Genomic DNA, 81,266 nt, shown 5'->3' on the forward strand with positions numbered 1-81,266 from the left:
ATCCGTGAAGGCGGTCGTACCGTCGGCGCCGGCGTGGTCTCCAAGATCCTCGAGTAATCTGCTAGAATCTGCGCCCCGATGTTGCCTGGGTAGGGCATCGGGGCGTAATTAAATGGGAAAAGAGGCGCAGGATGCACCTCGTGTTCCCCAGACCAGGAAGGGTCGCGCCATTCAGGCTTTGTCAACAGTGACCCTGTTGACTGCCAACTTGTATGCGCGCTATACTTTTTGTCTGGGCAGATCGGGAAACCGGTCTGCCTCGATTTTTGAGGTCTACGGAAAGATCTTGTCGCCGCGCAGGAATGTGCGGCGTCTGCATTCAGGATATTCATGGGACAAGGCAACCCAGAGGCCTTGTCCGTCGCTCTTTTAACGAAGGAACCCACCGTCATGGCGGACCAAAAGATCCGGATTCGGCTGAAGGCGTTCGATCATCGTTTGATCGACCGTTCGGCCAGCGAGATCGTAGAAACGGCAAAGCGGACCGGCGCGCAAGTGCGTGGCCCGATCCCCCTGCCGACCAAGATCGAGCGTTACACCATTCTCGTCTCCCCGCACGTCGACAAAGACGCGCGTGACCAGTACGAGACCCGCACGCACAAGCGCGTGCTCGATATCGTTGACCCGAACGACAAGACCGTGGACGCGCTGATGAAGCTCGAACTGGCTGCCGGCGTCGACGTTCAGATCAAGCTGACCTGAGGACTACGACCATGACGAAGAAATATTCGTTGGGCTTCGTGGGCCGCAAGGCTGGCATGAGCCGCGTGTTCACCGAAGATGGCCAGGCCATCCCGGTAACCCTGATTGAAGCCACCCCGAACCGCATCGCGCAGATCAAGACCGTCGAAGCTGACGGCTACAGCGCCGTGCAGGTGACCGTCGGCGCGCGTCGCGCTGCCCTGGTCAACAAGCCGGAAGCCGGTCACTTCGCCAAGGCGAAGGTCGACGCGGGCCGTGGCCTGTGGGAATTCCGCGTTGAAGACGCGCAGCTCGGCGATTTCGCCGTCGGCGGCGAAGTCAAGGCGGACATCTTTGAAGTTGGCCAGAAGGTCGACGTCCAGGGTGTCACCAAGGGTAAGGGCTTCCAGGGCACCATCAAGCGCTACAACTTCCGTATGGGCGATGCAACCCACGGTAACTCGCTGTCGCATCGCGCGCCGGGTTCCTTGGGCCAGCGCCAGACCCCGGGTCGCGTTTTCCCGGGTAAGAAGATGTCCGGCCACATGGGTTCGGTGCAGCAGAGCACCCAGAACCTGGAAGTGGTGAAGGTCGATGTCGAGCGTGGTCTGATCGCGATCCGTGGTGCCGTTCCGGGCGCAGCGGGTGGTGACGTGATCGTTCGTCCGGCTAGCAAGGCATAAGGAGAGATGACGATGGAACTCGTTATCACGGGTAGCAACAACAAGGTCTCGGTCTCCGATGCCGTGTTCGGTCGCGATTTCAGCGAAGATCTGGTTCACCAGGTCGTCGTTGCTTACCGCAACGCCGGTCGCGCCGGCACCAAGGCACAGAAGACTCGCTCTGAAGTGGCTGGTACCACCAAGAAGTCGAAGAAGCAGAAGGGCGGCGGCGCGCGTCATGGCGCACTGACGGCTCCGATCTTCATCGGCGGCGGTGTCACCTTCGCGGCCAAGCCGCGCAGCTTCGAGCAGAAGGTCAACCGTAAGCAGTACCGTGCAGCCATGTGCGCGATCCTGTCCGAGCTGAACCGCCAGGGCCGTCTGACGATCGTGGAGTCCTTCGATGTCGAAGCGACCAACACCAAGTCGTTGATCGCCAAGCTGGCCGGCCTGGAAGTGGGCAAGCGTCCGCTGATCGTCACCGAAGATGCTTCCGAGCACCTGTACCTGTCGGCCCGCAACATTCCCTACGTGGAAGTGCGTGACGTGCAGGGCCTGGACCCGGTGTCGCTGGTCGGTGCCGACACGGTCGTCATCACCGCTGATGCGGTCAAGAAGGTCGAGGAGTGGCTGGCATGAGCAGCAACGAAAAAGTCTTCAGCGTGCTGCGCGCTCCGCGAGTCTCCGAAAAGACCGCGCGCCTGCAGGAACATTCCAACCAGTATGTCTTCGAAGTTTCGAACGAAGCCACCAAGGCCGATGTAAAGGCCGCGGTCGAGCAGCTGTTCGACGTCAAGGTCGAGTCGGTCAACGTGCTGAACGTGAAGGGCAAGAACAAGTCCTTCCGTAACCGCACCGGCCGCCGCGGCGATTGGCGCAAGGCGTACGTGCGTCTCGCCGATGGCCAGTCCATCGATGTAACGGCCAAGGCCTGAGGTCCATCCCATGCCATTGATGAAATTCAAACCCACTTCTCCCGGCCGCCGTTCGGCCGTGCGCGTGGTCACGCCCGATCTGCACAAGGGCGCGCCGCATGCCGCGCTGCTGGAACCGCAGAGCAAGTCCGGTGGTCGTAACCACCACGGCCGCATCACCACCCGTCACGTGGGTGGTGGTCACAAGCAGCACTACCGTGTCATCGACTTCAAGCGCAACAAGGAAGGCATTCCGGCGCGCGTGGAACGCATCGAATACGATCCGAACCGCACCGCCCATATCGCCCTGCTGTGCTACGTCGACGGCGAACGCCGCTACATCATCGCACCGAAGGGCCTGAAGGCCGGTGACCAGGTGATCGCGGGTTCGGATGCGCCGATCAAGACCGGCAACACCCTGCCGCTGCGCAACATCCCGGTCGGTACCACTGTCCACGGCATCGAACTGAAGCCGGGCAAGGGTGCACAGATCGCGCGTGCCGCCGGCGCTGCCGTGCAGCTCGTCGCTCGTGAAGGCATCTACGCCACCCTGCGCCTGCGCTCGGGTGAAATGCGCAAGGTGCCGGTCGAGTGCCGCGCCACCATCGGTGAAGTCGGTAACGACGAACACAACCTGGAAAAGCTGGGCAAGGCTGGCGCCAAGCGCTGGCGTGGTGTCCGCCCGACCGTTCGTGGTGCTGCCATGAACCCGGTTGACCATCCGCACGGTGGTGGTGAGGCGAAGGCCGGCCAGGGCAACCCGCATCCGGTCACCCCGTGGGGTGTCCCGACCAAGGGTTACAAGACGCGCCATAACAAGCGCACCCAGCAATTCATCGTCCGCGATCGTAGGGGCTAATCGACCATGGCACGTTCACTCAAGAAGGGCCCGTTTGTCGATCACCACCTCATCAAGAAGGTGGAAGCCGCTGCGGGTAGCAAGAAGCCGATCAAGACCTGGTCGCGCCGTTCGATGATCCTGCCGGAAATGGTAGGCGTCACCATCGCCGTTCATAACGGTAAGAACCACGTTCCGGTGCTCGTCAACGAGAACATGGTCGGCCACAAGCTCGGCGAATTTGCCATCACCCGGACCTTCAAGGGTCACGGTGGTGACAAGAAGTCGGGCAAGTAAGGAGAGATGACAATGGAAGCGAAAGCAATCCTGCGCTCCGCGCGCATCTCTGCGCAGAAAGCCCGCCTGGTCGCTGACCAGGTGCGTGGCCTGCCGGCCGAGCGTGCGGTCAACCTGCTGAAGTTCTCGGACAAGAAGGCTGCCCACCTGATCAAGAAGGTGGTGGAGTCGGCTATTGCAAACGCCGAGAACAACCAGGGCGCCGACGTCGACGAGCTGAAGGTACAGACCATCATGGTAGATGAAGGTCCGACCCTGAAGCGTTTCATGGCGCGGGCGAAAGGCCGCGGCACCCGCATCCTCAAGCGCACCAGCCACATCACTGTGGTTGTGGGCGCCGGCAAGTAAGCGGAAAGGAAAACACCATGGGTCATAAAGTTCATCCGATTGGTATCCGCCTCGGCATTTCCAAGGACTGGAACTCCAAGTGGTACGCCAACAAGGCCGAGTTCGCTGGTTATCTGGCAGCCGACCTGAAGGTGCGGGACATGCTGCGCAAGAAGCTTGCGCAGGCCGGCATCAGCAAGATCCTGATCGAGCGTCCGGCAAAGACCGCTCGCGTGACGATCCACACCGCCCGTCCGGGCGTGGTGATCGGCAAGCGCGGTGAGGACATCGAGAAGCTGCGCAAGGAAGTGAGCGAAATGATGGGCGTCCCGGCGCACATCAACGTCACCGAAGTGCGTAAACCCGAGCTGGACGCACAGCTGGTTGCCGAGTCGATCGCGCAGCAGCTGGAGCGTCGCATCATGTTCCGCCGCGCGATGAAGCGCTCGGTCGGCAACGCGATGCGCCTCGGTGCCCTGGGCATCAAGGTCAACGTCGGTGGCCGCTTGAACGGCGCGGAAATCGCCCGTTCGGAGTGGTACCGCGAAGGCCGCGTGCCGCTGCATACGCTGCGTGCCGACATCGACTATGGCTTCGCTGAAGCCAAGACGACCTACGGCATCATCGGCATCAAGGTCTGGATCTACAAGGGCGAAGTCTTCGATTTCTCCCAGGTTGGCCAGGAAAAGCAGGACGACTCCCCGCGCAACGATCGTAACGATCGCGGCGACCGCGGTGACCGTCCGTCGCGCCCGGCTCGTGAAGCGAGGTAACGACAATGTTGCAACCCAAGCGAACCAAATACCGCAAGGTACACAAGGGCCGTAACGATGGTCTGAGCTGGAGCGGCAACGCCGTCAGCTTCGGCGAGTACGGCCTGAAGGCAACCGCTCATGGTCAGCTGACCGCGCGTCAGATCGAAGCGGCCCGCCGCTCGATCAGCCGCTACGTCAAGCGCGGCGGCAAGATGTGGATCCGAGTGTTCCCCGACAAGCCGATCACCAAGAAGCCCATCGAAGTCCGAATGGGTTCTGGTAAGGGCAACGTGGAGTACTGGGTAGCCCAGATCCAGCCCGGCCGCATGATCTATGAAATCGAAGGCGTCGCAGAAGACGTGGCACGTGAGGCGTTCCGCCTGGCTGCCGCCAAGCTCTCCGTGACCACCACTTTCGTGACCCGGACGGTGCTCTGATGGATATCAAACAACTTCGCGAAAAGTCGGCTGACGACCTGAAGAGCCACCTGATCGACCTGCGTAAGGAGCAGTTCTCGCTCCGTATGCAGCAGGTCACTGGCCAGCTGCCGAAGACCCACGAAACCCGCCGGGTTCGTCGCGAGATCGCTCGCGTCAAGACCCTGCTCGGCAGCACCAAGTAAGGATGGCCGCGATGAGCGATAACAACGACAGCAAGACGCTGCGCACGGTCGAAGGCCGTGTCGTCAGCAACAAGATGGACAAGACGGTCACCGTGTTGGTGGAGCGCCTGGTCAAGCACGCCCTGTACGGCAAGTACATCAAGCGTTCGACCAAGCTGCACGCACACGACGCCGACAACACCTGCAACGAAGGTGATGTCGTGCGCGTGGCCGAGATTGCTCCGATGTCCAAGACCAAGAACTGGCGCGTGGTGGAAGTCATCACGCGTGCGGCTGAATAAGGAGATCTGAATCATGATCCAGATGCAGAGCTACCTCGACGCCGCGGACAACTCCGGTGCCAAGGAACTGATGTGCATCAAGGTGCTGGGTGGTTCCAAGCGCCGTTATGCCCACATCGGCGACATCATCAAGGTCACCGTGAAGGACGCAATCCCGCGCGGCAAAGTCAAGAAGGGTGAAGTGTATGACGCCGTCGTGGTGCGTACCCGCAAGGGTGTGCGTCGCGCCGACGGCTCGCTGATCCGTTTCGACGGCAACGCCGCGGTCCTGCTCAACAACAAGCAAGAGCCGATCGGCACCCGCATCTTCGGACCGGTGACCCGTGAACTTCGTTCCGAGAAGTTCATGAAGATCGTCTCGCTCGCTCCCGAAGTTCTGTGAGCGCCAGGAGATAATCATGGCTAACCGTATCAAGAAGGGCGACCAGGTCGTCGTCAACACCGGCAAGGACAAGGGCAAGCAGGGCGAAGTCGTCCGCGTCGACGGCGATCGTGTGATCGTCGCCAACGTGAACATCGTCAAGCGCCACACCAAGCCGAACCCGCAGGCAGGCGTTGCCGGCGGCGTGGTCGAGCGTGAAGCGTCGATCCATATCTCCAACGTGAATGTGCTGAACCCGGCTTCGGGCAAGGGCGAGCGCGTTGGCTTCAAGGTGCTGGAGGATGGACGCAAACTGCGTGTGTTCCGCTCCAGCGGTGAGGCGCTCGACGCCTGAGGAATGAGCTGATGAATTCCCGTCTCGAAAAGTTTTACAAGGAAGAAGTGGTGCCGGCGCTGATGAAGCAGTTCGGCTACACCAATCCGATGCAGGTTCCGAAGCTGGTCAAGGTCACCCTGAACATGGGTGTCGGCGAAGCAGCCACGAACAAGAAGATCCTGGAAAATGCCGTCGCCGATATGGCCAAGGTCTCCGGTCAGAAGCCGATCGTGACCAAGTCCCGCGTCTCGGTGGCATCGTTCAAGATCCGCGATGGTTGGCCGATCGGCTGCAAGACCACGCTGCGTCGTGAAAAGATGTACGAGTTCATGGACCGTCTGATCAACATCTCGTTGCCGCGCGTGCGCGACTTCCGTGGTGTCTCGGGTCGTTCCTTCGACGGTCGCGGCAACTTCAACATGGGTGTGAAGGAACAGATCATCTTCCCGGAAATCGACTTCGACGCTGTCGACGCGATCCGCGGCATGGATATCGCCATCACCACCACCGCCAAGACCGATGCGGAAGCGAAGGCGCTGCTCGCAGCGTTCAAGTTCCCGTTCCGTAACTGATACGTCGAGGAATCCGAAATGGCAAAGACCTCCATGGTCAACCGCGACCTCAAGCGTGCGAAGCTGGCCGTCAAGTACGCCGGCAAGCGTGAAGAGCTGAAGAAGATCATCTCCAGCACGACCGCGTCGTACGACGAAAAGGCCGAGGCCGTCATCAAGCTGCAGAAGCTGCCGCGCGACTCGTCGCCGAGCCGTCACCGCAACCGTTGCGAGCTCTCGGGCCGCCCGCGTGGCGTGTACAGCAAGTTCGGCCTGGGCCGTAACAAGCTGCGTGAAGCCACCATGCGTGGCGACGTGCCGGGCCTGCGCAAGGCCAGCTGGTAAGGGATTCGTCCCTTCCACTGCCGCGCGCCTTCACGGCACGGGGCAGGGGAGAGGGGTCGGTTTTCCGGCCCTGATCCCGGATTAAGGGAGCCCGACGCAAGTCGGGCTCTTTTTGCCGTATACTCCCGCGTCTTGCTCCGTCACGGGGGCTGGCGTAGAGCGGGCCGTTGGTCCGCTGAACAGGCAACAAGGGCCCTGGCCCATCCCAGGTAGACACAAGATTTTCGCGAAAGCGGATATCGGTGCACTCAAAGGTATCGACTATGAGCATGACTGATCCCATCGCCGATCTGCTGGTACGCATCAAGAATGCGGCCGCGGTTGGCAAGCAGACGGTGAAAGCACCGTCGTCCAAGATCAAGGTGGCAATCGCAGAGGTGTTGAAGGCCGAAGGCTACATCACCGATCTGCGCGTGACCAAGATCGAGAACAACAAGGCCGAGCTTGAAATCGTCCTGAAGTATTTCGAAGGCAAGCCGGTCATCGAGACCCTGAAGCGCTTCTCGCGTTCGGGTCTGCGCCAGTACCGTGGCAAGTCCGAGCTGCCGAAGGTCCTCAACGGCCTGGGTATCTCCATCATCTCCACCTCCAAGGGCATCATGACTGATGCGCAGGCGCGCCAGTTGGGCGTCGGCGGCGAAGTCCTGTGCTTCGTGGCCTAAGGCGAGAAGGAAACAACTATGTCCCGCGTAGCCAAGAAGCCAGTCAACCTGCCCAAGGGCGTTGAACTGAACATCCAGCCGGAATCCGTCAGCGTGAAGGGCCCGAAGGGCACCCTGTCGCTTACCAAGGTTGCTGGCGTTGAAATCACTGTCGACAACGGCGTTGCCACCCTGGCCGCCAACGATGCCTCGCTGGTCGCCCTCACCGGCACCGTGCGCGCCATCCTGGCCAACATGGTCCACGGCGTGACCGAAGGCTTCGAGCGCAAGCTCGAGCTGGTCGGCGTCGGTTACCGTGCCGCCATGCAGGGCAAGGACCTGAACCTGTCGCTCGGGTTCTCGCATCCGGTCCTGTTCGTGGCGCCGGAAGGCATCACCATTTCGACCCCGACCCAGACCGAAGTGCTGGTCCAGGGCACCGACAAGCAGCGCGTTGGCGAAGTTGCCGCCAAGATCCGTGGCTTCCGTCCGCCGGAGCCCTACAAGGGCAAGGGTGTGAAGTACGCCGGCGAAGTCATCATTCGTAAGGAAGCCAAGAAGGCGTAACTCACGCCCTCAGCTTTCAAGGAAAAAGATCATGAACAAGAACATCGCTCGTCTGCGTCGTGCCAAGTCGACCCGTGCCCACATCCGTGTGCTCGGCGTGCCGCGTCTGTCGGTGCTGCGCACCGGTCAGCACCTGTACGCCCAGGTCTTCACCGCCGACGGCTCCAAGGTGCTGGCAGCTGCCAACACCACCCAGGCCGACGTCAAGGAAGGCCTGAAGAACGGCAAGAACAGCGACGCCGCCGCCAAGGTTGGCAAGCTGGTCGCCGAGCGCGCCAAGGCTGCGGGCATCGAGAAGGTCGCTTTCGACCGCTCGGGCTACCGCTACCACGGCCGCATCAAGGCACTGGCTGATGCAGCCCGCGAAGGCGGCCTGCAGTTCTAAGGGATAAGGAAGCGGGGCTGGTCCCCGCTTCCGCCTGCCTGCCGGCGCGGGTTGCGCCGGGCGACGTCCTTCTTCTGCAGGGGCGCTCGAATCACCGCTCCATCTCACAGCTATAAGCGGCCCTGAGCCGTACATACTCAATCAATCAAGGAATCAACATGGCAGAAGAACGTCAGCAGCGGGGTCGCGATCGCGATCGCCGCGAAGAGAAAGTCGACGACGGCATGATCGAAAAGCTGGTCGCGGTCAACCGCGTCAGCAAGACCGTCAAGGGCGGCCGCCAGTTCACCTTCACCGCACTGACCGTGGTCGGTGACGGCGCAGGCAAGGTCGGCTTCGGTTACGGCAAGGCGCGTGAAGTGCCGGTCGCGATCCAGAAGTCGATGGAACAGGCTCGCAAGAACCTGGCCACCGTCGATCTGAACAACGGCACCCTGTGGCACCCGGTGAAGTCCGGCCACGGCGCAGCCCGCGTGTTCATGATGCCGGCCTCCGAAGGTACCGGTGTGATTGCCGGTGGTGCCATGCGCGCCGTCCTGGAAGCCGTTGGCGTCAAGAACGTGCTGGCCAAGGCCGTCGGTTCGCGTAACCCGATCAACCTGGTTCGCGCCACGCTGAAGGGTCTGACCGAAATGCAGTCGCCGGTCCGCATCGCGGCCAAGCGCGGCAAGAAGGTGGAGGATCTCAACCATGGCTAATGAAACCGTCAAGACCGTCAAGGTCCGCCTGGTGGCTGGCCTGCGTGGCACCCAGTCGCGTCACCGCCTGTCGGTGCGTGCCCTGGGCCTGAACAAGCTCAACGATGTGCGTGAACTGAAGGACAGCCCGCAGGTTCGCGGCCTGATCAACAAGGTCCACTACCTCGTCAAGGTTGAGGAATAATCCAATGACCATGCATCTGAATGAATTGAGCCCGGCACCGGGCGCTCGCAAAGAGCGCACCCGCGTCGGTCGTGGTATCGGCTCCGGCCTGGGCAAGACCTGCGGCCGCGGCCACAAGGGTTCGTTCGCCCGTAAGGGTGGCGGCAAGATCAAGGCAGGCTTCGAAGGCGGCCAGACCCCCATGCAGCGTCGTCTGCCGAAGGTCGGCTTCCGTTCCAAGATCGCCAAGGACACCGCTGAAGTGCTGTCCTACCAGCTGGAACGCCTGGAAGCCGGCGAGATCGACTTTGCCGCGCTGCGCGCTGCCAAGCTGGTCCCGAGCACCGCCAAGCGTGCCAAGATCGTCATGAAGGGTGACCTGACCAAGGCCTTCACCCTGAAGGGCGTCGCTGCAACGGCCAGTGCCAAGGCCGCGATCGAAGCTGCCGGCGGCAGCGTACAGGAGTAAGACATGGCGCAAGCTGGCATTGGTAACCTCGGCGGCGGGCTCGGCAAGTTCACGGAACTCCGCCAGCGCCTGCTGTTCGTCATCGGGGCATTGATCGTCTACCGCATCGGCTGTTATGTGCCGGTGCCTGGCGTCAATCCCGATGCCATGCTTGCGCTCATGCAGGCGCAGGGCGGCGGCATCGTGGACATGTTCAACATGTTCTCGGGCGGCGCCCTGCACCGTTTCAGCATTTTCGCGCTGAACGTGATGCCGTACATCTCGGCATCCATCGTGATGCAGCTGGCGGTCCACATCTTCCCGGCATTGAAATCGATGCAGAAGGAAGGTGAATCGGGTCGTCGCAAGATCACCCAATATTCCCGCATCGGCGCCGTGTTGCTGGCGGTGGTGCAGGGCGGCAGCATCGCGCTGGCGCTGCAGAACCAGGTCTCCCCGGGCGGTGCCCCGGTCGTCTACGCACCGGGCATGGGCTTCGTGCTCACCGCCATCGTCGCGCTGACCGCCGGTACCATCTTCCTGATGTGGGTCGGTGAGCAGGTCACCGAGCGCGGCATCGGCAACGGTGTGTCGCTGATCATCTTCGCCGGCATCGTGGCCGGCCTGCCGGGCGCGGTCATCCACACCGTGGAAGCCTACCGCGACGGCAACATGAGCTTCATCGCCCTGCTGCTGATCGTGCTGGTGGTGCTGGCCTTCACCTACTTCGTGGTGTTCGTCGAGCGCGGCCAACGCCGCATCACGGTGAACTACGCACGTCGCCAGGGCGGCCGCAACGCGTACATGAACCAGACCTCGTTCCTGCCGCTGAAGCTGAACATGGCGGGCGTGATCCCGGCCATCTTCGCCTCGAGCATCCTGGCGTTCCCGACGACGCTGGCGATGTGGTCCGGCCAGGCCAGCTCGGCCACGTGGCTGCAGAAGGTCGCCAACGCCCTCGGGCCGGGCGAGCCGCTGCACATGATCGTGTTCGCTGCGCTGATCAGTGGCTTTGCGTTCTTCTACACCGCGCTGGTGTTCAACTCGCAGGAAACCGCCGACAACCTGAAGAAGTCGGGCGCGCTGATTCCGGGCATCCGTCCGGGCAAGGCCACCGCCGACTACGTGGATGCCGTGCTGACCCGCCTGACGGCTGCCGGTTCGCTGTACCTGGTGATTGTCTGCCTGCTGCCGGAAATCCTGCGCACCCAGCTGGGCGCCTCGTTCTACTTCGGCGGCACCTCGCTGCTGATCGTGGTGGTGGTGGTGATGGACTTCATCGCCCAGATCCAGGCGCACCTGATGTCGCACCAGTATGAGAGCCTGTTGAAGAAGGCCAACCTGAAGGGCGGCAACCGCGGCGGTTTTGCCCGCGGCTGATTGACCTGTTACACTAGTCTTCTTGTTGTGAAGGCCCTCCGGTTCCCGGACTGGCCTTCCAAATCGAAGGGCGGCCCCTGCAGCGGTTTCGGGTGGGGGTGTGATGTGGTGGTCCCGCGCGGGAGTAGCGCGGGCGGCGGCGAGGGCAACCTCTGCAGTCAACGACATCCGGCGCCGGAGCATGGGCACACTCCCCACGCCGGGTCCATGGAACCTCAAGGTTCCACGGGCTTCCCAGTAAACCGAGACCTTGATAGAATCGCTAGTTCACTTTTTTGATCCATCCTGCCGGATTGGCGCGCCCATGGTGCGCTGTCGGCCATCACTCAGCTGGAGAACCGCGTCATGGCGCGTATTGCAGGCGTCAACCTGCCAGCCCAGAAGCACGTCTGGGTCGGGTTGCAAAGCATTTACGGCATCGGCCGTACCCGTTCGAAGAAGGTCTGCGACGCCGCAGGCGTGACCTCGACCACCAAGATCCGCGATCTGTCGGAGCCGGAAATCGAGCGTCTGCGTCTCGAAGTCGGCAAGTACATCGTGGAAGGCGATCTGCGCCGTGAAATCGGTATCGCGATCAAGCGCCTGATGGACCTGGGCTGCTACCGCGGTCTGCGTCACCGTCGCGGTCTGCCGCTTCGTGGCCAGCGCACCCGTACCAACGCCCGCACCCGCAAGGGCCCGCGCAAGGCGATCAGGAAGTAAGGGACCTAAGAAATGGCTAAGCCCGTCGCTAAGACCAAGAAGAAGATCAAGCGCGTCGTCACTGACGGCGTCGCCCACGTCCATGCTTCTTTCAACAACACCATCGTGACCATCACCGACCGTCAGGGCAACGCTCTGTCGTGGGCGACCTCCGGTGGCGCTGGCTTCCGCGGTTCGCGTAAGTCCACCCCGTTCGCTGCCCAGGTGGCTGCCGAGAAGGCCGGCCGTGCCGCGCTCGACTACGGCGTCAAGTCCCTGGAAGTCCGCATCAAGGGCCCGGGTCCGGGTCGTGAGTCGGCCGTGCGCTCGCTGAACAACGTGGGCTACAAGATCACCAACATCATCGACGTGACGCCAATCCCGCACAACGGGTGCCGTCCGCCGAAGAAGCGTCGCGTCTAAAGGAGCGATAAGAAATGGCTCGTTATATCGGTCCTACCTGTAAGCTCGCCCGCCGCGAAGGCGCCGACCTTTCCCTCAAGAGCCCGGCCCGTGCGCTGGACTCCAAGTGCAAGCTGGAGCAGAAGCCCGGCCAGCACGGCGCCACTGCCCGTAAGGGCAAGCTGTCCGACTACGCTACCCAGCTGCGCGAAAAGCAGAAGGTCAAGCGTATCTACGGTCTGCTGGAGCGTCAGTTCCGCAACTACTACAAGAAGGCCTCGACCAAGAAGGGCAACACCGGCGAGAACCTGCTGCAGTTGCTGGAAACCCGTCTGGACAACGTCGTCTATCGCATGGGCTTCGCTGTGACCCGTCCGGCTGCCCGTCAGCTGGTTTCGCACCGCGGCGTCACCGTGAACGGCAAGTCGGTCAACCTGGCTTCGTACCAGGTCAAGGCTGGCGACGCCGTCGCTCTGTCCGAGAAGGCTGCCAAGCAGCTGCGCGTTCAGGAAGCCCTGACCGTGTCTGCCACGCATGACCTGCGTCCGTCGTGGGTTGAAGTTGATTCCGGCAAGTTCGCCGGCATCTTCAAGGCCGTGCCGGATCGTTCGGACCTGCCTGCGGATATCAACGAAGCGCTGATCGTCGAGTTGTATTCGAAGTAATTCACATTGGAGAACCTCCGGGTCACACCGGAGGTTCGCAGGAGAACCCGCAACATGACGGTTACCGCCAACCAGGTTCTGCGTCCTCGCGGTCCGCAGATCGAACGCCTTACCGATACCCGCGCCAAGGTCGTCATCGAACCCTTGGAGCGTGGTTACGGGCATACGCTGGGCAACGCCCTGCGTCGCGTGCTGCTGTCGTCCATCCCGGGCTTCGCCATCACGGAAGTCGAAATCGATGGCGTACTGCACGAGTACACCACGCTCGAAGGCTTGCAGGAGGACGTGCTGGAAGTCCTGCTCAACCTGAAGGACGTGGCCATCCGCATGCATACCGGTGACAACGCTACGTTGTCGCTGTCCAAGCAGGGTCCGGGTGTCGTGACCGCTGCTGATATCAAGCTGGACCACAACGTCGAAGTCCTCAACAACGACCATATCATTTGCCACCTGACCAAGGACACGGCAATCAATATGCGTCTGAAGATCGAGCGTGGTTTCGGCTACCAGCCGGCGGCCGCGCGTCGTCGTCCGGATGAAGAAACCCGTGCCATCGGCCGTCTGGTCCTGGACGCTTCGTTCTCGCCGGTCCGTCGCGTCGCCTATTCGGTGGAAGCGGCCCGCGTTGAACAGCGTACCGATCTGGACAAGCTGGTGCTGGACATCGAAACCAACGGCACGATCGATGCCGAGGAAGCCGTGCGCACTGCCGCCGACATCCTCAGCGATCAGCTGTCGGTCTTCGGTGACTTCACCCACCGCGACCGCGGTGCGGCCAAGCCGGCCAACAATGGCGTGGATCCGGTGCTGCTGCGCCCGATCGACGACCTGGAACTGACCGTGCGTTCGGCCAACTGCCTCAAGGCAGAGAGCATCTATTACATCGGCGATCTGATCCAGAAGACCGAAGTGGAGCTGCTCAAGACCCCGAACCTCGGCAAGAAGTCGCTGACCGAGATCAAGGAAGTCCTCGCACAGCGCGGCCTTTCGCTCGGCATGAAGCTGGAGAACTGGCCGCCGGCCGGTGTCGCCCAGCACGGCATGCTCGGCTGATCCAGCGCTACGCAAGATGCTTTACCCCGCACCTTCGGGTGCGGGGGCTTCACCGGCAACACCCCGCACCGACAGGTCGATAGCCTGCGGTGACGGCCAGCCAGGACGGCTGGCACCGGACCATCCGCAGTCCAAGCAGCAACGCCAGGATGGCGACAGCGATACCCAACCGATCCAACATTCACTTCAGGAATCACCGTCATGCGTCATATGAAGTCCGGTCGCAAGTTCAACCGCACCAGCGCCCATCGCGAAGCAATGTTCAAGAACATGGCCGCGTCGCTGTTCAAGCACGAGCTGATCAAGACCACCCTGCCCAAGGCCAAGGAACTGCGCCGCGTTGCCGAGCCGCTGATCACCCTGGCCAAGGTCGACTCCGTCGCCAACCGTCGTCTGGCGTTCGCTCGCCTGCGCGACAACGAAGCCGTCGGCAATCTGTTCACCACCCTGGGCCCGCGTTACGCGAACCGTCCGGGCGGTTACCTGCGTCTGCTGAAGTGCGGTTTCCGCGCTGGCGACAATGCGCCGATGGCCTACGTGGAGCTGGTCGATCGTCCGGCCGCTGTGGCTGAAGCCGTCGAAGAGTAATCTTCGAGCTGTACCTGTTATTCGGTGAAGAACCCGGCCTTGTGCCGGGTTTTTCCGTTTCTGGGGGTTGGATCATCGCGACGGCGACGGCGACGGCGACGGCGACGGCGACGGCGACGGCGACCGCAACGGCAACGGCAACCGCAACGGCAACGGCAACCGCAACCGGAACCGCATGGTGCCGCGAGCGATGCGGGGGGCGTCGGCGCGGGTGGGTTGGAGGGACACGCCGTGAATCCGTCCATGGAGGCTCATGTCGCGCCATCCATGGCGCTCATGGTCCCGCCAACCCACCCGCGCCAACGCCTGCACATATGGTCGGTGCGCATGGGGGTGAAGCGGAGCATGCGCCTGTCTCGGTGCTTGGGTAGTGCCGGCCGCTGGCCGGCTCCTCGCACCGTCGCTACGTTCGGGTGGTTCGGCGTGCTGCACGGAACACGCTGTCCGGTCGGCTGCGCCGATGGTCGGCAGCTGCGCATGGACGTGGGCGGTCACGGCCCTGCTAATCTTGGCGCCTGGACTTTCACGAGTGTTGGCAATGAATCCATTGCGTTGGAGTTTCCGCGCCCAGTTCCTGCTGGGGTTCCTGGTCTGCGCGGCGCTGTTGGGGTATGCGATCTTCCTGCAGTTGAAGATGGGGCTGGAGCCGTGCCCGTTGTGCATCTTCCAGCGGATCGCGTTCGCGGCGCTGGGGCTGCTGTTCCTGATCGGGGCGCTGCACGGTCCGCGTGATCCGGCCGGGCGCAAGACGTATGGCGTGCTGGCCTTCATCGCGGCGGCTGTCGGTATCGGCATTGCCGGGCGCCACGTCTACGTGCAGTTGCTGCCGCAGGACATGGGCTCGAGCTGCGGGCCGCCGTTGAGCTTCCTCAGCGAGACGATGGGGCCGTTCGAGGTGTTCCGCACGGTGCTGACCGGTACCGGCAACTGCGGCAACATCGATTGGCAGTTCCTGGGACTGACGATGCCGATGTGGAGCCTGGTGTGGTTCGCGGCCTTGGCGCTGTGGGCGCTGGTGACGGCGTTCCGTGCGCGTCGGCGCCACTGAGGTCGCATCCGATCGTCTCCGGCCTGGCACGCGTTGCGCCGCCAGGTCGGAGGCTGCGGTCAGGTCGGGATGTTCCCGGCCTGATCCGGTCGCAAGGTGTCAGGGCACCGCTCAGAAGTCCTGCTGCAGGCTGAGGTAGGCGCCACGGCGCGGACCCCACTGCGGGGCGAAGACGCCGATCCCGCCGCCGTCGCGCAGCTGGTAGCTGCGGTCCAGTGCGTTGACCAGGGCCAGCTGTGCATGCAGCGGGTGGCCGCTGTCGGCGTTGAAGTCGTGGCCGGCACTGAGGTTGAGCTGGAAGTAGGCGGGGAGTTCGCCGCCGTTGGGCACGCCATCGGCGTCCGAGCGCAGGCCGCTGCCGAAGACGTAGTCGGCGCCAAGACGATTGTGGCCGGCGAAGGCGTAGCTGATGCCGCCGGAGGAGGTCAGTTTCTGGTCGTGGTCCAGATGGATCCAGTTGTCCTGGACATAGGCCAGCGCCTCCGGATCCAGGTTGTACTGGCCAGTGATGACCTGCTTGCCCATGGCCTTGTTGTAGGCCGCGTTGACGTAGGCGCTGAGCGGGCCATTGCTGTAGTCGGCGCTGAATTCCACCCCGTGGATATGCCCGTAGCGATAGTTGAAGGTCGAGTAGATGTAGGCGGCGCCGAACTGGCCTTCGTCCTGCAGCCGGTCGACCTTGCGGTCATAGGCGTCCAGGCCGAGGGTGAGGTGATCGCCGATCTGCTGGGAGACGCCGATGTCGAAGTAATCGCTGCGCTCGGACAGCGGGATCGTGCTGCCGCCGGCCGGTTGCTGGTTGGTGGTGCCCTCATAGAGGGCGATGTCGCTGCTGGCCACCAGTTCGCTGGCCGGCGGGGTGAAGTAGCGCGAGTAGCCGGCGTGCACGGTGGTGCTGTCGCTGGCGTTCCAGACCACGCCCAGGCGCGGGCTGAGCTGGCCCTCGGTGCCACCGAAGGCCTTGTAGCGGTCGCCGCGCAGGCCGTAGTTGATCGTCCAGTCCTCGCCCAGGCGCCATTCGTCCTGCAGGTAGACAGCCGTGGTGGTGGCGTTGAAGGCATTGGCGTCGAGGATGCGCAGCGGCGTCGTGCTGGCCTGCTGGCCGTCGGCATCGACCGGGAAGACCCAGGTGTCGCTGCCGGCGCGGGCGCGCTCGGCGTTGACGTACAGGCCATAGCGCAGCGTGTGGTTCTCACCCAGCGGCGTAGAGAAATCGGCCTGCACGCTGTTGGCGCGATTGCTGCGCTCCACCTGCGAGGCCGCGCCGTTGAAGATGAGGTCGCCGGCGAGGTCCGGGTCGAAGGACAGGTCGCTGTAGCGCTGGCCGGCCGAGACCTGGTAGGCGGTGTCGCCCACTGTTCCCTGCAGCACCAGCATGCCGAAGCGGGTGGTCTCGCGCTGGTTTTCGTCCAGCGCGGCCGAGTCGGCGTTCACCGTATCCAGGTAGCCGAACTGCGGGCTCTGGCCGGGGTTGACCGGAATCTGGAAGCGGTTGTTGGAGAAGCCGGCGAACAGGCTCAGGCGGGTGGCGTCATTGACCAGGTAGGTCAGGTCGGCGAACGCCTTGCCCTGGTGGGTGTCATCGTGGTCCGGCCGGCGCGAGGCGGTGGGATTCTCCATGCCGACCTGGTCCTGGTCGTAGTTGCCGGTCAGGTACCAGCTCCAGCGGCCCTGGCTGCCCCACCACGAGGCGTTGGGGTTGACCTTGCCGTAGGAGCCGGCGGTGAGGCCGGCGCTGCCGCCATTGCCCAGCTCGGCACCGCTGCGGGTGGTGATGTCGACCACGGCGGCGGTGCGCTCGCCAAACTGTGCCGGCAGGGCGCCATCCATCAGGCGGAGGCTCTTGATCGCGCGGGCGTCCAGGGTCTGGCCGAAGCCGGAGATCGATTCGGGCAGCAGCACGCCGTTGAGCCGGTACTGGAGGTTGGCGTGGTCGCCGCGCACGTGCACGCCGCCGTACGAGTCCTGGACCACGCCCGGTGCCTGCAGCAGCACCTGGTTCAACGGGGTGGAGGCGCCCAGTGGCAGGTTCTGGATGTCTTCGGCGGTGATCTGGTACTGGCTGCTGCCGATATCCGGCGACAGGGCGTTACGCGCCTGGTCGAGCTGGGCGCTGACGGTGACGGCATCCAGATCGGTGACGGCGGGGGTGGCGTTGGCAGGGGCGGCGGCGAGGGCGGGCAGGCCGGTCAAGGCCAGGGAAACAGCAATACCGGTAGCAAGCAGGGAGGGCTTCATGAGGATGGCTTGGCTGGGCAAAGGGGGAGGGGCCGGCCTGGCAAGTGTTACTCCATAACAAATCATGCGCCTGTCCGCGGCCGCTGGACCATGCGCGATCTGGCCGATCGCCGCGTCTGTTGACCGGTGTTCAGCCACGCAGGCCGGCCCAGCCCTTTGCGGCGGCGGCGCGCTCTGCGACCATGACCGGCCCCACACCCCGGAAGTCCGTGATGAGCCTGTCCGCCCCCCCCGTAGCCGATCCCGCCGCGACCGCCGTCGACGCTGCCTGGTCGCCGGAGAGCTGGCGTGGCAAGCCGGCGCTGCAGATGCCGACCTACCCGGACCCGCTGGCGCTGGATGCCTCGCTGCACGAGCTCAAGCGGCTGCCGCCGCTGGTGACCTCCTGGGAGATCCTGGCGCTCAAGCAGCAGCTGGCCGATGCCCAGGAAGGCAAGCGCTTCCTGCTGCAGGGCGGTGACTGCGCGGAGAACTTCAGCGACTGCGAATCCACCACCATCTCCAACCGGCTCAAGGTGCTGCTGCAGATGAGCCTGGTGCTGGTACACGGCATGCGCAAGCCGGTGATCCGGGTCGGGCGTTTCGCCGGGCAGTACGCCAAGCCGCGCTCGGCCGATACCGAAACCCGCGACGGCGTGACCCTGCCCAGCTACCGCGGCGACGTGATCAATGCGCCGGAATTCACCGAAGCTGCCCGTCTGCCGGACCCGCGCCGGATGCTGCAGGCGCATGCGCATTCGGCGATGACGATGAACTTCGTGCGGGCGCTGATCGATGGCGGCTTCGCCGATCTGCACCACCCCGAGTACTGGAACCTGGAGTGGGTGCGGCATTCGCCGCTGGCCATCGATTACCAGAAGATGGTGTCCTCGATCGGCGACGCGGTGCGCTTCATGGAAACGCTGTCCGGCACGCAGGTGTACAACCTCAACCGGATCGACTTCTACACCTCGCACGAAGCGCTGCTGCTGCCCTACGAGCAGGCGCTGACCCGCCAGGTGCCGCGCCAGCAGGGTTGGTTGAACCTGAGCACGCACTACCCGTGGATCGGCATGCGCACCGCGGCGCTGGATGGCGCGCACGTGGAATACCTGCGTGGCGTGCGCAATCCGATCGCGATCAAGGTCGGCCCGTCGGTGCAGCCGGACCAGCTGCTGCGCCTGATCGATGTGCTCAACCCCGATGACGAACCGGGCCGCCTGAGCTTCATCCACCGGATGGGCGCGGCTCAGATCGCCGAGAAGCTGCCGCCGCTGTTGAATGCGGTCAAGCGCGATGGCCGGCGCGTGCTGTGGGTGTGCGATGCGATGCATGGCAATACCGAGAGCACCAGCAATGGCTACAAGACGCGCCGTTTCGACAATGTGCGTGGCGAGGTCGAGATGTCTTTCGATCTGCATGCCGCGGCCGGCACGCGGTTGGGCGGCGTGCACCTGGAGCTGACCGGGGAGGACGTGACCGAATGCACCGGCGGCGCCCGCGAGCTGACCGAACGCGACCTGGAGCGTGCCTACCGCTCCTCCGTCGATCCGCGCCTGAACTACGAGCAGTCGCTGGAGATCGCGATGGCGATCGTGCGTAAGCAGGCGCATTACGCCGACTGACCCGGGGGCGTGTCCTCGACACGCACCTTACATTTGTCTGATACCCCGGTCATGGTGGTACCGGTATCCTTTGGACTTCCTTGCGAAGAACACAGGAGCTTGCAGTGACCGTGGACTGGCAGCAGGCAGCGCTGTATCTATGGCCGATCTCGATCGCACTGGTGATCGGGATCACGGGCTGGTGGTTGCTGATGGCGTTGACGCGGCGCTTGAAAAACCGCGATTACCGCCGCGCCCGCATCGCGCGCGTGATCAGCCGGCCGCTGGCGTTCGCGCTGCCGCTGCTGCTGCTGATTCCCGCGCTGGAAGCCACGCCGCTGCACGGGCGTTGGCTGGACCAGTCACTGCGCCTGCTGCATATCGGCCTGACCGGCTGCTTCATCTGGCTGCTGGTGCGCGCGGTCGCTGCCGGCGAGCAGGCGATCCTGCGCGACCACCCGATGGAGGTGGCCGACAATCTCGAAGCGCGTCGCATCCAGACCCAGACCCGGGTGCTGAGCCGCGTGCTGATGGGCGCGATCATCCTGGTCGGCGTCTCGCTGATCCTGCTGACCTTCCCGATGGTGCGCCAGATCGGCACCGCGCTGCTGGCCTCGGCCGGCATCATCGGCCTGGTCGCCGGTATCGCGGCCAAGCCGGTGTTCGGCAACCTGATCGCCGGCCTGCAGATCGCCTTGACCCAGCCGATCCGGCTGGACGATGTGGTGATCGTGGAAGGTGAGTGGGGCCGGGTGGAGGAAATCAACAGCAGCTACGTGGTGGTGCGGATCTGGGATGCGCGGCGGATGGTGGTGCCCCTGACGTGGTTCATCGAGCACCCGTTCCAGAACTGGACACGGCGCAGTGCGGACCTGCTCGGCACTGCCTTCCTGTGGCTGGATTACACCGCGCCGATCCCGGCGATCCGCGTTGAACTGGAGCGGATCTGCAAAGGCGAGGCACTGTGGGACGGCCAGGTCTGCGTAACCCAGGTGACCGAAACCAGCGAGCGCACCCTGCAGGTGCGCCTGCTGGTGAGCGCGCGCAACTCCGGCGATGCATTCGATCTGCGCTGCATCGTGCGCGAGCGGATGCTCGATTTCCTGGCGCGCGAGCATCCGCAGGCGCTGCCGCGCACCCGTGCCGAGCTCAACCAGGAAGTGACGCCCACGCGCCGGCCGCGCTCGCAGCCGGCCGAGGATGTGCGTTCGCCCGGGGCCGAGGATGGTGAGCCGGCGATCCTGCCGGACCCCGGCGATGCATCCCGGTAGTGCCGGCCGCCGGCCGGCAAACGCATGGACCCTGTGCCGGGCGTACGTTATCGGGTAGGTACCGACCGTTGCTCGGTACACGCCCGTCAGGGCGCGACGCCGTTCGTCAGCAGACTGTCGGTCTGGAAGCGTGGTGGGCGGCGCGCCCGCGTGCGCTGCTCGTAGGCGTAGCCCAGTTCGATCAGGCGCGGTTCGCTCCACGCGGTGCCCATGAACAGCAGGCCCAGCGGCAGGCCATTCACGTGCGCCATCGGAACGGTCAGGCTCGGGTAGCCGGCCACGGCGGCAGCGCTGTAGCTCTCGCCCGGGAAGTCATCGCCACTGCCCGGCCGGATCGGCCAGGCCACGCCGGTGGTCGGGGCCACCAGCGCATCCAGTTTCTGCTCGCGCAGCACCGCATCGATGCCCTCGGGGCCGGCCAGGCGGCGTGCGTCACTGCGTGCGCGGATGTACGCCGGGGTGCCCGGCCCGCCCATGGTGGCGGCGGTTTCCATCAGGTCCTGGTCGAACAGCGCCAGCTCCTTGCCCGCGTGCTGCCGGTTCCAGGCGATCACGTCCTCCAGGCTGCGCACCGGGGCCTGGTAGGTGGTGAAGTAGCGCTGCAGCCCCGCCTTGAACTCGTGCATCAGCACGATGCGTTCGGCGTCCTGCCACTGGCCCTGGGTCGGCAGCTGCACCGGTACCACGGTGGCGCCGGCGTCGCGCAGCACGGCCACGGCATGCTGCAGGGCCGGGGCGATGCCCGGCTTCTGCATCAGGTCGCCATACAGCACGCCGACCCGCGCGCCGCGCAGGCCATCGGCGTTCAGGCGGGAGGTGTAGTCGTAGACCGCGCGCCCGGGCATGGTCGCGGTGGCCGGGTCGGCCTCGTCGCGGCCGGCCATGGCGGTCAGCAGGGCCGCCGCATCGGCGACGCTGCGCGCCATCGGGCCGGCGGTGTCCTGGCTGAAGGAGATCGGGAGAATGCCTTCCCGGCTGACCAGGCCGACGGTCGGTTTCAGCCCGACCACGCCGTTGACGGCGGCCGGGCAGACGATGCTGCCATCGGTTTCCGTTCCGATCGCCGCCACCGCCAGATTGGCCGACACCGCCACCGCGCTGCCGCTGCTGGAGCCGCAGGGGCTGTGGCTGAGCCGATACGGGTTGCGGGTCTGTCCGCCACGCGCGCTCCAGCCAGAGACCGATTGGCTGGAGCGGAAGTTGGCCCATTCGCTCAGGTTGGTCTTGCCCAGGATCAGCGCGCCGGCCGCGCGCAGCCGCTTGACCAGGAACGCATCGTCGGGGCGGAAGCCTTCCAGTGCGAGCGAGCCGGCAGTGGTACTCATGGGGCTGGCGCCGATGTTGTCCTTGAGCAGCACCGGGATGCCGTGCAGCGGGCCGCGGAGCTGGCCCCGGCGGCGCTCGGCATCCAGTTGGGCGGCCTCGCGCAGTGCGTCCGGATTGAGCTCGATGACCGCGCGCAGGCGCGGGCCGGCGCGGTCGAGGCGGGCGATGCGGTCCAGGTAGGCGCGGGCCAGGGTGACGCTGTCCAGCTCGCCGCTGGCCATGCGCGCCTGCAGATCGGCGATGTCGGCTTCGGCGTAGGCGAAGGGAATCGGCGCGCTGGTGGGCGGTGCCGCGGCAGGCGACTCACGGGCGTGCAGGGGCGCCGGGCCCGGGCTGCAGCCGGCCAGTGCGATGAGCATCAGTGATGTCAGTGTCAGGCGCATGCCTGTCCCCCCGAACCGGCCGACAGGCTAACCAGCACGGACGGCGCTTGGCAACTCAAGCCGCGTTGGCGGCCTTGCCATGGCGTTTGCGGATATCGCGGGCGAGCACGCCGACCACGATCAGATTGATCACCAGCACCGACCACGAGGCCCAGCCCGGGTGACGGAGAATGGCGTAGATATCGAACGGCAGGTAGATGCCGGCGGTGACGCAGCCCAGCCAGGAGGCCCAGGCTTTGGCGCGCCAGAGGCCCCAGGCCTCGAAAAGGTGCAGGACGCCATAGGCGACCATCGCAGCCGCCGCCAGATGCACGGCATCGGGGCTGATCATGTTGAGCAGCGAGGGCAGGGTGCCGTGATCCGGGTCCAGGCTGAACCGGCGGATCAGGGCATTGACCGCATCGCGCAGGGGCTGCGGGCCGAGCATTTCCAGCCCGGTCGCAGCCAACAGCGCCAAGACCGCCTTGCTGGCTTCCAGCAAGGCGATCAGGTGAAGCCCCGGATGCTTGTGAGGATCCGGGTTGTAGGGCTTGTCGGTCACGACAGGGTCCTATCAGCCGCCGCGCGATGCCTTCTTGCGGTCGCTTTCGGTCAGGCCCTTCTTGCGCAGGCGGATTTCCTTCGGGGTGATCTCGACCAGCTCGTCGTCTTCGATGAAGTCCAGGGCCTGCTCCAGCGAGTACTTGATCGCCGGGGTCAGCTGGATCGCATCGTCCTTGCCCGAAGCGCGCATGTTGGTCAGCGGCTTGGTCTTGATCGCGTTGACGGTCAGGTCGTTGTCCTTGGAGTGGATGCCGACCAGCTGGCCTTCATACACGTTGTCGCCTTCAGCAGCGAACAGCTTGCCGCGTTCCTGCAGCGGCCCCAGGGAGTACGCCGGGGTGGCACCCGGAGCGTTGGCGATCATCACGCCGTTCTGGCGCTTGGCGATGGCGCCCTGTTCCTTCGGGCCGTAATGATCGAACACGTGGAACAGCAGGCCCGAACCCTGGGTCAGGGTCTTGAACTCGTTCTGGAAACCGATCAGGCCACGGGCCGGGATCTGGTATTCCAGGCGCACGCGGCCCTTGCCGTCCGGCTCCATGTTCTTCAGCTGGCCCTTGCGGGTGCCCAGCTTTTCCATCACGCCGCCCTGGTGCTGCTCTTCGATGTCCACCACCAGCTGCTCGATCGGCTCCATGGCCTGGCCGTCGATCTGCTTGATGATCACTTCCGGGCGCGACACGGCCAGCTCGTAGCCTTCACGACGCATGTTCTCGATCAGCACCGACAGGTGCAGTTCGCCACGGCCGGAGACCAGGAACTTGTCGGCGTCTTCCAGCTGTTCCACCTTCAGGGCCACGTTGTGGACCTGCTCGCGGTCCAGGCGGTCCTTGATCTGGCGGCTGGTCAGGAACTTGCCACCGGACAGGTCCTTGTTGCCGGCGAACGGCGAGTTGTTGACCTGGAAGGTCATCGAGATCGTCGGCTCATCGACGGTCAGTGCCGGCAGCGCCTCCGGGGTGTCCGGGTGGCACAGGGTGTCGGAGATGGTCAGTTCCGGGATGCCCGAGATGGCGATGATGTCACCGGCCTCGGCGGTATCCTGTTCGATGCGCTCCAGGCCCAGGAAGCCCAGCACCTGCGCGACCTTGCCGTTGCGCTTCTTGCCTTCGCGGTCGATCACCGCGACCTGCATGTTCTTCTTCAGGGTGCCGCGCTGCACGCGACCGATGCCGATCACGCCCACGAAGTTGTTGTAGTCCAGCTGGCTGATGCGCATCTGGAACGGACCTTCCGGGTCCACTTCCGGCTTCGGCGCGTGCTGCATGATCGCTTCGTACAGCGGGGTCATGTCGCCGTCGCGCACGGTGTCTTCCAGGCCGGCGTAGCCGTTCAGGGCCGAGGCGTAGACGATCGGGAAGTCCAGCTGCTCATTGGTGGCGCCGAGCTTGTCGAACAGGTCGAAGACCTGGTCGATCACCCAATCCGGACGCGAGCCCGGACGGTCGACCTTGTTGACCACGACGATCGGCTTGAAGCCCATCGCGAAGGCCTTCTGGGTCACGAAGCGGGTCTGCGGCATCGGGCCGTCCATCGCATCGACGAGGATCAGCACGGTGTCGACCATCGACAGCACGCGCTCCACTTCGCCGCCGAAGTCGGCGTGTCCCGGGGTGTCGACGATGTTGATCCGGTTCTTGATGCCGGTCTTCTTGTCTTCCCAGGTGATGGCCGTGTTCTTGGCCAGGATGGTGATGCCGCGTTCCTTTTCCTGGTCATTGCTGTCCATCACGCGCTCGGCGAGCACGGTGCGCTCGGAGAGGGTGCCGGACTGCTTGAGCAGCTGGTCGACGAGGGTGGTCTTACCGTGGTCGACGTGGGCGACGATGGCGATGTTGCGAAGATTTTCGATAGACATGCGAAAGGGGGCCAGTCGGCGCCGGATTTGGAAAAAGAAGTCCAACATTATACGGGCAAGATGACCAATCGCGAAAAGTGCTTCGCAAGCCTTGCCGGACGGGCATTCAGGTAGTGCCGGCCGCTGGCCGGCAACCCCGTGATCCCCGGCAGGTTTTGCCTGGTCGCTGGCCAACGGCCGGCACGACCGCCGTCCCTGAGGCATTCAGCAAAGCGTATCCGTGCCGGCCCGGAGGTGCCTGGGCGGGTGGCGACGCGTTTGTCCAACAGGCGCCCGTTGGTCAGGGGGCGCGGTGTATCCTATGGGGCTAACGACAAACCCCCGTACCCCAAGGATTTGCATGTCCCTCATCGCCACTTTCGACACCACCCAGGGCCCGATCAAGGTCGAGCTGTTCGCCGACAAGGCCCCGCTGACGGTCGCCAACTTCGTGAACCTGGTCAAGCACGGCTTCTATGACGGCCTGATCTTCCACCGCGTCATCCCCGACTTCATGATCCAGGGCGGCTGCCCGCAGGGTCGTGGCACCGGCGGCCCGGGCTACAAGTTCGAAGATGAAAAGAATGGCGTGAAGCATCAGGTCGGTTCGCTGTCGATGGCCAATGCCGGCCCGAACACCAACGGCAGCCAGTTCTTCATCACCCACATCAAGACCGATTGGCTGGACGGCAAGCACACCGTGTTCGGCCAGGTCCTGGACGGCCAGGCCATCGTGGACTCGGTCAAGCAGGGCGATGTGATCCATTCGATCACCCTGGAAGGCGACACCGACGCCGTGCTGGCCGCCCAGGCCGAGCGCGTGGCGGAGTGGAACAAGCTGATCCCCAGCGCCTGATCCGATCCCGACGGCCCCCTGTGAAGGGGGCCGTTTTTACGATTCTTAGCAGAGGAAATCCCCATGAAAGCACCTGTTCGTGTTGCCGTGACCGGCGCCGCCGGCCAGATCGGCTACGCCCTGCTGTTCCGCATCGCCTCCGGCGACATGCTGGGCAAGGACCAGCCGGTCATCCTGCAGCTGCTCGAGCTGCCGGTCGACAAGGCCCAGGCCGCCCTGCGCGGCGTGATGATGGAACTGGAAGACTGCGCGTTCCCGCTGCTGGCCGGCATGGTCGGTACCGATGACGCCGAAGTGGCCTTCAAGGATGCCGATATCGCCCTGCTGGTCGGCGCGCGTCCGCGCGGCCCGGGCATGGAGCGCAAGGATCTGCTGCTGGAAAACGCGAAGATCTTCACCGCCCAGGGCGCAGCGCTGAACAAGGTCGCCAAGCGTGACGTCAAGGTGCTGGTGGTCGGCAACCCGGCCAACACCAATGCCTACATCGCCATGAAGTCGGCACCGGATCTGAACCCGCGCAACTTCACCGCCATGCTGCGCCTGGACCACAACCGCGCGCTGAGCCAGCTGTCGACCAAGCTCGGCAAGCCGGTCGGTGGCATGGAAAAGCTGATCGTGTGGGGCAACCACAGCCCGACCATGTACCCGGACTACCGTTTCGCCACCGCCGATGGTGCCTCCATCGCCGAGGCGATCAACGACCAGGAATGGAACGCATCGACCTTCATCCCGACCGTGGGCAAGCGCGGCGCGGCGATCATCGAAGCGCGTGGCTCGTCCTCGGCAGCCTCGGCCGCCAATGCCGCCGTCGACCACATCCGTGACTGGGTGCTGGGCAGCAACGGCAAGTGGGTCACCATGGGCGTGCCGTCCGACGGCTCCTACGGCATCCCGGAAGGCGTGATCTTCGGCTTCGCGGTCACCACCGAGAACGGCGAGTACACCCTGGTCAAGGATCTGCCGGTCGACGACTTCAGCCAGAAGTACATCGACAAGACCCTGGCCGAGCTGGAAGAAGAGCGCGCCGGCGTCGCCCACCTGCTGGGCTGATCGCACGCCACGACAGGTGCTGGCCGTTGGTCGGTGCCTGATGGAAGAAACGCCGGGCATTGCCCGGCGTTTTTTTTTGGTTCTTCGCCCATGGGCGGTGCAGGTAGAGGCGCGTGCTGAGTCTTTTTCCTGCGCGGCGGTCGGTGGGTCGGGCGCTGGGCCCCCATACCCTTTCCGGCGAATGTCCCCCGGCGTCGGCCTGCGGCCGCCCCCTCCTCCTTTATTTCGCCTACAAGGGTATGGGGGCCCAGCGCCCGACCCACCGATCGGCCCTACGACCAAGGTCGGACGGCCCGTGCCTCACCATCGGACTATGCTCGATCCCATGACTTTGTCTGGGAGGGCTGTCATGCGTTACGAAGATGTCTATCGACGTTCGGTCGATGAACCCGAGGCGTTCTGGGGCGAAGAGGCCCAGCGCATCTACTGGCACACGCCGCCGCAGCAGATCCTCGATTACAGCAACCCGCCGTTCCGGCGCTGGTTCGTGGGCGGGGAAACCAACCTCTGCTACAACGCGGTGGACCGCCATCTGGTCGATCGCCCCGACCAGCTCGCGCTGGTCGCGGTCTCCAGTGAAACCGGCGTCACCCGCGAGATCACCTACCGCGAGCTGCACCGCGAAGTAAATGCCTTCGCCGCCGTGCTGCTGCGGCTGGATGTGCAGCGCGGCGATCGCGTGGTGATCTACATGCCGAACATGGCCGAGGCAGTCTTCGCGATGCTGGCCTGCGCGCGCATCGGTGCCATCCACTCGGTGGTGTTCGGTGGCTTCGCCGCGCACAACCTGGCACTGCGCATCGACGACGCCGAACCCAAGCTGCTGATCGCCGCCGATGCCGGCAAGCGCGGTGGCAAAGTGATTCCCTACAAGGCGATGGTCGATGCCGCCTGCGCCGAAGCCGCTTCGCCGCCGCCGCACGTGCTGATCGTCTCGCGCGGGCTGGACCCGGCCGAGCCGAAGGTGCCCGGCCGCGACGTGGACTACGCCACGTTGCGCGCCGAGGTGGGCGACCAGGATGTGCCGGTGGTGTGGCTGGAATCCAGCGAGCCCAGCTATCTGCTGTATACCTCCGGCACCACGGGCAAGCCCAAGGGCGTGCAGCGCGACGTCGGCGGCTACGCGGTGGCAATGGCGCAGTCGATGGAGACCGTGTTCGATTGCAAGCCCGGCCAGGTGATGTTCTCCACCTCGGATGTGGGCTGGGCGGTCGGGCACTCCTACAACGTGTACGGCCCGCTGATCGGCGGTTGCACCTCGCTGCTGTACGAAGGGCTGCCGACCAGTCCCGATCCGGGCATCTGGTGGGCGCTGTGCGAACAGTACGGCGTGCGCACGCTGTTCTCCTCGCCCACGGCGATCCGCGTGCTCAAGAAGCACGATGCCGACTTCATCCGCCGCCACGATCTGGCCTCGCTGAAGTACGTCTTCCTTGCCGGTGAACCGCTCGATGAACCCACCGCGCACTGGATCAACGACGCACTCGGCAAGCCGATCATCGACAACTACTGGCAGACCGAAACCGGCTGGCCCGCGTTGACCCTGCTGCCGGGCGTGGACATGAAGCCGGTCCGCTTCGGTTCGCCTGGTTTCCCGAATCTCGGCTACCGCATGAAGGTCATCGACGAGAACACCGGTGACACCGTCGCGCCGGGGCAGAAGGGCGTGCTGGTGATGATCCCGCCGCTGCCGCCGGGCTGCATGACCACCGTGTGGAAGGACGACGCGCGCTTCATCCAGAGCTACTTCAGCCACTTCAAGGAACTGCTCTACAGCTCGCTCGACTGGGCGATCCAGGACGAGGATGGCTACACCTTCATCCTTGGCCGCACCGATGACGTCATCAACGTGGCCGGGCACCGGCTGGGCACGCGTGAGATCGAAGAGTGCATCGCCGGGCATCCGCTGGTGGCCGAGGCTGCCGTGATCGGGGTCAAGGACGAACTCAAGGGCCAGGTACCGCTGGTGTTCGTCACCCTCAAGCAGGCCCTTCAAGGCGACGGCAGTGCCGTGGTGGCCGAGATGATGCAGCGGGTGAGTGGCACGCTGGGCGCGGTCGCACGGCCGGCGCACATCCATATCGTCAACGCGCTGCCCAAGACGCGCTCGGGCAAGCTGCTGCGGCGCTCGCTGCAGGCACTGGCCGAGGAGCGTGACCCGGGCGATCTGTCGACCCTGGACGACCCGGCGGCCCTGGACGAGATCCGGCGCGCGCTGGGCAACTGACCGGCCGTCGTCTGGCGTGCCCCACGCGTCCCCACGGCCCGCCTTCCCCCGAGGGCGGGCCTTCAACGCCTGCCGTGCCACCGCCCAGGACCATGCTGCAGCGCATTACCGGCAAGCGCAGCGCTCCGGTAAGCTGCGCAGGCGATCGTTGCAGGCCTCACCGGCCCAACGCCGCGCGCTGGGGACACGGCGCGCCACGCGCGGCCCGTGATGCGCATCGGCCTGGAAGATCGCAAGGGGGCGCGTACGCATCGGCCAATGGCCGGTGCCACGCGCGGTGATGCACCACGTGAGGGGGAACACATGGCGTATATCCATGCCAAGACGGCCGCTGGCCGTCAGGAAATCGAGGACCGTGCACGGCGCCTGCCGCCGTCGCTGCGCTCCATTCTGCTGATGGTGGATGGTCAGCGCGATGACACCGCGCTGACCGCTCTGTTGCCGGGCCTGCGTGCACCGGAGGACGCGCTCGCGCAGTTGTCCGCGCAGGGCCTGATCGAGATCGTCGGCGGCAGTGTCGCGCCGGTCGTCGCTGCGGCCCTGACCGCCGGACGCGAGCAGGATCCGGACCTGTACAAGCGACTGTACGACTGGATGAGCGAATCGGTACGCAGGCATCTCGGTCTGAAGGGCTGTTTCATGCAGTTGAAAGTGGAGCGCTGTACCGATGCCGGCAGCCTCGAGAAGCTGTGGCCGGACATGGCCGCCGCGATCAGCAAGGCGAAAAGCCCGGCGTTGGCCAACCGTTGGCTCGACGAAACGCGCGCGCTGGTGCAGGCCGATCCCGTGGTCGCCTGAGCCGAGGCCTCCACGGCAGTCAGCCAGCGCGGTGTTTAGAATGCGCGCTGATTCTGTGGCTGGAGAGCGGTGATGGTGGATGAGATCGAGGACGACGGCGCACCCGGGTGGGATGCCATCGATGCGGCGTTGAAGGCGGTGTATCCCACGCAGGCGCCGCAGCATTACGGCCCGGTGCTGCGCTCGCTGCTGGGCGGTGAGGACCCGTTGGACGGCATCAGCGCGTACTGGAACGATGCGCCGCTGCCGCACTGGCACTTCGTCAGCTACGGCTTCTCCGAACTGTATGAAAAAGAGAGCGATGATCCGGCCACCAGTGGCTACGGGTTCGAGCTGAGCTTCCGGGTGGCCGCCGCAGCGGGCAGCGAGCCACCCGCGTGGGCGATGAACTTCCTGCAGAACCTGGCGCGCTACGTGTTCGCCAACGGCAAGGTGTTCCAGCAGGGCCACTACCTCAACGCGGGCGGGCCGATCGCCGCCGATACCGATACGCTGCTGCGGCACGTCGCCTTCATGCGCGACCCGCAGCTGCCCCCGCGCGAGACGCCCAACGGTTCGCTGGAGTTCCTGCAGGTGATCGGGCTGACCGATGACGAGATGGAGGCGGTGAAGCGCTGGTCGACCACCGGCGTGCTCGAGACGCTGCTGCCCAGGATGCCGCTGTGGATCACCGATATCGCGCGTGGCTCGCTGCTGGGCGACCCGGCACTGGCTGCCGCCGTGGCAGAGGGGGCGGCACGCGAGGGCTCGCAGACGGCCTATCTGTTCCTGGAAAAGCTGGCCTGGTCGGTGCAGGGCGAGGGCGCTGGGCAGCAGTTGACCCTGACGCTGGGCGCGCGCCAGGTGGAATCGCTGCTCGCGCTGCTGCCAGCGCGGTTGCTGTTCGGGCAGCCGTTGACGCTGGTCGGCAATGACCGGCAGATCACGCTGTCGCCAGCGGCGGTCAATGCGCTGGTGATCGACGCCGATGCGCTGGACTGCCAGTTGGCCCCGGCCACGGTGCAGGCGCTGGTTGCCACGGTCATGCCACGCCGCGGGACCTATGCGGTCCCGGGCTGGCCGGCGCTGCAGGTGGTGGTGGAGCCGAGCGAGCTGCGCGATGCCGAGGGCACTGTGGTACGTACGATCGGGTAGAGCCACGCCTTGCGTGGCTCCTTGTCCGGCCGGACGCGTGTGTTCTGGCCGGACCGCCTGCAGCCACCCATGGGGTGGCCCTACAGGAGGCCCTCGGCCTTCAGCACCGCCTGCACGCCGGCATCAGCCTCCATGCGCTGCTTGAAGGCGGCGAGGTTGTCCAGGCCGCTCAGGTCGATCTTCGCGCCCGCCGCCCAGCGCAGGGTGATGTAGAAGTAGGGGTCGGCGAAGCTGCGGAACCCGGCCAGCCAGGGGCGATCGGCCAGCTGCGCATCGGCGCGCTCGAACAGGCCACGCAGGCGCTTGCGGGCGGCGGCGCGGAGCGCGTCGTACTGGGTGTCGTCTTCGATGAAGGCGCCCGGCGCGAACAGTGGCTTGAACGCCGGGTGCAGGTCGGAGTTGACGAAGGACAGCCAGCGGGTGGCTTCGGCGCGCTGCTTGGGGCTGCCATCGCCGGTCAGGCCGGCCTGCGGGTGGGTATCGGCGATATAGCCCATGATCGCCGCGTTCTGGGTCAGCACGAAATCGCCATCGACCACCACCGGGACCGAGCCGGCCGGATTGATGGCCAGGAACGGCGGTGCCTTCAGGGTGTCCTTGTCGAGCAGTTCCACCTCGAACGGCTGGCCGGTCCACTGCAGGGCGATGTGGTCGGCGGTGGAGCAGGCTCCGGGCTTGCTGTACAGCTTCATGGGAACTCCGTTGCGGATCGGTGGAAGGTGAGCCGCCCACTATTCCAGAGCTGGCCCTTCATCCTCAACGGTATGGCCGTAACAGATCGTTACGACGCGCGCGGCTTGAGTTTCTGCACGCGGTAGAAGGTGTGGTCGCCGATGGTGGCCACCTGGTAGGCGTTGCGCCAGCTCGGGTTGGCGATCGCCATGGCGGCGAAGTGGCTCGCGCCGGGCACGATCTCCTTGCGCTCACCGGCGGGCAGGGCCCAGTTGCGCTCGGCATCGAAGGCCACGGTCATCGCTTCCTGCCAGGCATCGGCGTTGCCGAGCTGGGTGCCGGGCGCGACGATGGTCGGGGCGAACTGCTTGCGCGCGGTCACCACCTGGCACATCGAGTCGCCCCAGAGGCCGCTGTCCAGCCGGCGCAGGGCCACTTCCGCGACGGCTTGCTGGCCGCGCAGGGTCTGGTCACGCGCTTCGAGGTAGACGGTCGTGCTCAGGCACAACGAATCGGCGGCAGGCTGCGGCAACAACTGTGACAGCCAGAGAATCCAGGCCAGTTTCATAAATCTCCTTGCTCCGTGTGGGCCGCACCTGGCTGTTCCATCCGATCGTGCGGACGGGGCGTGGGATACGACTTGGCGTCATGGGGAGGCGGCCATCGGGGCCGCCCGGGGGCGGACCCGAACAAGACGTGGGGTCCGCGCGCTCACTCGAACTGGGTGGTGAGCGGGAAAGTTGGCGCACGATAGGGGGGGATTTCCCAATACATCCTGAACCCGAAAGCTTGACATTCAGGTTGGGAGGTGGGGCTGAATCGGCGGTTCAGCCCCGTATTCAGGTCCGCTTGGACCGGCATCAGAGCCTGATCCAATCCCGGCTCAGAGTGCAGCGGCGACCCGGCTGCCCTGATTGATCGCGCGCTTGGCATCGAGTTCGGCGGCGACATCGGCACCGCCGATCAACTGCGCGGTTATGCCGGCGGCCTGCAGCGCGGCGTGCAGATCACGGCGCGGTTCCTGCCCGGCGCAGACCACCACATGGCTCACCGGCAGCAGCTGTTCTTCGCCCTCCACGCGGATACGCAGGCCGCTGTCGTCCACGCCCAGGTACTCCACGCCGCCGAGCATGCTCACGCCCTTGGCCTTGAGCGTGGCCCGGTGGATCCAGCCGGTGGTCTTGCCCAGGCGGGCGCCGGGCTTGCCCGGGCTGCGCTGCAGCAGCCACACCTTGCGCGCGGGGGGCTCCGGCGCCGGCCTGGCCAGCGCGCCACGGCCCTCGAAGCTGGGGTCCACGCCCCATTCGGCCATCCAGCGTGCCGGGTCCAGCGCCGAGGAGGGGCCCTCGTGGACCAGGAACTCGCCGACATCGAAGCCGATCCCGCCGGCGCCGATGATCGCGACCTGCTCGCCCACCCGGACCCGGCCGAGCAGCACGTCCAGGTAGGTGACCACCTTGGGATGGTCGGCGCCGGGGAAATCGACCCGGCGCGGGGTGATCCCGGTGGCGATGACCACCTCGTCGAAGTTGGCCAGCGCGGCCACGTCGGCCACGGTGTCCAGCTTCACATCGACACCGGTCTCGTCCAGTTTGTGGCGGAAGTAGCGCAGCGTCTCGTGGAATTCTTCCTTGCCCGGGATGCGCTTGGCGACGTTGAACTGCCCGCCGATCTCGCTGCCGGCATCGAACAGCGTGACCGCGTGGCCGCGCTCGGCAGCCACGGTCGCGCAGGCCAGCCCGGCCGGGCCGGCACCGACCACGGCAATCCGGCGCGGCGCGGTGGTGGGGCGGTAGACCAGCTCGGTCTCGTGCACGGCGCGCGGGTTGACCAGGCAGCTGGCGGTCTTGTTCTCGAACACGTGGTCCAGGCAGGCCTGGTTGCAGGCGATGCAGGTGTTGATCGCCTCCGGCCGGCCGGCGCGCGACTTGTTGGCCCACTGCGGGTCGGCCAGCAGCGGCCGCGCCAGCGAAACCATGTCGGCACCGCCCGCGGCGAGGATGCGCTCGGCCACGTCGGGCATGTTGATGCGGTTGGTGGCGATCACCGGCACGCGCACATGCGGCTTGAGCTTGGCGGTGACCCCGGCAAAGGCGCCGCGCGGCACCGAGGTGGCGATGGTGGGGATGCGCGCCTCGTGCCAGCCGATGCCGGAGTTGATCAGGGTCGCGCCCGCCGCCTCGATGGCCTGGGCCTGCTGCACGATCTCGGCCCAGTTGCTGCCGTCGGGCACCAGATCCACCAGCGAGAGCCGGTAGATGATGATGAAGTCCGGCCCGCAGGCCTCGCGGATGCGGCGCACGATTTCCACCGCAAAGCGCATGCGCTGCGCCGCGTCGCCGCCCCAGCGGTCGTTGCGCTGGTTCGTGCGTGGCGCGATGAATTCGTTGATCAGATAGCCTTCCGAGCCCATCACCTCGACGCCGTCGTAGCCGGCCTCGCGGGCCAGCCGCGCGCTGCGCGCGTAATCGGCGATGTGCCGGTCCACGCCACGCGCGGACAGCGCCCGCGGGGTGAAGGGATTGATCGGGGCCTTGAGCCTGGAAGGCGCCACCGACAGGGGGTGGTAGGCGTAGCGGCCGGCATGCAGCAGCTGCAGGCAGATCCTGCTGCCGTTGTCGTGCACGGCCCGGGTGACCTGGCGATGCGGTCGCACCTCCCACGGCCAGGAGAGCTTGCCGCCGAACGGCTTGAGCCAGCCGACCACGTTGGGGGCGAAGCCGCCGGTGACGATCAAGCCGACGCCGCCGGCCGCCCGCTCGGCGAAATACGCCGCCAGGCGCGGGAAATCGCGCGCGCGGTCTTCCAGACCGGTGTGCATGGACCCCATCAGGACCCGGTTGCGCAGCTGGGTGAAACCCAGGTCGAGCGGGGCGAACAGATGCGGATAGGCGGCGGATTCAGCGGCTGGCGACATGTGGATACGCTTGCGTACGGAAGCCCGCAGGGTGCCGCGAAAGCCCCTGAAGAGCAAGCGCATGTGTCCTGCCACGTACCGACCGCCGGTCGGTGCGGAGGCCCGTTATGGAGTGACGGTTGCCGGGGCGGGCTTGCGGATGCCGAACAGCGGCAGGGTGATGCCGCACAGCGGGCCGATCAGCAGGGCGAAGGCGAGGGTACCGACACCGACATTGCCGCCCAGCCACCAGCCGATCAGCAGCACGGTGCCTTCGATCGCGCTGCGCACGATCCAGATCGGCCAGCCGGTGCGGGCGTGCAGGCCGGTCATCAGGCCATCGCGCGGGCCCGGGCCGAAGCGCGCGCCGATGTACAGGCCGGTGGCCAGCGCGACCAGCAGCAGGCCACACAGGAACATGGGGATCTGCCAGGCCAGGCCGTGCACCTCCGGCAGCAGCCACAGCCCGAACTGCGCGCTGGGGCCGATCAGCAGCACGTTGAGCACGGTGCCCAGGCCCGGCTTCTGCCGGATGGGCCACCACAGCAGCAGCACCAGCGCGCCGATCACATTGGTGGCCACGCCGAAGGAGAGCGGTGTCTGCAGCGCGATGCCCTGCGAAAGCACATCCCAGGGCGCCACGCCGATCGCGGCGCGGATCATCACCGCCGCGCCGAAGCCATACAGGAACAGACCAAGCAGGAGTTGCAGCAGGCGCAGGGGCAGGGAAGTGGGCATGGCGATCGCACCGGAAGGGCCACTGACTGTAGGCGGCGCCGGGCCGCGCCGACAGATACAGATGACCGCGAATGTGCGCTGACACGTTGCCGCGCCGGTTACGCCCAGCCCGACAGCACCAGCTTGCCGATCACCCCGCCGCCTTCCAGCCGCCGGTGCGCCTCGCGCAGGTTCGCCGCATTGATCGTACCCAGGTGCGTGTGCGCGGTGGTGCGCAGCTCACCGGCGTCGATCAGGCTGGCGGCGCGGCCCAGGATGCAGTGCTGCTCGATCATGTCGGCGGTCTGGAAGCGCGAGCGCGCGAACATGAATTCCCAGTGGATGCCAATGCACTTGGCTTTGTAGGGATCGCCGATCCGCAGGGGTCCACGGGGTTCGACGATCAGCCCCACATGCCCCTGCGGGGCCAGCAGTTCGCCCAGCGCGTCCCAGTAGTGGTCGGTGTCGGCCAGGTTCAGCGCGACCTGCACCTGCGTGATCCCCAGCGCCTGCAGCTGCGCCGCCAATGGCTGGCGATGATCGATCACGTGGTCGGCGCCCATCTGCAGGCACCACGCACGGCTCTGCTCGCGCGACGCGGTGGCGATCACGGTGAAGCCAGCATGGCGCGCAAGCTGGATCGCGATCGAACCGACGCCGCCGGCACCGCCGATGATCAACAGATGCTGGCCGCGATGGCGGCGATCTTCGAACTGCAGCGGCATGCGCTGGAACAGCAGCTCCCAGGCGGTCAGCGTGGTCAAGGGCAACGCCGCGGCCTCGGCGAAATCCAGTGTGGTGGGTTTTCGCCCGACCAGGCGCTCATCCACCCACTGGTACTGCGCATTGCAACCGGGGCGGGTGACATCGCCTGCGTAATACACCTCATCGCCGGGCGCGAAAGCGCTGACTTCCGGGCCGACGGCTTCCACGACACCGGCCGCGTCGTAGCCCAGGATCCGCGGTGGGTTTTCGTGCTGCGCGCGCGGTGCGCGCTGTTTGGTATCCACGGGATTGACGGAAACAGCGTGTACCCGCACCAGTAGGTCGCGCCCCTCTGGCGCGCCGGGGGGCGCCACATTCACGTCCTGCAGCGCGGCGGGGTCTTCAATCGGCAGATACTGGGTCAATCCCACGGCTTTCATGTCGGCTCCGGAAACGGGGGAATCCTCCCCATCATACGGATCAGGCCGTCCCTGTTTTTGCGCTGAATCAAGGCGCCATCGCGATTTGAACCCTAACGTGAAAAATGTGTCGCGACGTCGCCTGAATTAGGCAAAACCCTTGTCATTGCTGGGTCTTGCGGAATTTCATCAACCTGTATAGGGTGCCACCAGCTGGACCCGGTAGAGGTCTGGCGGTCGTCTTCACATGTTACGTGACTGTTAACATCACCTTCACTCGCCTGAGCATAATGTTCGCGGCGGTGGCGTGCTGAATCGGCAGTCTGAAAACGACGCAGTAGTGCTGGCCCATGCCTCTACCGGTTTCATACCCCCGAAATAGGAGCTGTACTCAATGAACAAGAAGATCCTCACTGCCGCGCTGCTGGGCGGTCTGGCTTTCGCCCAGGCTGCATCGGCGCAGGATTTTGACGACCGCTGGTACCTGACCGGTTCGGCCGGCTTCAACTTCCAGGATAGCGACCGTCTGACCAACGACGCTCCGTTCGTTACCCTGGGCCTCGGTAAGTTCATCAGCCCCAACTGGTCGCTGGACGGCGAGCTGAACTACCAGAACCCGAACTTCGATGCCAACCAGGATCTGAACTGGAGCCAGTACGGCGCCTCGCTCGACCTGCGTCGCCACTTCATCCAGGAAGGCCGCGGCTGGAACCCGTACCTGCTGTTCGGCCTGGGCTACCAGAAGTCGGAAGAAGAGTACGCAGCGCTGAACACCAACGGTCCGCGTGAGCGCAAGGACGGCAACTTCGCCGCCAAGCTCGGCGTCGGTCTGCAGACCACCTTCGAAAAGCGCGTCGCCGTGCGTGCCGAAGTGGCCTACCGCGCTGACTTCGACGACCAGAGCGTTGCTGCTCCGAGCGAAGACTGGTTCGGCGACGTGCTGGCTTCGGTCGGCGTCGTGATCCCGCTGGGCCCGGCCCCGGTTGCTGCCGTGCCGGCTCCGGCTCCGGTTGCCCCGAGCTGCGCCGACCTGGATGACGACGGTGACGGCGTCAACAACTGCGACGACAAGTGCCCGAACTCGCAGCCTGGCCAGACCATCGGTCCGGACGGTTGCCCGGTCCCGGTGTCGATCGATCTGAAGGGCGTGAACTTCGACTTCGACAAGTCGAACCTGCGTCCGGACGCGGTTGCGATCCTGAGCGAAGCTTCGGAAATCCTGAAGCGTTACCCGGATCTGCGCGTTGAAGTGGCCGGTCACACCGATTCCAAGGGTACCGACGCTTACAACCAGAAGCTGTCCGAGCGTCGTGCCACCTCGGTGTACAACTACCTGACCCAGAACGGCGTTGACGCTTCGCGTCTGGTCGGTCCGATCGGTTACGGCGAGAGCCGCCCGATTGCGCCGAACACCAACCCGGATGGTTCGGATAACCCGGAAGGTCGCGCCAAGAACCGTCGTACCGAGCTGAACGTCCAGAACTAATCCTTCTGGCAGTACAGTCTCATCAGCAGGGCCCGGCATTGCCGGGCCCTGTTTTTTTTTGCCTCTGGTCGGCCAGAAACAGAGAAATCAACAATAAATCCAACAAGTTGCCGTATTCATTGAAGGTGGCGCTTGAAAGACGTTGTGGCGCTGTTAAACTCGCCGCGTCGACCCCTTCCTGGATGCATCCCATGCAGCGTTTTGCACTGGCCGCCGCGCTTGGCCTGGCCCTGGTTCCCACCGCCCACGCTGCCGTGGACTGTTCGGCACCTGTCAGCGCATCACCGCTGCCGCTGCCGGCCACCGCGATCGCACCGGTGGCCGAAGAGCTGTACATCCGCAACGTGCAGCTGGGCATGCCTGCCGGCGTGCTGACCTCCAACTTCGACCAGGAACAGTCGCTGGACCGCGTGCTGCAGCGCCTGCGCATCGACGGCTGCCAGAACATCGCCAAGGCGATCCCCAGCGCACCGGTGATCAACCCGAACGATCCGGCCGCCTACAAGCCGCAGACCGAGTTCGACAACACGCCGTGGCGCTTTGACATGAGCCAGAACGGCAAGCGCATGACCGCCGAAGAGTTCGACGCCTGGATGAAGGCGCGCGGTGTGCGCGTGGTCAAGGCGCGCCCGGTACCGGCTGCCGTCCCGGCCGCCGCCACCGAAGCCCCGGCTGAGACCAAGCCGGCGGACAAGAAGTAAGCCGCCTGAGCGGAGCACGATGACGACACGCCGGCCACCCGCCGCGAACGCGTCCCGACCACGCCGCCCCGAGCGGCGTGCGAGCCCCGCAACAGGCAGCCGCAGCACCGCCTCCAGCGCCACCCCGACCGCACCGCGCCATGGCTTGGCGCGGGTACTGTCCAAAGCCGGGCTGTGCTCGCGCACGGAAGCGGCGCGCTGGATCGCCGAGGGCCGGGTCACGGTCGATGGCCGTGTCATCAACAACCCCGAATTTCCGATCATCGACGGCCGCCACCAGGTGCGCGTGGATGGTCAGCCGCTGGACGCCCCCAAGCGCGTGTACCTGCTGTTGAACAAGCCGCGCGGCCTGGTCACCACCGCGCAGGACGAGCGCGGCCGCGACACCGTCTACCGCTGCTTCGACGATGCCGGGCTGCCGTGGATTGCGCCGGTCGGGCGCCTGGACAAGGCCAGCGAAGGCCTGCTGCTCTTCAGCAATGATCCGCAGTGGGCCGCGCGCCTGACCGATCCGGCCACCGGTCCGGACAAGACCTATCACGTCCAGATCGATGCCATCCCCGACGCCGCGCAGCTGCAGGCGTTGTGCGCCGGCATCGAGGACGAAGGCGAATGGCTGCGCGCGCGCCGCGCCACGCTGCTGCGCAGCGGAGACAAGACCGCCTGGCTGGAAATCGTGCTGGAGGAGGGCCGCAACCGGCATATCCGCCGGTTGCTGGCCGCCTTGGACATCACCGTGCTGCGCCTGGTACGCGTGGCGATCGGCCAGCTGCCGCTGGGCGAGCTGGGCAAAGGCGCCTGGCGCGAGCTCAGTCAACACGATCTGGATCTGCTTCATGCCGTGGCCGACAGCGCCGCGGCGACACCGTGACCTCGTGGCCTGCCGGCAGGTGGCAGGCCAGTCGACCCGGGCAATGGATGGCCTTCGAAGGGACGTTCCGTTCAACACCGGGAGTAAGACCATGCACGTCAGTACCCTCAACCGTTCCCTGTTCCGTGGCGCCTGCCTGCTGTTGCCGGCCGCGCTGCTGACCGCCTGCGGCGGCCACAAACAGATCGCCAAACAGGATCCGCCGGTGACCGACAAGGTGGTGGAGATCAAGATTCCCGAGCTCGATGGCCGCGGCAGCTACCGCTTCCTGATGAGCGATGGCGACAAGCGCATGAGCGCCGACGAGTTCGATGCGTGGATGAAGGCCAACGGTATCCGTGTGGCCAAGGGCAACGGCCAGGATGGCCCGGTCGCGGCACCGGTGGTGGTGGCCAGCAAGGAAGAGGCCAAGGACCAGAAGAAAAAGAAGAAGTAACCCGCCGCGCGCGTCACCCCAACGGTAGAGCCGACCGTTGGTCGGCTGGGCACGCAAGGCGAGCCCCCGCATCCGATGTCCACACCCCCCCAGCGGTAGAGCCTACCGTTGGTCGGCTGGAGCACGCAACGCGTGCCCCCATGCCGGAGGTTCATGACCTGCGACGAGAGGCAGCCGACCAACGGTCGGCTCTACCTCCGCAATGCGCGGGTGCTACGGCCGTGCCGACCGTTGGTCGGCTGCGGCCCTCAGCCCTTGATCACGCCCAGCTCGACGCCGATGCGGGTGAACGCATCGATGGCGCGGTCCAGGTGCGCACGCGTGTGCGCGGCGCTGATCTGGGTGCGGATGCGGGCCTGGCCCTTGGGCACCACCGGGAAGAAGAAGCCGATCGCGTAGATGCCTTCTTCCAGCAGGCGCTCGGCAAACTTCTGCGCCAGCGGCGCGTCGTACAGCATCACCGGGCTGATCGGGTGCACGCCCGGCTTCACGTCGAAGCCGGCAGCCGTCATCTTCTCGCGGAAGTAGGCGGTGTTCTCGGCCAGCGTGCTGCGCAGGTCGTCGGCGGCGGCCAGCATTTCAAAGGCCTTGATGCCGGCGGCGACCACGTGCGGCGGCAGCGAGTTGGAGAACAGGTACGGGCGCGAGCGCTGGCGCAGCAGCTCGATCACTTCGGCGCTGGCGCAGGTGAAACCGCCCAGTGCGCCGCCCATGGCCTTGCCCAGGGTGCCGGTGATGATGTCGATCTTCTCCAGCACGCCCTTGACCTCGGCCGAGCCGCGGCCGGTCGCGCCGAGGAAGCCGGTGGCATGGCATTCGTCGATGTGCACCAGCGCGTTGTACTTCTTCGCCAGCGCGGTGATCTCATCCAGCGGGGCGATGAAGCCGTCCATCGAGAACACGCCGTCGGTGGTGATCAGCTTGGTCCTGCAGCCGGCCGCATCGGCGGCCTGCAGCTGGGCTTCCAGATCGGCCATGTCGCAGTTGGCGTAGCGGAAGCGCTTGGCCTTGCACAGGCGCACGCCGTCGATGATCGAGGCGTGGTTGAGCGAATCGGAAATGATCGCATCTTGCTCGCCCAGCAGCGGCTCGAACAGGCCGCCGTTGGCGTCGAAGCAGGCCGCGTACAGGATGGTGTCCTGCTTGCCGAAGAACCCGGCGATCTGCTTTTCCAGCTGCTTGTGCAGGTCCTGGGTGCCGCAGATGAAGCGCACCGAGGCCATGCCGAAGCCGTGGGTATCCAGCGCGTCCTTGGCCGCCTGGATCAGGTCCGGATGGTCGGCCAGGCCCAGGTAGTTGTTGGCGCAGAAGTTCAGCACGGTACGGCCGTCGTCCAGGGTGATCTCGGCCGACTGCGGGCTGGTGATGATGCGTTCGGACTTGAACAGGCCCTGGGCGCGGATCGCCTCGAGTTCTTCAACGTAGTGCTGGGTCAGCGAGGCGGTGGTGGCGTCGGTCATGGCAGGCAGTCTTCGGCACGGGAAACCCCGGATTTTACCTGTCGCAGGCGGCCGCCGGGTTGCATGTCCGGTCGATCGCGCCGGGGCCGGCGGGGAACCGTTGCAGACGTGATTGTTGCATCGCAATATCAATCAGGTTAAAAAACTGTAAACCGCACCGTTCCGCCCACCCCCACGTCTGGAGAGACCCCGCATGAACCACGCCACGCGCTGTACCGCCGCCGTTGTGCTCTGCGCCGCCCTGCTTGCCCCGTTTGCCGCCAGTGCCCAGGACGAGGCCGCCTCTCCCTTCAGCTGGAACGTGACGGGCGTGTCGGACTACGTGTTCCGCGGTGTCTCCCAGACCGATGAAGATCCGACGATCCAGGCTGGTTTCACGTATACCTCGCCGGTCGGCCTGTACGCCGGTGTCTGGGGCTCGGGCGTGGACTTTGGTGATGGCGGCCCGGATGCCGAGGTCGACTACCTGATCGGCTACGCCTTCGACGTGACCGACACCGTCAACCTGGACCTGCTGCTGAACCGCTACACCTACCCGGGCTCCAGCGAACTGGCGTACAACGAGTTCATCACCAAGACCACCTTCGCCAAGCAGTACAGCCTGACCGTGACCTACACCAACGACGTGTTCAATTCGGGCACCGATGCGTGGTACTACGCCGTGGGTGGCGAGTGGGCGCTGCCGCAGGACTTCACGCTGAGCGCCAACGTCGGCCGCAGCACCTTCGAAGAAGGCATCTCCAAGGATTACACCGACTGGAACGTCGGCGTCAGCCGCCAGTTCGGCCTGTTCAATCTCGGCCTGGGCTACTACGGCACCGACGGCAACGGCCGCGACAACTCCGGCAAGCTGGCCGACAGCCGCGTGGTGTTCACGGTCGGCATCGGGCAGTAACCGGCGCCCGACACCGCCGACCACCTCGCGAACCAGAAAAGGCGCCCGGATGGGCGCCTTTTCTCTGTGGGTCTCACACCGGAACCCCTGCTGGAGCGCCGCCCCCTTCTTGTTCAAGGGGGCGCGCCAACGGCGCGGGAATACGGTGGATTGGACCATTGATCATCTGTGCCGAAGGCGCAGGTGATCAATTCCAGCTCAACACCACCTTGCCGGCCTTGCCCTGTTCCATCAGGTCGAAGCCCTTCTGGAACTCATCGATCGGCAGCTGGTGGGTCATCACCTTGCCCAGCGGGAAGCCGGACAGCACCAGCTGGGTCATCTTGTACCAGGTCTCGTACATCTTGCGGCCGTAGATGCCCTGCACGGTCAGGCCCTTGAAGATGATCTTGTCCCAGTCGCAGCCCGCGCCCTTGGGCATGATGCCGAGCATGGCGATCTTGCCGCCGTGGTACATGCAGTCGAGCATGTCGTTGAACGCGCGCGGGTTGCCGCTCATTTCCAGGCCCACGTCGAAGCCCTCCATGTGCAGCTCCTTCATCACGTCCTTGAGCGAGGTGTTGGACACGTTGACCACGCGGGTGGCGCCCATGTCGGCGGCAAGCTTCAGGCGGAAATCGTTGACGTCGGTGACCACCACGTTGCGCGCGCCGATGTGCTTGCAGATGCCCGCGGCGATGATGCCGATCGGGCCGGCGCCGGTGATCAGCACGTCCTCGCCGATCACGTTGAACTCCAGCGCGCAGTGCGCGGCGTTGCCGTACGGATCGAAGAAGGCGGCCAGCTCGGACGGGATCTGGTCCGGGATCGGCCACAGGTTGCTGGCCGGCATCACCATGTATTCGGCGAAGGCGCCGTTGACGTTGACGCCGATGCCCACGGTGTTCGGGCACAGGTGCTGGCGGCCGCCGCGGCAGTTGCGGCAATGGCCGCAGACGATGTGGCCTTCGGCCGAGACGCGCTGGCCGATTTCATAACCGGTCACGCCCGGGCCGATCTCGGCGATGCGGCCGACGAACTCGTGGCCGATGGTCAGGCCCGGCTTGATCGTGCGCTGGCTCCACTCGTCCCACAGGTAGATGTGCAGGTCGGTGCCGCAGATGGCGGTCTTTTCCAGCTTGATCAGGACCTGGTTCGGGCCGGGGGTGGGGACCGGAACCTCTTCCAGCCAGATGCCCTTGGCGGCTTCGCGTTTGACCAGGGCCTTCATTGTTTGCTGCGCCATCGGGGTGGAACTCGTCTGGGGGAAAACGCGGATTATAAAGGGCTGCGCGGAATTCCCATGTTGCGCTGCGGGTGCGCTGGCGGAACGAAAGGCGGGGGTGCATGGGCGTTTCGAACGGCGCCGCTGCGCTCGCCGGGCCATGCCCGGCGGACGGCGGCATGGCCCAGCCCATGACTTCCGGGGATCGGGCCGGGGCAGGGGGCTGGGCTACACTCGGCGGTTCTTTCACCAGGGGCTGCTCAATGCGCTCGAACCTGCTTGCCTTCTCCGTCGTCGCCAGCCTTGGGCTGGTCCAGGTCGCCCATGCCGCTGAAGGCATGTGGGTGCCGCAGCAGCTGCCGGAAATCGCCGGCCCGCTCAAGCAGGCCGGCCTGAAGCTGTCCCCGGAGCAGATCTCCAACCTGACCGGCGACCCGATGGGCGCGGTCGTGGCCCTGGGCGGCTGCACCGCCAGCTTCGTCTCCCCGCAGGGCCTGGTGGTCACCAACCACCACTGCGCCTACGGTGCGATCCAGCTGAATTCGACCGCACAGAAGAACCTGATCAAGGACGGCTTCAACGCGCCGACCCTGAAGGACGAACTGAGCGCCGGCCCGAACGCCCGCGTGTTCGTGCTGGACCAGATCACCGACGTCACCGATCAGGCCAAGGCCGCCATCGCCGCCGCCGGCAAGAACCCGCTGGCCCGCACCCGCGCGCTGGAGGCCTTCGACAAGGCCCAGACGGCCGCCTGTGAAGCCGATGCCGGCTTCCGCTGCCGCCTGTACAGCTTCTCCGGCGGCAACACCTACCGCCTGTTCCGCAATATGGAAATCAAGGACGTGCGCCTGGTCTACGCGCCCCCGGGCAGCGTCGGCAAGTTCGGCGGCGACATCGACAACTGGATGTGGCCGCGCCACACCGGCGATTTCTCGTTCTACCGCGCCTACGTGGGCAAGGACGGCAGGCCGGCCGCCTTCTCGGCCGACAACGTGCCTTACCAGCCCAAGCACTTCCTGACGTTCGCCGACCAGCCGCTGGGCGCCGACGACTTCGTGATGGTGGCCGGCTACCCGGGGCGCACCAACCGCTACGCCCTGGCCGGCGAGTTCAATGAAACCGCCAGCTGGACCTACCCGACCATCGCGCGCCACTACAACGCGGTGCTGAAGATGATCGACGAGGCCGGCAAGGCCGACCCGGACGTCAAGGTGAAGTACGCCGCCACCGCGGCCAGCATGAACAACGTGGCCAAGAACTACGCGGGCCAGTTGGAAGGCTTCAAGCGCATCGACGCGGCCGGCCAGAAGCAGGCCGAAGAAGCCGCCGTGCTGGCCTGGCTGAAGAAGCGCGGTGCCGCCGGCAAGCCGGCCCTGGCCGCACATGCGCAGCTGATCCAGCACCTGGACACCAGCAAGGCCACGCGTGAGCGCGACCTGTTCGTCAGCCAGTTCAACAGCACCTCCGCAGTGGGCTCGGCGATCACCCTGTACCGCCTGTCGATTGAACGCAGCAAGGCCGATGCCGAGCGTGAGGTCGGCTACCAGGAACGTGACCTGCCCTCGATCGAAGGCGGCCTGAAGCAGATGGACCGCCGTTACGTGCCGCGCATGGACCAGCAGCTGCAGACCTACTGGCTGAGCCAGTACGTGGCCCTGCCGGCCGCGCAGCGCAGCAACGAGGTGCTCAACCAGTGGCTGGCCGGCAGCGACAAGGCCGCCGTGGATGGCCTGGTCGGCAAGCTCTCGGGCACCAAGCTGGGCAGCCTGGATGAGCGCCTGAAGTGGTTCAAGGCCGACCGCGCTGCCTTCGAAGCCAGCACCGATCCGGCGATCCAGTACGCGGTGGCGGTGATGCCGGCGCTGCTGCAGCAGGAAGAGCAGAAGAAGACCCGCGAAGGCGAGTCGCTGGTATCGCGCCCGCTGTACCTGCAGGCCGTGGCCGACTACAAGAAGAGCAAGGGCGAGTTCGTCTATCCGGACGCCAACCTGTCGCTGCGCATCACCTTCGGCAACGTCATGGGCTACGGCAAGGACGGCGTGAACTACACCCCGTTCACCACCCTGGAAGGCGTGGCGGCGAAGGAAACCGGCGAAGACCCGTTCGATTCGCCCAAGGCGCTGCTGGAAGCGGTCAAGGCCAAGCGCTATGGCGGGCTGGAAGACAAGCGCATCGGCTCGGTGCCGGTGAACTTCCTGTCCAACCTGGACATCACCGGTGGCAACTCCGGTTCGCCGGTGCTCGATGCCAACGGCAAGCTGGTCGGCCTGGCCTTCGACGGCAACTGGGAATCGGTGAGCTCGAACTGGGTGTTCGATCCGGTGATGACCCGCATGATTGCCGTGGACAGCCGTTACATGCAGTGGATCATGCAGGAAGTGGCGCCGGCGCCGCAGCTGCTGAAGGAACTGAACCTCAGCAAGTAAGCCGACACGTCGGTTTCGATGACCCCGCAGCGAAATCTGCGGGGTTTTTTTTATGTGCGACGTACAGTCAAGCCCGCGGCGCCTTGTTTTCCCCCGTGGGGGCGCGCCGGCCTGGGCCGGGCAAGGGAGGCCAGCAAGCCAGCATGCCCGCAAGCAACGAAGCGCAAAGCGCCGCACAGCTTCACCGCCGCGACCGGGTATGATCCCTGTTCGGTGTGGTTTCACAGGATGTGAACGAAACGCCGCAACCTCCTCCCCCCAAGGACCCCTTGTCCGCATGCGCATCCTGCTTGCCCGTCACGGCGAAACGCCGTGGAATGCCGAAGGCCGCTACCAAGGCCAGATCGATATCCCGTTGTCGCCGATCGGCGAAGCCCAGGCCAAGGCCTTGGGGGAACGCCTCAACTCGGTCGACATCACCCGCGCCGTCGCCTCACCGCTCGTGCGTGCCCAGCTGACCGCCCAGCTCGCCCTTGGCGCCGAGCGAGCCCCGATGCTGCTGACCGAGCCGGACCTGCAGGAAATCGCCCACGGCGAATGGGAAGGCCTGCTGGCCAGCGAGATCCACGAGAAGGATCCCTCCCGCCTGCGCGCCTGGCGCGAAGAGCCGGATACCGTGCTGATGCCCGGCGGCGAATCGCTGCGCCTGGTGCTCGAGCGCAGCTGGCGCGGCCTGGCCCGTGCCGCCGAAGGCCTCGGCGAGCATGACACCCTGCTGGTGGTCGCCCACGACGCCGTCAACCGCGTGATCCTGTGCCGCATCCTCGGCCTGCCGATCTCGCGCCTGTGGACCTTCCGCCAGGCACCGACCACCCTCAACCTGCTCGAAGGGCCCGACCTGGACCAGCTGGAAGTGGTCCGCCTCAACGACTGTGCCCACCACACGCCGTTCTTCGGCGAAGCCAAGCACCGCGCGCTGTAACGCACTGCGTCCCATCCTGCCGTCCGCCCCAACGATTCCGATCCAACGACCATGACCACCACCGCCCGCCCGCAGACCCTCTCCGACTGGCTCGGCTACATCGAGCAGCAGCACCCCGCCACCATCGACATGGGGCTGGACCGGGTGCGTACCGTGGCGCAGGCGATGGGGCTGGGCGCACCGGCCGAGCGCAGCATCGTGGTCGGGGGCACCAACGGCAAGGGCTCCACGGTTGCCTTCATCGAGGCGATCGCCCGTGCGGCCGGCTGGAAGGTCGGCGCGTACACCTCGCCGCACCTGCTGCGCTACAACGAGCGCGTGCGCATCGATGGCCAGGACGCCACCGATGACGATCTGATGGCCGCCTTCAACGCCATCGAAGACGCGCGCGGCGATACCACGCTCACCTATTTCGAGTACGGCACCCTGGCCGCGCTGCATCTGTTCGCGCAGGCCGGGCTGGATCTGGCCGTGCTTGAAGTCGGCCTCGGCGGGCGCCTGGATGCGGTGAACATCGTCGATGGCGACGTGGCGGTGATCACCACTGTAGACATCGATCACAGCGATTGGCTGGGCGAGGACCGCGAAGCGATCGGCACCGAGAAGGCCGGCATCATCCGGGGCTGGAAGCCGGTCATCCTGGGCGAAATCGATCCGCCCTCGAGCGTGCTCGCGCGTGCCTACCTGCTCGGGGCCAATGCCATCCGCGGCGGCAGCGACTTCTTCGCCGAGGCCATCGATGGCGAACGCTGGCGCTGGCGTGATGTCGGCTTCCGGCTTGAACTGCCGCACCCGGCCCTGCGTGGTCCGATCCAGCGCGCCAATGCCGCCACCGCGATTGCCGCGCTGCGTGCCCTGGATCGCCCGCTGCCGCGCACCGCCTTCATCGAGGGCGTGGCGGCCGCGCGCATCCGTGGCCGCCTGCAATCCTTCGATCGTGATGGTGTGGAGGTGCTGGTCGATGTTGGCCACAACCCGCAGGCCGCCCGTGAGCTGGCGGCGGCGCTGAAGGCCAGTCCCGTCACCGGCAGCACCATCGCCGTGTTCGCTGCCCTGCAGGACAAGGATGCTGCCGGTGTCGTGGATGCCTTGGCCGATCAGGTCCAGCAGTGGCATCTGGCCGGCCTGGAGGGCGCGCGTGCGCAGAGTGCCGCGGAACTGCAGGCACGCCTGGCGGGTACGGCTGCGGCCGCCGCAACGCCGCACGCGACCGTCGTGGAGGCCCTGCAGCATGCCGTGGCGCAGGCCAACGCCGGCGACCGCGTGCTGGTGTTCGGCTCCTTCCATACCGCCGCACAGGCGCTGCAGACGCTCGACCCCGGCGCCTGAGGGCGCTTTGCGGTGCCGTTCAGCCGCATCAGCCGCCGCACACGCGCGCACCCGTATAATCGCCGTGGCATTCCGCCGCGCCGCCTGCCTGCCTTCACGTGGATACTCCTCTGAAACAGCGACTGATTGGTGCCATCGTCCTGGTGGCGTTGGCCGTGATTTTCCTGCCCATGCTGGTCAAGGGTCCCGCACCTGACAGTGGTGTCGCCAACGTGCCGATCAGCGCACCGGCCGCGCCATCGGATGGCCAGTTCGAAACCCGCGAGCTGCCGCTGGTCGCCCCCACCGGTGGCGCCACCGGCCTGCAGAGCGGGGCATCGACCACCCAGCCGCTGGCCGACAGCGCTGCCGTCGCCGCCGATCCGGCCCCGGCCGATACCTCGCCGGCCGTGGCCGCCGGCAACTACGCCGTAAGCTTTGGCGCCTACGCCAGCGAAGCCGATGCCGACCGCGTCATCGCCTCGCTGAAGAGTGCCCAGCTGGCGGGCTTCCGCGAGCCGGCCACCATCAACGGCCGCCAGGCCTGGCGCGTGCGTGTCGGCCCCTACGCCGATCGTGCGCTGGCCGAAGCGGGCCGCCTGCAGGCGGTGAAGGTGCGCAACGACGTCAAGGCCGAGGTGATCACCCTCGATGCGCGCGCGGACACCGCGGTTGCCGCGACCCCGGCCGCCACCGCACCGATTCCCTCGGCTGCACCGCCGGCCTCCAGCGCCGCCGCCGCGCCATCGGGCAACACGGTGAAAACCGAATCCCTGCCGGCCGAACCCGTCGCGGCCGCCAAGCCGGAACCGAAGCCGGCCGCGCCCAAGCCCGAACCCAAGCCGGCACCGGCACCCAAGCCCGAAGCTGCCGCTGCGGCGCCTGCTGCCCCGGCGGCCCCGGCGGCCAGCAGCGTCGGCTTCGCCGTGCAGCTGGGTGCCTTTGGCCAGGCCACCGAAGCCAACGCGCTGCGCGACAAAGTCCGCGCCGCCGGCTTCAGCGCCTTCGTGGAGCAGGTCCGTACCGACAAGGGCACCCTCAACCGGGTCCGCGTCGGGCCGGTCGCCAACCGCGCCGATGCCGAGAACCTCAAGGCCCAGGTCGCCGCCAAGGTCGGCGTGGCCGGCATGGTCCGCCCGCATCCCTGATGCCTGACCTGCGCCGCCCCGCATCTGCTGGACGGCGCCTGCCGCGCGGCCTGACGGCATGATCGACATCGTCCTGCTGGTCCTGATCGGCGCCTCGGTCCTGCTGGGGCTGATGCGCGGCTTCGTCGGGATCGTGGTCGGCACGCTGTCCTGGCTGCTGGCCGGTTGGGCCGCATTCCTGTTCGGCAACGACGCGGCGCACGGGTGGGCCGCCCCCCTGGAACCGGGCACCGGCCACTATGTTGCCGGCTATCTGGGGGTCTTCCTGATCGTCATGATCGCGGTGGGCCTGATCGGCATGCTGATCAAGGCCGCTGTGAAGGTCACCTGCCTGACGGGCGCCGACCGCGTGCTGGGCGGCGCGCTGGGCCTGGTCCGGGGCGCCTTCCTGGGCTGCGTGCTGCTGATGCTGGCCGCCTTCACTCCCTTGCCGCAGGAGCCGGCCTGGCAGACCTCGCAGGTGCGCCCGCTGCTGCAGCCGGGCGTGCGCTGGATGCAGGCGCAGCTGCCCGAGATGGCGTTGCCGGAGGTGAATCTGCCGCAACTGCCGACGATGGATTTGGGCAAGCCGCTCGCGACAGGCGATAATGGCGTCCTTGGCGAGGTAGTGGCAGGGCGCGGAGGGCCGCGTCCCGTTGACGAGGGGAGGGAGACGGCACCTGCCGACGCTGCGGCGCGCGGGCCGGCTTCCACACTGCCAGTCAATATCGAGCCGGCGCACCCGCGTCCGGACGACACCGCTCCGGCACGGAACGGTACCCCCGGCCAGGCACGGCCACCTTCACTGTAGATGGGCGCAGCCCAGCGGAGAACTCGCACCATGTGTGGCATCGTCGGAATCGTCGGCAACCAGAACGTCGCCGGGCAGTTGTATGACGGCCTGACCGTCCTCCAGCATCGTGGCCAGGACGCGGCCGGCATCGCCACCGCCGATGGCACCCGCCTGCGCGTGCAGAAGGCCAATGGCCTGGTGCGTGATGTGTTCGATGCCAAGCGGATGTCCACGCTGGAAGGCCGCGTCGGCATCGCGCATGTGCGCTATCCCACCGCCGGTTCGGAAGGCATGGACGAGGCGCAGCCGTTCTACGTGAACTCGCCGTACGGCATCGCGCTGGCCCACAACGGCAACCTGATCAATACCGAAGCCCTGCGCCAGCAGGTGTTCGAGCAGGACCGCCGCAACGTCAACACCGATTCGGACAGCGAAGTGCTGCTGAACGTGTTCGCCTTCGAACTGGACGCGCAGCGCCAGCTGACCCCGGAAGCGGCGATCCGCGCCGTGGCCGCCGTGCACCGCCGGGTCAAGGGTGGCTATGCGGTGATCAGCGTGGTGCTGGGCCTGGGCCTGGTCGCCTTCCGCGATCCGCATGGCATCCGCCCGCTGGTACTGGGCAAGCGCGCCCATGCCGAAGGCGATGAATACATCGTGGCCTCCGAATCGGCCGCACTGGACGTGCTCGGTTTCCAGCGCGTGCGCGACGTGCGCCCGGGTGAAGCGCTGGTCATCACCGCGCGCGGCGAGCTGTTCTCCGAAGTCTGCGCCGAGCCTGTCGAGCACAGCCCGTGCATCTTCGAGTACGTGTACTTCGCGCGCCCGGATTCGATGATCGACAACGTGTCGGTGCACAAGGCGCGCATGCGCATGGGCATCAAGCTGGGCGAGAAGATCCTGCGCCTGCGCCCGGACCACGACATCGACACCATCATCCCGATCCCGGATACCTCGCGCGATGCCGCGCTGGAGATCTCCAACACCCTCGGGGTGAAGTACCGCGAAGGCTTCATCAAGAACCGCTACATCGGCCGCACCTTCATCATGCCGGGCCAGGGCGAGCGCGTGAAGTCGGTGCGCCGCAAGCTCAACCCGATCCACCTGGAGTTCCGCAACCGCGTGGTGCTGCTGGTGGATGACTCGATCGTGCGCGGCACCACCAGCCAGCAGATCGTGCAGATGGCGCGCGACGCCGGTGCCCGCAAGGTCTACCTGGCCAGCGCCGCGCCGCCGGTGCGCTACCCCAACATCTACGGCATCGACATGCCGGCGGCCGAAGAGCTGGTCGCGCACAATCGCAGCATCGAGGAAATCGAGAAGCACCTGGGCTGCGACTGGCTGATCTACCAGGACATCGAGGACATGGAAGCGGCGGTGAGCGAAGGCAATCCGGAGCTGAAATCGTTCGATTCCTCGTGCTTCAACGGCGTCTACCCGACCGGGATCGAGCCGGGCTACTTCGAGCGCATCCAGCAGCTGCGTTCGGACGATGCCAAGCACAAGCGTCGCGCCTGAGGGCAGGGCATGAATGACGTGTTGGACAGCGCGGCCGGCGATCTGCTGCAGGCCGCGCAGCAGTGCCTGGCCGAGCCGGATCCGCTGCGCAAGGTTGCCTTGACCCAGCACTATGCCGTGCAGTTCCGCGCCGGTCGCCTGAAGGCACCGGCCGATGCGCCGCCACCGGCGCCGATCCGGATGCCGGGCCGCCCGGCCAGGCCGACCCTGGTCCACCCGCGCGATCTGCCGCGGCGTGGCCTGGGCAGCGTGGAGGGGCGTGCCGCCTTCGTGCATGCCATCGCGCATATCGAACTCAATGCGATCGATCTGGCCTGGGATGCGGTGTACCGATTCCGCGGCCTGCCGACGTCGTTCCATGCCGACTGGGTCAGTGTGGCCGATGACGAATCGCGCCACTTCATGCTGCTGCACGACCGTCTGCAGGCCAACGGCTACGCCTACGGCGATTTCGACGCGCACAACGGCCTGTGGGAAATGTGCGAGAAGACCGCGCACGACGGGCTGGCGCGCATGGCGCTGGTGCCGCGCGTGCTCGAAGCGCGCGGGCTGGATGTCACCCCGGGGATGATCGTGAAGCTGCGTGCCGGTGGCGACCATGCCACCGCCGATGTGCTGGAGATCATCCTGCGCGAAGAAGTGGCGCACGTGGCCGCCGGCTCGCGCTGGTACCGCTGGTACTGCACGCGTGAAAACGTCGAGCCGCGACCGCGGTTCATGGCGCTGCTGAAGGAATACGCCGGCGGCTTCCTCTATGGCCCGTTCAATCTCGAAGCGCGCCTGCTGGCTGGCTTTGATGAGGAAGAACTGGCCGAGCTGATCGAACAGACCGAGCTGCGCGGTCAGGTGTTGGCCAGCACCACGCGCTGACCGCTCGCGGTCGGCCGGTTGACGTAGAACAGGCCCGGCCCGGGTCGATACGGCAACTCCCGGGTGCTTTCATCGGCGGCGTAGAGCAGCGCGGTATCGCCCAATGCATCGAAGTTCCAATGTGCTGACTGCATCAGGTAGCGCTGGCGCAGCAGCAGCTCCTGCGCGGCGTCCAGCGGCTGGCCGGCCAGCAGCCGCGCTGCGATCGGTTGCAGCTCGATCGGCAACGCCAGCGCAGGCAGTTGGTCGGGCGAGGTCGTCCACGCCACGCCCGCCGCGGCGGCGCGCTGGTGCAGCAGCCGCAACGCGATGAACTGGTAGCGCGCATCGATCTCGCGGCGCAGGACGACCGCCGCGTACCCACGCAGGGTGAGTTGCGGCAGCACGCTGCGGCTGCCGGCGATGCGCTGCTGCTGCCACTGGTGCCAGACATCGACCCAGATCGCGTCATCGCCCAGGCCGAGCGTGCGCTGCCAGCGGCGGCAGGTTGCCTGCGCGGTGCGGTAGACCGTGCTCGCGCGCAGCAGTGCCAGCGGCGGCACCGCGCCTGGCGCCAGCCCGGTACCCCGCAGCAGCTGCCCCTGCGGGCGGCTCAGCAGTTTGGGCCCTTCGATACGCTGGTCGTAGCCGCCGCCAATGTTGGCGTGCACGCCCGGCAGGGCGATCTCTTCGTGCTCGGGCGCCACGCTGGTAAGCGCGAAATGCTCGCGGTGTTCATCGCGGGCGACCAGCTGCACCACCTTGTCCGCACAGCCGGGGCGCAGCGCGAGCGCCGGCATCTCATCGCGGTGCTGGCGGCCGATCGCCACCACGGTATCAAGCAGCCCCACGAAGCGTACCGGCCGCGCGGTGGCGGGGAATCCCGGCGCCAGCGCCCAGCCCGAGCGCACCAGCTGTTCGCGCAGCCACGCGGCACCGGCGGGCGCATTGAGCACGTTCACCACGTCGCGTGCACTGGCCGCGCCACGCGAATAACCGAACAGATCCACCCGCACGCTGCCCAGGGTATGACCGGGCTGCGCGCGGGCCAGCTGGCGCAGCGCCTCCGGCAGCAGCTGCTCCAGCGCGCGCCGTCGTTTGGCGCGTACGCCGGTGCGCCCGATGCCGAACGCCAGCCCCATCAGGTCGTCTTCCTCGCCGGTACGCGTGCCCACGCCTTCGATGTAGATCGACAGCGCGAGGGTGCTTCCGGCGGGCGGCAGCTGCCGATGGTCCGGGTACAAGGCGTGCAGCCGCGCGATGTTGGTCAGGCCGTTGCTGTAACTGCTGGTCAAGCGGCTCTGGTACGGCGATGCATCATCGGCGACCACCGCAGGTGGGCGCGGCGCACGCGTGGTGGCACCGGGCGGGCGCGAGGCGCGCTGCAGGTTGTCGGCGTTGTTGCGGGTGCCGTCGAAGAACAGGCCGATGTGCAGCGACACCGTCGGCGCCGTCGTCGGTTGGGTAGCTGCCACCGCCATATCGTCCCTGTTCCCCGAGGATGCCCGGCTAAGGTAGCGCGGAAGCCCCGCGCCGGAACAGCACGGCAGGCAGGGCCGCTGCCGGCGTCAGCTTGCCAGCGAATCCAGGGTCCAGCCGTCCGGGGTGACGCGCAGCACCGAGCCCTGTTCGTACCAGTCGCCCAGCACGATGCGCGTGCAATCGCGGCCCCCGGCCTGCAGGGCATGGATGGCGGGGCGGTGGGTATGGCCGTGGATCATGGTGTCCACGCCGTAGCGGCCGAAGGTAGCGTCCACTTCCGCCGGCGCGACATCGGTGACGGTCTCGAACTGGGCACGGTCACCCTGTTTCATTTCCGACTGGCGCGCCTGGCTGGCATCGCGGGCCTTCTGCGCGAAGGCAATGCGCGCGGCCAGCGGCTGCGACAGGAACTGCGCCTGGAAGACCGGGTCGCGGGTCTGTGCGCGGAACTGCTGGTAAGCGGTGTCGTCGGTGCACAGCAGGTCGCCATGCTGCAGCAGCACCGGGCGGCCGTACAGATCGATCACACTCGGGTCGGGCAGGATCGTGAATCCCGCGCGGCGCGCATAGTCCTCGCCGACCAGGAAATCGCGGTTGCCTCGGATGAAGTACACCGGCACGCCGGCGTCGGCCACGGCATGCAGCGCGACCGCGACCGCATCGGCGGCCGGGGAGGGCGTGTCATCGCCGATCCAGGCTTCGAACAGATCGCCCAGGATGTACAGGGCATCGGCCTGCATCGCTTCATCGCGCAGGAACGCCAGGAACAGGTCGGTGATGGCTGGACGACTCGGGTCCAGGTGCAGATCGGAGATGAACAGCGTGGTCATGCCCGCATTGTAAAACGGGATCACGGGCGAGGCATCGCTGCAGGGTGAAGCGCCTGGCTGCGTCAACGCAGCACGGCCATGGCCGCTACAGCGGCAGCCACTGCAGGCTGGCCGCCGCCAGCAGGGCGGCAATCCCGGTCGCGGCCAGCACATCGCTGGGGTAATGCAGCCCCAGCACGACCCGCGACAGCCCGATCAGCATCGTAAAGGGCACCAGCACCGGGGCCAGCCACGGGTAATAGGCCAGTGCCACGATCGTGAAGGACACCGCGTGCAGGGTGTGCCCGGACGGGAAACTGAACTCGTCCAGCGGCGCCACCCAGGCGCGGATGCGCAGGTCGGCCGCGTAGGGCCGCGGGCGTCGCGTCCAGCGTTTGAGGCCTTTGTACAGCAGCAGGGCCATCAAGCCGGTGGCGGCCATGTGCAGCGAGGCACGCAGGCCGTCCAAGCCATCCAGCAGCACCAGCGCCCCCATCAGTGCGTACCAGAAGGCGCCATCGCCCAGGCGGCTGATCACCGCGAAGGCATGGCGGATCCGGCGGTGCCGGCAATAGTGGTTGGCGCGGCGGCACCAGCGCGTTTCGCGGCCACGCAGGGCGTCAAGCGGCGTGGTCGGCATGTGCCCTCCGGGCGTGGGCCAGTTCAGCGAGCAGCGCATCGAACTCGGCGACCACGTGCTGCGGATGCAGGCGCTTCATCGCCGTGGCGGCGTTACGGCCGAGCCGGTGGCGTAACGTATCGTCGCCGGCCAGCTGCACGGCGGCGGTCACAAACTCGCTGTCGTCATTCACGGCGATGCCGTTCTCATCGGTACGCAGGTATTCGCGGGCGGCGCCGTAGTCGAAGGCGACCGTGGCCAGTCCGCTGGCCATGGCTTCAAGGGTCACGTTGCCGAAGGTCTCGCTGCGGCTGGGGAACAGGAACAGATCGCCGCTGGCGAAATGCCGCGCCAGCGCATCGCCGCGCTGCACGCCGCAGAAGATGAAGTCCGGGTTGTCGTGGGCCAGCCTGGCGCGCGCTGGGCCATCGCCGACGAAGATGAAGCGCGCCTTCGGGCGTACCTGCTGCAGGCGGCGGAACGCTTTGACCGCCAGCCCGAGATTCTTCTCCGGGGCGATGCGGCCGACATGGATCGCCGCGAATCCGTTGCCGTCGATACCCCATTCCTCGCGCAGCGCCGGGTCGCGCCGCTCGGGTTCGAACTGGCTGCTGTCCACCGCGCGCGCCAGCAGACGGACGCGGTCGAAGCCCTGCTCGCCGAGGAACTGCTGCAGCTCCTGGGTCGGCACCAGCGTCGCATCGGCCTGGTTGTGGAAGCGGCGCATCCAGCGCAGCGCGGCGGCCTGCAGCCAGGCCACGCCGTAGTCGGGCAGGTATTCGTCAAAGCGGGTATGGAAGCCGGTCGCGACCGGAATGCCGAGGCGTCGCGCGGTGCGCAGTGCCGACCAGCCCAGTGGGCCTTCCGTGGCGATGTAGATCGCGTCCGGCCGCTGCTGCTGCCACTGGCGGCTCAAACGGGCGGGCGCGGGCAGGCCGAAGCGCAGGCCGGGGTAGCGGGGCAGGTTGGCGCCGGTGACCAGGACGGTGCCTTCGGCGTTGTCCACATCGGACGGTTGCCGGGGCCGGACCAGATCCACCTGGTGGCCGGCGGCACGCAGCCCCAGTTCCAGGCCCTGCACGGTCAGGGCGACGCCGTTGACTTCCGGGGGATAGGTTTCGGTGACGATGGCATAGCGCATGGCGGGCCTCCGGTATGCCACGCATGCTGGGGCCGGGCGATGTAGCCGACATGACCGCCGTATGACGCCGGCATGACGCGCACGCCGGCAGAAAAACACCACGGCCCCGAAGGGCCGTGGTGATCGAGCGAGGTTACCGGGCGGCGATCAGAAACGCTGCTGGTACTTCATGTACAGGAAGCGGCCGATGTCGTAACCGCCGTAGTACGAGAACGTCGAGTTCGGCTGGGTGTACATGATCGGGCCGTACTTCTCGAACACGTTGTTGGCACCGACCGAGACGGTGGCGTCCCACGGCAGGGAGTAGCGGAACTGCACGTCGTGGAAGGTGACCGAGCCGCGCTCGTTGTAGTCACGCGAGCCGGCATACCACGGGGCCTGCACGCCGGGGTCGGAGCACTCGTCCGGTCGGGCTCGTGCGTTGATGCAGCGTTCCTTGACGCCGGAGTAGTAGCGGGCGGTCCAGCTGGCGCCGAAGTTGCCCACGTCCCAGCCCAGGGTCAGGTTGGAGCGCACGCGGAAGCCGCTGCCGATGCCGTTTTTCGTTTCGGGCACCACGTCAGCGTCGTTGGTGGTGCGCTCGAGGTAGGAACTGACATAGGTCGTCGTCCACCCGGTGCTCAACTTGCCATGGCGGGTATCCAGGTGGTGGCTCAGCTCCAGGTCGTAACCTTCGGTTTCCAGGAAACCGGAGTTGCGCCTGCCGTACGTCAACTGGTCCACGATGCCGGTGACCGGATCGCGGGTGAAGCCGCTGCAGCGCGAGGTGATGCCCTGCTCATAGCAGTCGCGCAGCATGTCGTTGGGGTGATCGTTGACGATGGTGTTGTCGATGCGGACCTTCCACCAGTCCAGCGCCACGTTGAGGTGGGGCACGAAGGACGGGCTCCAGACCAGGCCCAGCGTGCGGCTGGTCGAGGTTTCCGGCTGCAGGTCGGGGTTGGAGCCGTTGGTGAACGGCACCGGGGTCTGGTCGCTACTGCTGGTGATCGGCACGCCGCCCTGGCGCAGCTGGCGGTAGGCGTCGGCATTGGCGATGTCGGCGGCGCACCGGGCACGCACCTCGGCACTGCTGGCCGAGGCCCCGTAGACGGTGTCGCAGGGGTCACGGTAGCCGGTGGTGAAGGTTTCCGAACCGCCGCCATACAGATCGGAGATGGTCGGCGCGCGGAAGCCCTGCGCCCATGTGCCGCGCACCAGCAACTGCTCGATCGGCTTCCACTTGAAGCCGAACTTGCTGTTGAGGGTGGTGCCGAAGGTGCTGTAGTCCGAGTGGCGGGTGGCGGCGCTCAGGCTCAGCTCGCGCGCACCCGGCAGGTCGGCCAGGATCGGCACGCTGAGCTCCAGGTAGGCCTCATTGACCTTGTAGCCGCCCCCGGTCGGGCCGGCGGCCAGGTTGGTGGTGGCACCGCTCTGGGCCAGCGCATCGGGGATGAACTCACCGGCCTCCTTGCGCGTTTCCACGCCGAAGGCGAAGCCCAGATCACCGGCCGGCAGGGTCATCACCGTACCGGCGATGCTGGCGAACGCATTGCGGGTGGTGGTCTTGCCGCGCGTGATTTCCGGCGGGAACAGATGGTCGATCAGGGCCTGGTTGCCGCTCAGCCCATTGGGGTCGTTGCTGCCATACGGCGCCAGCGGGTTCCACGGCATGCAGCCCGCGATCGGTGCGCCCGGGACGCCACATTCCACCTTGCCGGTGGCCTCGTTGTAATACGACGGGCCGACCGCGTTCTTGACCCGTTCCTTGTGCAGATTGCCGGTCGACCGCTGCAGCAGTTCGCTGCGGTTGTACTGGTAGCCCACTTCCCAATCGAAGTAGCGCTCGCCCACCTCGAAGCTGCCTTCCAGCGCGGCCACGGCGCGCCAGGTGGTCAGCTCGCTGGTGCTGACCCGCGGAACCTCCCAGGCGCGGCGGTTCCAGGCGATGTCGGTGGGGGTGTCATAGCCGTGGTGGTTGCCGAACGGATTGAACCAGCTGTCGGCCGACATCCGCCCGATACCGGCGGTGGCGGACTGCAGCGGATAGCCGGCCACCTGGCGCGTGGAGGTGCGCTCGTTGTAGCCCAGCTGGGTGGTCAGGCGAATGTCATCGGTCAGGTCCAGGCGGCCATCGAGGAACAGCGAATCGCGCTTGAGCGGCGAGATCAGGTGCATCTGCTCCTGTGCGTTGCTGACATCACCGGTGAACGGGGTCAGATCGCTGAGATGGTAGTTGGCCGGGTTGGTCGGGTCGGCGCCGCGATCCAGCGAATAATTGCAGCCCGCCGCGGCGGTGCAGCCCGGGCCCCTCAGGCCAGTGATCTGGCCCCACTGGCTGAGCTGGGTCCAGTTGTCGCCGGGGTGGCGGGTGGTGTTCGGGAATTCGCTGAACCAGCGGTTGCGTGCCCAGACGCCCTTCTCTTCGGTGTGCTCGGCCGAGAAGGTCAGCGAGGCACGGTCGTTGGACCAGCCGGCCACCACATCGACACTGGTGCGCGCGCCATCACCTTGGCTGTACTGGCCCTGGTAGACGTTGGCGGTCACGCCGCTGACGTTGCTGCGGGTGATGATGTTGATCACGCCGGCCATCGCGTCCGAGCCATAGATCGCCGAGGCGCCATCCTTCAGCACCTCCATGCGTTCGATCGCCGAGACCGGCACGCTGGAGATGTCCTGGTAGCCGCCGGTGTTGATGCCCAGACGCTTGCCGTTGATCAGCACCAGAGTGCGTTGTGCGCCCAGGTTGCGCATGTCGATGTAGGTGCCGCCGGCGTTTTCGCCGGCAGCGAGCACGTTGGAGCGGCTCAGCGCCGGGCTGCCGACCGCGGTCAGGTTCTGCAGGATGTCGGCAACTGAACTGAAGCCCTGCCGCTCGATGTCGGCGCGGCTGATCGCGAGCACCGGCTGGGCGGACTCGACATCGACCTGGCGGATGCGCGAGCCGGTGATCTCGATGCGGTCCAGGGTGGTCGGGGTGGCGTCCTGGGCGAGGACGGCGGTGGATGCCAGGCCAGCAGTGCCGGCGACCAGGGCCAGGCGGATCGCCTGCCCCAGCGGGGTAGTGGATGAAGACATGATCGACTCTCTCTCTAATCGGAACGACGTCCAAGAAGTCGGCGGACCCAAGTACCGCCTTCTTCAAAAATCCAGCCCAATGAAGGCCGGTGTTCCGAGAGTAGATCGATTCGTTAAGCGTTCATGAAGGACATGTGAGGTCGTTCTCACAAATACGTCATGGGCCGTGCGTTCTGCGAATTCGGTCCACGAATTGCTGCAGACGCACGTTTGGAAGCGGGTGGAAAGCGTCAGGCGACAAAGGGGCGGAACTGCACACCGAGCCCGGCCATGCCTTCGGTTTCCCCGATCAGGTCCGCGCGCAGCAGCGGACGCGCATCGATGTACGCCTGCGGCAGGATCAACGACAGGCGCGCGTCCTCGGCGGTCAGTTCCAGCTTCGGCATCGGCGTGTCTTCGTGCGCGCGGTTGAGCAGCACCGCCAGGCGCAGCAGGGCGGTCATGCGCCGTGCCGGTTGCAGCAGACGCTCGGGCAGCGCATCGAAGGCGGACTTGGAAATATTGCGGCGATGGCTGCGCACGAGCGCGGCGAGCAGCTGCTGTTCCTGCCGCGAGAAGCCGGCGATGTCCGAGTTCTCCAGCACGTAGCTTCCATGCACGTGGTAACCGCTGTGCGCGATCATCAGGCCAAGCTCGTGCAGGCGCGCGGACCAGCCGAGCATGCGCGCATCGTCCGGGTCCAGCTGCCAGCTTTCCTCGACCTGGGCCAGCAGGTTCATCGCGGTGTTCTCCACGCGATCGGCCTGGACGGTATCGATGCCGTAGCGCTGGGTCAGGGCTGCGACCGACTCGTCGCGCAGGTCGTTCTCGCTGGCGCGGCCGAGGATGTCGTACAGGATGCCTTCGCGCATCGCCGCCTTGCTCACCAGCAGCTTCTGCAGCCCCAGCGCCTGGAAGGCCGCCTCGAGCACCAGGATGCCGCCGGCGATGATCGGGCGGCGATCGGCGGACAGCCCCGGCAGATTGATGTCTTCGATGCGTTTGGCCTTGAGCAGCTCATCGCGCAGCTGCGGCAAGGCCTCGGCGGTGATCGCGCCCTTGCTGAGCTTCATGGTGGCGCAGATTTCGCTGATCGCCTTGTGCGTGCCCGACGAGCCCAGCGCTTCGTGCCAGCCGAGCGCGCGGTACTTGTTGGCGAACTGCTGGAACTCCGCGCCGATCTCGGTCAGTGCGTCCTTCCAGCGCTTCTTGCTCAGCTTGCCGCCGGGGAAGAAGCGCCGCGTGCTGGCGATGCAGCCGGCCTGCAGACTTTCGCGCTCCAGGGTCTGCATGCCCTGGCCGATGATGAACTCCGTGGAGCCGCCACCGATGTCGATCACCAGCCGGCGCTGGTCCGGCTTGGGCGGCTGCGCATGGGCCACGCCCAGGTAGATCAGGCGCGCCTCCTCGCGGCCGCTGACCACTTCGATGGCATGCCCGAGCGCGGTTTCGGCCGGCATCAGGAAGGCCTGCGGCGAGCGCAGCTGGCGGACCGTATTGGTGGCCAGGGCGCGGACCCGCACCGAGGGGATCGCGCGGATGCGCTGGCCGAACCGGGCCAGGCATTCCAGCGCGCGCTGGCGGGCTTCGGCGGACAGGCCGCCCTTGCCATCCAGGCCGTCGGCCATCCGCACGGTCTCGCGCAGGCGGTCGACCACCCGCAACTGCCCGAGGGTGTATCGCGCGATGACCATGTGGAAGCTGTTGGATCCCAGGTCGATGGCGGCGAGCAGGTCGCCATCCTGCAGAGCGGGCGGTGTCGTGGAGGTATGCGGCATTTGCGAATGTTAGCCGAACGGTGGGTCGCGAAGTCACCGCGCGCCCTTCACATGGGCAGGCTGCGACGACCGGTCGCATCGAAGGGGCAGGCAATGACCGCGTACCGACCAGCGGTCGGTACCTATAGACCCTGCAGCAGGGCCATCTGCGCCGCATGCGGCGGCTCGTCATGGCCCGGTGTGCACTTGATGTAGCTGCCGTCGGCCTGCAGCTCCCAGGCGTTGAGGTTGTCGTCGAGGTAGTTCTGCAGCACATCGCGGTAGACCTTGCGCGCCAGCTCCGGGTCCAGGATCGGGAAACAGGTCTCGACCCGGCGCAGCAGGTTGCGTTCCAGCCAGTCCGCGCTGGCGCAGAACAGCTCCGAGGCGCCGTCATTGCCAAACCAGTAGACCCGGCTGTGCTCCAGGAAACGGCCGACGATCGAGCGCACCCGGATGTTGTCCGAGACGCCCGGCACCCCGGGGCGCAGGGTGCAGGCGCCGCGCACGATCAGGTCGATCTGCACGCCGGCCTGCGAAGCGGCATACAGCGCGCGGATCATCTGCGGTTCGTTGAGGGCGTTCATCTTGGCGATGATCCGCCCGGGGCGCCCGCTGGCAGCCAGGCGCGTTTCGCGCTCGATCCGCTGCAGCAGGCCCGGGTGCAGGGTGAAGGGCGACTGCAGCAGGCGCTTGAGCTTCATCCGCGGGGCCAGCCCGGACAGCTGCTGGAACAGCAGGTGCACATCGTTGCCGATATCCGCATCGGCGGTGATCAGGCTCAGGTCGGTATACGCGCGTGCGGTGCCGCTGTGGTAGTTGCCGGTGCCCAGGTGGACATAGCGGCGCAGCTTGCGGCCTTCGCGGCGCACGATCAGCAGCATCTTGGCGTGGGTCTTGAACCCGACCACGCCGTAGACGACCTGCACGCCGGCTTCCTGCAGACGGTCGGCGAGGCCGAGGTTGGCCTCCTCATCGAAGCGCGCGCGCAGCTCGACCACCACGGTGACGTCCTTGCCGTTGCGGGCGGCCTGGATCAGCGCGTCCACGATCAGCGAGTCCTTGCCGGTGCGGTACAGGGTCTGCTTGATCGCCAGCACGTTGGGGTCGACGGCGGCCTGCTTGATCACATCCAGCACCGCGGTGAACGCATCGAAGGGATGGTGCAGCAGCACGTCCCGGCGCGCGACGATCTCGAAGATCCCGTCGCTGTCGCGCAGCGTGCGCGGGCTCAGGGCGGGGTACTTCAGTTCCGGCCGCTGGATCACGTCGTACAGCTGGATCACGCGGTTGAGGTTGACCGGGCCGTCGATACGGTAGACCGCGTTTTCGGTCAGCCCGAAGTTCTGCAGCAGGGTGCGCACGATGTCGCGCGGGCAGTCCTGCGCGATCTCCAGCCGGACCGCCGGGCGGTAGCCACGGTCGACCAGTTCATCGCGCAACGCCAGGGCGAGGTTCTCGACCTCTTCCTCGTCCACCACCAGCTCGGAATTACGGGTCACGCGGAACTGGTAGGCCCCCTGGACTTCCATGCCCGGGAACATCTCATCGACGAAGGTCGACAGCACCGAGGACAGGAACACGAAGGTCTGCGGGCCGCCGAGTTGCTCCGGCAGCTGGATGATGCGCGGCAGCGAGCGCGGTGCACGCACGATCGCCAGGTGCCCGGCGCGGCCAAACGCGTCGGTGCCCTTGAGCACCACCACGATGTTCAGCGATTTGTTGAGGATCTTCGGGAACGGGTGCGAAGGATCCAGGCCGAGCGGCGACAGCACCGGCATGATCTCGTTGCGGAAGTAGGCGCGCAGCCAGCGCTTCTGGCGGTGGTTCCAGGAGTGCCGGCCGAGAACGTCGATGCCTGCCTCGTGCAGCGCCGGGCGCAGCGTTTCGTTCCAGCAGCGGTACTGCTGGTCCACCAGCTGTGCGGCGCGGTCGTGGATCGCATTGAGGATCGCCTGCGGCGTCATGCCGTCCGGCGCCGGCGGCAGGCCGAACTCCTGCGCATGGCGCACGGCGGCGGCGCGGATCTCGAAGAATTCGTCCAGGTTGGTGCAGGAGATGCACATGAAGCGCAGGCGCTCCAGCAGCGGCACCTGCGGGTCCATGGCCTGGGCCAGCACGCGGAAATTGAAATCCAGCTGCGACAGTTCACGGTTGATGTACAGCGCCGGGTCGCGCAGCGGATCGCCGTCCACGGGTACGGCGACGGGAACAGGAGTACTCATGCGGAAAAGTCTTCGGCGGAAGGAAGGGAGGCGACCTCGGTGCGCGCACGCACCTGGTCGGCATCGAAATGGCAGGAGAACGTGCTGCCCTTGCCGACTTCGCTCTGGATGTCCAGGCGGGCATGGTGCAGCCCCAGGATGTGTTTGACGATCGACAGCCCCAGGCCGGTGCCGCCGCTCTCGCGCGAGCGGCTGCTGGACACCCGGTAGAAGCGTTCGGTCAGGCGCGGCAGATGGTTGGCCGGGATGCCGTAGCCGGTGTCACGCACCGACAGCACTACGCCATCTACTTCGCGGGCGAATTCCACTTCCACGCGGCCACCGGCCGGCGTGTAGCGCACGGCATTGGTGACCAGATTGGAGAACGCGCTGTGCAGTTCCTTGTTGGAGCCCTGCAGGTCCACTCCGGCCGTATCGATGATGCTGATCTGGTGGCGGCCCTGGCTGTGCGCTTCGGCTTCACGGCGCAGCGTGGCCAGCATCGGCGTCATCGCCACGGCCTCAGCTTCGGTGTGCTCCTGCGATTCCAGCCGCGACAGGGTGAGCAGGTCTTCGACCAGCTGCGCCATGCGCTGGGACTGCTTGCGCATTTCCTCCAGCATCGGGCCGGTGCCGGGGAAGTCCTCCGGGTCCATCATGTCCAGGTAGCCGTGCACCACGGTCAGTGGCGTGCGCAGTTCATGCGAAACGTTGGCGACGAAGTCGCGGCGGACCTGTTCCAGCCGAAGCAGCTTGCTGACGTCTCGCGCGATCAGCAGCCAGTAGTCCGGCGAGTAGGGAATCAGGCGCAGGTTGAGGCGGATCGCCGGATCGACCGGCGAGGGCACGTCCAGGATGGGTTCGGCATTGCGGCCACCGGCCAGCCAGTGGGCCAGCGGCATCGGCTGCAGGCGTTCGACCAGCGCCTCGCCGAGATCGCCTGGATGATGCAGGCCGAGCAGCGAGGTGGCCGCTTCGTTGAACCACTGCACGCGCTGGCTGTTGCGGTCCACCACCACCACGGCATCGGGCAGTGCCGCGGCGGCGGCGCGATAACTGCGCAGCATGTCGAGCAGGCGGCGCTTGCGTGTGCGCATTTCCCACTGATTGCGGTAGAGCAGGCGGTCCAGCTCGTTCCACACGCCGGTGCCGTCGCCCATGTCCCAGCGATGGCGCGCGGTGAGCCCACGCAGCACCCGGCGCAGACGCCAGTAATGCCAGGCCAGCGCGCCGATGGAGGCCAGCGCGATGCACATCCACACATGTCCCACTGCCAGGCCCAGCAAGCCGGCCGCGAGCAGCAGGGCGGCGAGGGTGGCCAGCGTTTTCAACCAGGCAGAACGGATGTGGCGCGGCATTGCGGTCTCGCAGAAGGTGCGGTCCTCGGACTCGATCCAAGGTTATAGCAGGAGTGGCCGGAACCAGGCATGCGCGCCAGGTCCCGGCCCGACGAGACTCAGGTCGAGGTAGAGAACCGGTAGCCGGCGCCGCGCACCGTCTGCACCATGTTCTCCGCGCCGAACGGCTCCAGCGTCTTGCGCAGGCGGCGGATGTGCACATCGATGGTGCGCTCCTCCACGTACACGCTGCCGCCCCACACGTGATCCAGCAGCTGGGCACGGGTGTACACGCGCTCAGGGTGGGTCATGAAGAAATGCAGCAGCCGGTATTCGGTCGGACCGATCGGCACCGGCTGGTCGCCGGCGAAGACGCGGTGCGCGGCGCCGTCGATGCGGATCGTGCCGACCGCCACGCTGCCGTCTTCGTCATCGTCGCGGGCACGGCGCATGACCGCACGGATGCGGGCCAGCAGTTCGCGCGCCGAGAACGGCTTGACCACGTAGTCGTCGACACCGGCCTCCAGGCCACCGACGCGGTCGTTCTCTTCCCCGCGCGCGGTCAGCATGATGATCGGCACCTCGCGGGTAAGGGCTTCTTTGCGCCAGCGCCGGGCCAGGTCCAGGCCGCTGGTGCCCGGAAGCATCCAGTCCAGCAGGATCAGGTCCGGAACGCGGTCGGCGATGGCGGTCTGCGCCTCGCGGGCGTCGCCGGCATGGATCGGGTCATAGTCGCCCTTGCGCAGGGCAAAGGCGACCATCTCGCGGATCGCGGGTTCGTCATCGACGATCAGGATGCGTTTCTGCACGTGCCCACCGTATTGCTCATCAGATCGGGATTGAGCCCAGTAGACTACGGTTTCATGACAGGTTTGTGACGAGGGGGCCGTTCCCGTCGTTGACCGCCATCCAGCCGTCATCCCACCCCCTTGAACGGCGCCTCAGCGGCGGTCCAGTTCCGGGTCGTCGATGCCTTGGCGGCGCATTTCCAGCACGGTCGGGGTGATGCTCTCGATCCGGGCATCGACCCGGGCCCGGCCCACGTAGTCCAGGTCCGGTTGCCGCTTCAGGGCCTGCAGCTGGATCAGGGCCTGCTCCGGCCGGCCGCTGAGGAAGGCCGCCTCGGCATAGGCCTCGCTGGCCCGGGTGGTATCCCCGGCCAATTCGCTGGCGCGGGCGAAGCGCTGCTGGAAGACCGGATCATTGCCGCTTTGCGACAGCATCGGGCGCAGCATCGCCTGCGCGCGCTGGCCGGCCTCGCGCCCGCCCTGTTCATTGAGGATGGTGGCGTAGGTCAACGCGACCGGGCGGCTGCCGGGGTGCTGGCGCATCAGGGTCTCGAAACGGGCGTTGGCCTGGGCCTGCTGTCCGCTGCGCGACTCCGCCTCGCCCAGCGCCAGTGCCACCCAAACGTTGTCCGGGTGGTCGCGCAGCAGCTCGGCCAGGTCGCGGCTGGCCTGCCCGGCGGCACTGTTGCGCAGCCGGCCCAGGGCCAGCCCGTAGCGCTGTGGTTCGGTCAGCCCGTTTTTCTGCGCGCGCTGCAGGCTTTCGTATTCGCGGATGACATCGCCCGGGGTGTCGGCGCTGAGCACCCGCAGCCGCTCGCGCGCCCATTCGAACTGACCGGTGCTGCCGCGGCTGAGCGAGTTGACCGAAATCTGCATCGAGGCCGGCAGCAACGGGTTGCTCCGCCGCACCAGCGGATCGGACAACGCCGGGTCGGACGGGTTCACCCGTTCCTGGCGGACGCCGCCGGGCACCTCGGTGGTCAGCAGCACCGTGTCTTTCTTCATCTGTTCGGCGCGGGCCTTGGCCTCGCTGATGCGGGTGGTGGTGACCGGGTGGGTCTGCAGGAAGTCCGGGACGCTGTAGCCCCCCTGGTTGCCACGCATCGAGGCGGACATGCGCTCGAAGAAGCCGGCCATGGCATCCACGTCATAGCCGCTGCGGGCCAGGGTGCGGATGCCCAGGCGGTCGGCCTCGGATTCGTTGGAGCGGGTGTAATTGATCTGGCGCTGCTGCATCAGCCCCATGCCCGAGGTGATCGCGGCCATGGTGGCGTCACCGGAGGAGTTGCCGCCGGCCTGCTGCGCGGCCACGATCGCGGCAAGCATGCCGAGCAGGATCGGGATCTGGTCGCGCTGTGCGCGCTCGACGCCGCGCAGCACGTGCTGCTGGGTGACGTGGGCGATTTCGTGGGACAGCACCGCGGCAACCTCGTCTTCGCGCTCGGCGGTCAGTACCAGGCCCGCATTGACCCCGATGTAGCCGCCCAGGGTCGCGAAGGCATTGATCTGCCGGTCCTTGAGCATGAAGAAGGTGTAGGACTGGCGTGGCTGGGCGCTGTTGGAGCCCAGCCGGGCACCCATGGTCTGCAGCCAGTCATCGACCAGCGGGTCATCGAGCAGGTACCCGTAGTTGCGCAGTTCGCGCAGCATCATCCCGCCGTACTCGGCCTGCCGTGCCGGGGTCAGCAGCTCGCCGGCCGAAGAACCGATGTCCGGCAGCTTGCTTTCCTGGGCCCCGGCCAGCGGTACGGCCAGGGCCAGGGCCAGGGTCAAGGCGGCAGAGAGCAGCAGAGGGCGCAAACGGAGCTCCTGGGGGAAGGCGGACGACAGCGTGACAGGGCCAGTGCAACCTGCAGTTAAACCACAGTGTTGCGACGGTGACGTGGAAAATCCAGCGGACCGCTACCATATACAGACCAACGTTCCGCTGTGGAGTTTCCCGTGAGCCAAGATGCTGTTTCCACCCCCGGTGGCGCTCCCGCCATCACCATCTACTCGACCGCGGTGTGCCCGTACTGCGTGGCCGCCAAGAACTTCCTGAAGAGCAAGGGCCGCGACTGGACCGAGGTCCGGATCGACCTGGACCCGGTCGAGCGCGAGAAGATGATGGCCAAGACCCGCCGCACCAGCGTGCCGCAGATCTTCGTCGGCGAGGTCCATGTGGGCGGCTACGACGACATGATGGCGCTGCACCGTGCTGGCAAGCTGGAGCCGTTGCTGGCCGGGCAGGACCCGGCATGAGCGCGGCCGACGACGGCAGCAAGGACCGCATCGCCGAATTCACCGAGTTCCGCCAGCGCATGAACCAGCGCATCCTGGGCGAACCCAACCAGGTCGTGCGCCGCTTCTTCGCGCTGGACACCCAGACCTACCAGGCCGGCGCGCTGGACGTGAAGACCAAGGAGCTGCTGGGCCTGGTCGCCTCGATGGTGCTGCGCTGCGATGACTGCATCAGCTACCACGTGGCCCAGTGCAAGGACGCCGGCGTGACCCGTGAGGAGTTCTTCGAGACCTTCTCGGTCGGCCTGGTGGTCGGCGGCTCGATCGTGATCCCGCACCTGCGCCGCGCGGTCGATTTCCTGGACCAGCTCGAAGGCGGCGCCGAAGCGCCGGCCGTTCACGAGCATTGAGGTCGCGGCCGACCCGGCCCCGCCGCGGTAGAGCCGACCGTTGGTCGGCTGCTTGGGCACCCCGACGATATCGGGGCCCGGCAGTGCGCCGTTCATGTTCGAGATGCCGTTCCACCGACCAACGGTCGGTGGCTACCCCATCGTTCAGCGCACCCCTGGTTGCCGGCCAGCGGCCGGCACTACCGATCGCGTGTCTGGCGCACAGCCCCCTTCTGTTGATGGCGGCGCGCCAACGGCGCGGGGAGAGGGTGAATGCGCGGGCAATGCTGCCTTGCCTGCCTAAGACCAATGGCCCATTTGGGGTCCATCGGGCGGGTAAGGCATAATTGCCGATGAAACTTCCCTTGCGCCCGCGCTTCGCGCACCTCACGGATGGCGCTCCCCCCTCGGTTCGGAATACACATCAATGACGCAGAAAATCACGGTCATCCGCGGTGACGGCATCGGCCCGGAGATCATGGACGCTACCCTGTTCGTGCTCGGCAAGCTGGGCACCGGCTTTGAATATGAAGACGCCGACGCGGGCCTGGTCGCGCTGGAGAAGCACGGCGATCTGATGCCGGCGGCCACGCTGGAATCGATCGCACGCAACAAGATCGCGCTGAAGAGCCCGCTGACCACGCCGGTCGGTGGTGGCTTCACCTCGATCAACGTCAGCCTGCGCCGCCACTTCGACCTGTACGCCAACGTGCGTCCGGCGGTGTCCTTCCCGAACACCAAGTCGCGTTTCGGCGACGGCGTGGACCTGATCACCGTCCGTGAGAACACCGAAGGCGCGTACCTGGCCGAAGGCCAGGAAGTGTCGGCCGATGGCGAGACCGCCTTCTCCGGCACCCGCATCACCCGCAAGGGCTCCGAGCGCATCGTGCGCTACGCCTTCGAGCTGGCCCGCAGCACCGGCCGCAAGAAGGTCACCGCCGTGCACAAGGCCAACATCATCAAGTCGACCTCGGGCCTGTTCCTGGCCGTGGCGCGTGAAGTGGCCGCCAAGTACCCGGACATCGAGTTCCAGGAAATGATCGTCGACAACTGCTGCATGCAGCTGGTGATGCGTCCGGAACAGTTCGATGTGATCGTGACCACCAACCTGTTCGGCGACATCATCTCCGACCTGTGTGCCGGTCTGGTCGGCGGCCTGGGCCTGGCCCCGGGCGCCAACATCGGTGAGAACGCGGCGATCTTCGAAGCCGTGCACGGCACCGCGCCGGACATCGCCGGCCAGGGCAAGGCCAATCCGTGCGCGCTGCTGCTGGCCGCCGCACAGATGCTGGACCATGTCGGCCAGGTCGAAAACGCCGAGCGCCTGCGCAAGGCCATCGTGGCCACGCTGGAAGCCAAGGATTCGCTGACCGGCGACCTGGGTGGCACCGGCAACACCATGGGCTTCGCCCAGGCCATCGCCAGCCGCCTGTAAGCGGCCGGCGCTCTTGCTGGATGCTGTCCCAGGCGGTATCCAGGCAGCGCTGCGCATTGTTGAAGACGGGCCGTCCTTGTACGGCCCGTCTGCGTTTTCACGTGTGGCTTTTCACCGACAGGGTTTTTGCAGATGCCTGATACGGCTGTGTGGGTGGTGGCGGCTGTTGCGGTCTATTGGATCGGCGTAGGCATCTACTTCGTCTTCTGCTGGCCTTGGTCCCGTTCTCAGCGCGCGTTGCGTCGCCTGCGCAAGCACGGGGTCTGCATCCGCAACCTGCGGCACAGCGAAGCGCGCGCGCTGCAGTTGATCGAATGTCCGGCGGGGGCGCCGGTGTACCGGCTGGAGGGCGCCTGCGCGGAGTTCATCATCAGGGGCAAGAATGGGGCAGAGCATGTGCAGACCCTCGCAGGGGTGCCGGTGAAGTACCCGGCGGGCCTGGAACGTGCCGTGCGCGCTGGCAGCAACGCTGCCGAAGTGGTGCCAGGGCGAAAGGGCGCGGTGATCGTGCGGCTCAATGGCGTCACGCTGGCGTCGTCGAGTCGAGCCCTGCGCGGCTGATCGTTCACGGGCGCCCAAACGAAAAGCAGTCGCGCCTGGCGCGACTCCACACGAACGGTCTGTTCGAAATCTGCACAGATCATGTGTCAATCCATGGCTGGTTCGTGCGCCATCCGCCTCGCATCCTGTGCCCACTTTCCATCGCACAGGAGTCGTCCCATGAACCTCACGGCCTTCGGCCTGGCCAGCCTGATCGGCATGGCTGCCACCGCCCCGGTGGTTGCCGCTGAACCGTCCCATCCCACCATCCGCCACATGGCGGGTGCCCCGGTGCCCGCCTCGCTCGACGCAGCGAAGACCGCGGTGCTGGTGATCGACTTCCAGAACGAATACTTCGATGCCGGTGCCGCGCCAGGTTTCGCCGGCGGCCGCATGGTCATTCCCGACGGCATCGCCGCACTGCGCCAGACCCGCCGCGTGGTCGACTTCGCCGATGCCCACGGCATCCGCGTCATCCACGTGCAGCATGTGCTGCCGGCGGGCGCGCCGCTGTTCGCGCAGGGGAGTGTCAACGTCGCCTTCCATCGCGACATGCAGCCGCGCAGTGGCGAAACCGTCATCCAGAAGGACAACGTCAGCGTGTTCGCCGGCGCCTCGGCTGCGGCGCTGGACACGGTGCTCAAGCAGGCTGGCGTCGACACGTTGATCATCACCGGCCTGCAGACCCATGCCTGCGTCGTCGGGGCCGCCCGCGACGCGGCTGCCGCGCCGCGCGGCTACCGTGTCCTCGTGGCGTCCGATGCCAGCGCCAGTCGCGACCTCGACCTGGCCGATGGCACGCGCATCGGCCACCGCGCATTGCACGAGGGGTCCCTGGCGCAGATCGAGGATGCGTTCGGCGATGTCATGGCCACCGACGCGATCCTGGCCCTGCCGGTCCGCGAGGCGGGCAAGGGCGCTTGATAAGCTGGGCAGGCCCGCATCCGGCGGGTCCTGCCACTCGCCTGGAGCTGACCGCCGATGGATCACTTCGCCGCCCTGCGCGCGCTGCGCGCCATCGTCGAGGCCGGCAGCTTCAGTGCGGCCGCAGAGCGGCAGGGAACCACCCACTCCTCCCTGTCGCGGCAACTGCGGCAGCTGGAAGAGCACCTGCAGGTCCGGTTGCTCGATCGCACCACCCGGCGGCTGTCGCTGACAGAGGCCGGGCGCGACTATTACCGTGATGCCGTGGCCCTGCTTGAGCGGCTGGAACTGGCCGACGACCGCGCCCGCGCGGGCCAGGCAGCGCCAAGCGGGCGCCTGCGCATCAGCGTGCCGCAGGTGGTGGCCAGCCAGGAATTGCCGCAGTGGCTGCCGGGGTTCCTGGCCCGCTATCCGCAGGTAAGCCTGGATCTGTCGGCCAACGACCAGCTGGTGGACGTGGTCGGGGGTGGTTTCGACATGGCGCTTCGCATTGCCGCCAGCCTGCCCGACAGCCAATTGGTGGCCCGCGAACTGGCGTGCTGCCCGCGCATCCTGGTGGCCGCGCCGGCTTACCTGGCCCGGCACGGCCTGCCGCGCCAGGTGGCGGACCTTCCGGCGCACACGCTGCTGGCGTTCCAGCCCGGCGCTGCCACTACCGCTTGGCACCTGCAGGGCCCGCGGGGCGCGCAGGCCAGCGTGGAGGCCGGCCAACGGCTGCGCGTGGACGCCACGCCCGCCCTCTATGCCGCAGTGCGGGCCGGCATGGGTATCAGCCTGTTCACCGCGTTGACCGTGCAGGACGATCTGCGCGCCGGTCGTCTGGTCCATGTGTTGCCCGGCTGGCATGCCGGGCAGCGCCGCTACTTCGCGCTGTATCCGCACGCCCGTTCGCTGGCGCCAAAGGTGCGCGCGCTGGTGGAACATCTGGCTGCGCATTACGCAGGGCAAGCCGGCGCGGCGGCCTAGGACCCGGCCAGGCGCTCCGGCCGGAACTTGCCGGGGCGCCATGCGGGCGCATGAAAAAGGGCGCCCGAAGGCGCCCCTGATGCTTGCCTGGCCAGTGGCTCAGCGCTGCTGGATCTTGGAGAGCAGGCGCAGGAATTCCACGTACAACCACACCAGCGTGACCATCAGGCCGAACGCGCCGTACCACTCCATGTACTTCGGGGCGTGTGCGGCGGCACCGGTTTCGATGAAGTCGAAATCCAGCACCAGGTTCAGCGCGGCCACCGCCACCACGAACAGGCTGAAGGCGATGCCCAGCAGGCTGGCATCGTGGATCACCGGCACGTTGATGTTGAAGAAGCTCAGCACGAAGGAGGCCAGGTACACCAGCGCGATGCCACCGGTGGCGGCGAAGACGCCCATCTTGAACTTCTCGGTGACCTTGATCACGCCACTGCGGTACAGCATCAGCAGCGCGAACAGGGTGCCGAAGGTCAGCAGCACCGCCTGGAACACGATGCCTGGGAACTTCATGTTGAACACGGCCGAGATCGCACCGAGGAAGAAGCCTTCCACCAGGGCATACATCGGCGCAGTGACGGGCGACCATTCCTTCTTGAACACGGTGACGAGTGCCAGGATCAGCCCGCCCACCGCGCCGCCGATGGTGTACATCATCGCGCTGGAGGACACCTGCCCATAGGCATCGACCGATTGGCTCCACGCGAACGCGGCCGTCAGCACGGTGAGCAGCAACAGGATGCCGGTCTTGTTGACGGTGCCGTTGATGGTCATCGCCTGGTCGGGGCGGGCCACGACCGAGCCGCTGGCCAGGTCGAGGAAGGTCGACTCGGAAAGTGCGGGATTGCCGCTGCGCATTGCCAATCTCCTTGATGGGGTAGGGGGCTGGCCATCCGGCCACTGACCCGAGCATAGCCGAAGCGACCCTCGCCAATGGCGACAGGTGAATTGATGTGTGAAAACCGTTGACAGATGCCACGCCGATTCCCACAATAGGCGGCTCTTTCGGGGGGAACCCCGGAGGGAAACAAACCGCCGGGGTATAGCGCAGTCTGGTAGCGCGCCTGCTTTGGGAGCAGGATGTCGGGGGTTCGAATCCCTCTACCCCGACCAAGCCCGCTGCTCAAACCGGGATTGGAATGCGACAATCCGGATCGAGCGCCCGTAGCTCAACTGGATAGAGCACCGGCCTTCTAAGCCGGCGGTTACAGGTTCGATTCCTGTCGGGCGCGCCATTCGGTGCAAGCGGTAGGAAGCAAAGTTTTCAGTGGTGGCTGTAGCTCAGTTGGTTAGAGTTCCGGATTGTGATTCCGGTGGTCGGGGGTTCGAGTCCCCTCAGCCACCCCACTGATTCAAACTGGTTCATCGAAAGTGAACCAGGGTTGCAAAAGGCAGCACACACGCTACAATGTGCGCCTGAGTTTTTCAGGGCTGTTAGCTCAGTTGGTAGAGCAGTTGACTCTTAATCAATAGGTCCAAGGTTCGAATCCTTGACAGCCCACCAAGACAGAAGCCATCGGGTCCGCCCGGTGGCTTTTTTCTTGTTCGCGACACGTTGAACCGGTAGCGCATTGGCGGTCCACTGCCGCCATTGGCCATCCTTTCAAATAAAACGCTTGCGTCGCGCGCAGGAAACCCTGCATAATTCGCCTCCCGATTTTCGGGCTGTTAGCTCAGTTGGTAGAGCAGTTGACTCTTAATCAATAGGTCCAAGGTTCGAATCCTTGACAGCCCACCAAGACAGAAGCCGCCTGGTCCGCCAGGCGGCTTTTTTCTTTTCCGGGCCTGCATATCTGAAAGCCTCCTGAAACCGGGGTCGAACGCGACACGCATCGTTTCCAAGCTGCGCGACAGCGCACGGATCGCAACCGGCAATCAGGTTCCACTCGACGGACCGCGCTTAGGCGCCCATCGAGGTACTCCCATCATGACTCTCAGGATCCTTGCCGCCGTGGCGTTGACCGCCTGCGCGGCCACGGCCGCCACGGCTGCCGAAACGCCCGCCCACGCATCGTTCGACCCGGTCCTGGCCGGTTATGCCACGACCGTAATCCGCAACACTGTTCCCCCTGGCGGTTTCCAAACGGCCAAGCCACTGGCCCGTGCCTCCATGCAGGGCGCGCCCCAGCGCGAGGAACGCGAGGCGCTGGCGAAAGCGATAGCCGCCGATCCGCGGGGTGGGGCACGCGCTTCACCCCGTTAAGCGACATGACGACCTTCCGCTTTCCGGCCCCGCCTGCAACAATGTGCGCCTGGGCTTTCAGGCTCGCGAAAGTGGCGGAATTGGTAGACGCCCTGGATTTAGGTTCCAGTGCCGCAAGGCGTGGGGGTTCGAGTCCCCCCTTTCGCACCAGTGCAGGGCGTTTTCGCCGGCACCATGACCATGGGCACGTCCCGGATCGGGGAGACGGCCACATGCTGGGCCCTTGGCGGCCCCCGGACGTTCTCGGCCCGCGCTGGCGGCGCTGGCGTTTATCGGCGAAACTACAGGGCTGCGGCGGGCATGCGCGTCCACGACCCCGCGTCCAAAACCCGTTTCATCCATCACATCGTGCCGGGGCCCATGCCGCCGGTGGCAGGAGTCAACATGCAAGCTTCGATCGAATCCACTGGCAATCTGGAACGCCGCCTGACCTTCTCGCTGCCGGAAGACCGCCTGCAGACGCATATCAGCGGCCGTCTGGGCGAAATCGCCCGTACCACGCGCATCAAGGGCTTCCGCCCGGGCAAGGTGCCGGCCAAGGTGATCGAGCAGCGTTTCGGCCAGCAGGTCCGCAGCGAAGCCGTCGATGGCCTGCTGCGTGAGACCTTCGATGCCGCCCTGCGCGAGCATGAGCTGCGCATCGCCGGCACCCCGCGCATCGACAAGGGCGAGGGTGAGCTGTCCTTCGTGGCCACCGTCGAGCTGGTGCCGGACTTCGGCGACGTGGATGTCAGCAAGCTGACCGTGGTCCGCCACACCGCTGAAATCAACGACGCCGACATCGACCAGATGATCACCAACCTGCGCGAACAGCGCCGCAGCTGGAGCCCGGTCACCCGTGGCGCCCAGGACGGCGATCTGGTCGCGCTGGAAACCTGGTCGCAGGCCGGCGATGAGCGCCTGCCGGCCGAAGGCACCGAAAAGGGCAGCGTGATCGTGGGCCAGGGCATGATGTTCGAGCAGATCGAGCAGGGCCTGGTCGGTCTGACCGCCGGTGAAGAAAAGACCCTGGATGTCGAGTTCCCGGCCGATTGGCGCGTCCCGGCACTGGCCGGCAAGCAGGTCAAGGTCACCGTCAAGGCGGTGGACGTGTCCGCGCCGGTGCTGCCGGAGGTGGATGCCGAGTTCATCAAGAGCTTCGGTGTGAAGGGCGGCGACGTGGAGCAGTTCCGCAAGGACATCCGCGCCAACCTGGAGCGCGAGCTCAAGGGCGCCCTGATGAACCGCCTGCGCCGCGAAGTCGGTGAGCAGCTGATCGCCGCCTACGCCTCGGTGGAAATGCCGCCGCGCCTGGTCGAGAACGAAGCCCGCGCCATGCTGGACCAGCAGCTCGAGCAGATCCGCCGCAGTGGCCGCAACCCGGGTGACGTCCCGGCCGACGCCCACGAAGGCTTCAAGGACGCCGCCGCCAAGCGCGTGCTGGTCGGCCTGCTGGTCGGTGAAGTGGCCCGCAAGAACGACCTGCGCCTGGATCCCAAGCGCCTGAATGAAACCATGCGCCTGATCGCCTCGACCTACGAAGAGCCGGAGCAGGTCATTGAGATGTACCGCAACGACCCCCAGCTGATGAGTGGGCTGCAGAATCGTGTGATGGAAGAGCAGGTGATCGACTGGATCGCCGAGCGCGCCCAGCACACCGAAGAGAAGCTGTCGTTCCAGGACGCGATCCGCCAGTAAGCGGTCGTGTTTTACGCCCCGCGCCCTGGCGCGGGGTCGTTCCCCCCAAAATAGGTGCCTCACTAATGGACAACCGAACCACAGCCCTGAACATGGTTCCGATGGTGGTCGAACAGACCAGCCGCGGCGAGCGCGCCTATGACATCTATTCGCGCCTGTTGAAGGAGCGCCTGATCTTCCTCGTGGGCCCGATCGACGATCACATGGCCAACGTGGTGGTGGCGCAGCTGCTGTTCCTGGAAGCGGACAACCCGGAAAAGGACATCAGCATCTACATCAACTCGCCCGGTGGCGTAGTCACCGCCGGCATGGCGATCTACGACACCATGCAGTACATCAAGCCGGACGTGAGCACCATCTGCGTCGGCCAGGCGGCCTCCATGGGCGCCCTGCTGCTGGCGTCCGGCGCGGCCGGCAAGCGTTACGCGCTGCCGAATTCGCGCGTGATGATCCACCAGCCGCTGGGCGGCTTCCAGGGCCAGGCCACGGACATCGACATCCATGCCCGTGAAATCCTGACCCTGCGTTCGCGCCTGAACGAAGTGCTGGCCAAGCACACCGGCCAGTCGCTGGAGACCATCGCCCGGGATACCGAGCGTGACAACTTCAAGAGCGCGGCCGATGCGGTGGCCTACGGCCTGGTCGACCAGGTCCTGGAGCGTCGTCCGGAAGAGTCGATCCAGCCGGCATAACGTTGTACCAGGCCGGGAAACCGGCCTGTTTCCACCGGGTCGGGCGGGACTGGCGTCCTCCTGACCCTGTGCTATTCTCGAATCGAACCCCCGTTCAGTCGGGTGGGGTAACTGGGTAAGCGAAGCATGAGCGAAGACCGCCAAGGTCGTTCCACGGACACCGGCAAGATCCTCTACTGCTCTTTCTGCGGAAAGAGCCAGCATGAGGTGCGCAAGCTGATTGCGGGTCCGAGCGTGTTCATCTGCGATGAATGCGTCGAGCTGTGCAACGACATCATCCGTGAGGAGCTGGAGGAGAAGGCGCAGTCGGCCCGCAGTTCGCTGCCCAAGCCGCGCGAGATCCTCGAGGTCCTGGACCAGTACGTGATCGGGCAGAACCGCGCCAAGCGGACCCTGGCCGTGGCCGTATACAACCACTACAAGCGCATCGAGAGCCGCCAGAAGAACGACGAGGTCGAACTGGCGAAGTCGAACATCCTGCTGGTCGGTCCGACCGGTTCGGGCAAGACGCTGCTGGCCGAAACCCTGGCCCGCCTGCTCAACGTGCCGTTCACCATGGCCGACGCCACCACGCTGACCGAAGCCGGTTACGTGGGCGAGGACGTGGAGAACATCATCCAGAAGCTGCTGCAGAAGTGCGACTACGACGTCGAGAAGGCACAGCAGGGCATCGTCTACATCGATGAAATCGACAAGATCTCGCGCAAGAGCGAGAACCCGTCGATCACCCGCGATGTGTCCGGCGAAGGCGTCCAGCAGGCCCTGCTGAAGCTGATCGAAGGCACCGTGGCCAGCGTGCCGCCGCAGGGCGGTCGCAAGCATCCGCAGCAGGAATTCCTGCAGGTGGACACCAAGAACATCCTGTTCATCTGTGGCGGTGCGTTTGCCGGCCTGGACAAGGTGATCCAGCAGCGTTCCAACGATTCGGGCGGCATCGGGTTCGGTGCCAAGGTGAAGAGTTCCGAGCGCAAGCAGGAAGTGGGCAAGATCCTGGCCGAAGTCGAGCCGGAAGATCTGATCAAGTTCGGCCTGATTCCGGAGTTCGTCGGCCGCCTGCCGGTCGTGGCGACCCTGGAAGAGCTGGACGAGGCCGCCCTGGTGCGCATCCTCACCGAGCCGAAGAACGCCATCACCAAGCAGTTCAAGAAGCTGTTCGAGATGGAGCACGTCGAGCTGGAGTTCCGTCCGGACGCGCTGGCCGCCATTGCCCGCAAGGCGCTCAAGCGCAAGACCGGTGCCCGTGGCCTGCGTACGATCGTCGAATCGGTCCTCCTGGACACCATGTATGACCTGCCCTCGGCAGAGAATGTCAGCAAGGTGGTGGTGGACGAATCGGTGATCGAACACAAGTCCGAACCGTACCTGATCTACCAGACGCCACCGGCGCCTGAACAGAAGGCGGCTGGCGCTGAATAATCAGTTCAAGTAATTGAATTGAAAGAAATTTTTCAGAACAGCTTGCATCTAGAAGCTGATGGCCCCATAACGAGGCCATCGGCTTTTTTTGTATCCGGGCGAGGCGCCCGGAGGCCATCCCCACTGTTCCACTGGAGCCCACATGGCCCGTTCCCCAACTGAGACTCTCGACCTGCCGGTACTGCCGCTGCGTGACGTGGTGGTGTTCCCGCACATGGTCATTCCGCTGTTCGTCGGCCGTGACAAGTCCATGCATGCGCTGGAGCAGGCGATGGAAGCGGACAAGCGCATCCTGCTGCTCGCGCAGAAGTCCGCCGAGACGGATGATCCGTCCGCCGCCGATCTGTACCAGGTCGGCACGCTCGCCCAGGTCCTGCAGCTGCTGAAGCTGCCCGACGGCACCATCAAGGTGCTGGTCGAAGGCCTGTCGCGCGTCAACGTCACCGACGTGACCGAGCGTGATGGCTCGCTGCACGGCGTGGGCATGGAAATCGAATCGGACGAATCGCGCGAGCCGCGCGAGATCGAGGCGATCGCCCGCTCGCTGATGTCGCTGTTCGAGCAGTACGTCAAAACCAATCGCAAGCTGCCGCCGGAGCTGCTGCAGACCCTGGCCGGCATCGACGAGCCGGCGCGCCTGGCCGATACCATCGCCGCGCATATCAGCGTGCGGCTGGCCGACAAGCAGCGCCTGCTGGAAACGCTGCAGATCGGCGACCGCCTGGAAATGCTGGTCGGCCTGGTCGATGGCGAGATCGACGTGCAGCAGATGGAAAAGCGCATCCGCGGCCGGGTGAAGTCGCAGATGGAAAAGAGCCAGCGCGAGTACTACCTCAACGAGCAGATGAAGGCCATCCAGAAAGAACTGGGTGACCTGGATGACGCGCCCGGCGAGATGGACGAGCTGGCGCGCAAGATCGCCGAGGCGGGCATGCCCAAGCCGGTGGAGACCAAGGCCAAGGCCGAGCTCAACAAGCTCAAGCAGATGTCGCCGATGTCCGCCGAAGCGGCGGTCGTGCGCAATTACCTGGAGTGGCTGCTGGGCGTGCCGTGGAAGAAGCGCACCAAGGTCCGCAAGGATCTCAAGGCCGCGCAGGACACGCTGGACGCCGATCACTTCGGGCTGGACAAGGTCAAGGACCGCATCCTGGAATACCTGGCGGTGCAGTCGCGCGTGAAGCAGATGAAGGGCCCGATCCTGTGCCTGGTCGGCCCGCCCGGCGTGGGCAAGACCTCGCTGGGCCAGTCCATCGCCAAGGCGACCAACCGCAAGTTCGTGCGCATGAGCCTGGGTGGCGTGCGCGACGAGGCCGAGATCCGTGGCCATCGCCGCACCTACGTCGGCTCGATGCCGGGCCGCATTGTGCAGAACCTCAACAAGGTGGGCAGCAAGAACGCGCTGTTCGTGCTCGATGAGATCGACAAGATGTCGATGGACTTCCGTGGCGATCCGTCCTCGGCGCTGCTGGAAGTGCTCGACCCGGAGCAGAACAACGCCTTCAACGATCACTACCTGGAAGTGGACCTGGACCTGTCCGAAGTGATGTTCGTGGCGACGTCCAACTCGCTCAACATTCCCGGCCCACTGCTGGACCGCATGGAAGTGATCCGCATCCCCGGCTACACCGAGGATGAGAAGCTCAACATCGCCATGCGCTACCTGGTGCCCAAGCAGATCAAGGCCAACGGCCTGAAGCCGGAAGAGCTGGAGATCGAGGCCGATGCGATCCAGGACATCGTGCGTTACTACACGCGCGAATCCGGCGTGCGCAACCTCGAGCGCGAAGTGGCCAAGATCTGCCGCAAGGTGGTCAAGGAAATCGCGCTTGCCGGTCCGGTAGCGCCCACCAAGGCGGCCAAGCCGGCCAAGGCCGGCAAGAAGCCCAGCGCGAAGAAGAAGGCGCTGGTGGTGGTCAACGGCAAGAACCTGGACAAGTACCTGGGGGTTCGCCGCGTCGATTTCGGGCGTGCCGAAGAGCAGAACGAAGTGGGCCTGGTCACCGGCCTGGCCTGGACCGAAGTGGGCGGCGATCTGCTGCAGATCGAATCCACCCTGGTGCCGGGCAAGGGCCAGCTGATCCTCACCGGCCAGCTGGGCAACGTGATGAAGGAATCCGCCTCGGCGGCCCTGTCGGTGGTGCGCTCGCGTGCCGAGCGGCTGGGCATCGACAACGAGTTCCTGCAGAAGCACGACGTGCACGTCCACGTGCCCGATGGCGCCACCCCCAAGGATGGCCCGAGTGCGGGTATCGCCATGGTCACCTCGCTGGTGTCCACGCTGACCAAGGTGCCGATCCGGGCCGAAGTGGCGATGACCGGCGAGATCACCCTGCGTGGTCGCGTCACCGCTATCGGCGGCCTCAAGGAGAAGCTGTTGGCGGCGCTGCGCGGCGGCATCACCACGGTCATCATTCCCGAGGAGAACCGCAAGGATCTGGCCGATATCCCCGCCAATGTCACCCGCGATCTGAAGATCGTGCCGGTGAAGTGGATCGAGGAAGTGCTCGACCTGGCCCTGGAGGCCCCGCTGACCGCACCGAAGCCCAAGAAAGATGGGCAACGTGTCACGGTACGCGGCAAGTCCAAGACAGCTTCCACAGCGCGCGTCAAGCACTGACGCGCCCTGTGGAAATGCCCGAAACCCGCGTCGTTATTGGCTTTTCAACTTGCGCGGGTAGGGGGGCACTGGTATAAAAGCACCACTCGCGAGTCAGCGTAAATCTGAATTCGGCGAACAGAGAACTTCACTGGCATCCGACGGCGTATCGTCATCGGGTGTCTCAATGTTGAATCCGCGGAATCCCCGCCAAAGGAGCTGTAGAGAATGAACAAGACCGAATTGATCGACGCCGTTGCTGAAGCCGCCGACCTGACCAAGGCCGAGTCCAGCCGCGCCGTTGATGCCGTCATCGCTTCCGTCACCAAGGCCCTGAAGGGCGGTGACGCGGTGACGCTGGTGGGCTTCGGCACGTTCCAGGTCCGCGACCGCGCTGCCCGTACCGGCCGCAACCCGAAGACCGGCGACACCATCAAGATCGCTGCGTCGAAGAATCCGTCGTTCAAGGCTGGCAAAGCCCTGAAGGATGCCGTAAACTAAGCGGCTTGCTGGGGTGCTTAGCTCAGCGGTAGAGCGTCTCCTTTACACGGAGAGGGTCGGGGGTTCGAAACCCTCAGCACCCACCAGGCACTGCCAGTAAAAGTTTTGAAATGTGGAGCGGTAGTTCAGCTGGTTAGAATGCTGGCCTGTCACGCCGGAGGTCGCGGGTTCAAGTCCCGTCCGCTCCGCCAGTTTT

81 protein-coding genes and 8 tRNA genes are annotated in these 81,266 nt (G+C 66.1%); 67 read left to right on the forward strand and 22 right to left on the reverse strand.

The features are described from left to right. Nucleotides 1-390 precede the first annotated feature (390 nt). From rpsJ to OC373_RS11500, 29 genes are all read left to right on the forward strand, one after another. Nucleotides 391-702, forward strand: a complete 312-nt coding sequence (gene rpsJ, locus OC373_RS11360) for a 30S ribosomal protein S10 (RefSeq protein ID WP_010341589.1) — start codon at nucleotides 391-393, stop codon at nucleotides 700-702. An 11-nt stretch (nucleotides 703-713) separates the two neighbouring features. Further along, entirely contained in the window at nucleotides 714-1,364 is a 651-nt protein-coding gene (gene rplC / locus OC373_RS11365) for a 50S ribosomal protein L3 (protein WP_019186145.1), read from the forward strand. Nucleotides 1,365-1,376: 12 nt separating this feature from the next. Further along, the gene (rplD, locus tag OC373_RS11370) at nucleotides 1,377-1,982 is read left to right on the forward strand and encodes a 50S ribosomal protein L4 (protein WP_019186146.1); all 606 of its coding nucleotides are present in this window, start codon (nucleotides 1,377-1,379) and stop codon (nucleotides 1,980-1,982) included. Then, nucleotides 1,979-2,278 (forward strand): 50S ribosomal protein L23, encoded by a 300-nt coding sequence (gene rplW, locus OC373_RS11375; protein ID WP_019186147.1) that lies wholly within the window; start codon nucleotides 1,979-1,981, stop codon nucleotides 2,276-2,278. The genes rplD and rplW overlap by 4 nt, the downstream gene beginning before the upstream one ends. A gap of 10 nt (nucleotides 2,279-2,288) precedes the next feature. Further along, complete coding sequence (gene rplB, locus OC373_RS11380; protein WP_017355408.1) at nucleotides 2,289-3,116, forward strand: 50S ribosomal protein L2; 828 nt, start codon at nucleotides 2,289-2,291, stop codon at nucleotides 3,114-3,116. 6 nt (nucleotides 3,117-3,122) lie between these two features. Further along, nucleotides 3,123-3,392: a 30S ribosomal protein S19 gene (rpsS, locus tag OC373_RS11385; RefSeq protein WP_019186148.1), complete on the forward strand. Its 270-nt coding sequence runs from the start codon at nucleotides 3,123-3,125 to the stop codon at nucleotides 3,390-3,392. 12 nt (nucleotides 3,393-3,404) lie between these two features. Further along, the gene (gene rplV, locus OC373_RS11390) at nucleotides 3,405-3,740 is read left to right on the forward strand and encodes a 50S ribosomal protein L22 (protein ID WP_017355410.1); all 336 of its coding nucleotides are present in this window, start codon (nucleotides 3,405-3,407) and stop codon (nucleotides 3,738-3,740) included. A gap of 17 nt (nucleotides 3,741-3,757) precedes the next feature. Next, complete coding sequence (gene rpsC, locus OC373_RS11395; protein WP_019186149.1) at nucleotides 3,758-4,492, forward strand: 30S ribosomal protein S3; 735 nt, start codon at nucleotides 3,758-3,760, stop codon at nucleotides 4,490-4,492. Nucleotides 4,493-4,497: 5 nt separating this feature from the next. Next, nucleotides 4,498-4,911: a 50S ribosomal protein L16 gene (rplP, locus tag OC373_RS11400; protein ID WP_019186150.1), complete on the forward strand. Its 414-nt coding sequence runs from the start codon at nucleotides 4,498-4,500 to the stop codon at nucleotides 4,909-4,911. Then, nucleotides 4,911-5,096, forward strand: coding sequence for a 50S ribosomal protein L29 (rpmC, locus tag OC373_RS11405; protein ID WP_019186151.1), 186 nt, complete (start codon nucleotides 4,911-4,913; stop codon nucleotides 5,094-5,096). The genes rplP and rpmC overlap by 1 nt, the downstream gene beginning before the upstream one ends. A gap of 11 nt (nucleotides 5,097-5,107) precedes the next feature. Further along, complete coding sequence (gene rpsQ, locus OC373_RS11410; protein ID WP_019186152.1) at nucleotides 5,108-5,377, forward strand: 30S ribosomal protein S17; 270 nt, start codon at nucleotides 5,108-5,110, stop codon at nucleotides 5,375-5,377. Nucleotides 5,378-5,390: 13 nt separating this feature from the next. Then, nucleotides 5,391-5,759, forward strand: a complete 369-nt coding sequence (gene rplN, locus OC373_RS11415; RefSeq protein WP_019186153.1) for a 50S ribosomal protein L14 — start codon at nucleotides 5,391-5,393, stop codon at nucleotides 5,757-5,759. A 16-nt stretch (nucleotides 5,760-5,775) separates the two neighbouring features. Then, a complete protein-coding gene (rplX, locus tag OC373_RS11420) occupies nucleotides 5,776-6,093 on the forward strand; it encodes a 50S ribosomal protein L24 (protein WP_017355416.1) in 318 nt (105 codons plus the stop codon). Between the two features lie 11 nt (nucleotides 6,094-6,104). Continuing rightward, complete coding sequence (rplE, locus tag OC373_RS11425) at nucleotides 6,105-6,647, forward strand: 50S ribosomal protein L5 (RefSeq protein WP_019186154.1); 543 nt, start codon at nucleotides 6,105-6,107, stop codon at nucleotides 6,645-6,647. An 18-nt stretch (nucleotides 6,648-6,665) separates the two neighbouring features. After that, nucleotides 6,666-6,971 carry a 30S ribosomal protein S14 gene (rpsN, locus tag OC373_RS11430; RefSeq protein WP_019186155.1) on the forward strand — a complete coding sequence of 102 codons (306 nt, stop codon included), beginning with the start codon at nucleotides 6,666-6,668 and terminating at the stop codon, nucleotides 6,969-6,971. A 263-nt stretch (nucleotides 6,972-7,234) separates the two neighbouring features. Next, the gene (gene rpsH, locus OC373_RS11435; protein ID WP_019186156.1) at nucleotides 7,235-7,633 is read left to right on the forward strand and encodes a 30S ribosomal protein S8; all 399 of its coding nucleotides are present in this window, start codon (nucleotides 7,235-7,237) and stop codon (nucleotides 7,631-7,633) included. A gap of 18 nt (nucleotides 7,634-7,651) precedes the next feature. Beyond that, nucleotides 7,652-8,179, forward strand: coding sequence for a 50S ribosomal protein L6 (rplF, locus tag OC373_RS11440; protein WP_070426689.1), 528 nt, complete (start codon nucleotides 7,652-7,654; stop codon nucleotides 8,177-8,179). Between the two features lie 31 nt (nucleotides 8,180-8,210). After that, complete coding sequence (rplR, locus tag OC373_RS11445) at nucleotides 8,211-8,564, forward strand: 50S ribosomal protein L18 (RefSeq protein ID WP_019186158.1); 354 nt, start codon at nucleotides 8,211-8,213, stop codon at nucleotides 8,562-8,564. A gap of 158 nt (nucleotides 8,565-8,722) precedes the next feature. Beyond that, nucleotides 8,723-9,262, forward strand: a complete 540-nt coding sequence (gene rpsE, locus OC373_RS11450) for a 30S ribosomal protein S5 (protein WP_019186159.1) — start codon at nucleotides 8,723-8,725, stop codon at nucleotides 9,260-9,262. Further along, the gene (rpmD, locus tag OC373_RS11455; RefSeq protein ID WP_019186160.1) at nucleotides 9,255-9,446 is read left to right on the forward strand and encodes a 50S ribosomal protein L30; all 192 of its coding nucleotides are present in this window, start codon (nucleotides 9,255-9,257) and stop codon (nucleotides 9,444-9,446) included. The genes rpsE and rpmD overlap by 8 nt, the downstream gene beginning before the upstream one ends. Before the next feature lie 4 nt (nucleotides 9,447-9,450). After that, a complete protein-coding gene (gene rplO, locus OC373_RS11460) occupies nucleotides 9,451-9,894 on the forward strand; it encodes a 50S ribosomal protein L15 (RefSeq protein ID WP_019186161.1) in 444 nt (147 codons plus the stop codon). 3 nt (nucleotides 9,895-9,897) lie between these two features. Next, nucleotides 9,898-11,253: a preprotein translocase subunit SecY gene (gene secY / locus OC373_RS11465; RefSeq protein ID WP_019186162.1), complete on the forward strand. Its 1,356-nt coding sequence runs from the start codon at nucleotides 9,898-9,900 to the stop codon at nucleotides 11,251-11,253. Between the two features lie 345 nt (nucleotides 11,254-11,598). After that, complete coding sequence (gene rpsM / locus OC373_RS11470; protein ID WP_019186163.1) at nucleotides 11,599-11,955, forward strand: 30S ribosomal protein S13; 357 nt, start codon at nucleotides 11,599-11,601, stop codon at nucleotides 11,953-11,955. Nucleotides 11,956-11,967: 12 nt separating this feature from the next. Continuing rightward, entirely contained in the window at nucleotides 11,968-12,357 is a 390-nt protein-coding gene (gene rpsK / locus OC373_RS11475; RefSeq protein WP_017355427.1) for a 30S ribosomal protein S11, read from the forward strand. Nucleotides 12,358-12,371: 14 nt separating this feature from the next. After that, nucleotides 12,372-13,001 (forward strand): 30S ribosomal protein S4, encoded by a 630-nt coding sequence (rpsD, locus tag OC373_RS11480; protein WP_019186164.1) that lies wholly within the window; start codon nucleotides 12,372-12,374, stop codon nucleotides 12,999-13,001. Nucleotides 13,002-13,055: 54 nt separating this feature from the next. Next, on the forward strand, nucleotides 13,056-14,054 hold the full coding sequence (rpoA, locus tag OC373_RS11485) for a DNA-directed RNA polymerase subunit alpha (protein WP_019186165.1): 999 nt from the start codon (nucleotides 13,056-13,058) through the stop codon (nucleotides 14,052-14,054). A gap of 201 nt (nucleotides 14,055-14,255) precedes the next feature. Beyond that, on the forward strand, nucleotides 14,256-14,642 hold the full coding sequence (rplQ, locus tag OC373_RS11490; protein ID WP_019186166.1) for a 50S ribosomal protein L17: 387 nt from the start codon (nucleotides 14,256-14,258) through the stop codon (nucleotides 14,640-14,642). A 67-nt stretch (nucleotides 14,643-14,709) separates the two neighbouring features. Beyond that, the gene (locus tag OC373_RS11495) at nucleotides 14,710-14,877 is read left to right on the forward strand and encodes a hypothetical protein (protein WP_261997712.1); all 168 of its coding nucleotides are present in this window, start codon (nucleotides 14,710-14,712) and stop codon (nucleotides 14,875-14,877) included. A gap of 303 nt (nucleotides 14,878-15,180) precedes the next feature. Beyond that, nucleotides 15,181-15,690 carry a disulfide bond formation protein B gene (locus tag OC373_RS11500; RefSeq protein ID WP_019186167.1) on the forward strand — a complete coding sequence of 170 codons (510 nt, stop codon included), beginning with the start codon at nucleotides 15,181-15,183 and terminating at the stop codon, nucleotides 15,688-15,690. Nucleotides 15,691-15,801: 111 nt separating this feature from the next. On the opposite strand, the gene OC373_RS11505 is transcribed toward OC373_RS11500, so the two are convergent. Continuing rightward, on the reverse strand, nucleotides 15,802-17,928 hold the full coding sequence (locus tag OC373_RS11505; RefSeq protein ID WP_261997713.1) for a TonB-dependent receptor: 2,127 nt from the start codon (nucleotides 17,926-17,928) through the stop codon (nucleotides 15,802-15,804). A 212-nt stretch (nucleotides 17,929-18,140) separates the two neighbouring features. On the opposite strand from OC373_RS11505, the gene OC373_RS11510 reads away from it, so the two are divergent. Both OC373_RS11510 and OC373_RS11515 read left to right on the forward strand, forming a co-directional pair. After that, nucleotides 18,141-19,532 (forward strand): 3-deoxy-7-phosphoheptulonate synthase class II, encoded by a 1,392-nt coding sequence (locus OC373_RS11510; protein WP_261997714.1) that lies wholly within the window; start codon nucleotides 18,141-18,143, stop codon nucleotides 19,530-19,532. 110 nt (nucleotides 19,533-19,642) lie between these two features. Next, nucleotides 19,643-20,782: a mechanosensitive ion channel family protein gene (locus OC373_RS11515; protein WP_261997754.1), complete on the forward strand. Its 1,140-nt coding sequence runs from the start codon at nucleotides 19,643-19,645 to the stop codon at nucleotides 20,780-20,782. An 86-nt stretch (nucleotides 20,783-20,868) separates the two neighbouring features. On the opposite strand, the gene OC373_RS11520 is transcribed toward OC373_RS11515, so the two are convergent. From OC373_RS11520 to typA, 3 genes are read right to left on the reverse strand one after another with little or no spacing between them, the layout of a single operon-like run. After that, the gene (locus tag OC373_RS11520) at nucleotides 20,869-22,491 is read right to left on the reverse strand and encodes an amidase (RefSeq protein WP_070426692.1); all 1,623 of its coding nucleotides are present in this window, start codon (nucleotides 22,489-22,491) and stop codon (nucleotides 20,869-20,871) included. 55 nt (nucleotides 22,492-22,546) lie between these two features. Continuing rightward, nucleotides 22,547-23,032 carry a DUF2127 domain-containing protein gene (locus OC373_RS11525; RefSeq protein ID WP_019186172.1) on the reverse strand — a complete coding sequence of 162 codons (486 nt, stop codon included), beginning with the start codon at nucleotides 23,030-23,032 and terminating at the stop codon, nucleotides 22,547-22,549. Between the two features lie 12 nt (nucleotides 23,033-23,044). Further along, nucleotides 23,045-24,892 (reverse strand): translational GTPase TypA, encoded by a 1,848-nt coding sequence (gene typA / locus OC373_RS11530; protein WP_070426693.1) that lies wholly within the window; start codon nucleotides 24,890-24,892, stop codon nucleotides 23,045-23,047. Between the two features lie 340 nt (nucleotides 24,893-25,232). Here typA and OC373_RS11535 point away from each other — a divergent pair, with 340 nt between their 5' ends. From OC373_RS11535 to OC373_RS11555, 5 genes are all read left to right on the forward strand, one after another. After that, nucleotides 25,233-25,727 (forward strand): peptidylprolyl isomerase, encoded by a 495-nt coding sequence (locus tag OC373_RS11535; RefSeq protein ID WP_019186174.1) that lies wholly within the window; start codon nucleotides 25,233-25,235, stop codon nucleotides 25,725-25,727. Nucleotides 25,728-25,790: 63 nt separating this feature from the next. Next, complete coding sequence (locus OC373_RS11540; protein ID WP_019186175.1) at nucleotides 25,791-26,777, forward strand: malate dehydrogenase; 987 nt, start codon at nucleotides 25,791-25,793, stop codon at nucleotides 26,775-26,777. Between the two features lie 349 nt (nucleotides 26,778-27,126). After that, nucleotides 27,127-29,004 carry a propionate--CoA ligase gene (gene prpE, locus OC373_RS11545; RefSeq protein ID WP_070426694.1) on the forward strand — a complete coding sequence of 626 codons (1,878 nt, stop codon included), beginning with the start codon at nucleotides 27,127-27,129 and terminating at the stop codon, nucleotides 29,002-29,004. 303 nt (nucleotides 29,005-29,307) lie between these two features. Beyond that, nucleotides 29,308-29,802, forward strand: coding sequence for a hypothetical protein (locus OC373_RS11550; protein WP_070427538.1), 495 nt, complete (start codon nucleotides 29,308-29,310; stop codon nucleotides 29,800-29,802). A 72-nt stretch (nucleotides 29,803-29,874) separates the two neighbouring features. Beyond that, nucleotides 29,875-30,936, forward strand: a complete 1,062-nt coding sequence (locus tag OC373_RS11555) for a suppressor of fused domain protein (RefSeq protein ID WP_261997715.1) — start codon at nucleotides 29,875-29,877, stop codon at nucleotides 30,934-30,936. Between the two features lie 80 nt (nucleotides 30,937-31,016). Here the strand turns inward: OC373_RS11555 and OC373_RS11560 are convergent, their stop codons facing one another. The 5 genes from OC373_RS11560 to OC373_RS11580 all read right to left on the reverse strand — a co-directional run bounded on the left by OC373_RS11560 (nucleotide 31,017) and on the right by OC373_RS11580 (nucleotide 36,366). Then, on the reverse strand, nucleotides 31,017-31,628 hold the full coding sequence (locus OC373_RS11560; RefSeq protein ID WP_261997716.1) for a glutathione S-transferase N-terminal domain-containing protein: 612 nt from the start codon (nucleotides 31,626-31,628) through the stop codon (nucleotides 31,017-31,019). Between the two features lie 89 nt (nucleotides 31,629-31,717). After that, nucleotides 31,718-32,176 (reverse strand): cell wall hydrolase, encoded by a 459-nt coding sequence (locus OC373_RS11565; protein ID WP_019185842.1) that lies wholly within the window; start codon nucleotides 32,174-32,176, stop codon nucleotides 31,718-31,720. Between the two features lie 315 nt (nucleotides 32,177-32,491). Further along, on the reverse strand, nucleotides 32,492-34,525 hold the full coding sequence (locus OC373_RS11570) for an NADPH-dependent 2,4-dienoyl-CoA reductase (protein ID WP_261997717.1): 2,034 nt from the start codon (nucleotides 34,523-34,525) through the stop codon (nucleotides 32,492-32,494). Nucleotides 34,526-34,630: 105 nt separating this feature from the next. Further along, entirely contained in the window at nucleotides 34,631-35,242 is a 612-nt protein-coding gene (locus tag OC373_RS11575) for a membrane protein (RefSeq protein WP_019185840.1), read from the reverse strand. Between the two features lie 98 nt (nucleotides 35,243-35,340). Continuing rightward, nucleotides 35,341-36,366 carry a zinc-binding alcohol dehydrogenase family protein gene (locus OC373_RS11580; protein WP_261997718.1) on the reverse strand — a complete coding sequence of 342 codons (1,026 nt, stop codon included), beginning with the start codon at nucleotides 36,364-36,366 and terminating at the stop codon, nucleotides 35,341-35,343. 373 nt (nucleotides 36,367-36,739) lie between these two features. On the opposite strand from OC373_RS11580, the gene OC373_RS11585 reads away from it, so the two are divergent. From OC373_RS11585 to OC373_RS11600, 4 genes are all read left to right on the forward strand, one after another. Next, complete coding sequence (locus OC373_RS11585; protein ID WP_019185837.1) at nucleotides 36,740-37,831, forward strand: OmpA family protein; 1,092 nt, start codon at nucleotides 36,740-36,742, stop codon at nucleotides 37,829-37,831. Nucleotides 37,832-38,022: 191 nt separating this feature from the next. Further along, nucleotides 38,023-38,532, forward strand: coding sequence for a hypothetical protein (locus tag OC373_RS11590; protein ID WP_046272397.1), 510 nt, complete (start codon nucleotides 38,023-38,025; stop codon nucleotides 38,530-38,532). Between the two features lie 19 nt (nucleotides 38,533-38,551). After that, nucleotides 38,552-39,403, forward strand: a complete 852-nt coding sequence (locus OC373_RS11595; RefSeq protein WP_070426699.1) for a pseudouridine synthase — start codon at nucleotides 38,552-38,554, stop codon at nucleotides 39,401-39,403. Nucleotides 39,404-39,494: 91 nt separating this feature from the next. After that, entirely contained in the window at nucleotides 39,495-39,839 is a 345-nt protein-coding gene (locus OC373_RS11600; RefSeq protein WP_046272395.1) for a hypothetical protein, read from the forward strand. Nucleotides 39,840-40,087: 248 nt separating this feature from the next. On the opposite strand, the gene kbl is transcribed toward OC373_RS11600, so the two are convergent. After that, entirely contained in the window at nucleotides 40,088-41,299 is a 1,212-nt protein-coding gene (gene kbl / locus OC373_RS11605) for a glycine C-acetyltransferase (RefSeq protein ID WP_261997719.1), read from the reverse strand. Nucleotides 41,300-41,492: 193 nt separating this feature from the next. Here kbl and OC373_RS11610 point away from each other — a divergent pair, with 193 nt between their 5' ends. Continuing rightward, nucleotides 41,493-42,194, forward strand: a complete 702-nt coding sequence (locus tag OC373_RS11610; protein ID WP_019185832.1) for a TorF family putative porin — start codon at nucleotides 41,493-41,495, stop codon at nucleotides 42,192-42,194. Between the two features lie 187 nt (nucleotides 42,195-42,381). Here the strand turns inward: OC373_RS11610 and tdh are convergent, their stop codons facing one another. Beyond that, nucleotides 42,382-43,404: an L-threonine 3-dehydrogenase gene (tdh, locus tag OC373_RS11615; RefSeq protein WP_026070190.1), complete on the reverse strand. Its 1,023-nt coding sequence runs from the start codon at nucleotides 43,402-43,404 to the stop codon at nucleotides 42,382-42,384. A gap of 257 nt (nucleotides 43,405-43,661) precedes the next feature. Between tdh and OC373_RS11620 the strand changes: the two genes are divergently transcribed. The 7 genes from OC373_RS11620 (at nucleotide 43,662) to OC373_RS11650 (ending at nucleotide 52,359) form a co-directional block, all read left to right on the forward strand. Then, a complete protein-coding gene (locus tag OC373_RS11620; RefSeq protein ID WP_261997720.1) occupies nucleotides 43,662-45,824 on the forward strand; it encodes a S46 family peptidase in 2,163 nt (720 codons plus the stop codon). A 277-nt stretch (nucleotides 45,825-46,101) separates the two neighbouring features. Next, the gene (locus tag OC373_RS11625; RefSeq protein WP_019185829.1) at nucleotides 46,102-46,746 is read left to right on the forward strand and encodes a histidine phosphatase family protein; all 645 of its coding nucleotides are present in this window, start codon (nucleotides 46,102-46,104) and stop codon (nucleotides 46,744-46,746) included. Between the two features lie 51 nt (nucleotides 46,747-46,797). Continuing rightward, a complete protein-coding gene (folC, locus tag OC373_RS11630) occupies nucleotides 46,798-48,075 on the forward strand; it encodes a bifunctional tetrahydrofolate synthase/dihydrofolate synthase (RefSeq protein ID WP_261997721.1) in 1,278 nt (425 codons plus the stop codon). Nucleotides 48,076-48,173: 98 nt separating this feature from the next. Then, entirely contained in the window at nucleotides 48,174-49,202 is a 1,029-nt protein-coding gene (locus tag OC373_RS11635; RefSeq protein ID WP_261997722.1) for an SPOR domain-containing protein, read from the forward strand. A gap of 58 nt (nucleotides 49,203-49,260) precedes the next feature. Next, the gene (locus OC373_RS11640) at nucleotides 49,261-49,992 is read left to right on the forward strand and encodes a CvpA family protein (protein WP_261997723.1); all 732 of its coding nucleotides are present in this window, start codon (nucleotides 49,261-49,263) and stop codon (nucleotides 49,990-49,992) included. A gap of 30 nt (nucleotides 49,993-50,022) precedes the next feature. Next, nucleotides 50,023-51,489 (forward strand): amidophosphoribosyltransferase, encoded by a 1,467-nt coding sequence (purF, locus tag OC373_RS11645; RefSeq protein WP_019185825.1) that lies wholly within the window; start codon nucleotides 50,023-50,025, stop codon nucleotides 51,487-51,489. A 9-nt stretch (nucleotides 51,490-51,498) separates the two neighbouring features. Then, entirely contained in the window at nucleotides 51,499-52,359 is an 861-nt protein-coding gene (locus tag OC373_RS11650; RefSeq protein WP_261997724.1) for a ferritin-like domain-containing protein, read from the forward strand. Here OC373_RS11650 and OC373_RS11655 read toward each other — a convergent pair. From OC373_RS11655 to OC373_RS11700, 10 genes are all read right to left on the reverse strand, one after another. Beyond that, a complete protein-coding gene (locus tag OC373_RS11655) occupies nucleotides 52,332-53,819 on the reverse strand; it encodes a DUF2235 domain-containing protein (protein WP_261997725.1) in 1,488 nt (495 codons plus the stop codon). The two genes, OC373_RS11650 and OC373_RS11655, sit on opposite strands and share 28 nt — an antisense overlap. An 87-nt stretch (nucleotides 53,820-53,906) precedes the next feature. Continuing rightward, nucleotides 53,907-54,650, reverse strand: a complete 744-nt coding sequence (lpxH, locus tag OC373_RS11660) for a UDP-2,3-diacylglucosamine diphosphatase (protein WP_019185822.1) — start codon at nucleotides 54,648-54,650, stop codon at nucleotides 53,907-53,909. Between the two features lie 85 nt (nucleotides 54,651-54,735). Further along, nucleotides 54,736-55,269: a phosphatase PAP2 family protein gene (locus OC373_RS11665; RefSeq protein ID WP_019185821.1), complete on the reverse strand. Its 534-nt coding sequence runs from the start codon at nucleotides 55,267-55,269 to the stop codon at nucleotides 54,736-54,738. Then, nucleotides 55,250-56,389: a glycosyltransferase family 1 protein gene (locus tag OC373_RS11670; RefSeq protein ID WP_070426708.1), complete on the reverse strand. Its 1,140-nt coding sequence runs from the start codon at nucleotides 56,387-56,389 to the stop codon at nucleotides 55,250-55,252. Before OC373_RS11670 ends, OC373_RS11665 begins: the two co-directional genes overlap by 20 nt. A gap of 147 nt (nucleotides 56,390-56,536) precedes the next feature. After that, nucleotides 56,537-59,446, reverse strand: coding sequence for a TonB-dependent receptor (locus tag OC373_RS11675; RefSeq protein WP_261997726.1), 2,910 nt, complete (start codon nucleotides 59,444-59,446; stop codon nucleotides 56,537-56,539). Between the two features lie 230 nt (nucleotides 59,447-59,676). Continuing rightward, on the reverse strand, nucleotides 59,677-61,203 hold the full coding sequence (ppx, locus tag OC373_RS11680; RefSeq protein WP_019185818.1) for an exopolyphosphatase: 1,527 nt from the start codon (nucleotides 61,201-61,203) through the stop codon (nucleotides 59,677-59,679). Nucleotides 61,204-61,325: 122 nt separating this feature from the next. Then, nucleotides 61,326-63,407, reverse strand: a complete 2,082-nt coding sequence (ppk1, locus tag OC373_RS11685) for a polyphosphate kinase 1 (RefSeq protein WP_046272386.1) — start codon at nucleotides 63,405-63,407, stop codon at nucleotides 61,326-61,328. Beyond that, entirely contained in the window at nucleotides 63,404-64,744 is a 1,341-nt protein-coding gene (phoR, locus tag OC373_RS11690; protein ID WP_261997727.1) for a phosphate regulon sensor histidine kinase PhoR, read from the reverse strand. Before phoR ends, ppk1 begins: the two co-directional genes overlap by 4 nt. 98 nt (nucleotides 64,745-64,842) lie before the next feature. Next, nucleotides 64,843-65,532: a phosphate regulon transcriptional regulator PhoB gene (gene phoB, locus OC373_RS11695; RefSeq protein ID WP_019185815.1), complete on the reverse strand. Its 690-nt coding sequence runs from the start codon at nucleotides 65,530-65,532 to the stop codon at nucleotides 64,843-64,845. A gap of 132 nt (nucleotides 65,533-65,664) precedes the next feature. Next, entirely contained in the window at nucleotides 65,665-67,311 is a 1,647-nt protein-coding gene (locus tag OC373_RS11700) for a M48 family metalloprotease (RefSeq protein ID WP_261997728.1), read from the reverse strand. Nucleotides 67,312-67,452: 141 nt separating this feature from the next. Here OC373_RS11700 and grxC point away from each other — a divergent pair, with 141 nt between their 5' ends. From grxC to OC373_RS11730, 6 genes are all read left to right on the forward strand, one after another. After that, nucleotides 67,453-67,752 carry a glutaredoxin 3 gene (gene grxC / locus OC373_RS11705; protein WP_019185813.1) on the forward strand — a complete coding sequence of 100 codons (300 nt, stop codon included), beginning with the start codon at nucleotides 67,453-67,455 and terminating at the stop codon, nucleotides 67,750-67,752. After that, the gene (locus OC373_RS11710; RefSeq protein ID WP_019185812.1) at nucleotides 67,749-68,141 is read left to right on the forward strand and encodes a carboxymuconolactone decarboxylase family protein; all 393 of its coding nucleotides are present in this window, start codon (nucleotides 67,749-67,751) and stop codon (nucleotides 68,139-68,141) included. The genes grxC and OC373_RS11710 overlap by 4 nt, the downstream gene beginning before the upstream one ends. 406 nt (nucleotides 68,142-68,547) lie before the next feature. Continuing rightward, nucleotides 68,548-69,555, forward strand: a complete 1,008-nt coding sequence (locus OC373_RS11715) for an isocitrate dehydrogenase (RefSeq protein ID WP_261997729.1) — start codon at nucleotides 68,548-68,550, stop codon at nucleotides 69,553-69,555. A gap of 126 nt (nucleotides 69,556-69,681) precedes the next feature. After that, the gene (locus OC373_RS11720; protein ID WP_261997730.1) at nucleotides 69,682-70,116 is read left to right on the forward strand and encodes a hypothetical protein; all 435 of its coding nucleotides are present in this window, start codon (nucleotides 69,682-69,684) and stop codon (nucleotides 70,114-70,116) included. Nucleotides 70,117-70,275: 159 nt separating this feature from the next. After that, on the forward strand, nucleotides 70,276-71,019 hold the full coding sequence (locus OC373_RS11725; RefSeq protein WP_261997731.1) for a cysteine hydrolase: 744 nt from the start codon (nucleotides 70,276-70,278) through the stop codon (nucleotides 71,017-71,019). Between the two features lie 57 nt (nucleotides 71,020-71,076). After that, nucleotides 71,077-71,985: a LysR family transcriptional regulator gene (locus tag OC373_RS11730; RefSeq protein ID WP_261997732.1), complete on the forward strand. Its 909-nt coding sequence runs from the start codon at nucleotides 71,077-71,079 to the stop codon at nucleotides 71,983-71,985. Nucleotides 71,986-72,084: 99 nt separating this feature from the next. On the opposite strand, the gene OC373_RS11735 is transcribed toward OC373_RS11730, so the two are convergent. Next, on the reverse strand, nucleotides 72,085-72,843 hold the full coding sequence (locus OC373_RS11735; RefSeq protein WP_070426714.1) for a Bax inhibitor-1/YccA family protein: 759 nt from the start codon (nucleotides 72,841-72,843) through the stop codon (nucleotides 72,085-72,087). A 178-nt stretch (nucleotides 72,844-73,021) separates the two neighbouring features. Here OC373_RS11735 and OC373_RS11740 point away from each other — a divergent pair. The 13 genes from OC373_RS11740 to OC373_RS11800 all read left to right on the forward strand — a co-directional run bounded on the left by OC373_RS11740 (nucleotide 73,022) and on the right by OC373_RS11800 (nucleotide 81,261). Continuing rightward, nucleotides 73,022-73,098: transfer RNA gene (locus OC373_RS11740), tRNA-Pro, on the forward strand. 45 nt (nucleotides 73,099-73,143) lie between these two features. Then, nucleotides 73,144-73,220, forward strand: a tRNA-Arg gene (locus OC373_RS11745). A gap of 35 nt (nucleotides 73,221-73,255) precedes the next feature. Beyond that, a tRNA-His gene (locus OC373_RS11750) sits at nucleotides 73,256-73,332 on the forward strand. Nucleotides 73,333-73,413: 81 nt separating this feature from the next. Next, a tRNA-Lys gene (locus OC373_RS11755) sits at nucleotides 73,414-73,489 on the forward strand. 158 nt (nucleotides 73,490-73,647) lie between these two features. Then, a tRNA-Lys gene (locus OC373_RS11760) sits at nucleotides 73,648-73,723 on the forward strand. Between the two features lie 530 nt (nucleotides 73,724-74,253). Further along, nucleotides 74,254-74,338: transfer RNA gene (locus OC373_RS11765), tRNA-Leu, on the forward strand. A gap of 234 nt (nucleotides 74,339-74,572) precedes the next feature. Continuing rightward, nucleotides 74,573-75,865 carry a trigger factor gene (gene tig, locus OC373_RS11770; protein WP_019185805.1) on the forward strand — a complete coding sequence of 431 codons (1,293 nt, stop codon included), beginning with the start codon at nucleotides 74,573-74,575 and terminating at the stop codon, nucleotides 75,863-75,865. A gap of 65 nt (nucleotides 75,866-75,930) precedes the next feature. Further along, nucleotides 75,931-76,557 carry an ATP-dependent Clp endopeptidase proteolytic subunit ClpP gene (clpP, locus tag OC373_RS11775; RefSeq protein ID WP_019185804.1) on the forward strand — a complete coding sequence of 209 codons (627 nt, stop codon included), beginning with the start codon at nucleotides 75,931-75,933 and terminating at the stop codon, nucleotides 76,555-76,557. Between the two features lie 126 nt (nucleotides 76,558-76,683). Further along, nucleotides 76,684-77,973, forward strand: coding sequence for an ATP-dependent Clp protease ATP-binding subunit ClpX (clpX, locus tag OC373_RS11780; RefSeq protein WP_019185803.1), 1,290 nt, complete (start codon nucleotides 76,684-76,686; stop codon nucleotides 77,971-77,973). Nucleotides 77,974-78,115: 142 nt separating this feature from the next. Next, nucleotides 78,116-80,590, forward strand: a complete 2,475-nt coding sequence (gene lon / locus OC373_RS11785) for an endopeptidase La (RefSeq protein ID WP_261997733.1) — start codon at nucleotides 78,116-78,118, stop codon at nucleotides 80,588-80,590. 207 nt (nucleotides 80,591-80,797) lie between these two features. Further along, entirely contained in the window at nucleotides 80,798-81,070 is a 273-nt protein-coding gene (locus OC373_RS11790) for an HU family DNA-binding protein (protein ID WP_019185801.1), read from the forward strand. An 11-nt stretch (nucleotides 81,071-81,081) separates the two neighbouring features. Continuing rightward, a tRNA-Val gene (locus OC373_RS11795) sits at nucleotides 81,082-81,156 on the forward strand. A gap of 28 nt (nucleotides 81,157-81,184) precedes the next feature. Then, a tRNA-Asp gene (locus tag OC373_RS11800) sits at nucleotides 81,185-81,261 on the forward strand. Nucleotides 81,262-81,266 lie beyond the last annotated feature (5 nt).

The organism is Stenotrophomonas sp. Ste96, assembly GCF_024519495.1.
GTDB lineage: Bacteria > Pseudomonadota > Gammaproteobacteria > Xanthomonadales > Xanthomonadaceae > Stenotrophomonas > Stenotrophomonas bentonitica_A.

Excerpts from the sequence above, each read along its gene's own strand:
- folC (WP_261997721.1), top strand. The coding sequence starts at position 46,798 with ATGACCACCACCGCCCGCCCGCAGACCCTCTCCGACTGGCTCGGCTAC.
- rplV (WP_017355410.1), top strand. The coding sequence starts at position 3,405 with ATGGAAGCGAAAGCAATCCTGCGCTCCGCGCGCATCTCTGCGCAGAAA.
- OC373_RS11790 (WP_019185801.1), top strand. The coding sequence starts at position 80,798 with ATGAACAAGACCGAATTGATCGACGCCGTTGCTGAAGCCGCCGACCTG.
- rpsJ (WP_010341589.1), top strand. The coding sequence starts at position 391 with ATGGCGGACCAAAAGATCCGGATTCGGCTGAAGGCGTTCGATCATCGT.
- rpoA (WP_019186165.1), top strand. The coding sequence starts at position 13,056 with ATGACGGTTACCGCCAACCAGGTTCTGCGTCCTCGCGGTCCGCAGATC.
- rpsE (WP_019186159.1), top strand. The coding sequence starts at position 8,723 with ATGGCAGAAGAACGTCAGCAGCGGGGTCGCGATCGCGATCGCCGCGAA.
- rpsS (WP_019186148.1), top strand. The coding sequence starts at position 3,123 with ATGGCACGTTCACTCAAGAAGGGCCCGTTTGTCGATCACCACCTCATC.
- OC373_RS11595 (WP_070426699.1), top strand. The coding sequence starts at position 38,552 with ATGACGACACGCCGGCCACCCGCCGCGAACGCGTCCCGACCACGCCGC.
- OC373_RS11625 (WP_019185829.1), top strand. The coding sequence starts at position 46,102 with ATGCGCATCCTGCTTGCCCGTCACGGCGAAACGCCGTGGAATGCCGAA.
- OC373_RS11735 (WP_070426714.1), bottom strand. The coding sequence starts at position 72,843 with ATGCGCAGCGGCAATCCCGCACTTTCCGAGTCGACCTTCCTCGACCTG.
- OC373_RS11650 (WP_261997724.1), top strand. The coding sequence starts at position 51,499 with ATGAATGACGTGTTGGACAGCGCGGCCGGCGATCTGCTGCAGGCCGCG.
- OC373_RS11620 (WP_261997720.1), top strand. The coding sequence starts at position 43,662 with ATGCGCTCGAACCTGCTTGCCTTCTCCGTCGTCGCCAGCCTTGGGCTG.
- rplR (WP_019186158.1), top strand. The coding sequence starts at position 8,211 with ATGAACAAGAACATCGCTCGTCTGCGTCGTGCCAAGTCGACCCGTGCC.
- OC373_RS11500 (WP_019186167.1), top strand. The coding sequence starts at position 15,181 with ATGAATCCATTGCGTTGGAGTTTCCGCGCCCAGTTCCTGCTGGGGTTC.
- rplO (WP_019186161.1), top strand. The coding sequence starts at position 9,451 with ATGACCATGCATCTGAATGAATTGAGCCCGGCACCGGGCGCTCGCAAA.
- rplQ (WP_019186166.1), top strand. The coding sequence starts at position 14,256 with ATGCGTCATATGAAGTCCGGTCGCAAGTTCAACCGCACCAGCGCCCAT.
- prpE (WP_070426694.1), top strand. The coding sequence starts at position 27,127 with ATGCGTTACGAAGATGTCTATCGACGTTCGGTCGATGAACCCGAGGCG.
- rplX (WP_017355416.1), top strand. The coding sequence starts at position 5,776 with ATGGCTAACCGTATCAAGAAGGGCGACCAGGTCGTCGTCAACACCGGC.
- OC373_RS11580 (WP_261997718.1), bottom strand. The coding sequence starts at position 36,366 with ATGAAAGCCGTGGGATTGACCCAGTATCTGCCGATTGAAGACCCCGCC.
- rplB (WP_017355408.1), top strand. The coding sequence starts at position 2,289 with ATGCCATTGATGAAATTCAAACCCACTTCTCCCGGCCGCCGTTCGGCC.
- rplF (WP_070426689.1), top strand. The coding sequence starts at position 7,652 with ATGTCCCGCGTAGCCAAGAAGCCAGTCAACCTGCCCAAGGGCGTTGAA.
- rpsC (WP_019186149.1), top strand. The coding sequence starts at position 3,758 with ATGGGTCATAAAGTTCATCCGATTGGTATCCGCCTCGGCATTTCCAAG.
- tdh (WP_026070190.1), bottom strand. The coding sequence starts at position 43,404 with ATGAAGGCCCTGGTCAAACGCGAAGCCGCCAAGGGCATCTGGCTGGAA.
- rpmD (WP_019186160.1), top strand. The coding sequence starts at position 9,255 with ATGGCTAATGAAACCGTCAAGACCGTCAAGGTCCGCCTGGTGGCTGGC.
- OC373_RS11555 (WP_261997715.1), top strand. The coding sequence starts at position 29,875 with ATGGTGGATGAGATCGAGGACGACGGCGCACCCGGGTGGGATGCCATC.
- rpsQ (WP_019186152.1), top strand. The coding sequence starts at position 5,108 with ATGAGCGATAACAACGACAGCAAGACGCTGCGCACGGTCGAAGGCCGT.
- OC373_RS11610 (WP_019185832.1), top strand. The coding sequence starts at position 41,493 with ATGAACCACGCCACGCGCTGTACCGCCGCCGTTGTGCTCTGCGCCGCC.
- phoR (WP_261997727.1), bottom strand. The coding sequence starts at position 64,744 with ATGCCGCGCCACATCCGTTCTGCCTGGTTGAAAACGCTGGCCACCCTC.
- ppk1 (WP_046272386.1), bottom strand. The coding sequence starts at position 63,407 with ATGAGTACTCCTGTTCCCGTCGCCGTACCCGTGGACGGCGATCCGCTG.
- OC373_RS11520 (WP_070426692.1), bottom strand. The coding sequence starts at position 22,491 with ATGCGCCTGACACTGACATCACTGATGCTCATCGCACTGGCCGGCTGC.
- OC373_RS11570 (WP_261997717.1), bottom strand. The coding sequence starts at position 34,525 with ATGTCGCCAGCCGCTGAATCCGCCGCCTATCCGCATCTGTTCGCCCCG.
- rplN (WP_019186153.1), top strand. The coding sequence starts at position 5,391 with ATGATCCAGATGCAGAGCTACCTCGACGCCGCGGACAACTCCGGTGCC.
- OC373_RS11510 (WP_261997714.1), top strand. The coding sequence starts at position 18,141 with ATGAGCCTGTCCGCCCCCCCCGTAGCCGATCCCGCCGCGACCGCCGTC.
- OC373_RS11560 (WP_261997716.1), bottom strand. The coding sequence starts at position 31,628 with ATGAAGCTGTACAGCAAGCCCGGAGCCTGCTCCACCGCCGACCACATC.
- OC373_RS11675 (WP_261997726.1), bottom strand. The coding sequence starts at position 59,446 with ATGTCTTCATCCACTACCCCGCTGGGGCAGGCGATCCGCCTGGCCCTG.
- lon (WP_261997733.1), top strand. The coding sequence starts at position 78,116 with ATGGCCCGTTCCCCAACTGAGACTCTCGACCTGCCGGTACTGCCGCTG.
- rplD (WP_019186146.1), top strand. The coding sequence starts at position 1,377 with ATGGAACTCGTTATCACGGGTAGCAACAACAAGGTCTCGGTCTCCGAT.
- rpmC (WP_019186151.1), top strand. The coding sequence starts at position 4,911 with ATGGATATCAAACAACTTCGCGAAAAGTCGGCTGACGACCTGAAGAGC.
- OC373_RS11655 (WP_261997725.1), bottom strand. The coding sequence starts at position 53,819 with ATGGCGGTGGCAGCTACCCAACCGACGACGGCGCCGACGGTGTCGCTG.
- secY (WP_019186162.1), top strand. The coding sequence starts at position 9,898 with ATGGCGCAAGCTGGCATTGGTAACCTCGGCGGCGGGCTCGGCAAGTTC.
- OC373_RS11715 (WP_261997729.1), top strand. The coding sequence starts at position 68,548 with ATGACGCAGAAAATCACGGTCATCCGCGGTGACGGCATCGGCCCGGAG.
- rpsH (WP_019186156.1), top strand. The coding sequence starts at position 7,235 with ATGAGCATGACTGATCCCATCGCCGATCTGCTGGTACGCATCAAGAAT.
- typA (WP_070426693.1), bottom strand. The coding sequence starts at position 24,892 with ATGTCTATCGAAAATCTTCGCAACATCGCCATCGTCGCCCACGTCGAC.
- OC373_RS11665 (WP_019185821.1), bottom strand. The coding sequence starts at position 55,269 with ATGCCGACCACGCCGCTTGACGCCCTGCGTGGCCGCGAAACGCGCTGG.
- OC373_RS11565 (WP_019185842.1), bottom strand. The coding sequence starts at position 32,176 with ATGAAACTGGCCTGGATTCTCTGGCTGTCACAGTTGTTGCCGCAGCCT.
- OC373_RS11730 (WP_261997732.1), top strand. The coding sequence starts at position 71,077 with ATGGATCACTTCGCCGCCCTGCGCGCGCTGCGCGCCATCGTCGAGGCC.
- OC373_RS11710 (WP_019185812.1), top strand. The coding sequence starts at position 67,749 with ATGAGCGCGGCCGACGACGGCAGCAAGGACCGCATCGCCGAATTCACC.
- rplC (WP_019186145.1), top strand. The coding sequence starts at position 714 with ATGACGAAGAAATATTCGTTGGGCTTCGTGGGCCGCAAGGCTGGCATG.
- tig (WP_019185805.1), top strand. The coding sequence starts at position 74,573 with ATGCAAGCTTCGATCGAATCCACTGGCAATCTGGAACGCCGCCTGACC.
- OC373_RS11540 (WP_019186175.1), top strand. The coding sequence starts at position 25,791 with ATGAAAGCACCTGTTCGTGTTGCCGTGACCGGCGCCGCCGGCCAGATC.
- OC373_RS11640 (WP_261997723.1), top strand. The coding sequence starts at position 49,261 with ATGATCGACATCGTCCTGCTGGTCCTGATCGGCGCCTCGGTCCTGCTG.
- rplE (WP_019186154.1), top strand. The coding sequence starts at position 6,105 with ATGAATTCCCGTCTCGAAAAGTTTTACAAGGAAGAAGTGGTGCCGGCG.
- OC373_RS11600 (WP_046272395.1), top strand. The coding sequence starts at position 39,495 with ATGCACGTCAGTACCCTCAACCGTTCCCTGTTCCGTGGCGCCTGCCTG.
- OC373_RS11725 (WP_261997731.1), top strand. The coding sequence starts at position 70,276 with ATGAACCTCACGGCCTTCGGCCTGGCCAGCCTGATCGGCATGGCTGCC.
- kbl (WP_261997719.1), bottom strand. The coding sequence starts at position 41,299 with ATGACCGACGCCACCACCGCCTCGCTGACCCAGCACTACGTTGAAGAA.
- rpsD (WP_019186164.1), top strand. The coding sequence starts at position 12,372 with ATGGCTCGTTATATCGGTCCTACCTGTAAGCTCGCCCGCCGCGAAGGC.
- rplP (WP_019186150.1), top strand. The coding sequence starts at position 4,498 with ATGTTGCAACCCAAGCGAACCAAATACCGCAAGGTACACAAGGGCCGT.
- rplW (WP_019186147.1), top strand. The coding sequence starts at position 1,979 with ATGAGCAGCAACGAAAAAGTCTTCAGCGTGCTGCGCGCTCCGCGAGTC.
- lpxH (WP_019185822.1), bottom strand. The coding sequence starts at position 54,650 with ATGACCACGCTGTTCATCTCCGATCTGCACCTGGACCCGAGTCGTCCA.
- OC373_RS11550 (WP_070427538.1), top strand. The coding sequence starts at position 29,308 with ATGGCGTATATCCATGCCAAGACGGCCGCTGGCCGTCAGGAAATCGAG.
- rpsM (WP_019186163.1), top strand. The coding sequence starts at position 11,599 with ATGGCGCGTATTGCAGGCGTCAACCTGCCAGCCCAGAAGCACGTCTGG.
- OC373_RS11505 (WP_261997713.1), bottom strand. The coding sequence starts at position 17,928 with ATGAAGCCCTCCCTGCTTGCTACCGGTATTGCTGTTTCCCTGGCCTTG.
- ppx (WP_019185818.1), bottom strand. The coding sequence starts at position 61,203 with ATGCCGCATACCTCCACGACACCGCCCGCTCTGCAGGATGGCGACCTG.
- OC373_RS11670 (WP_070426708.1), bottom strand. The coding sequence starts at position 56,389 with ATGCGCTATGCCATCGTCACCGAAACCTATCCCCCGGAAGTCAACGGC.
- rpsK (WP_017355427.1), top strand. The coding sequence starts at position 11,968 with ATGGCTAAGCCCGTCGCTAAGACCAAGAAGAAGATCAAGCGCGTCGTC.
- OC373_RS11590 (WP_046272397.1), top strand. The coding sequence starts at position 38,023 with ATGCAGCGTTTTGCACTGGCCGCCGCGCTTGGCCTGGCCCTGGTTCCC.
- clpX (WP_019185803.1), top strand. The coding sequence starts at position 76,684 with ATGAGCGAAGACCGCCAAGGTCGTTCCACGGACACCGGCAAGATCCTC.
- clpP (WP_019185804.1), top strand. The coding sequence starts at position 75,931 with ATGGACAACCGAACCACAGCCCTGAACATGGTTCCGATGGTGGTCGAA.
- OC373_RS11535 (WP_019186174.1), top strand. The coding sequence starts at position 25,233 with ATGTCCCTCATCGCCACTTTCGACACCACCCAGGGCCCGATCAAGGTC.
- OC373_RS11585 (WP_019185837.1), top strand. The coding sequence starts at position 36,740 with ATGAACAAGAAGATCCTCACTGCCGCGCTGCTGGGCGGTCTGGCTTTC.
- OC373_RS11575 (WP_019185840.1), bottom strand. The coding sequence starts at position 35,242 with ATGCCCACTTCCCTGCCCCTGCGCCTGCTGCAACTCCTGCTTGGTCTG.
- rpsN (WP_019186155.1), top strand. The coding sequence starts at position 6,666 with ATGGCAAAGACCTCCATGGTCAACCGCGACCTCAAGCGTGCGAAGCTG.
- purF (WP_019185825.1), top strand. The coding sequence starts at position 50,023 with ATGTGTGGCATCGTCGGAATCGTCGGCAACCAGAACGTCGCCGGGCAG.